The organism is Oceanobacillus sp. M65 (assembly GCF_052246275.1).
Lineage (GTDB): Bacteria > Bacillota > Bacilli > Bacillales > Amphibacillaceae > Oceanobacillus_B > Oceanobacillus_B jordanicus.
Genome location: NZ_JBQQCJ010000001.1, coordinates 1,038,087 through 1,153,429, shown reverse-complemented (window position 1 = coordinate 1,153,429; position 115,343 = coordinate 1,038,087). Strand labels below are relative to the sequence as shown.

The 115,343-nt window shown below is 40.5% G+C and carries 102 protein-coding genes (1 of these 102 only partly in view); 26 read left to right on the top strand and 76 right to left on the bottom strand.

What is annotated here, in order from left to right; all coding sequences use genetic code 11:
* Positions 1-20: 20 nt before the first annotated feature.
* The 7 genes from ACTWPF_RS05430 to ACTWPF_RS05400 form a co-directional block, all read right to left on the bottom strand.
* Complete coding sequence (locus ACTWPF_RS05430; protein WP_106897554.1) at positions 21-323, bottom strand: PTS sugar transporter subunit IIB; 303 nt, start codon at positions 321-323, stop codon at positions 21-23.
* Positions 320-1,657 carry a 6-phospho-beta-glucosidase gene (locus tag ACTWPF_RS05425; RefSeq protein WP_443148586.1) on the bottom strand — a complete coding sequence of 446 codons (1,338 nt, stop codon included), beginning with the start codon at positions 1,655-1,657 and terminating at the stop codon, positions 320-322. The genes ACTWPF_RS05430 and ACTWPF_RS05425 overlap by 4 nt, the downstream gene beginning before the upstream one ends.
* 221 nt (positions 1,658-1,878) lie before the next feature.
* Complete coding sequence (locus tag ACTWPF_RS05420; protein WP_443148585.1) at positions 1,879-3,786, bottom strand: BglG family transcription antiterminator; 1,908 nt, start codon at positions 3,784-3,786, stop codon at positions 1,879-1,881.
* A gap of 119 nt (positions 3,787-3,905) precedes the next feature.
* The gene (locus ACTWPF_RS05415) at positions 3,906-5,045 is read right to left on the bottom strand and encodes a PrsW family glutamic-type intramembrane protease (RefSeq protein ID WP_443148584.1); all 1,140 of its coding nucleotides are present in this window, start codon (positions 5,043-5,045) and stop codon (positions 3,906-3,908) included.
* Positions 5,046-5,114: 69 nt separating this feature from the next.
* Positions 5,115-5,267, bottom strand: coding sequence for a hypothetical protein (locus ACTWPF_RS05410; protein ID WP_238019915.1), 153 nt, complete (start codon positions 5,265-5,267; stop codon positions 5,115-5,117).
* Positions 5,268-5,331: 64 nt separating this feature from the next.
* Positions 5,332-6,456, bottom strand: a complete 1,125-nt coding sequence (locus tag ACTWPF_RS05405; RefSeq protein ID WP_443148583.1) for a M20 family metallopeptidase — start codon at positions 6,454-6,456, stop codon at positions 5,332-5,334.
* A gap of 16 nt (positions 6,457-6,472) precedes the next feature.
* A complete protein-coding gene (locus tag ACTWPF_RS05400) occupies positions 6,473-7,894 on the bottom strand; it encodes an AbgT family transporter (protein WP_234368358.1) in 1,422 nt (473 codons plus the stop codon).
* Positions 7,895-8,099: 205 nt separating this feature from the next.
* Here ACTWPF_RS05400 and ACTWPF_RS05395 point away from each other — a divergent pair, with 205 nt between their 5' ends.
* Both ACTWPF_RS05395 and ACTWPF_RS05390 read left to right on the top strand, forming a co-directional pair.
* Positions 8,100-9,482, top strand: coding sequence for a TcaA NTF2-like domain-containing protein (locus tag ACTWPF_RS05395; RefSeq protein WP_443148582.1), 1,383 nt, complete (start codon positions 8,100-8,102; stop codon positions 9,480-9,482).
* A 30-nt stretch (positions 9,483-9,512) separates the two neighbouring features.
* Positions 9,513-10,310 carry a hypothetical protein gene (locus ACTWPF_RS05390; RefSeq protein ID WP_443148581.1) on the top strand — a complete coding sequence of 266 codons (798 nt, stop codon included), beginning with the start codon at positions 9,513-9,515 and terminating at the stop codon, positions 10,308-10,310.
* A 236-nt stretch (positions 10,311-10,546) separates the two neighbouring features.
* On the opposite strand, the gene ACTWPF_RS05385 is transcribed toward ACTWPF_RS05390, so the two are convergent.
* Together ACTWPF_RS05385 and ACTWPF_RS05380 are read right to left on the bottom strand one after the other, a co-directional pair.
* Entirely contained in the window at positions 10,547-11,761 is a 1,215-nt protein-coding gene (locus ACTWPF_RS05385; protein WP_443148580.1) for an MFS transporter, read from the bottom strand.
* 74 nt (positions 11,762-11,835) lie between these two features.
* The gene (locus ACTWPF_RS05380) at positions 11,836-12,906 is read right to left on the bottom strand and encodes an AbrB family transcriptional regulator (protein WP_443148579.1); all 1,071 of its coding nucleotides are present in this window, start codon (positions 12,904-12,906) and stop codon (positions 11,836-11,838) included.
* A 142-nt stretch (positions 12,907-13,048) separates the two neighbouring features.
* Between ACTWPF_RS05380 and ACTWPF_RS05375 the strand changes: the two genes are divergently transcribed.
* Genes ACTWPF_RS05375 through ACTWPF_RS05365 form a run of 3 tightly spaced genes read left to right on the top strand, consistent with a single transcriptional unit; the run spans position 13,049 to position 13,944 of the window.
* Positions 13,049-13,354 carry a PadR family transcriptional regulator gene (locus ACTWPF_RS05375; RefSeq protein ID WP_443148578.1) on the top strand — a complete coding sequence of 102 codons (306 nt, stop codon included), beginning with the start codon at positions 13,049-13,051 and terminating at the stop codon, positions 13,352-13,354.
* On the top strand, positions 13,351-13,734 hold the full coding sequence (locus ACTWPF_RS05370; protein WP_443148577.1) for a hypothetical protein: 384 nt from the start codon (positions 13,351-13,353) through the stop codon (positions 13,732-13,734). The genes ACTWPF_RS05375 and ACTWPF_RS05370 overlap by 4 nt, the downstream gene beginning before the upstream one ends.
* An 18-nt stretch (positions 13,735-13,752) precedes the next feature.
* A complete protein-coding gene (locus ACTWPF_RS05365; RefSeq protein ID WP_443148576.1) occupies positions 13,753-13,944 on the top strand; it encodes a hypothetical protein in 192 nt (63 codons plus the stop codon).
* 40 nt (positions 13,945-13,984) lie between these two features.
* On the opposite strand, the gene ACTWPF_RS05360 is transcribed toward ACTWPF_RS05365, so the two are convergent.
* The 9 genes from ACTWPF_RS05360 to ACTWPF_RS05320 form a co-directional block, all read right to left on the bottom strand.
* On the bottom strand, positions 13,985-15,247 hold the full coding sequence (locus tag ACTWPF_RS05360) for an amidohydrolase family protein (protein ID WP_443148575.1): 1,263 nt from the start codon (positions 15,245-15,247) through the stop codon (positions 13,985-13,987).
* A 26-nt stretch (positions 15,248-15,273) separates the two neighbouring features.
* Positions 15,274-16,440, bottom strand: a complete 1,167-nt coding sequence (locus ACTWPF_RS05355; RefSeq protein WP_106897567.1) for a hypothetical protein — start codon at positions 16,438-16,440, stop codon at positions 15,274-15,276.
* Between the two features lie 698 nt (positions 16,441-17,138).
* Complete coding sequence (locus ACTWPF_RS05350) at positions 17,139-17,786, bottom strand: class II aldolase/adducin family protein (protein WP_106897568.1); 648 nt, start codon at positions 17,784-17,786, stop codon at positions 17,139-17,141.
* 16 nt (positions 17,787-17,802) lie between these two features.
* On the bottom strand, positions 17,803-19,077 hold the full coding sequence (locus ACTWPF_RS05345; protein ID WP_036575604.1) for a TRAP transporter large permease: 1,275 nt from the start codon (positions 19,075-19,077) through the stop codon (positions 17,803-17,805).
* Complete coding sequence (locus tag ACTWPF_RS05340) at positions 19,074-19,571, bottom strand: TRAP transporter small permease (protein WP_106897569.1); 498 nt, start codon at positions 19,569-19,571, stop codon at positions 19,074-19,076. Before ACTWPF_RS05340 ends, ACTWPF_RS05345 begins: the two co-directional genes overlap by 4 nt.
* On the bottom strand, positions 19,572-20,588 hold the full coding sequence (locus tag ACTWPF_RS05335) for a TRAP transporter substrate-binding protein (protein WP_443148574.1): 1,017 nt from the start codon (positions 20,586-20,588) through the stop codon (positions 19,572-19,574).
* Positions 20,589-20,602: 14 nt separating this feature from the next.
* On the bottom strand, positions 20,603-21,631 hold the full coding sequence (locus ACTWPF_RS05330) for a zinc-dependent alcohol dehydrogenase (RefSeq protein WP_443148573.1): 1,029 nt from the start codon (positions 21,629-21,631) through the stop codon (positions 20,603-20,605).
* Between the two features lie 16 nt (positions 21,632-21,647).
* Positions 21,648-22,268 (bottom strand): GntR family transcriptional regulator, encoded by a 621-nt coding sequence (locus ACTWPF_RS05325; RefSeq protein ID WP_119578485.1) that lies wholly within the window; start codon positions 22,266-22,268, stop codon positions 21,648-21,650.
* 19 nt (positions 22,269-22,287) lie between these two features.
* A complete protein-coding gene (locus tag ACTWPF_RS05320; RefSeq protein ID WP_443148572.1) occupies positions 22,288-23,619 on the bottom strand; it encodes a four-carbon acid sugar kinase family protein in 1,332 nt (443 codons plus the stop codon).
* A gap of 369 nt (positions 23,620-23,988) precedes the next feature.
* Between ACTWPF_RS05320 and ACTWPF_RS05315 the strand changes: the two genes are divergently transcribed.
* Entirely contained in the window at positions 23,989-24,420 is a 432-nt protein-coding gene (locus ACTWPF_RS05315; protein ID WP_106897573.1) for a MarR family winged helix-turn-helix transcriptional regulator, read from the top strand.
* Positions 24,417-25,601, top strand: a complete 1,185-nt coding sequence (locus tag ACTWPF_RS05310; protein WP_443148571.1) for an MFS transporter — start codon at positions 24,417-24,419, stop codon at positions 25,599-25,601. The genes ACTWPF_RS05315 and ACTWPF_RS05310 overlap by 4 nt, the downstream gene beginning before the upstream one ends.
* A gap of 57 nt (positions 25,602-25,658) precedes the next feature.
* Here the strand turns inward: ACTWPF_RS05310 and ACTWPF_RS05305 are convergent, their stop codons facing one another.
* From ACTWPF_RS05305 to ACTWPF_RS05290, 4 genes are all read right to left on the bottom strand, one after another.
* Complete coding sequence (locus tag ACTWPF_RS05305) at positions 25,659-28,751, bottom strand: AAA family ATPase (RefSeq protein ID WP_443148570.1); 3,093 nt, start codon at positions 28,749-28,751, stop codon at positions 25,659-25,661.
* Positions 28,752-28,781: 30 nt separating this feature from the next.
* Positions 28,782-29,975 carry an exonuclease SbcCD subunit D gene (locus ACTWPF_RS05300; protein WP_443148569.1) on the bottom strand — a complete coding sequence of 398 codons (1,194 nt, stop codon included), beginning with the start codon at positions 29,973-29,975 and terminating at the stop codon, positions 28,782-28,784.
* 351 nt (positions 29,976-30,326) lie between these two features.
* Entirely contained in the window at positions 30,327-30,809 is a 483-nt protein-coding gene (locus tag ACTWPF_RS05295) for a hypothetical protein (RefSeq protein ID WP_443148861.1), read from the bottom strand.
* A gap of 493 nt (positions 30,810-31,302) precedes the next feature.
* Positions 31,303-32,340: a lactonase family protein gene (locus ACTWPF_RS05290; RefSeq protein WP_443148568.1), complete on the bottom strand. Its 1,038-nt coding sequence runs from the start codon at positions 32,338-32,340 to the stop codon at positions 31,303-31,305.
* Positions 32,341-32,466: 126 nt separating this feature from the next.
* On the opposite strand from ACTWPF_RS05290, the gene coaW reads away from it, so the two are divergent.
* Positions 32,467-33,267, top strand: a complete 801-nt coding sequence (gene coaW / locus ACTWPF_RS05285; protein ID WP_443148567.1) for a type II pantothenate kinase — start codon at positions 32,467-32,469, stop codon at positions 33,265-33,267.
* Positions 33,268-33,352: 85 nt separating this feature from the next.
* Here coaW and ACTWPF_RS05280 read toward each other — a convergent pair whose 3' ends face one another.
* Positions 33,353-34,219 carry an ROK family protein gene (locus ACTWPF_RS05280; RefSeq protein WP_443148566.1) on the bottom strand — a complete coding sequence of 289 codons (867 nt, stop codon included), beginning with the start codon at positions 34,217-34,219 and terminating at the stop codon, positions 33,353-33,355.
* A 252-nt stretch (positions 34,220-34,471) separates the two neighbouring features.
* Between ACTWPF_RS05280 and ACTWPF_RS05275 the strand changes: the two genes are divergently transcribed.
* The 9 genes from ACTWPF_RS05275 (at position 34,472) to ACTWPF_RS05235 (ending at position 45,406) form a co-directional block, all read left to right on the top strand.
* Positions 34,472-35,923: a sodium:solute symporter family protein gene (locus tag ACTWPF_RS05275; protein WP_443148565.1), complete on the top strand. Its 1,452-nt coding sequence runs from the start codon at positions 34,472-34,474 to the stop codon at positions 35,921-35,923.
* 164 nt (positions 35,924-36,087) lie between these two features.
* Positions 36,088-37,731 (top strand): amidohydrolase, encoded by a 1,644-nt coding sequence (locus ACTWPF_RS05270; RefSeq protein ID WP_443148564.1) that lies wholly within the window; start codon positions 36,088-36,090, stop codon positions 37,729-37,731.
* Between the two features lie 354 nt (positions 37,732-38,085).
* Positions 38,086-38,622 carry a hypothetical protein gene (locus ACTWPF_RS05265; RefSeq protein WP_161464631.1) on the top strand — a complete coding sequence of 179 codons (537 nt, stop codon included), beginning with the start codon at positions 38,086-38,088 and terminating at the stop codon, positions 38,620-38,622.
* Positions 38,623-38,900: 278 nt separating this feature from the next.
* The gene (locus ACTWPF_RS05260; RefSeq protein ID WP_161464632.1) at positions 38,901-39,671 is read left to right on the top strand and encodes an SDR family NAD(P)-dependent oxidoreductase; all 771 of its coding nucleotides are present in this window, start codon (positions 38,901-38,903) and stop codon (positions 39,669-39,671) included.
* 452 nt (positions 39,672-40,123) lie between these two features.
* Positions 40,124-40,429, top strand: a complete 306-nt coding sequence (locus tag ACTWPF_RS05255) for a hypothetical protein (protein WP_106897585.1) — start codon at positions 40,124-40,126, stop codon at positions 40,427-40,429.
* 266 nt (positions 40,430-40,695) lie between these two features.
* Complete coding sequence (locus ACTWPF_RS05250) at positions 40,696-42,486, top strand: cation:proton antiporter (protein ID WP_443148563.1); 1,791 nt, start codon at positions 40,696-40,698, stop codon at positions 42,484-42,486.
* A 171-nt stretch (positions 42,487-42,657) separates the two neighbouring features.
* The gene (locus ACTWPF_RS05245) at positions 42,658-43,911 is read left to right on the top strand and encodes a M20/M25/M40 family metallo-hydrolase (protein ID WP_443148562.1); all 1,254 of its coding nucleotides are present in this window, start codon (positions 42,658-42,660) and stop codon (positions 43,909-43,911) included.
* Between the two features lie 281 nt (positions 43,912-44,192).
* Positions 44,193-44,921, top strand: coding sequence for a DUF3100 domain-containing protein (locus tag ACTWPF_RS05240; protein WP_082667735.1), 729 nt, complete (start codon positions 44,193-44,195; stop codon positions 44,919-44,921).
* On the top strand, positions 44,921-45,406 hold the full coding sequence (locus tag ACTWPF_RS05235) for a hypothetical protein (RefSeq protein ID WP_443148561.1): 486 nt from the start codon (positions 44,921-44,923) through the stop codon (positions 45,404-45,406). Before ACTWPF_RS05240 ends, ACTWPF_RS05235 begins: the two co-directional genes overlap by 1 nt.
* A gap of 40 nt (positions 45,407-45,446) precedes the next feature.
* On the opposite strand, the gene ACTWPF_RS05230 is transcribed toward ACTWPF_RS05235, so the two are convergent.
* The 16 genes from ACTWPF_RS05230 to ACTWPF_RS05155 form a co-directional block, all read right to left on the bottom strand.
* Positions 45,447-45,857 carry a DUF4064 domain-containing protein gene (locus ACTWPF_RS05230; protein WP_106897589.1) on the bottom strand — a complete coding sequence of 137 codons (411 nt, stop codon included), beginning with the start codon at positions 45,855-45,857 and terminating at the stop codon, positions 45,447-45,449.
* Between the two features lie 250 nt (positions 45,858-46,107).
* Positions 46,108-46,395, bottom strand: a complete 288-nt coding sequence (locus ACTWPF_RS05225; protein WP_106897590.1) for a PTS sugar transporter subunit IIB — start codon at positions 46,393-46,395, stop codon at positions 46,108-46,110.
* Between the two features lie 16 nt (positions 46,396-46,411).
* Complete coding sequence (locus ACTWPF_RS05220) at positions 46,412-47,065, bottom strand: L-ribulose-5-phosphate 4-epimerase (protein WP_443148560.1); 654 nt, start codon at positions 47,063-47,065, stop codon at positions 46,412-46,414.
* A complete protein-coding gene (locus ACTWPF_RS05215; RefSeq protein ID WP_106897592.1) occupies positions 47,066-48,421 on the bottom strand; it encodes a PTS galactitol transporter subunit IIC in 1,356 nt (451 codons plus the stop codon). It lies immediately after the preceding gene.
* A 56-nt stretch (positions 48,422-48,477) separates the two neighbouring features.
* Positions 48,478-48,927 carry a PTS sugar transporter subunit IIA gene (locus ACTWPF_RS05210; protein WP_106897593.1) on the bottom strand — a complete coding sequence of 150 codons (450 nt, stop codon included), beginning with the start codon at positions 48,925-48,927 and terminating at the stop codon, positions 48,478-48,480.
* On the bottom strand, positions 48,917-51,019 hold the full coding sequence (locus tag ACTWPF_RS05205; protein ID WP_443148559.1) for a BglG family transcription antiterminator: 2,103 nt from the start codon (positions 51,017-51,019) through the stop codon (positions 48,917-48,919). The genes ACTWPF_RS05210 and ACTWPF_RS05205 overlap by 11 nt, the downstream gene beginning before the upstream one ends.
* Before the next feature lie 160 nt (positions 51,020-51,179).
* Positions 51,180-52,556, bottom strand: a complete 1,377-nt coding sequence (gene lpdA / locus ACTWPF_RS05200) for a dihydrolipoyl dehydrogenase (protein WP_443148558.1) — start codon at positions 52,554-52,556, stop codon at positions 51,180-51,182.
* A gap of 11 nt (positions 52,557-52,567) precedes the next feature.
* On the bottom strand, positions 52,568-53,902 hold the full coding sequence (locus ACTWPF_RS05195) for a dihydrolipoamide acetyltransferase family protein (protein WP_443148557.1): 1,335 nt from the start codon (positions 53,900-53,902) through the stop codon (positions 52,568-52,570).
* A gap of 12 nt (positions 53,903-53,914) precedes the next feature.
* Entirely contained in the window at positions 53,915-54,898 is a 984-nt protein-coding gene (locus ACTWPF_RS05190; RefSeq protein ID WP_036575668.1) for an alpha-ketoacid dehydrogenase subunit beta, read from the bottom strand.
* A 12-nt stretch (positions 54,899-54,910) separates the two neighbouring features.
* Positions 54,911-55,891, bottom strand: a complete 981-nt coding sequence (locus ACTWPF_RS05185) for a thiamine pyrophosphate-dependent dehydrogenase E1 component subunit alpha (protein WP_443148556.1) — start codon at positions 55,889-55,891, stop codon at positions 54,911-54,913.
* A 154-nt stretch (positions 55,892-56,045) separates the two neighbouring features.
* The gene (locus ACTWPF_RS05180; RefSeq protein ID WP_443148555.1) at positions 56,046-57,338 is read right to left on the bottom strand and encodes an NAD(P)H-dependent oxidoreductase; all 1,293 of its coding nucleotides are present in this window, start codon (positions 57,336-57,338) and stop codon (positions 56,046-56,048) included.
* 180 nt (positions 57,339-57,518) lie between these two features.
* Entirely contained in the window at positions 57,519-57,890 is a 372-nt protein-coding gene (locus tag ACTWPF_RS05175) for a PTS glucitol/sorbitol transporter subunit IIA (protein WP_443148554.1), read from the bottom strand.
* Positions 57,891-58,146: 256 nt separating this feature from the next.
* Complete coding sequence (gene srlE, locus ACTWPF_RS05170) at positions 58,147-59,199, bottom strand: PTS glucitol/sorbitol transporter subunit IIB (protein ID WP_106897599.1); 1,053 nt, start codon at positions 59,197-59,199, stop codon at positions 58,147-58,149.
* A gap of 27 nt (positions 59,200-59,226) precedes the next feature.
* Positions 59,227-59,772, bottom strand: coding sequence for a PTS glucitol/sorbitol transporter subunit IIC (srlA, locus tag ACTWPF_RS05165; protein WP_036575683.1), 546 nt, complete (start codon positions 59,770-59,772; stop codon positions 59,227-59,229).
* Positions 59,760-60,158 (bottom strand): transcriptional regulator GutM, encoded by a 399-nt coding sequence (locus tag ACTWPF_RS05160; protein ID WP_106897600.1) that lies wholly within the window; start codon positions 60,156-60,158, stop codon positions 59,760-59,762. The genes srlA and ACTWPF_RS05160 overlap by 13 nt, the downstream gene beginning before the upstream one ends.
* Positions 60,159-60,247: 89 nt before the next feature.
* Complete coding sequence (locus tag ACTWPF_RS05155) at positions 60,248-61,201, bottom strand: sugar-binding transcriptional regulator (protein WP_106897601.1); 954 nt, start codon at positions 61,199-61,201, stop codon at positions 60,248-60,250.
* A 215-nt stretch (positions 61,202-61,416) separates the two neighbouring features.
* Here ACTWPF_RS05155 and ACTWPF_RS05150 point away from each other — a divergent pair, with 215 nt between their 5' ends.
* The 3 genes from ACTWPF_RS05150 (at position 61,417) to ACTWPF_RS05140 (ending at position 64,934) form a co-directional block, all read left to right on the top strand.
* Positions 61,417-63,069: a glycerol-3-phosphate dehydrogenase/oxidase gene (locus ACTWPF_RS05150; protein WP_443148553.1), complete on the top strand. Its 1,653-nt coding sequence runs from the start codon at positions 61,417-61,419 to the stop codon at positions 63,067-63,069.
* A gap of 15 nt (positions 63,070-63,084) precedes the next feature.
* Positions 63,085-64,131, top strand: coding sequence for a zinc-dependent alcohol dehydrogenase (locus tag ACTWPF_RS05145; RefSeq protein ID WP_443148552.1), 1,047 nt, complete (start codon positions 63,085-63,087; stop codon positions 64,129-64,131).
* Between the two features lie 233 nt (positions 64,132-64,364).
* Positions 64,365-64,934, top strand: coding sequence for a hypothetical protein (locus tag ACTWPF_RS05140; RefSeq protein WP_443148551.1), 570 nt, complete (start codon positions 64,365-64,367; stop codon positions 64,932-64,934).
* 308 nt (positions 64,935-65,242) lie between these two features.
* On the opposite strand, the gene ACTWPF_RS05135 is transcribed toward ACTWPF_RS05140, so the two are convergent.
* The 17 genes from ACTWPF_RS05135 to ACTWPF_RS05055 all read right to left on the bottom strand — a co-directional run bounded on the left by ACTWPF_RS05135 (position 65,243) and on the right by ACTWPF_RS05055 (position 83,244).
* Positions 65,243-66,187, bottom strand: coding sequence for a sugar-binding transcriptional regulator (locus ACTWPF_RS05135; protein WP_443148550.1), 945 nt, complete (start codon positions 66,185-66,187; stop codon positions 65,243-65,245).
* Between the two features lie 126 nt (positions 66,188-66,313).
* On the bottom strand, positions 66,314-67,714 hold the full coding sequence (locus ACTWPF_RS05130; protein WP_443148860.1) for a dipeptidase: 1,401 nt from the start codon (positions 67,712-67,714) through the stop codon (positions 66,314-66,316).
* Positions 67,715-68,029: 315 nt separating this feature from the next.
* Entirely contained in the window at positions 68,030-68,806 is a 777-nt protein-coding gene (locus ACTWPF_RS05125) for an SDR family oxidoreductase (protein ID WP_443148549.1), read from the bottom strand.
* A gap of 56 nt (positions 68,807-68,862) precedes the next feature.
* Complete coding sequence (locus ACTWPF_RS05120; protein ID WP_443148548.1) at positions 68,863-69,621, bottom strand: alpha/beta fold hydrolase; 759 nt, start codon at positions 69,619-69,621, stop codon at positions 68,863-68,865.
* A gap of 109 nt (positions 69,622-69,730) precedes the next feature.
* On the bottom strand, positions 69,731-70,261 hold the full coding sequence (locus ACTWPF_RS05115; RefSeq protein WP_443148859.1) for a GNAT family N-acetyltransferase: 531 nt from the start codon (positions 70,259-70,261) through the stop codon (positions 69,731-69,733).
* A gap of 266 nt (positions 70,262-70,527) precedes the next feature.
* A complete protein-coding gene (locus ACTWPF_RS05110) occupies positions 70,528-71,862 on the bottom strand; it encodes a GH1 family beta-glucosidase (RefSeq protein ID WP_443148547.1) in 1,335 nt (444 codons plus the stop codon).
* A 44-nt stretch (positions 71,863-71,906) separates the two neighbouring features.
* Positions 71,907-72,734 (bottom strand): carbohydrate ABC transporter permease, encoded by an 828-nt coding sequence (locus ACTWPF_RS05105; RefSeq protein WP_036575708.1) that lies wholly within the window; start codon positions 72,732-72,734, stop codon positions 71,907-71,909.
* Positions 72,735-72,750: 16 nt separating this feature from the next.
* Positions 72,751-73,644 carry a carbohydrate ABC transporter permease gene (locus ACTWPF_RS05100; RefSeq protein WP_036575711.1) on the bottom strand — a complete coding sequence of 298 codons (894 nt, stop codon included), beginning with the start codon at positions 73,642-73,644 and terminating at the stop codon, positions 72,751-72,753.
* A gap of 153 nt (positions 73,645-73,797) precedes the next feature.
* Positions 73,798-75,105 carry an ABC transporter substrate-binding protein gene (locus tag ACTWPF_RS05095; protein WP_443148546.1) on the bottom strand — a complete coding sequence of 436 codons (1,308 nt, stop codon included), beginning with the start codon at positions 75,103-75,105 and terminating at the stop codon, positions 73,798-73,800.
* A gap of 340 nt (positions 75,106-75,445) precedes the next feature.
* Positions 75,446-76,444: a LacI family DNA-binding transcriptional regulator gene (locus ACTWPF_RS05090; protein WP_443148545.1), complete on the bottom strand. Its 999-nt coding sequence runs from the start codon at positions 76,442-76,444 to the stop codon at positions 75,446-75,448.
* 75 nt (positions 76,445-76,519) lie between these two features.
* The gene (locus ACTWPF_RS05085; protein WP_443148544.1) at positions 76,520-77,158 is read right to left on the bottom strand and encodes a YesL family protein; all 639 of its coding nucleotides are present in this window, start codon (positions 77,156-77,158) and stop codon (positions 76,520-76,522) included.
* 160 nt (positions 77,159-77,318) lie between these two features.
* Positions 77,319-78,680 carry a GntT/GntP/DsdX family permease gene (locus tag ACTWPF_RS05080; protein WP_161464336.1) on the bottom strand — a complete coding sequence of 454 codons (1,362 nt, stop codon included), beginning with the start codon at positions 78,678-78,680 and terminating at the stop codon, positions 77,319-77,321.
* A gap of 45 nt (positions 78,681-78,725) precedes the next feature.
* Complete coding sequence (dgoD, locus tag ACTWPF_RS05075; protein ID WP_443148543.1) at positions 78,726-79,874, bottom strand: galactonate dehydratase; 1,149 nt, start codon at positions 79,872-79,874, stop codon at positions 78,726-78,728.
* 13 nt (positions 79,875-79,887) lie between these two features.
* Complete coding sequence (locus tag ACTWPF_RS05070) at positions 79,888-80,520, bottom strand: bifunctional 4-hydroxy-2-oxoglutarate aldolase/2-dehydro-3-deoxy-phosphogluconate aldolase (RefSeq protein ID WP_443148542.1); 633 nt, start codon at positions 80,518-80,520, stop codon at positions 79,888-79,890.
* Positions 80,521-80,539: 19 nt separating this feature from the next.
* Positions 80,540-81,493, bottom strand: a complete 954-nt coding sequence (locus tag ACTWPF_RS05065) for a sugar kinase (RefSeq protein ID WP_161464333.1) — start codon at positions 81,491-81,493, stop codon at positions 80,540-80,542.
* Between the two features lie 21 nt (positions 81,494-81,514).
* Entirely contained in the window at positions 81,515-82,267 is a 753-nt protein-coding gene (locus tag ACTWPF_RS05060; protein WP_161464332.1) for an IclR family transcriptional regulator, read from the bottom strand.
* Positions 82,268-82,473: 206 nt separating this feature from the next.
* Entirely contained in the window at positions 82,474-83,244 is a 771-nt protein-coding gene (locus tag ACTWPF_RS05055; RefSeq protein WP_106897614.1) for an acetoin reductase, read from the bottom strand.
* A 276-nt stretch (positions 83,245-83,520) separates the two neighbouring features.
* Between ACTWPF_RS05055 and selD the strand changes: the two genes are divergently transcribed.
* The 3 genes from selD to ACTWPF_RS05040 all read left to right on the top strand — a co-directional run bounded on the left by selD (position 83,521) and on the right by ACTWPF_RS05040 (position 86,551).
* Positions 83,521-84,573 (top strand): selenide, water dikinase SelD, encoded by a 1,053-nt coding sequence (gene selD, locus ACTWPF_RS05050; RefSeq protein ID WP_443148541.1) that lies wholly within the window; start codon positions 83,521-83,523, stop codon positions 84,571-84,573.
* A gap of 56 nt (positions 84,574-84,629) precedes the next feature.
* Positions 84,630-85,688 carry a tRNA 2-selenouridine(34) synthase MnmH gene (mnmH, locus tag ACTWPF_RS05045; RefSeq protein ID WP_443148540.1) on the top strand — a complete coding sequence of 353 codons (1,059 nt, stop codon included), beginning with the start codon at positions 84,630-84,632 and terminating at the stop codon, positions 85,686-85,688.
* Between the two features lie 236 nt (positions 85,689-85,924).
* Positions 85,925-86,551 (top strand): DUF421 domain-containing protein, encoded by a 627-nt coding sequence (locus ACTWPF_RS05040; RefSeq protein WP_443148539.1) that lies wholly within the window; start codon positions 85,925-85,927, stop codon positions 86,549-86,551.
* A gap of 207 nt (positions 86,552-86,758) precedes the next feature.
* Here ACTWPF_RS05040 and ACTWPF_RS05035 read toward each other — a convergent pair whose 3' ends face one another.
* Positions 86,759-93,505, bottom strand: a complete 6,747-nt coding sequence (locus tag ACTWPF_RS05035; protein ID WP_443148538.1) for a SpaA isopeptide-forming pilin-related protein — start codon at positions 93,503-93,505, stop codon at positions 86,759-86,761.
* A gap of 248 nt (positions 93,506-93,753) precedes the next feature.
* Here ACTWPF_RS05035 and ACTWPF_RS05030 point away from each other — a divergent pair, with 248 nt between their 5' ends.
* On the top strand, positions 93,754-94,893 hold the full coding sequence (locus ACTWPF_RS05030; protein WP_443148537.1) for a response regulator: 1,140 nt from the start codon (positions 93,754-93,756) through the stop codon (positions 94,891-94,893).
* Positions 94,894-95,335: 442 nt separating this feature from the next.
* Here ACTWPF_RS05030 and ACTWPF_RS05025 read toward each other — a convergent pair whose 3' ends face one another.
* The 15 genes from ACTWPF_RS05025 to ACTWPF_RS04955 all read right to left on the bottom strand — a co-directional run bounded on the left by ACTWPF_RS05025 (position 95,336) and on the right by ACTWPF_RS04955 (position 110,232).
* Positions 95,336-96,598: a TRAP transporter large permease gene (locus tag ACTWPF_RS05025; protein WP_443148536.1), complete on the bottom strand. Its 1,263-nt coding sequence runs from the start codon at positions 96,596-96,598 to the stop codon at positions 95,336-95,338.
* On the bottom strand, positions 96,595-97,116 hold the full coding sequence (locus ACTWPF_RS05020; protein ID WP_106897625.1) for a TRAP transporter small permease: 522 nt from the start codon (positions 97,114-97,116) through the stop codon (positions 96,595-96,597). The genes ACTWPF_RS05025 and ACTWPF_RS05020 overlap by 4 nt, the downstream gene beginning before the upstream one ends.
* Positions 97,117-97,200: 84 nt before the next feature.
* On the bottom strand, positions 97,201-98,211 hold the full coding sequence (locus tag ACTWPF_RS05015) for a TRAP transporter substrate-binding protein (RefSeq protein WP_443148535.1): 1,011 nt from the start codon (positions 98,209-98,211) through the stop codon (positions 97,201-97,203).
* A 22-nt stretch (positions 98,212-98,233) separates the two neighbouring features.
* Complete coding sequence (locus tag ACTWPF_RS05010; protein ID WP_443148534.1) at positions 98,234-99,385, bottom strand: glycerate kinase; 1,152 nt, start codon at positions 99,383-99,385, stop codon at positions 98,234-98,236.
* A gap of 89 nt (positions 99,386-99,474) precedes the next feature.
* Complete coding sequence (locus ACTWPF_RS05005) at positions 99,475-100,578, bottom strand: CdaR family transcriptional regulator (protein ID WP_443148858.1); 1,104 nt, start codon at positions 100,576-100,578, stop codon at positions 99,475-99,477.
* A 102-nt stretch (positions 100,579-100,680) separates the two neighbouring features.
* The gene (locus tag ACTWPF_RS05000; RefSeq protein WP_443148533.1) at positions 100,681-101,505 is read right to left on the bottom strand and encodes a sugar phosphate isomerase/epimerase family protein; all 825 of its coding nucleotides are present in this window, start codon (positions 101,503-101,505) and stop codon (positions 100,681-100,683) included.
* Positions 101,506-101,542: 37 nt separating this feature from the next.
* Positions 101,543-102,733, bottom strand: coding sequence for a dihydrodipicolinate synthase family protein (locus ACTWPF_RS04995; protein WP_443148532.1), 1,191 nt, complete (start codon positions 102,731-102,733; stop codon positions 101,543-101,545).
* Between the two features lie 10 nt (positions 102,734-102,743).
* Positions 102,744-103,907 carry a Gfo/Idh/MocA family protein gene (locus ACTWPF_RS04990; RefSeq protein WP_443148531.1) on the bottom strand — a complete coding sequence of 388 codons (1,164 nt, stop codon included), beginning with the start codon at positions 103,905-103,907 and terminating at the stop codon, positions 102,744-102,746.
* Positions 103,908-104,033: 126 nt separating this feature from the next.
* Positions 104,034-104,852 (bottom strand): AraC family transcriptional regulator, encoded by an 819-nt coding sequence (locus ACTWPF_RS04985; RefSeq protein WP_443148530.1) that lies wholly within the window; start codon positions 104,850-104,852, stop codon positions 104,034-104,036.
* A 157-nt stretch (positions 104,853-105,009) separates the two neighbouring features.
* On the bottom strand, positions 105,010-105,933 hold the full coding sequence (locus tag ACTWPF_RS04980) for an LCP family glycopolymer transferase (RefSeq protein ID WP_106897633.1): 924 nt from the start codon (positions 105,931-105,933) through the stop codon (positions 105,010-105,012).
* 230 nt (positions 105,934-106,163) lie between these two features.
* Positions 106,164-106,643, bottom strand: a complete 480-nt coding sequence (locus tag ACTWPF_RS04975; RefSeq protein WP_443148529.1) for a FixH family protein — start codon at positions 106,641-106,643, stop codon at positions 106,164-106,166.
* A gap of 21 nt (positions 106,644-106,664) precedes the next feature.
* Entirely contained in the window at positions 106,665-108,050 is a 1,386-nt protein-coding gene (locus tag ACTWPF_RS04970; protein ID WP_443148528.1) for a PepSY-associated TM helix domain-containing protein, read from the bottom strand.
* Between the two features lie 326 nt (positions 108,051-108,376).
* Positions 108,377-109,375 (bottom strand): NADP-dependent oxidoreductase, encoded by a 999-nt coding sequence (locus ACTWPF_RS04965; protein WP_443148527.1) that lies wholly within the window; start codon positions 109,373-109,375, stop codon positions 108,377-108,379.
* A gap of 43 nt (positions 109,376-109,418) precedes the next feature.
* Positions 109,419-109,754, bottom strand: a complete 336-nt coding sequence (locus tag ACTWPF_RS04960) for an ArsR/SmtB family transcription factor (protein WP_443148526.1) — start codon at positions 109,752-109,754, stop codon at positions 109,419-109,421.
* A gap of 262 nt (positions 109,755-110,016) precedes the next feature.
* Positions 110,017-110,232, bottom strand: coding sequence for a hypothetical protein (locus ACTWPF_RS04955; protein WP_106897638.1), 216 nt, complete (start codon positions 110,230-110,232; stop codon positions 110,017-110,019).
* Positions 110,233-110,703: 471 nt separating this feature from the next.
* Here ACTWPF_RS04955 and ACTWPF_RS04950 point away from each other — a divergent pair, with 471 nt between their 5' ends.
* Positions 110,704-111,009, top strand: coding sequence for a hypothetical protein (locus tag ACTWPF_RS04950; RefSeq protein WP_443148525.1), 306 nt, complete (start codon positions 110,704-110,706; stop codon positions 111,007-111,009).
* 130 nt (positions 111,010-111,139) lie between these two features.
* Here ACTWPF_RS04950 and ACTWPF_RS04945 read toward each other — a convergent pair whose 3' ends face one another.
* Both ACTWPF_RS04945 and ACTWPF_RS04940 read right to left on the bottom strand, forming a co-directional pair.
* On the bottom strand, positions 111,140-112,156 hold the full coding sequence (locus ACTWPF_RS04945; protein WP_443148524.1) for a 2,3-butanediol dehydrogenase: 1,017 nt from the start codon (positions 112,154-112,156) through the stop codon (positions 111,140-111,142).
* 531 nt (positions 112,157-112,687) lie between these two features.
* Entirely contained in the window at positions 112,688-113,134 is a 447-nt protein-coding gene (locus ACTWPF_RS04940; protein ID WP_443148523.1) for an RrF2 family transcriptional regulator, read from the bottom strand.
* Positions 113,135-113,263: 129 nt separating this feature from the next.
* Between ACTWPF_RS04940 and hmpA the strand changes: the two genes are divergently transcribed.
* Positions 113,264-114,493, top strand: coding sequence for an NO-inducible flavohemoprotein (hmpA, locus tag ACTWPF_RS04935; RefSeq protein ID WP_443148857.1), 1,230 nt, complete (start codon positions 113,264-113,266; stop codon positions 114,491-114,493).
* A 35-nt stretch (positions 114,494-114,528) separates the two neighbouring features.
* On the opposite strand, the gene ACTWPF_RS04930 is transcribed toward hmpA, so the two are convergent.
* Together ACTWPF_RS04930 and ACTWPF_RS04925 are read right to left on the bottom strand one after the other, a co-directional pair.
* On the bottom strand, positions 114,529-114,660 hold the full coding sequence (locus ACTWPF_RS04930) for a hypothetical protein (protein WP_275949830.1): 132 nt from the start codon (positions 114,658-114,660) through the stop codon (positions 114,529-114,531).
* A 13-nt stretch (positions 114,661-114,673) separates the two neighbouring features.
* Positions 114,674-115,343: the 3' portion of a hypothetical protein gene (locus ACTWPF_RS04925; RefSeq protein WP_443148522.1), read on the bottom strand. Its footprint extends 359 nt past the window's final position; only the last 670 of its 1,029 coding nucleotides appear in the window; the start codon falls outside the window, past its right edge — the gene reads right to left on this strand; its stop codon occupies positions 114,674-114,676.

Below are 115,343 nucleotides of genomic sequence, written 5' to 3'. Positions count from 1 at the left end.
ACCTTCTCCCCTTTGTTTCTTTATTTTTTCAAATCTAATGCTTGCTCTAATACTGCTTTTCCATCGAGCGTGCCATATGCTTTCATGTCGATGATCGCTATCGGCACACCTGCTTCCTCTGCCTGCTTAAACAATGCGTTTTTCTTGTAACGAATTTGCGGACCAATTAACAGGATATCTGCTGTCTTGAGCTGCTTTTCAAGATCATCCACAGAGTGTGCTTCAATTTCCGCATCAATTGATTGCTTTTCAGCTTCCTGGTTCATCTTCTTAACAAGTAAACTTGTACTCATTCCAAGCGCGCATAATAATGTGATCTTCATCTCTTCACCTCCATAGTGGCTGACATCCCTATGTTAAAAGGTTCTCCGTTTAGATAAGGCTCGTTAACTGCCAGCATTTCCTCTAAAATTTGCTTTGCCTTCTCGGCCGATGGAATAAGCGGGTGAATAGTTAAGGCTTGAATTGCAATTCCCTTATCTCCCGTTACGGCTGCTTCTACTGTCAATTCTTCATAAGCCTTTACGACTTGTAGTAAGCCCCTGATTTGGGCTGGTGCCTCTGACGTTTGCAGTGGCGTGATCTGATGGTTCTCAACAACACAATTGGTCTCCACACAAACATCATCCGGCAGGCAGGAAATTGCTCCATTATTCCGTACATTCAATGTGTGAATCTGCTGGGTGTTTAAATGAATATCATGAATAAGCCGAACTGCAGCTTCCGAATAATAAGCGCCACCTCGTTGTTCCAAGGCTTCAGGCTTTTTATCTAAATCTGGGTCTTGGTATAGCTCAAACAACTCTGCTTCCACTTTTTTCACCTGATCTGCTCGTGTTTCATTTTGTTCATATTCTAAAAGCTGTTTCTGCAAAATGGTGTCCGTTTGGTAGTAATACTTATGATAGCCGCAAGGAATCGCCCCGAGGGACTGCAGAAAGTCATGGTCCCAGCCAAAGTCAGGTATATTTGCAGCCTCATAACTGGCAGATTTACCTGTCAAAACATCCTGAATGTGTGATTTTCCTTTAATATACAATCCGGTTATCCAAATTAAATGATTAATTCCGATGAAATTAATCCGCACGTCCTCCATTGCCACGTCATACGTTTTCGCGAACTTCTTATAATAATTAATCGGATTATTGCAAAGCCCCACCACTTTAACGGTAGAGTGTTTTAGCACAGCCTCTGTAACGATGCCTGCAGGATTCGTAAAATTTAACAGCCAGGCATCTGGAGCAAGCTCTTCCATTTCCTTGCAAATACCTAATATTACCGGGATGGTACGAAGTGCTTTCATAACCCCCCCTGCCCCAGTCGTTTCCTGTCCAATAACCCCATGCTTAATCGAGATGTACTCATCATGTCGACGCATTTCTAACTGCCCTACTCTTATTTGCGTAATGACATAGGTTGCTCCCTTAATTGCAGCACGTCTATCCAATGTAGAAACGATCTTAATGTCGTGCTTGGACTTTTTTACCATACGTTTTGCCAGCGCATCCATGATCTGCAGCTTTCGCTCTCCTTGTGGGATATCCACCAGCCATATTTCCTTTATTGAGAGCACGTCAGCTTCCGCAAGCAACCCTTCCAAAAGCTCTGGAGTATATGATGAACCTCCACCTATTACTGTTATTTTGATAGGTTCCAAAGGATCCCTCCTTTCTTTAGTGTGTTATTAATATTTTATTCTGAAAAATAATTCATTTGCACCCACTCTTTTTCCATTGGCAACGGAAAAAGGCTGTATGGAAACCAAAAATGAAAAAAGAATCAACCCAACCTTTTTTAAATAAAGGCAGATTGATTCACTATACGCCATCCATTAAATGAAACACACTGCTAAGGAACATTGTTAATAAGCAAGGGAATTCACCCTATACCCATCAACCGCTTAAACGCATTAAAATTTTTAGCTGCAACTAATTGTCTAATCAGGTGCTGATCCTCCAACAAGTTCCCTAGTTCTTCAAACATCGGCTTGAGTTCATGCTGCCTATCCTTGCTGGCATTTAAGAGAAAAATTAACTGGACCGACTTGTCTCCCCACTCAATAGGCTTTACGAGTGTCATAACAGACCAAAATGTACGGTTCGTTTGTGGCTCCAATGGATGAGGAATTGCGACAAGATTGCCAAAACTCGTGGATGCATATACCTCTCTCTGCAAAACGGAATCGAGGTAGTTGCTATCAACCAATCCCAATCTCTCGAGATCGTTACATAGGAAACGCAAAATTGTTTCAGGGTCCATGAATTCTTTACGAAAATATGTAAACGGTTCCAAGAAATAGTTACGTATTACTGGATTGTTTCTCTTCATAATCCCCTTAACTTCGGAAATATCCTTTTTACCTAATATAGTGCTTACTTGAATAACAGGGATTCCTGGATCCCATAGGAGGGGGATCGTCGTAATAATAAAGTCAATTTCTTCAAGTGTGTAATGCTTTAAATTGTGCATTTCAGTAGTTCCAGCAATAACTATCTCTTCATGAAAAAGATCCTTTAATTTATACGTCAACAGCTGGGCACTGCCCATCCCTGAAGCACACACAATGAGACATCTTTGTTTATTCCTAGCTTCCTGTTTCTTCCGTTCTTGTGCCACTTCCAAATGAAGGGCAAGATAGGCCACTTCATCCTCTACCAGTTTAATAGAATGGATTTCATTCAATACCTCACTGCCAATAAGTGCTGCTTCAAATGATAGTGGATAATTTAATTTAATCTCATCGAGTAGCGGATTGCGAATGTTCATTTGGTAGTGGTAGCGATTGATAGCAGGCTTTAGATGTAGAGCTAATGCTAACCGCAATTCCATATCCTCTTTCAATTGAAAACCATACTGATTATCTATTCTTTCTACCATCTTCTCTACCAGTTCAGAAATTGCTGGATCCATGCTACAAACATGGCGATCCACCTTTTCGTTTGGTGATACAAGTCTTGTACCTAATAAATGCATGGCCAAATAGGCAACTTCATTTACTGGAAACGTAATCTGTAAAGTATCCTCTATATCGTTCACTATTTTTCTAGCAACGCTATATTCTTTTTCATTCTTTAAATGGGCGTAATCCAAGCCTGTTCCAATCGCTTGATTTTCTCCCAGTCGTCTAACAGCTATGGCAACATGGGTAATGAGGTTTTGGAGGCTTATATCTGAGATGAGGATTTGATTTTTTCGTAGATTGGTTAAAATACTATTTTTTATAGTCTGCAAATCCTCTTCTGGCAAAATGTCTAAGTCGACAGCACCTCGTAAGACAGATGCATCCTGTTGGTAAAGCCATTCTGCAATACAGAAGCGTATTTGCATCTCATCGCCAACGACTTTTATACCATAATTAGGCTTTTGCTCTAGTGCTAGGTTATAATCACTCAATATCTCCCTGACCTGCCGCAAATCCCCTTGCAGACTTGAGCGGCTGATGAACAGTTCATTAGCCATATCTTCAAGTTTACTATAGGTTGTTTGCATGAGTAATTTTTCCATCAAAAAATAGACCCTATTCTCCGAATTAATAGGCGAAGATTGTAGTGCCTGTTGTTCTAATAGTAGAGTCACTTTTTCCTTATCAGAGGGAAGTAGCTCATAGCCCTTCCCTCGAATCGATGTCAATTTTATATGATTGTCTAAGAGCAATGGTTGAAGATCCTTTAAATCATTTCTTACCGTTTTCGAACTAACTTGGAGTGCTAAGGAAATCTCTTCGCTTGTGATAGCCTGCTTGGCTGAAAGGAGTAATTGTAGAATTTTTTCACAGCGTGCATTCATACACAACCCTCATTAATTAAATATTTATCCCGCCCCGCCTGGCGGAAAGAGCCTTATGAAATGACGTTTCACTTTATCCTATTTAAAAGATATCATATTACGTCCTCTTCCCCAACTGCCTATTGACCTACATTCAACCGAACAATCTGCTTTAACCCTGCATGAATTAGCGTGAAGATAAAGATCCAAGCAATTATAATTAGCACGATATACATCAGATTAAATACCTGGAACAAATAGAGTGGCATATCCCACACAGAGTGTAGAATAACAGGGACAGCAAAGAGCTTAAGAAATTTTGCATCGGTCAAGTGCTCCCCTTTTAAGGGCTCCGCTTTTTTAACATAGACGAGTGCAGCCCCCGTTATGGCTGCCCAGCTAACGTGTGTGCCAATGGACATCCAGGCCCTGTCAAACATGACAGAAAGCATAAAATCCGTCCCATTCATCGTGCCGAAGCGAAATGCATAGCCTGCTGACTCAAATGCTGCAAATCCTGCCCCAATGGCAGCCCCAATAAGAAGGCCATTTAATATGTACTTTGGGTTCAATTTCTTTATAAAATAAAGAATGATGACTAACTTTCCGACTTCTTCCACAACGCCAACAATGATGGCGCCCCCAACATTCAGGTTATAAACCGGGACGATCGAAAACAGAATTAGGGTGGTCACAAGCGATGCGGTCCCCCCTATGAAAAACATTTTGGCAATTTCATAGATACTCAGATTCCGCGGAGCGTTCATTTCCCAAAAGAAAATGAGTAAGGAAAAGGGTACGACAAACGATCCAACCACAATAAGTCCTGGCAAAGCGTTAGGATTATGAAACATATAAGTACATACGTATAGGAAAAGATATGTAACCGCCAGAATGAGAAAGATTCTGGAAAACAACCAAGGCTTTGGCCAAGAGGTGGAGATTTCTTCGTCCTCTGGTGTCGTCAAAGAAGTTCCCGAAATAAACAGGATCTCCCCTTCTTCCTTGGAGTGTTTTTTTAAAACAGAAGAAAATATATCCCGTAAATTCAAGTCAATATTCCCTTTTTCCCCCACAAGTCCATTAATGCGTTCCGTTGCATGCAAGAAAGTACTGCGCATCTGATCGGGGATTGTTTTACCGGCATCCTCTGTTGCTGCCGATTGCGTTTGACCAGCGTCTTGTCTAAATACGTCTTCTTCTTGAATTAGCTTTATCCCACAAGATGGGCAAAACTTTGCTTCCTGTGTTACCTTTATTCCACAATTAGGGCAATACATAGAAAACCTCCTTCTTTTGGTACACTTCATCAAATTATTACCCTAAATTGTTCAAACTTGCAACCCGATTCAGCTTCTTTTCCTACTGCTGAAAGCCATAGCTAAGAACCCAGCCCCCATACCAATCAACGTGCCTGCTGCCACGTTATCAAAAAGTAGTCCTAACCCAATACCAAGAAACATGCTACCTGCAAAAACACCCCCCCCAATACCTTGATTCATTTCCATCATCCCCCTTACTCTTTATTATTCCTATTCATGTTAAGCTGGGAAAATCCCCAGTGATTTAAACCGAATATATTAACTTACAAAGCAAAGCGGTTCGCTCCGGAATGTCATTGATCAAAATATGTTCATCTCTGGCATGTATCCCCTCACCTGCAGCACCGAGTCCATCGAGGGTAGGAACCCCCATCGCTGCAGTAAAGTTTCCATCACTTCCGCCACCTGCACTCTCTTCCTTAAGCTTCATATTTAGTTCCTGAGCTACTTCTTTGGCTTTTGCAAATAGCTTTTCTGTTCGTTCATTCTTATGCATTGGTGGTCGCATAACGCCACCGTGCACCTTTATTTTAGCGCCCTCTGTATGAGGTTCGAGCTCTTCCATGATGTGTTCGATTCTGTCTTGTTCTTCTTCTGTTTCCATTCTTACATCAACCCCGATCGATGCTGCATCGGCAACAACATTTAGCGGCCCTCCACCTTCCACAGAGCCTACATTCACGGTTGTACCCTTATCGTAGTCTGTAAGTGACTCTAAATAAAGAATTTGCTCGGCCACTTCTTTAATAGCATTCACCCCATCTTCATGATGATTGCCAGAGTGGGCTGCTTTGCCTGTTACATCTACATAGTAGCGAGCAGAACCTTTTCGTTCTGTTTTTAATGCTCCACTTCCGGCTACGGGTGGCTCTGTAACCAAAACACAAAAGCTGTCTTTTGCTTCCTGTTCGATCAATGCTTGCGAGCTTGGGCTGCCAATTTCCTCATCACTTGTACACAAGAAAACGATGCGCTTATTTACGTGCAGACCTAAATCCTTGCATGCTTTCATCGACCAAATCGCTTGGACAAGCCCACCTTTCATATCGAGGATGCCTGGACCAAAGATTTTTCCTCCCTCTTCCTTAATAGGAAGCTCCCCTTTATCCCAAACCGTATCAAAATGGGACAGAATTAAGAGTTTTTCTTCCCCTTCTCCGTATTCAAACCGTAAATGATTTCCGTGTTCTTTCTCTTCTATTAACATTGCACGATAGCCAAAGTGCTTTTCCAATAAGTCTTGGATACGTTGTCCGCAAACGTCTAATAGTGCTTTATCATGGGAAGGCGACTCACTCTCCACAATGTATTTCATATCCTCCATAATGTCCTGGTGATGTTTTGTCATGTATGCTTTTATCTGATCCATGTTGTTTCTCCTTTCGTTAGAATGGTCCGTAATTTATAAGAACCGCGATGCTAATAAACACAGCGCCAATGAAAGCCCAAATAAGGACGAGTGGCCAGACGAAGCGGAACCATTTATTCCACGGAACTCCTCCGACAGCCAATACTGCCATCAATACACCTGAGGTAGGCGTGAAAATATTCGTTATGCCATCACCGAGTTTAAATGCTAAGACACCTGTCTGCCGTGTAATATCAAGCATGTCAACTAACGGTACAATAAATGGCATGGTGATGACCGCCTGGCCACTACCGGATGTTACCAATAAGTTAAAGAGTAAGTTAAAAACAAAGATTGCCTGGGCTCCGAGTAATGTTGGCAAACCTTCTAGTGGGCCAAAGGCATAATGAACGATCGTATCTAAAATATACCCATTTTCCAAAATGACTACAATGGCTCGTGCCATTCCAATCACGAGGGCTCCATAGACGAGTCCTTTCGCCCCTTCCATAAACACCGAAACTAATTTATTTGGCGTTATTTTATTAATAACTGCTACCGCAATGCTCATCATAAGAAAGGTTGCCGAAAGCTCGTTAATCGACCAACCGAGGTTATAAACACCAAACAGAAAAACTCCCAAGAAAACAAAGAACGTAAGAATAACGATCTTATGCCGCAGGGTAAACGCCCCAAATGAATCCGTGTCTTGTTCATCATCGTGATATTTGGCAAAAGGCGACGATCCCATCATAGATTTTGCAGGATCCTTGCTTATTTTTTTTACATAGAGACAGATATAGACAATGGTAACTAGAAGAAACACAATAAAAGCTGCTCCTCGTAGTGCTGCCCCTGAGAATAAAGGTAACTCAGCAATTTGCTGGGCTATCCCTGTTATCACGGGATCAAATGTACCTGTTGCAACACCCACATACTGTCCTAAGTAGATCATCGCAATTCCTGTAATGGCATCGAGCTTAAGTGCCCGGGCAAGAATAATTCCGATTGGAATAAAGGCAATAACAGCATTTCCACTTACCCCCGCTGTATCCAATATACCAAAAAGGGTTATAACAGAGATGATTAGCAGATATTTCCTCCCCTTAGTACGATCGATTAGAGCGTTAATTCCAGAGTTGACGGCCCCTGTATGTTCAAATACGGCAACCGTTCCACCAATAATTAATACCATAAACACAAGGTTGGCTGTATCAATTAGTCCTTGTTGGATCGCTAGGAATACATCCATTACAGAAGCTGGATTCATATCTGTATCACTGTAGCTGTCCGGGATTACTTGGGTAATCTCATTATCTGTTGTCTCTCTTTCAAAGGACCCTGCTGGTATAATATATGTAGCAATTGCTGCGAGGAGCAACAAACCAAATAATATAACGAAGGCGTCTGGCATTTTGACGCCCTTTTTGTTTTTTCTTTTACCATCATTCGTTGCCACTTCTCATCCCCCCACCTTAAAATAATTGAAAATTAACAACTTGCTGTTAATTATAATAATGAATAAGACGAAATTCAAAGAAAAAGCATGGACGAATAATCTCTCAATTTTTCCTTTCTTTCCTAAAGAATTTTGCTATACTTATCAATGCTGGGTCATTTTACCCAGGCTAATGTTCTTATATCAAAAGAAAGGAGGAAAAACTATGCCATACTGTAAAAATTGTGGAACAAGGCTAAAGACGGAAGATCGGTTTTGCACAGAATGTGGCGAAGCTTCTCAGCAAGCAGACACAATTGGGCCCACTCGTGGAAGCAAACCACGAAATCCGATGAAAAAACACACGAAAGTGTTACTCCTTATTATTGGGGTACTTTGTTTGTCCCTATTTATTGCCCATAAAATGTTGGATAGCTATTTTAGTCCAATGAAGCAGATTCAAGCTATGGACGAGGCCATTTCAGAAGAACAGGCAGGAGCATTCCTTGACCACGTGCAAGTTGATGAAGATGCATTGCTTAATAAGGAAGCGTATCTCCAATACATAAAAGAAACGGAATGGGATCACGTGAAAGAGCAGTTTATGCAAATAGTCGAATCGGAAGAACAACAGCCAACCAAGCTGGAGAAAAAAATTATAAGCTCCAACGGTACAGAGCTATTTCGGGTCAAACCTAAATCTGTTGTTTTAGGACTTTATACAACTTATACATTCAAAGCAGTACCAGTTGAGCTAGTTGTGTCTTCTTCCATGGACAATGCCGAAGTAACGATTGATCGAGTAACAGAGAAGCTAAAGTTAGAAGAGCCTACTACCATTACCACGGTTTACCCAGGCACTTATACGTTAACAGCTAAAGCGGAGAACATGTTCGGTGAGTTTGCCTATGAAGAAGATCTTATAGTAGAAGCTGCAGATCAACACGAAGTCTATGCTGAGTTCTCAGGATATACACAAAGTATCTATTCTAACCAAATGGAAGCAAGTCTCTTTATGAACGGTAAGGATACAGGCAAGAAACTTAACGAATTCGACTTTCTTGGTCCCTTCCCAGAAGAGAATGAGTTGGAATTTCATGCTGAATGGAAAGCTCCTGACGGAAGCGTGTTGAAGACCGATACACTACAACCGCAAGCAGACGGGTGGTATGATCTTGATTTCTGGTTTGATGATCAAGCCATTTATGCTGCCGAGGCGCAAGCTGCAGTATCGCCTGAAGAAGAGGCTGGTGACCTTGTTCTCAGCTTTCGCGATGCCTATGAGAATGCGGTGAACTTTCAGGATTATAGTTTGATAGAACCCTATGTAGAGCCCGAAAGCGATGCATCAGAGGAGCTGGGGACCTACATCGCCGATTTAGAGGATACAAACTATTATTATGAATTCACCTCGAATGAAGTTATAGATGCCAAAATCGTCGACGAGCTTACCGTAAAAGTGACAACGAACGAACAATTCACGTTTACAAATCACCTCGATGAACAGACAGATTATGATCGAGAAAAAACCTATACGGTCGTGACAGGTGAAGACGGTTATCGTATCCGTAGTATTACGTATGAAGAAACAGAGAGAGAAAAAAGATAAAGTATCTATTTATTAAAAGGGGATTAGAACATGCTCGTTTGTACTACATGTAATCATAAACAAGAAACAGGAAAATTTTGCGGTGTTTGTGGGTCAGCCGTGACGCCTGAGGGGAACCCAGCAAATGTAGACCATTTGACTGCAAAAGCTCAGTCTGCAGCAACCATGGCACCTGTAAACCAACCTACGGATATCAAGGATGGCTTGCAGGAATACGGCTCTTACTTCTTAAGCTTACTTAAAAATCCATCACTCGCATTTCAGTCTGGGCGGAAACATTTTATATCAGGGTTCGTTACCTTAATTATCTATGCAATTGCCTTTTCTTTAAGCATTTACTTTCTAGCAAACTCGTTAACGCGTTCATTTATGGGTGGGTTTGGAGCAACAGAAAGTTCTCTTCCATTTTTCGAATTGAACTTTCGACTTTTCTTTATTATTGCCATTTCAGTGGTGATCTCTTTATTTAGCAGCTTTATAATGGTTAAAGCTGCTAAAAATCATATCGACTTCCAAACATTCGTAGCACAATTTGGTGGGCTGGCAGTACCGTTTGCTGGTTTAAATGTATTAGCTATCTTATTCGGACTAGCAGGCTCTATTCAATTAACCATGTATACACTTGGTACGTCATTAATTTTATTCTTAATGTTTGTTCCAGTAATCATGGTATATGAGAAAGCTACCCTTGTTGCAAAACAGGGACAACGCGTCTACCTTAGCTTAGCTACTGTTATCTTAATGTCAGTTCTAACCTATATAGTTGGGCGAATTATGTTGGCCGATTTTATTAGTGATGTAGAAGATCTTTTATATTACGTCCTTTAAGGTGAAACTGCAATCAGTGGGAGTTTTCGTTCTTCACCCACTGATTGTTAGTTGAACGAATCGGGGTGTTAGCGTCCGTTTACTCCCACTAAAAACTAACGGTTACACCTCATGTTTTGAAGTGGGAGTCTTACGGACGGTTGCACTGGGATAAAATAGTAATAAAACAACCAGTATCGCTTGAGAGCGGTGCTGGTTGTTTTTATTGTATTCCCCTACTTTTAACTAAAGCCCCTCTAACTTGCTTCTCTAAAATACGTTTTCTTGGCCGGCATTAATGCACTGTATCCAATTAGGAAGGCGATTAGCAGCATAGCTGTAGATAACACAATGATCATCAGTCTAAGGGAAATAATGTCCCCCATCGTTCCAACCACTAATACCATTAAAATTTGTAGGGCACTTTGCAATAATTGCACAAGACTTGTTACCCTTCCCATTAAATTTGTTGGGACATTATTCTGGTAAAACGTCATTATTCCCGTGTTTAAGAAACTGTTAAAGAAGCCTAATATAATGAAGCCGATCGTTATGGTTAAAAACGACCAGGAGAAGGCATAGAGAACATACCCAACCGACTGAAATAGAATTCCCAAGGCAATCAAATATCGTAGTGAGAAAAGATGAGAGAAAACAGACACGAGTATGGCACCCGTAATCGATCCAATCCCTGTAATACTAATGAGTAAGCTATAATCCATTTCGGATAACCCTACTACGTCTTGGGTAAACACTACTTCCTGAGCGTCCATTGCAAACGCGAAGATCGTGGTAACCAGAAACAATCCGTAAATATACGCTACATAATGGTTGACCTTAACAAAGTTACGAACAACTCGGAAGTCTTCTCGTACTTGAGCCCAGGAAAGCTTTGGTATGGTTGCCTTCTCAACTGCACCCATTTCAGGCAATAGCATTAGGAAAAACGCAGATAGTAGAAAGGATGACGAGTTAATGATTAGCGTTATATCGATGCCCCAAAGTAGAATAAGGAATCCGGCTACAGCTGGACCTATAATGAAGGCACCTGATGTTGTAAGGGACTGAATAGAATTAAAACGTTTCCGCATCTCCTTCGGTATCATTTCTGTTATGTATGTCATAGAAGAAGGACCAAAAAATGATTTCGCAACGCTAAGTAGAATAAGAAATAAAAAGATGAGCCAAATAGAAGATAAGAAAGGAAGGCAGAATACAAATATCGCCCTAGCCAAATATGTCACAATCATGATCTTCCGCTTACTTCGGTACTCAATAAAACTTCCGGTCCAAAATTTAGTTAACACATTTACGATGGGGCCGACTACCCAAAGCCCAGCCACCGCAGCCGCTGAACCCGTTATTTGAAAGACTAATAAATTGATAGCGATAAGATATATGAAATCTCCGAGACTAGCAGTTCCTACTGAAATTAAAAGAATGGTCGGTTGCTTCCATTTGGTCGATGACATAACCAGTTTTCCTCCTTCTATTTAACCTTGCTAAACTCTCAGTCCAAGTACAATGCTTTAAGCAAATAAAAAGTTTACGGTGTCTGACTTGTCGACCTTTTATCCCGAAATAATAAACCTAATAGTGGTGGCACGCCGATTACAATGACAAGTATGCGAATGAGTTGCAAAGAGCTGACGACAGCAGGATCTCCCCCAAGACTATATGCTGTTAAAACCATCTCAAACAAACCGCCTGGTGCAATGCTTAAAATAGCTGTAACGTAATCTAATGAGGTTAGGTTTGCTAAAATCACACCAAGCAGAATAGAAAAGGCAATAATGCCAAGGGATGTGCCAAAATATATAAAGGAAAGCTTTCCACCTGCCTTTATATCTCGAAACAGAATATTTTTACCAAGGCTTGCTCCGACCGCAACCTGTGCTGCATACATAAGCGTAGGAGGGATCGCTGGCAACTCTACGAGCGTAATATTAAGTGCCGCTGTCACCCCAATTGCCCCGATAATAATCCCCGCTGGAATTTTTTTATTCAAAAACAACGCGGCCAATGCTGGCAGGATAAGAGCCAAATAGCTAACAGGAGATCCAAGAATAACCTCTGTGGAAGCCTGACCATTTGTGTTCCCTGTTCCTTGTCCGAATAACAAGGCCATAATGGAAGGAACGGTAAAGAGAACGGTCACCAGACGAATTGTTTGAAAGATAACCACCAAAGAGGTTCGCGCCTTAAATGCTTCACTTGCCAATGTCATCTCAGACAAGCCCCCTGGAATACTACCAAAAATACTTGTCATGCTATCTACCTTCACCCACGATAGTTTAGTCACCAGGATACTGATAACGATACTAGCAAAAATAAGAATGAGGGTAAGCAAAAGATATGGTAGAAAATACGGGAGTATCATCTGGAAAGTTTCCAATGTAAAATAAAGTCCAAAATAAACTCCTAGTATAATAAAGCTTGTATTTTTTATTGGGATCGGGATATATGCTTCCCGCTTTAATAGCCCTTGTGCGATAAAGGTAAACGTTAAGGCACCAAGCACCCAGGGAAGCGGCATATTTAGGAAGGAAAAGATGTAGCCACCAATCGCAGCAACCAAAAATGTGACGATTAACCTTTGTTTTTTATTCGCTTGCATTATAAAACCCCTTACTTATGTCTCTCTAAACCTAGCATACCATGGTTTTTGCACAATTGTGACAAAAGTTGACTCATAGGATCTTTTTGGTTACTATTACGTTATACGATATAACACAAAACGTAATAGTTGAGGTGAAGCAATGCAGTCACTTGACCGGTTTTCAGAGCCAGCTTTATTTATCATAATCAGTTTAGCCGAAGGAGAAAAGCACGGCTATGCCATCATGGAAGATATTGAAAAACACTATCATAAAAAGCTTGGACCAGGGACACTATATGGCGCCATTAGCCGAATGGAAAAGCTGCGTCTCATAGAAGCTATGCCCTTACAAAACAGAAGAAAGCCGTATAAGGTTACGGAATCTGGCAAAGCGTATCTTGAGGAAAGATTAAAGGAATTGGAACAAGTGACGTCGCTTGGATGGAGGAGGCTTGGCTTATTATGAAATGGCTCCTCTATGTATACCCCCAAAAATGGCGTGCGCACTATGGGGAAGAGCTTTTATATATACTTAGCATGAAAAAAACAACCATTCGAGATGTCATAAACATCTTATTCCACGGTATCTTGGAAAGGTTCCTTGCCGGGAAAGATTTGCTGAAATCTTCATCACATACATCGCTCTATTATTTACAAAGAAGTTTTTCCCTGTTACTTTTACTCATCGTGGTGTGTTCATGTATTGGGTACAGCCTTGCCATGGCACCCATACCTGATTTTTCCATAGAATGGATTTTGCTGATCGGTGTTGTCGCCATATCCTATTTTTGCTATGTAAGTGGGATAATAAAGGTTTTATTTCTTTTTCAAAAGCACACAAAATAATAAAAGCGAGGAAAAATGATGAATTATACCATGTTTAAAGATGTTAAGACGATGATCGGATTTTCCGCTTCTATTATAGGAAGTATTATTGCCATCTTGTTAGCAGCAAGAGATTTAGATGGATGGGGGGTTTTCAGTGTATTATCCCTCATTCTTCTAGCGCTAAGTGTAACGCGGGCAAGTCGTTTGTATAATCAGAAAAGCACATAAAAAGAGAGAAAAGCTTCCACTTTTCTCTCCTTTCCGCCTCTTATATACGTACTGTCGTTTTAACCGTATTTTGCTTCACGAGTTGTCCATCTTTAATGACGGTTGTGATGTTTTCCTTGTTTTCTAAACTGCGGATGTCCGTAAGCGGATTGGTCTTCGTAATGATAAGATCCGCTACTTTTCCAGTTTCCAATGTACCCAGTTTGTTATCCCACCCCATACATTCAGCAGCCACTTTTGTCGTTGCCTGTAGGGCTTCCATTGGGGTCATCCCTATCTCACACATTAGGCCAAGCTCTCTTAAGTTGGTACCATGTGGCATGACGCCAGCATCCGTCCCCATTGCGATTTTCACTCCCGCACGATGAGCTTTGGCAACACTAGTTTTATGAATCTCAGCAACCTCTTTTGACTTTTCTACCGCATAGGCTGGCATGTCATTCGTCGTTTCGGCCAACTCTAGTACAGAAACCGGCGCAAGCAATGTTGGCACTAAGTACGTACCGTGCTTTAACATCAATTCAATTGTCTCATCATCCAAGTAAATGCCATGTTCAATGGAATGGATTCCGGCACGAACTGCATTCTTTATCCCTTCAGAACCTTGAGCGTGGGCCATTACCTTGACCCCATTTCGGAAGCTCGCCTCCCTCACGATAATCTCCAGTTCTTCTTGCGAGAATTGCGTGAATTCTGGATGGTCAGTAGGACTAAGCACACCGCCTGTTGCGTGTACCTTGATAATATCAGCCCCTGCTCGCAGCATTTCCCGCACCTTTTTGTGTACTTGATCTGGGCCGTCGCATATCGCATCCGGCATGGAAGGATAGGTTACATTCGTCACATCTATGCCAGATCGCATCCAAGAGTCGCCATGACCACCAGTAATGGTAAGCGGATTGATGCTTACTTGCATTCTTGGTCCGACAATTAATCCTTCTTCAATCGCTTGCTTCACTCCAACATCCGTAAACCCTGCGTCTCTTACTGAAGTAATTCCGATATCAATCGTTTTCTTTAAATAATCCATCGCCTGGTAAAAACGCATCGAGAAAGGCGTCTCCAATGTTTTTTGCATCTCTGCTTTTTGGAACATCATGTGTACATGGGTATCAAACAAACCTGGTAAAATGTAGCCCCCATCGGCATCAACTACTTTTGCGTCAGGTTTTAGTGATGCCAATTCTGCTTCTTTTCCCACTGCCTCAATTTTCCCATCGTTTAGTAGGACAGCAGCCTTTTCTATTGGTTCTCCGCCATTGCCATCAATTAACGTGCCATTCTTCACAAAAGTGTATGTCATATGTAACGCTCCCCTTCTATTGAGTTTTATAGTGTACCAACAAGAATACTTGCAATCACAATCGATGCAATCGTGACGGTCGTAAACCCACCGACCAGCATCGGCGTTAAAATCTCGTTAAAAATAGCCTTTCTTTCCTTCTCATCCTTTCCTATACTTCTGCTGACTTCCTCACAAATAATATAATCACCAGGAAACCCGAATAATGCTGTTAAGGCAACAGGTATTCCTTTATTTGGATTCCATTTAAATAATTTAGAACTGAAATAGCCGCCCATTAAAATTCCGATTATCCCAACCACCATGATCAAAAGTACTTCTGGAAGATAGTCCGTGAACATGGACGGTGTGATGGAATTCATGGAAGACATCACCACAACAATTAAGAGTGCCATCGTTATCCCAAAGGAATTTGCCTTTTCCATCATACTTCCTTGATAGAAGCCAAAATAGGTTCCTATAATGCCTATTGCAAGTGCCCATAGACTATAATTAATGCCTGTCAGGGATCCAAGGACTACCGCTATAGCAGCTCCTAGAAACACTTGAAAGAGAAGGATGACCTGTGTTTGGTATTTTTCCGGTAGCAAGCTTTTCCTGCTTTTTTCTTGCTTCTCTTTCGTTGCGGCTACTGTCTGATAGCCTGTCTCACGTAATTCTTTTTGTACAGAGACACCAAGCTTACGTAAGAAAAATGCAGCAAGTGGCATTCCAACAAAGTTTTGAATCCCTAAAATGAGTGCCGGAATGGTGATCAAGCTAACTAGTCCAAGTTCCTGCAGACGTTCTGATGTAATAACAAACGCGATAATCCCACCCGTTAATGGCCCTAATCCAACCACAGAAGATGTATAGCCAACAAACGGTGTAACGAAAACAATGACAAGCACTACAGCAACAAGTATTCCAGATAAGGCAATGAGAACTGCCTTATACTGCTCCTTCAGTTGTTTAAAAGGGATTAATGTCCCCATGTGCACAATCAGCACTGCTGGCAAAATAGAAGCGAAAGCAGAAATATTCGCCTTATCGGCAATATCAGGTGGAAAAACACCTGTCCAAAGTAAGAGTAAATAACCGAACATCACCACAAATAACATCGGGATTCTTGCTCTGGAAACAACGGATAAAAATTCTCCCAATGCGAATAAAGCAAATATTAGCATGGCAGCAACAATAGGCTCGTCTATCATGAGGATCAGCTTCTTTCTCTACTAAATTTTGTTCCTGCGTTAGATTGTGACGTCACTTTAACGTAGTAAACAGTAAAAGATTATTACCCATTCTATGCCCCTATTTTTAAATTGTCAATATATTTTTTATAAAGTGAAACTTCAGTCATATGGGGGGGGTTTTTCACCCCAATGATTGTTAGTTGAACGAATCGGGGTGTTAGCGTCCGTTTACTCCCACTCAAAACTAGTTTCACTTCATGTTTTGAAGTGGGAGTCTTACGGACGCTTGCACCGGGATAAATAAAATATTTGGTTTTAAATGGTAACAAAGGCTATTTTTATTACATGAAAACAGCTTATGTGAGAACGTTGATGAAGGTTATTTTGAATAATTGAGAAAAGGGTGGGGTGACGCGTGGTTGATTGAATAGTTTTTTGATTGATTGAAGCACGTTTTTGATTGATTGGACAGCTTTTTTGGTTGATTGGCCCACCCATTTGATTGATTAAACAGCCCCCTTGGTTGATTGGGCAGCCCCTTTGATTGATTGGAACATATTTTTAATTGATTGGCGTTTCGCTTTGGTTGATTGGGGCTGCGTTTTGATTAATTAAACAGCTTCCTTGGTTGATTAGCAATCCACCTTGATCAATTCCTCCTCCCCCCTACAAAAAAAAACAGCCGAGACTGTGTCTCAGCTGTTTTTCTATTTACCTTAATCCCATTTACGAACTGGTTTGTAGCCGGCATTATAAAGGAAGTCGTTAACAGTGTCTTCCGATAAGCCGTTTATCTTAATACCACTCTGCATTGCCTGAATATGCATTCTACACGTATATTCCAGTGTCTGCAATGCCATTCTAGCTTCTTTTAAACTTGTGTCATATACGATGACACCATGGTTTTCAAGTAGCATTACATTTCCTAGTTTTGCTTTTTCCTTTACAGCATCTGCAAGCCCCAGACTTCCTGGATGCTCATATGGAATGCGCACGATCTTTTCCAAATAGTACATCGCTTCTACAAAATAGTTAGAAGGAATGGCCATATCTGTATTGGCAATAAGCGTACTGTAGAAAGGAGAAGCATGCAAAATAGCATTGATCTCTGGTCGCTCTTTGTAAATGTTTTGATGCATAATATGCTCTTTAGATGGCTTTTTCCCTTCAACCAATCCGTCATCTGAACAGAGAGAGAAATCGCTTATATCCATTTCTCCAAGGTATGTTCCACTTGCAGATACGTAAAATTGGTCCTCGCTTACCCGAGCGCTAATATTTCCTGCTGTTCCCCAAGCTAGATCATTGTCCATCATGAAAACGCCTGTTTTTTGCAGGTCTTTCACTAACTCTAATCTATCCATACTTTTTCAAAACTCCTTAGTCAAGTAAATTTAATAGTCCCAGTGATACAGATGGGAATAGTGCAATAATGAGTAACGTAATAATCACTGCAATATAGAATGGTATCATTCCTTTTGTAACTTGGTCTAATCTCAAGTTCGCAATCTTTCCTGCAACGAATAGATTTAACCCAAGTGGTGGTGTTACCATACCAATTGCGAGTGTTACGATCATCACGATTCCAAAATGAACTGGATCAATTCCCATTTCTAAGGCAACCGGTGCCAAAATCGGTGCGAGAATGATAATAGAAGCATTGGTTTCCATGAACATTCCTACCAATAATAGTAACACCATAATAACTAATAAGAATACTGTTCCATTAGTAGAGAAAGATGTAAACATTTCTGCAACCTGTTGTGGAATATTCTCGATAGTTAAAATCCAACTGAATAGCCCAGCACTTGCAATGATAAACATGATCGTTGATGTTGTAACGGTCGCTTGTGTAAGAATCTTGTTGATATTTTTAAAGTTGATCGTTTTATAAAATACAATACTGATTAGAAACGCGTACGCTACGGCAATACCGGCTGCTTCAGTTGCAGTAAAGATTCCACTATAAATACCACCTAAAATGATAACAGGCATAATAAGAGCAGGAATCGCCTCCAAGAACGCTTTACCTAATTCCTTGTTTGTCTTCTTCGGCTCTTTCAGGTAGTTTCGTTTTTTAGATACGATGATTACCACAATAAGTAATCCGATACCAATCACGATACCTGGTGTTACACCTGCGATAAATAAATCACCAATGGACGTACCTGCTGCCACACCATATAAAATCAGCGGAATACTAGGTGGGATGATGATGCCCAATGTCCCTGAAACGCCTTGAACACTTGCGGCAAAATCCTTATGATAACCTCTTTCAACCATTGCAGGAATAAGGATAGCCCCTAATGCTGCAGTTGCGGCAACACTTGAACCTGAAATCGCTGCGAAAAACATGGTTGTTACGACAGTTACAATGGCCAACCCACCAGAAACATGTCCAGTTAAAGCATTGGCTAAATTAATTAATCGCTGAGAAATACCACCGTATTCCATAATTACACCAGCTAGCATGAATAGCGGAATAGCCAGCAATGGGAAGGAATCAAGTGATACAAACGCCCGCTGTGCGAGAACCATTAACGGGATATCTCCTGCAACGAGCAGGGCGATACTTGATGATAAGCCTAGAGAGATCGCAACAGGAACCCCTAGAAGAAATAAGATAATGAGGGATACAAATAATGCGATTATCATTGCGCCCCACCTCCCTCTATTGTTTTACCTTGTTTGTCTTCAATCATGACAGCAATTGTATTAAGCAGTAGCAGCAGAGATCCTAAAGGAATAGCTGCATAAGCCCAACTCATGGAGAATTGCAATGTCGGTGTAGCTTGGTTTACTACTGTTAAGGTTAAAGCAGAACCATAATAGAAAAGAATCGCTGCAAAAATAAGAGAAATCCATAGAATAATAGAATTTAGAACCTTCTTTCTTTTAGCGCTTACAATTTCTACTAAAAAGTCTATTGCAATATGTTCTTTATTTCGCATTGCAAGGGCTGCCCCAAAAAACACAATGTAAATCATTAAATATCGAGATATTTCTTCAGACCAACTAAGCGGATAGTCAATGACAAAGCGTGTAATGACCTGAAGTACCACTAATACCGCTAATACGATAAACATGGCCGATACGATATATTTCACTGCTTTATTAATTTTGTCTATAAAACTCACATAGCTCTGCATCTAATTCCCCCCTAAACTACTCATCTCAATAATTGAATCATAGAGATCTCTGCCATACTTATCTGCTAAGCGTTCATGGACAGGCAATACCGCTTCACGGAACGGTTCTTTGTCTACTTCAATTATTTCAACTCCAGATTCTTCCATTTCTTGAAGCGCTTTCTTATCTTGCTCAGCAACAAGCTCATTTTGATAGTTTCTTGCCTCTAATGCTGCTTCTTCAACTGCTTTCTGTTCTTCTTCACTAAGCTTTTCATACGTAATATCACTCATAATCATTTGTACGTAGCCATAAACATGGTCTGTTTTGACTAAGTAGTCTTGTACTTCATGAATCTTAGCACTAGTCGTAAAGGATGCCGGATTTTCCTGTGCATCAATTACTCCAGTTTGGAGTGACGAATACACTTCACTAAAGTTCATCGGTGTTGGATTGGCACCCATTGCGCCCCATCCTTCTACAGATGCTTCAATATTTGGAACACGGATTTTTATTCCTTTTAAGTCGTCTATTGTGTCAACTCGTTTATTTGTAGTTAATTCCCTTGGTGCACGTGCCCAAAATTCTAGACCGCGAATTCCTGTTTCTTCTAACATATCGCGTTGTAATTCCTCGCCACCTTCTCCGTATAAGAAGGATTCCATGTGTTCTTGATCATCAAATAGATAAGGCAATTCCAATATAGAATATGGTTTATAAAAATTAGACATTACCCCTGCAACTAATGCAAAGTCGACAGAGCCTATTTGTGTTCCTTCTATTAAATCTCTATCAGAACCAAGTGTGGAGCTAGGATAAATTTCGACGTTTACTTTACCATCTGTCTTTTCTTCCACCAGTTCAGCGAATTTTACAGAGGCCTTATGCCATGTATGTGATTCACTTTGGATATGTCCAAGCCTTAATGTTGTTACATCCTTTTCCCCTTCTTGGGAGCTCGCTGTGTTTGAGCAAGCTCCGAGAAGGGTGAAGGCAGCTATTAGCAAAATTAGACCAATTATTCTCTCCCGTTTCACCCTAAATTCCTCCTCTATGAGTCAAATCTAACTAGAACTTTTACTGAATTGTCTTGTTTATTATTAACAATTTCAAAGCCATGTGCTGCTTCTTCATAATGCAGAACATGTGAGATGATTTTTTCAACTGGAATCTTAGCTTCTTTAATAATTTCTAGCGCTTCCTCTGTATCTGGTCGGTTATATGTCATACAGCCAACGATTTCTTTTTCATTTTGCTGCAATTGTTCAATGTCCACTTCTTGCTGACCATGGAACATCGCAACGGTTACGACACGTCCACCTTTTTTCAATAGGTTTAGAGCTTGATTGATAATGCCCGGAACACCTGCTGTGATAAAGACTTTATCAAAAGATCCTCCCATTCGTTCTTTTGTTTCCTCAATCCAATTTGGATTATCCATAATGTTGACCGTTTCTGTTACATCAAGTTCTTTGGCAACATCAAGTGAGTAATCAAGCACATCTGTGATAACCGTCTCTGTTACGCCTTTTGCTTTTACTGCTGCAAGTGTTAACAGCCCAATTGGACCAGCACCAATAATCGCTACTCTATCGTTAGGTTTCACATCGCCTTTGAATACTGCGTGAACACCAACTGCAAGTGGTTCTACGAGCACACCTTGGTCATAGCTCACACTATCAGGTAAGGAAATCACGAGATCTTCTGGTGACACAAAATATTCGGCCATTGTTCCTAACCAATCTCCCATGCCTGGCGCAAGTCGCTCATCTGAATAATTCACATTCCCCGTCATCACGCCTTCACTTTCTCCTGTACCTTTTTGTGGTTCTACGGTCACTCGATCGCCAACTTTAACGTTCTTTACCGCGTCTCCAATTTCTACAACCTCACCAGCCACTTCATGGCCAATCACAACTGGAGGCTTTCTAAAAGGGTGTAGCCCTTTGTATGTGTGGATATCAGAACCACAAATTCCTGCTGTCGCTACTTTAATGAGTACTTCATCACTGTTTATTGTTGGACGGTCAATGTCCTTGATTTCAATTTTCTCAGCGTCTTGAACAAATACTGCTTTCATAACTGGCATCTCCTTCTTATTGAAATAACATGGATTTCGATTCTTGCAAGTGCTGTCTCATCAAGGTAATACTTTCTTCCTGATGTGCCTCTAGAGCGTTTACAATCGCAACATGATCTTCATAGAACTTGCGAACCCTAGTAGGATCCTTGCGCAAATGACGCAAAGTAATACGAAGTAAATGATCATGGTAGTTTAATAGAATGCGTGTAATCTCTTTATTTCCGGCAATTTCGCTTAGGTCAACATGAAAATCATGATCCAATGAAGCAAAGCCTTTCACATCAAGTTCCTCTGCTGCTACCTTGGTTTGCTCTAAGTTCTCTCTCAAATCACCAAGTTGCTGCGGTGTAATTCGTTCATATAATGCATCACAGGTAAACGTTTCTAATGCGATTCGCAGATTATAAATATCATTGATTCTTTCAATTGATAGATCATTAATCACGATCCCCTGCTTGGAGGAAACGGTGACAAACCCCTCTGATTCTAGACGAACAAGTGCATTTTTTATCGGTGTCTTACTCATATCTAACTCTTGTATTAAGGTGCGTTCTGAAAGGAATTGTCCTGGTGGATATTCTTCTTCCAAAATTTTCTCCTTAATTGCTTGGTACGCTACATCTTTTAAAAGCATCGCGATCCCCTTTCTCCCATTAATAGGTTTTCTTCGCTAAGAAGACATTCTCAAAGAACCCTTCTCCACCTAACTGTCCGCTCTTCAACGCAATTTCTAAATCATCAAAGCGCTCGTCTTCTGAATATGCGCGACATAAAGGAGCTCCTGGTGCAATGCCTTGAAGGACTTCTAGTCCATAAATGCCAAGCTGTGATGTAACAAATCCAGAAGTGTCACCACCAGAGATAACAACTCTCTTCAGTGGAGCACGCTCCATAATGTATTTTGTCCAGCGTCCTAATTGTTGCCCAATATGGATTCCAATGTCTGAAATACCTGCTTGTGTTAGATGATCTCTTGTTGCCTTAATTGCTTTATCTTCCGTCCCTTTTGCTGTATATAGAATCACTTTCTTCTTGGAGTCTAGTAATTCAATGATGCGATTTAGGTAGCTTTCTGGGACATTCTCTTCCGTAAACAATTCATACGGCAGTTGTTCCATATGGAAGCCTGATTCCTCTGCATGTTCCAGCTGTCTCTTGGTAACTTCTGAAACACTTCCCGAAACAACGAGCATTTGATCGATATCACGTGGTTGACGCTCCTTCACTTTGCGCTCCACAATGTTATCCCTTTCCCACTTGTTACCGAGTGCATATTCAATGCCTGAGGACCCAATTAAAAATTGTGTTGTGGTTTCGCTTCTATCTTGCCAAACTTTGTCAGCGAACCAACTCATCTCTTTTTCCTCTGCAGCATCGTAGAGCATAATGTCGTCCGTATCGTTAGTGACTTCCGCTGGGTCTTTTTCCATATCTACCATGTTAATTGTTCCGATAGATTGCTTCGTCTGCTTTTGTAGATGAACCGCTAAATTCGCCTCATCCATTGGCGTTACGGGATGTTTTGACATTACAGGATGTTTATCAAGTCGATAAATGGACCCATGAAAATTAGCAAAATGATTGCCAAATACCGTATATCTTCCCAATGCTGGTGCAGCGACGAGCAATGGATAGGAGCCGCTTTCAAAGTAACGTCTAGCTAAATCAGCAGCATATCCGATACTTCCCACCTCTGGAGCAGAATCAAAGGTTGAACAAACCTTGTAATGAACAAAATAAGGATTTATTTCTTTAAACTTTTTATAAACTGGTGTAAGTTCTTTTTCCATTTCTTCGTTATTTTTCGCACGTGCAGTCCCTGCAACCCCAATACATTGGGTATCAGAGAACCTTTCTAATAATTCTTCTGTTGGCGGTTCCAAAAAAAGAATTGTTCTAAGTCCAAAACTATCTAATGCTTCCATCGCGTCGGTGGATCCCGTGAAATCATCGCCATAGAAAGCAAGAAGTCTTCTATTTTGCATCTGTTTTTGCCTCCCACATGTAAAAGATCCAACATAGATCTAAGATGAATCTATGTTAACACAAGCGTTTTCAAAAAAGCAAGATCTTTTTTGCAAAGGCTTACTAGATTGTGAGAATGGGTGGGTGCTCTTGGGTGATGTGGCGGCGCGCTCAGGCGCTGTTGGCCGATGTTCTGGTGTCCTCAGGCGATGTGTCGGTGCTCTCGGCCGATGTTCACGGTCTCTCAGCAGATGTCTCGGCACAACTTGGTTAATTAACTCCGCGACTTACTCAACAAAAGTGTCCACTCGCTTTACAACGAGCTAAATTTCCTGTAATATAGTTCAGGTGTTTATTTACCTGGGTAAGTATTGAAGAGGGGTATGAAAATGAAGAATGTGGAAAACCGGGATATTATGCATGCTTTAAATCAACTGTCTCGTTATACGGTGAAAGAATTAAACGTACAGCTTAAAGATCATGATTTATATGCATCACAATGGGCCATAATCTACTGCCTGGATACGTTTGGGGCTATGACACAAACGGAGATTTGGAAGTATTTAAATACGGAAGCACCAACTGTCACACGGACCTTGGTTCGGATGGAGAAGAGTGGTTGGATTAGCAGAAAGCAAGGTCAAGACAAACGTGAGCGGATTATTGAACTCACTCCGATGGCAATAGAGCGGATCCCTACTGTCAAAAAATCGGTGGAAAGCTTTGATGAGGAGATGCTTTCGGCTTTTTCACAACAAGAGAAAAACCAATTATACACGCTTTTAGCTAAACTAAAATCATCAGGAGAGACATCAGAATGAAAAATCAATTAGAAAAGATATGGACTCGTAGTTTTATTAGTATTTTTATGACGCAATTCTTAGTGTTTGTCGTTTTTTATACATTAATAACCACCCTTCCGCTTTATGTAATTCAAGAAATGGATGGAACAGAAGCACAAGGTGGTCTTGTTGTTACCTCTATTCTAATCGCCGCCATTGCTGTTAGACCTTTTTCGGCAGGCTTACTTGATCGGATAGGGAAGAAAAAAGGGCTTGTTTTAAGCGTAAGCGTCTTTGCACTTACAACTTTTATCTATATAGGGGTTGAATCCTTTGTTCCATTAATGATCTTACGCTTCATTCATGGTCTTTCCTTTGGCGTAATTACCACGGCAACAGGAGCGATTGCAGCTGATTTAATTCCGCCAGCACGCAGGGGAGCAGGCTTAGGATATTTCGCAATGTCAATGAACCTGGCGGTAGTGGCCGGACCATTTATTGGACTAAGTCTCCTGCAATTTGTCAGTTTTAAAACATTATTTATTATCCTTAGCATATTTATGATTGCTGGAATTTTATCAACCCTTCTCGTTCATGTGAAAGAACCAGTAGGAGCAGAAACGACTGTAAAAAAAGGAAAGCTTTCTATTCATAGTTTAGTCGAACTAAAAGCTTTACCGATCGCCATTATTGCCAGTCTCATTTCCCTTGCATATGCTAGTATCCTTTCCTTTATTTCGGTATATGCAGAGTCAATAGGACTTGCAGCTGCAGCAAGCTTTTTCTTTCTCGTTTTTGCAGGCGTAATGTTACTTTCCAGACCTTCACTTGGTAGAGCCTTTGATAGCAGAGGAGCGCGTTTTGTTATCCTCCCATGCTTGCTTATCTTTGTGGCAGGGCTTGTAATGTTAAGTATTACGTCATCTGCCTGGATGCTCTTTGTCGCCGCAGCCTTAATCGGTCTTGGATATGGCACACTACTGCCAAGCTTCCAAACGATGGCAATTCAAACAGCAGAGCCAGCCCGGAGTGGTCACGCAACCGCCACTTTCTTTATGCTTTATGATGCTGGTATTGCACTTGGCTCATTTATTTGGGGACTTGTGGTTTCGGGATACGGTTACCAGAGTCTTTACCTAGTCTGCGCTGCTCTTGTTCTTGTGGTCATGGTATTGTTTAATATGTATTATAAAAAACAACAGCGACCACATGCATCTTAATAACACATAAACGAAAAAACACAGTACCAAGCCACTGGCTAGTACTGTGTTTTTTTGCTATTTAATTAAAAACTTGGCTCTACTTGAACCTTCCTTCGTTTTCTTCACTTCCAAAACAGCTGGGAAGATGGTTTTTAGCTCTTGAACATGCGAAATAACGCCAATCATTCGACCGGATTGCTGTAAGTCGACGAGTGTATCAATTGCTTTATTTAATGCTTCTTCATCCAGTGTTCCAAACCCTTCATCAATAAACATCGTCTTTATAGAGATATTACCTTGGAAACTTTGGATTACATCTGACATGCCTAGTGCTAAGCATAGTGAGGCGTTAAATTTCTCTCCACCAGACAATGTTTTGACATCCCTTGTCTGACCTGTATATGCGTCATAGACATCAAGAGCAAGCCCACTTTGCCGACCATGAGACTCTTGTCGGTCACTGCGCATTAAGAAAAATTGACCATTTGATAAATGCTTAAGCCGCTGATTTGCTGCATCAATAATTTGTTCCAGGTACTCAATCTGTAAGTACCTTTCAAACGATATTTTACGATTATTCTGTCCACGAATGGCATCGTATAGGTCAGAGATAGTCCGGAGTTTTCTTTCGATGTCTCCAGATTCTTCACTTGCTTTTGCTATGCTTTGATGTAAATCCTTCGCTTCTTGATGATAGTTTTTCGACTCTTGCCAAGTTTTCAGGGTAACTTCATATGTCTCCTTTAACTTAGCCAGTTCAGATTCAATCGCCGACAGATCAGCTTTTTCCTTATCCTTTAACTCTGTCCTGAGCTCAGACACTTGCTCCCTTACGGTGGAGAGTGTTTGCTTAAACTGCTCTACGCTATTTTTTAGTTCATGAAACGCTTCTTCAGATAACTTTGCATCCTGATAATCAGTTTCCGCGGAAAAACTTGCCTCTGCTAAAGCAGTAGTAAATTGTTCTTCCACTTCTTCCCTTTTGGTAGTCGTTTCTACACACTGTTGCTGTACATGGGTAAGCCGTTCTACTGCTTTTGCTTGCATTTCTTTTACTTCTTGCAGTCTTTTCAGGATGGTCTCCCAAGCATTTTCCAACATTTCTTGCTGCTTTTTCGCTTGTTGAATTTTTTGCTCAAGTTCTGTTAAGACCCGAACGTCTTCTGGAATGTTGTTAACTCTCTCTTGGTAAACTGCTTTTGACGTATCATAGGAGGATTTAATTTCTTGATATGCTTTTTCTTTTGCTTGTACTTTTTCTTCTAACTGCTTTGTTGTTACTTTTACCTGTTCATAACTTTGCTTTTGATCTGCTAGTTCTTTACGTGCTTTGTTTAGTTGCTCTACTTCCTGTTTAAGTGCAGTACCAGATTCAGTAAGCTTATCCTTTGTCTGTTCTGCATTTTCCAAGGAAACCGAATAGCTATTTAGCTCCTGCACCTTTTCCTCAACCTGTGTTTTTGCAGCCTGATAGTTTGCCGATACTTCTCTATATTTACTATCAGCAGCATCATAGTCATGCTTGGCCTTTTCAAGTTGTTCCTTAGAAATCGCATCCGCTCTGCTAGTCGCTTTTTCCGGGTGTTCCACACTTCCACACACAGGACAAGCCTCTCCATCATGAAGGTGTTCCGCTAAAAGGGTTGCCTGGTTGCTAATCCAATTTTCCTCCAGCTTAAGATAGTGCTTTCTTTTTTCCTCTACTACCTGCTTTTGCTGCTTTATTTCTGTTTCCAATGTACGTAAATGATCTCTTCGTTTCAGGTAATCCAATACGAGCTTAATTTGTTCCCGCATTTCACCTAATTGCTGCTGCTTGTCGGGCAGTTTTTCCACCAGCTGATCAAGTGTTTTAATCTTTTGATCGAGCTGTTCTGCTTTATTTTTCTGTTCCTCAAGCTTTTCTTTCGCTTGCTGCCATTCTGCATAGGTGGCTTTCCCTTGTTGGTGGAGACGTTGAAGCTTCTGTTTCGCTGTATCCATTTCCTTCACAACTGGTAAAAAGTCATGCAGCTTATCCAATTCTTTTCGTATCGCTTCTCGCTCAGCCTTTTTATTCTCTTCTTTTTCATACGCTGCTTGAACTTCTACTCTTTTCTCATCTATCTGTTTCTTGTTTTGTTCTGCTTCCATTCGAGCTGCTTGCTTTGCTGCCTCATCCCGACGCCATTCTTCCCGCTGCTTTTCATATGGGGCAAGGCGCTGAGCTCGTTCTGCCTTTTCTAGCTGCACTTCTTTTTTCTCAAATTGTTCAGTTTGGTCTACTAATTCCTTTAATCGATTTTCTTTTTGCTCTAAGGCCGCAAAACGGTCATTCAATGCTTTAGAAAGATGGTATGTTGTTTGCTTTTGATTGTGTGATTTGTAAGCATGCTCATAGGCCGCTTTATCCTCCACAATTTTCGCCTCATAGTATTGACGTTCTCCCTCGAGGCCATCTAGCACTTGCTTTGTATTCTGATATTCCGCCTCTAATAGGGGGAAAAGGGTACTACTATCTCGTTTTGGCAAACTTTTTCCAATTGCTGCAATGTATTGATCACGCACACGAACGGCCTGCTTATATGCATCGTCCATGGCAAGCCGCTTTTGTTTTATCTTCTCCGTAATATGCTTATAGGGTTCTGTTTTAAAAAGCCGACGCAGTATCTCTTCTTTGTTTTCCGTCTGTGAGGTTAATAGTTTACGAAATTCCCCTTGTGGTAGCATGACAATTTGCTTGAATTGATCCTGTGTCAAGCCAATAAGTTCCTCTATCTTTCTATCAATCTCGGAAACCATCTGCCTATCCACAACCGGTATTTCATTACCATTGGTTATCTCAAAGAACTCATAACGTTCCCCTGTCTTTGTCTTGTTACCACTTTTTATATGACCTAACTGGCGGAGTACCCGGTAGGTTCGCTCATTTAAAGCAAACTCCAGTTCAACTGCTGTATGGACATTGTCATCAGCAAAGTCACTGCGCAGCATCGCATTGTTTTCTCTATCTTGACCACTTGCAGAGCCATACAGAGCAAAACAGATACCATCAAAAATAGTGGTCTTTCCTGCCCCAGTATTACCAGATATAACAAATAAACGATTTTCCTGTAGATCTGTAAAATTGATGACTTCTTTTTCCTTATATGGGCCAAACGCTGTCAGGGTTAATTTTAATGGTTTCAAATCGCTCGCTCCTTACCGCCTGGAAGGCAACTAATTCGTCACTGCATTCCTTGTTCTTTGAGGGGATGCTGTTTCATTTTCTTCTTTTAATAATTCATCAAGTACTTCTTTAAAAAGCTCTTCCGCTTCCTCTGTCGCCTCATTGCCTTTTACTTCTTTATAAAAAGCGTGGAATAGTTCAATATCACTCATTTTTGTTCGTTCCATAGGCTCATTAGACGCTTCTGATTCAGGGGAGAACATATAATTTTTCCGTTCTACATGCATGGCATTTGGATAAACAGAGCGTACTTTTTCCATCGGTGAAAGAACGGCTGTTTCATCAGTCAAGCGAATGAACACATAATCTTCATTGATAGGATGCTCTAATAATTCATCAAGGGATGCTTCTACTGTGCGAATATCCCGACGTGGTAGAAGTTCTTTTTTCTCAAGAGAGACATCGCCCTTCTCGTCCATTTCCACAATAAAATAGCCCTTCTTGTGATTTTCTTCCGAGATCGAATACTTTAACGGAGACCCGGCATAACGAATTGTTTCCTTTGTTACATAATGTGCCTGATGCAAGTGCCCCAGTGCGGTATAGTGAAAACTACTAAAATGTGTAGCATCCACATACTCCGATCCCCCAATGGATAATGGGCGTTCCGAGTCACTTGTATTCTCCTCTTCTTCACCATATGGTGTCACAAAGGCATGACCAACTAATACATGCCGTGCATTAAGATCCATTGTTGCTTTAATCTCTTCTGTGATTTTTTTAGCAGCTTCGTTATGGGAACGGATCTCTTCATCCCCAAACTCATTACGTACAATACTAGGATCACAGTACGGAACAAGATGAAAATGCACTTCTCCATGCTCATCATGAAGAATAATTGGCTCCATGTCCTTTTTAAGATTCCCTGTAATATGGCAGCCGTTATCGCGCATGATTTTACTACCGAAATTCAAGCGTCCAGGACTGTCGTGGTTGCCCGCAATAGCCAGCACAGGTGTTTTGAGTTGTAGCACTATTTTATCTAACGTATCGTTGAGCAAATGGACAGCATCAGTTGGCGGGACTGCTCTATCATATAAATCACCGGCGATAATAACAGCATCTGGTTTTTCCTCTTCAATTGCCTGAACAAATTGTTGCAGTATGTACGCCTGGTCCTCGGTCATATACACACCTTGCACTAGTTTTCCTAGGTGCCAGTCCGCTGTATGAAAAAATTTCATTCTTGCTCCTCCTTTATATCTACTCATTTTTTGACTTGTCGTAAGTGGGCTCATTATGCGTGGGGATAAGAGGAATGGTTTAGAAAAACTCGCATGTGTACGTTTTTCTATTTTGCAACTTCAACATTTTTACTACGGGGGCATTCCTTCCTGACTAAAATTATTACGATCCAACGTAAAAAAAGGGGTGATTGCACAAAGGCTTTATCGTGTTACCATTGTGCAATAGTCAGCTATGCTGCTGTTTTAATTTATAAAGTGAAACTTCAATCAGTGGGGGTTTTCGTTCTTCCCACTGATTGTTAGTCGAACGAATCGGGGTGTTAGCGTCCGTTTACTCCCACTTAAACATCACGGTTTCCCTTCATGTTCTGAATTGGGAGTCTTACGGACGGTTGCACCGGGGTAAATTTCTTTCTCAAGGTGGAGCGTCTTGTCCGCCCAGAAGGCTGTCTCTACAAGAGGTGTGAAATTTTGTGTTATGTCTTCCTTTTGATTGGTAATAATTTCAACGAGATCATGGTATGCCTGTGTAGTTTGCGAAGTCAGCAGCTCTATTTTTTCTTCAACCTTGTCAAGGCGGCCTTCCACCAACACAAAACGTTCTTCCATTTGTACAATCCGCTTCTCTATTTGTACAATCCGCTCTTCCATTTGTCCCAAGCGTTTTTCCATTTGCGCAAAGCGCTCTTCCACTTGCTCAAAACGTTCTTCTATTTGCACGAAACGCTCTTCCACCTGAGCAAAGCGCCCTTCCATGTTGGCTTCTAATGCCTCTATTTTTTTATTAGTCTCGACCTGATTATCAAGAATTTGCTGTAATATTTCGTTCATCTCCAACTTCATCACCTCCTCTACTTATTATAAAGTGAAACTTCAATCTGTGGGGTGGTTTTTTCTAATCCCACTTAAACATCACGGCTTCACTTCATGTTTTAAAGTGGAGTCTTACGGATGCTTGCACCGGGATAAATTAATTTTCATCCACACACTATATCAATCTATGCATTCTATAACGTGAAACTTCTTGAGGTAGGAGGGTTATTGTCCGTGACGGCAGGGTAAAACTTCTAGTTCTAACGTTAAGCTATTCTAGTAAAAATGTAAAATAAATAAAAGGCTATTTCTCCGTCCAATTTTATCCTTAAAACACAATTCTCTATTAAGGAAAATCACAAAATGAGAGTGCCTAATTCCTTTAAAATAAAAAGATCAATCTGCACATTTTTTTACCTACCTATATTTGCGTACCCTTTCCCCCTTAAAAAAACAGAGAAAAGCCGACACTCAGCCTCTCTCTGTTTGTACGCATCATTCTTAACTATCTTTAACCAAGAAATTTCACACAAACGACTTCTGGCACATCAATTACTTCATCTGTCTGTGTTAATTTCCCTGTTACTTCATCCCTTTTGAATAATACGATATTTCCACTATGTTGATTGGATGCAATCAGGAATTTCCCTGTTGGATCTAGCACGAAATCCCTTGGCCAGTCCCCACCTGAAGGAGTAAGCTCAACTAGAGAAAGTTCACCTGTCTCTTCATTAACAGCAAAAACGGCAATGCTGTTATGCCCTCTATTTCCTGTGTAAACGAATTTCCCATCTGAAGAAACGTGAATGGCACTCGCATCATTTGTCTCCGTGAAATCTTCCGGGATCGCTTTAATATACTGTTTTTCGGTAAAGCGTCCAGTTGCTGCATCATAATCCAAAACAATAACTTCTGAGCGGAGCTCTGTGAGCAAGTATGCTGTCTTGCCATTTGGATGGAAGGCAATATGACGTGGTCCACTTCCCTCTTTGACAGTCAATGTATTTACATGAACCAGCTCGTACTTTTCCTGTTTATACGTGACAAGCTTATCTGTCCCAAGGTCAGCCACTACAATATAGTTTCCATCTGGTGTATAGCCTGTGAAATGTACATGCGGTTTTTCCTGGCGATCGTGTGGGCCACTTCCTTCGTGTTTTAAAAATTGCCCTTGTTCCGCTTCATTATTGCTGCCAACCTGGTGCAGGCCAATATCCCCTTTATGATAGTTCCCTGTTACAAGCACACCGTCCTTCACATCAAGGTGGCATGGTGGCGCACCTTCCACAAGCTGCCCGTTAATGGAAGCAAGTTCACCAGTTTGCTCTGTTAGTTCATAGGCATGTACACCGCCAAGCTCTCCATCCTGAGCAACAGAATATAAATGCTTCTTATCTTCACTAATGGTTAAATAGGTAGGGCTGCCTACCTTTGCCGCAACTTCAGCTTTGCTTAATGTTTCCTTTTCCGTATCCAGTACAAACCGATAAATACCTTCGCTCGTCTTCCGTGTGTATGTTCCTGCATAACCGATAAATTTTGCTGTCATACTTATCTTCCTTTCCAAATTTGTTAAGTCTGTATAGCTTAATTGTATCATGTTACCTTATAACTAACGAAAATATCGCTCGCATTTTGTTATGATAGTAGTAGGAAGGTAATAGGAGGGATGGGAATGAATCTTATTGGAATTGATGCAGGAGGAACACTCATAAAAACGGCACATCGTATGAACGGAAAAATGGTTACGCGTACTTTCCAATCTGAGCAAATGGAAGAATGTATAAGCTGGCTTGAAAAGCTTGGTGGCGAATCGGAGTTTTTCATAACTGGAGGAAAAGGTGCACATATCCAATCCAACCTATCAGGACAGGCTCAGCAAATAGATGAATTCACAGCAACTATAAATGGTACGCGTTACTTAATAGAAGAAGAAGGTCATGAAGTAAGCAATTATATTGTGGTAAGCATTGGTACAGGAACGTCATTTTACCATGTGACACCCCATTCTTTTCAACGTTTGTTCGGTAGTGGAATTGGGGGCGGAACATTAATCGGTCTTGGCTCCCTTCTTTCCAATAAGGAGACAAATTTTTCGTCACTCGTGGCTTCTGCTGAACAAGGTGATGAGAAAGAAAGCGACCTTTTAATACGGGATATTTATGCTCCAACTCCCGCTCCTCTCATGGGAGATCTCACTGCAGCTAACTTTGGAAAGGCACATCTTAATCAAGAAGCGACCTCCCATGACCATATGGCAAGCTTAGTACTGTTGCTTGCAGAGACAATCCTTCTCCTATCTATTCAAGCAGCACAGGCTCATCATACCAAGTCCCTTGTTTTCATTGGGAGTACCTTGGAGGAAAACCCACCTTTAAAACGGCGACTAAAGATGTTTGAAGAAAGCTTTGATTATCAAGCCATATTTTTGGAAAAGGGTGCTCATGCTGGGGCAATCGGGTCGATGTTAGGATAAGCAGTAATCGTCCCAACACGGAAATAAAACACAGCAAAAAGCCATGTACTTGTAAAATGTTACATGGCTTTCTTTCTTCTAAAAATCAATCCAACACTAATGCCAAGGACCCTTTTAAACCAGCTTGGGAACCAAGACCAGGCAAGGAAATATAGTCCTCGATATTGTCGGTGATTTGATTTTTTTTGATATATCCATTTAAAAGCTCCAGTGTTTGCTTTTGAATCTGCTCTATCAACCCTGGGCGCTGTGACACTCCCCCGCCAAATATAATTTTTTCCGGAGAGTATGTAACAATAGCATTTACAGCTGCCTGCGCTAAGTAATAGCCTTCCAGCTCCCATGCACGATCGTCAGTCAATTCTGTTCCAGCAACGCCCCATCTCGTCTTTAAAGCAGTGCCTGAGGCAAGTCCCTCGAGACAATCTTTGTGGTACGGGCAGCAACCTGAAAAATCATCCATTTCATGGCGCTTTATAAACATGTGTCCAGCTTCTGGATGCATTAAGCCATGCAAGAGCTTCCCATTGAGAAACACTCCAGCACCAATGCCTGTCCCTACAGTAAAATAAACACAGGAATCTTTTCCTTTTGCGGCGCCCCATTTAATTTCTCCAAGCGCTGCTGCGTTCACATCTGTATCTACCACGATTGGCATACCAGCCGGAAAATGCCCTTCAAGATGCTTTAATAATGGGTAGTGCTTCCAGATCGTTTTCGGCGTTTCTAAAAGTGATCCATAATCAGGCTGAGTCTTATTCACTTGAATAGGCCCAAATGAACCAATTCCCAGTCGTTCAATTTCTTTCCCTTTAAAAAAGTCCACGACGTCCTTCAAAGTTTCCTCAGGTCCTCTTGTTGGGATACTTATCTGTTCTAGTATTTCTCCCTGTTCAGTACCAACTCCGCAAATGAATTTGGTGCCCCCTGCTTCAATTGCTCCGACTAACATCTTACCACTCCCCCTATGTAACCGTTCTCTATTTCATTATATAAGGGTTAGGAGAATAAATATAGCATTTATTCTGAAAAACGCTATGGCTGAGAAAAATGTTCCACCTATTTATTCGACACCAAATGACAATTCTTGAATATTCAGTCTGTGTTTGGTTTAATAAAACACATACTTATAAAGAGAGGTGGTGACACTTGAGCACGTCTTGACAGAAAGAAACCGAAAAAATTTTTGAGGGGATTAACTTACATGACTTGGTATTTAAGCTATATTGTAATCTATTTTATTTTAATGTTTTCTATGGGGGTTTACTATTTCTTTAAGGTGAAAACTTATGATGACTATCTAATCGGCGGCTGGAACACCGGATTTTGGCCAATAGTCGGAACCATTATAAGCACATGGTGTGGCGCAGCTGTTTTTATTGGTTGGGTGGGCATGGGCTTTACCGTAGGACTTTCCGGATTCTTCAAATTTGCACTTCCAGGAATTTTATTCTGCTTGCTACTTATTGTTGCTTTTGCCGGTCCATTAAGACGGCAACGCCTCTATACATTGGCTGATTTATTTGGCGAGCGTTTCGGCGGTAAATCAGGCATTATCCCATCTATTCTTTCAGCATTTATTTATTCCGTTCCAACACTTGCCCTGCAAATGGTTGGGATGTCCACGATTTTTAATATTACGCTTGGAGTGGAGCTAAATACAGGGATTGCGATTTCCTTTGTCTTAATCGTTTGCTTTACCATATTGGGCGGCTTACCAGCGACGATTATTACAGATGCGCTGCAATCTGTCATTGTAATCATTGGGATCATTGTCCTTGCTGTATCCAGTGTTATATATGCCGGTGGTTTTCAAGAAATCCTTGCTAACACACCAATCGATTATATTTCACCATTAGGCTCAGAAGGCTTGGGTAGTGTATTACTCTACGCTCTATCTGTAGGTCCGTTTTATCTCGTTTGGCAATCCACCTGGCAACGAATTTTCGCTTCAAAAAGTGAGAAAGTTGCAAAAAGTGCTGGTATTACAGGGTTTGTTATTGCAGGGGCCATCTCAATTCTCCCTTATTCCATCGGCGTCATTGCGCGTCAATACGTGCCAACCGACATGGATGCAGACCTGATCTTTTCCTATGTAACGGCGGAACTATTACCTCCTGCAGTTGGTGGAATTGTTTTTATTGGATTAATGGCTGCCTTAATGACTGGAGCCACATCCTTTATTTTACAAGGAAGTTCTAACCTAACAAGAGATTTATTCCAGCGGCTGATTAAACCAAATGCCACGAATAAACAACTGATGTTTTCGGCAAGGCTTTCCGTTGTGATCATTTCAATACTCGGTATGGTAGCAGCATATTTTGTCACAAATATTGAAACGGCCTATCAATGGGCGTTAAGACTCTCCGCGACCGTCCTTGTATTCCCATTTCTTGCCGTCATGTTCTGGAAGAAAGTGACGAAGCATGGAATGATTTGGAGTATGATTCTAGCTTTAATTGCAACATTAAGCTGGCCCTATCTTAATCTGGCCATCGACCATACCATATTCGGCTTTGCTGTCTCCATTCTAACATTAGTCATCGTTAGCCTACTTACTAGCCATGACAAAACAGAACAAGTCCGCGCTGTTTATTGGGAGGATCTAGATTCAGCAACAGCCACAACAGAAACAACAAAGGAATCCACAACATAAAGTGAAACTTTGTCTGGGGTTCCTCACCTCCCCACCAGATGTTAGTTGCACAAATCGGACCTTTACTGGCAATTGATCCTCCACTTATAATACTGAATTGCTTTCCACATTCTTGAAGTGGAGGATTTACTGCCAGTTTAGGCGGGATAAAGGAGAACACAATTATGACGATTGATTTAGTAATTAAAAATGCAACAATCCTCACAATGGATGAAAATTTTTCACGAGCTGGTTCATTCGCTGTAAAAGATGGACGAGTAGATCAGGTTTGGGAAACTGCTGAGCCGCCAGAAGCGTCTCTAGCAACTATTGACTCAAGTCAAGTTATCGATTTAAAGGGAAAAACAGTTGTGCCGGGCTTCGTTGACACGCACAGTCACCTGCTTATGTATTCACAATTTCGAGATCAAGCTAATTGCAGCTCCCCATTGAATCAAAGCATTAGCGACATATTAGAAAAATTAAGGGCTCAGCTGGAAAAAGTGAATGACAATGAATGGGTGCTTGGCTGGGGGTATGATAACACATTACTTAAGGAAAACCGACATCCTACTCGCAAAGAATTAGATCAAGTTTCCACAGAAGTACCAATTTTTATCCGGCACACATCGGTTCACTTTGCTGTAGCTAACTCAAAGGCTTTAGAATTAGCAGGCCTGACAGATGAGACAAAGAATCCCAAGGGTGGACACTTTGGAAAAGACGAAGATGGAAAGTTAGATGGCGTACTCTATGAGTTGCCTGCCTTGGAGCAAGTCCAGGCGGCAATCCCTACCCCATCTATTTCTGATATGGCTGACCTGCTTGGTGAAGGAGCGAAAGATTACCTAGCTGAAGGGATAACGACATGCTCAGATGCCGGCGTTGGACTTGACCTTGGGTTGGCTGAATATGAGGCACATCTTAAAGCAGTTAAAGAAGCCAAGCATCCATTGCGTATGCGTTTGATGGTCTTACATCATTTACTAAGTGGCACGTTTAAAGACAAAAATGCTGAAACACTTAATAAAGAAATCCAAGCTGCAACGGAAGGGCGCGCGGTATTAGATAGCGCGAAGCTTTTCCAAGACGGATCTATTCAAGGATTTACTGCTGCTTTACGTGAGCCGTATTACACAAAACCAGAGGAATACGGGGAGTTGTTGCGTGACCAAGAAGAGTTTGAGGAAGAACTACTTGATTTACACAACCGTGGTTTCCGACTTACGATACACGGCAATGGAGACAAGGCAATTGAATCCATATTGGATGCCTATTCGTTTGTATTAAATAAGAATCCTCGTGCTCATCACCTACATCGAATTGAGCATTTGCAAACAGCTTTACACACCGATTTGGATAGAATGAAGGAACTGGATGTGGCAGGATCATTCTTTATTAATCATGTTTATTACTGGGCAGATCGCCATAAAAAATATTTTCTCGGGCCAGAGCGAACAGCTCGGATCAATCCACTTGCCGATGCTTCAGAACGAGATATTTTGTACACCTTGCATTCGGATTGCCCGATTACACCTATCTCCCCTCTGTTTTCCATTTGGGCTGCCGTAAACCGCCAAACAATGGACGGAGAAATCCTCGGAGAAGATCAGTGTATTAGTGTGGAAAAAGCTTTACAAACCATGACAATTGATGGATCGAAGCTGAATGCAGATGAAGCAAATTCAGGTAGCCTGGAAGCAGGGAAACTTGCAGACTTTGCTATACTAGATCAAGATCCAACTGCCGTTGATAAGATGGCGATAAAAGATATTACGGTCTTGGAAACCTATATTGGTGGCGAACGTGTTTACCATAAAGAAGGATAACAGGCTAAAACGAGAAGCCTCCGCTACATATGCGGAGGTTTTTCTATATGTGAAAATTTGTTTTGAGCTCCCTCCATACATCGCTTCTTCTAACTTCATCATCCACCTATAATGTATTGGGAAAATCCCATACTTTTTCCACATTTATGCCATTCACGTTCCTACTATTTTGCCTATAGTAAGACCACACGCATTAAGTGAAACTTCATTTGGTCGGAGTCTCCTCCCTGACTCCCCACCAAATGTTAGTTAAACGAATCGAACCTTTACTAGCAGTTAATCCCCTCTCGCATCCTTGCATGGTGGCGTACTGCCAGTAAAGGCGAGATAAATCAGCGAAAGATGGTGAAAAGAATGGAATTACTAAGCTTTCAAGGACTTTGTCATATCGTTGGAATCCCACAGCAAACAGGGGAACATTGGTTGAAGGAGTTCTCGATGTATATTCCAAAAACCCAACAAGATGATACAATCTACTTCCTCACTGAAGCAATTGACGTGATGCGTTTTATAAAAAAGTGTAAATATCAGAATATGGGAACGACAACCATCACAAAACAGCTTGCAGGGAGAAGTTTTCCAATGCGTGTAGACAATCCACAGACCGAAGTTTATATAGAATGGGAACAAAAAATCAGCCACGATACTGCTAATATTACTGCATTTATGCGTAATATCGGGACAACCATATCGCATGTGGCCGCACATGAGCATATGTTGCAGAAATTAGTAGAGAAACAGGATGCTTACGAAGAGCATTTTATTACAATAAAAGAACAGCAAATGGAAATTAATCAACTTAAAGAAGAAATCGGCATGCTACAGAAACAAATAACACAGACGGAAGATTATAAAACGAAAAAACAATACATGGCAAACCTTTTTAAATAAAGTGAAACTTCAATCAGTGGGGATTATCGTTTTTCACCCACTGCTTGTTAGTTGAACGAATCGGACCATTACTGCAGTTGGTCCCCACTAGCCTGATTACCTCTCGCATTCTTAAAGTAGGTTTTACTGCCAGTTAAGGAGCGGGATAAACAGATTTCTTGATTAACTTCACCATAGAGGCGTAAGCTTTATATGAGATCAAAAATTTATGTATCCGTTACATCAACAGAGACAAATCCGCCTTTGTCATGTAACAAATGTGATAGGAGTGGGAAATTATGCAGTTTAAAGATAAAGTCGTACTTATTACAGGCGCTGCCGGTGGAATTGGAATCGCAGCTGCAAAAGCTTTTCAAAAAGAAGGAGCAAAACTTGCCCTTGTGGACTTGAAGAAAGAAGCACTAGAAGAAGCTGCAAGCTCTCTTGAAGACTCTAACGTCCTTCTACTTGAAGCAAACGTATCAAAAGAAGAAGACGTAAAAAATTATGTAGAAAAAACAAAAGCACATTTTGGCCAAATTGATGTATTTATCAATAATGCCGGGATTAATGGAGCTTTTGGAAATCTTACAGAACAAACAGCAGATAACTTTAATGCTGTATTTGGTGTAAATGTGATGGGTGCCTTCTTTGGCTTGAAATATGTGCTGGACATAATGAAAGAGCAAAAAGCTGGTGCTGTTGTAAATACTGCATCAAATGGTGGCCTACTAGGAGCACCTGGCATGGGAGCCTATGCTGCTTCTAAACATGCAGTCATCGGTTTGAATAAAACTGCTGCATTAGAAATGGCAGAATATGGTGTTCGCGTTAATGCTGTAGCTCCATCTGGTGTCGATACAGCAATGATGAAATCTATCGAAACCAATGCAATGGGTGACAACACCGATGAAGCTAGAAAACAATTTGAAGCATCTGTTCCAATGAATCGATATGCAACAGCTGAAGAGATTGCAGACTTAATGGTCTTTTTATCCTCTGATAGAGCTTCCTTTATTAGTGGTTCCTATTACAGAATTGATGGCGCGCAAGGTGCGACATCTGTATAACCTCTACTAGATTTTTACCCCCAGTAGTTTTTAACTGCTGGGGGTTTTTTCACTCTACTGGTATTTAGGGCTTTTCGTTTTACTCTTAATTACCTGGAGGTCGATTTCGCTTGTATTTATTGTCGTTTTTCATATCATTAATTTCTTCCTTGCTCTTGTTTTTCGTTTTTGTTTTTCCTTTTGCCATCCTTAATCCCTCCTTATTCTTTCCCTATAGTTTTAACTAAATATAAAAATTGATGTAGTTTGTATATGTTTTTAAGTATCGTATTCAGAATAAACTACCTTTAAAGGTAACCCGGTGATATCATCTTCAGATTAGTGGAAAAGCTCATGCCTATTAAAAAGCAGTCCCAGACTGCATTTTTTTACCCAAGTGCTATCTAGCTGAAAATCTTATGGGAATTTATGCTAATATCAAATTATAAGGTAGTGGAAAAGGAGCGGGTTCTATGACGAAGGCAGATGCAAGTGTTTTGGGGATGTTTGGTGTAGCAATCCTCACAGGTTTTTGTGCACAAAGTATAGCTTATTTCTTGAATGACTATCTCTTTAAATCATATCCGATATACTATTTAACCGGCACCTCGATAATAAGTCTACTTCTATATTTAAGTAGCTTTGTTTTTACCTACATCCAGTTTAAAAAACAGAGAATTGAAAAGGATAGAATGGAAGCGTATTTTGCTATATTTGGCATCCTTGGATTATTGACGTATAGCTGGTCTTTTATTGTTTTGGCTATGTGGTGGGGATAACTAATCCTGTTATTCTCCCACACTTTGCCGTTTCACCTAATTGTTGCGTCACTTGCACCCGCCTCTTCTGGCTGTCTCGCGTCGCTTCGACCTGGTGTTGCATCTCTTCCAGTGGGTATTGCGTCGCTCGGAGTTGAGGTTGCGCCACTCCAGGCAATTCATGCGTCACCCAGACTAACTCCTCCCCCCTAAACCTCTAAATAGCGACAAACTCTGGCAAAATTGGTAAAATGAATACCATTATATAATGATTAGAAGGTGCTCGCATGGAAAATGTTGTGTTAATCAGTATGGTCGTTATCCTTGTCGTTGGTATTTTTTCACAATGGCTCGCTTGGCGGATACAATGGCCATCGATTGTAATTATGTCGATAGCCGGCTTATTGCTCGGTCCTGTCTTTGGGTTATTTAATCCCCAGGAGGCATTAGGTGAACTATATAGCCCACTTATCTCGCTTGCCGTTGCCATTGTCCTATTTGAGGGGAGCTCAACGCTTGATGTTAGAGAAATAAAGGGTGTTTCCAAATCTGTATTTCGTATTGTTACAATAGGTGCCATTATTGCTTGGATCTTCGGCGCACTCGCAGCGCATTACATAGCAGGTCTCAGCTTGGAAATTTCCTTTATCATTGGTGGGTTATTTGTTGTTACAGGTCCGACTGTGATTATTCCACTGTTACGGAATGCTAAGCTAAGCCCGCGGATTGCTGCTGTTTTTAAATGGGAAGGCATTATTGTCGACCCATTCGGCCCATTACTTGCTTTATTTGCTTACGAAGTAATCAAAGTCATCAACACAGAAGGCTTGCATGCAGATTATATGCTTACATTCTTCGTCAGCGCCTTTATTGCCATTTTATTAGGACTAGGCATTGGCTTATTGGTAAGTTTTATGGTAAGCAAAGGGGTTTTTCCTGAATATCTTAAATCACCAATCATTTTAGCCTTTGTGTTACTTTGCTTTACCGTGGCTGAGGTCATTATGCATGAAACAGGAATGCTCGCTGTAACGGTTATGGGACTCACGCTTGCCCGCACGAAGCGGTATCTTTCGTCAATTGGCAATGTGAATCATTTTGTGGAGAACATTTCGGTGCTTTTAACCTCCACGATCTTCATTTTACTAACAGCATCTCTTTCTCGGGAAACGATTGCGGAGATCTTTACTTGGCCAATTATCGGGTTCGTACTCGTTATGCTCTTTATCGTTCGTCCATTATCTATCTGGCTCTCCACCATTGGAACAGAGTTAACGAAACAGGAGAAAACCCTAATTGGTTGGGTCGCTCCCAGAGGGGTGGTCGCACTGACCGTTTCCGGATATTTTGCCGCGATTCTGCTTGAGGACGGGCATGAAGGTGCAGCCTTACTAACAACGCTAACCTTTGCCCTGGTTTTCATCACTGTTTGTGCCCATGGCTTCACTTTACGCCCTATGGCGAAAGCACTTGGTCTGGCTAATGATGCACCACCCGGCGTTCTTATCGTGGGAGCGAGTAGCTTTTCCATAGCTTTTGCCAAATATATAAAAGAACTTGGTATTCCTGTTCTAATTAGTGATTCCTCTAGAGGAAGATTACAGGCAGCTATCGATAAGGACATCCCGATCTATCATGGCCAGCTTTTATCAGAGCATACGCAATACGACGTGGATCTTACACCATATGAAACGATACTAGCGATGACTGGAGACATGGCCTATAATGCACTCGTCAGCCAAACATTCGCACCTGAATTTGGCTTTAACAATACCTTCTCCTTACCAGCAGGAAGTAGCTTGGGTAAAAAAGAAATAAATACATCCCATAAAGCACACCTACTATTCGAAGAGAATGCTATTTTTACTGAACTAAATCGAAAAATAAATACAACGTATGAAATAAAGCCAATTTTAATTAAAGAAAATTGTAAGCTGGACAAGGACACTATACCGGAGGAATGTACTCCTCTCTTTGTTCAGAAAGAAAACAAAACGATCCAGCTCGTGACCTTGCGTAAGAAAATAAACCTGAGCAAGGGAGAGCAACTTGTTGTGTTGAAAAGAAAAAATAACTAGTGTAACGCCCATTGCTTCCTAGCAATCGGGCGTTTTTTGTATAAGTTCATAACCAAAATACGAACATTAAATAAAAATAAATAAATAAAATTCGTTATTGACGCAATTTTTGTCGAATGCTAAGATAAAAACATACTTTAGCACGTTAAAATAATTATGGGGGTATTTGCGATGCTTTTCAAAGAGCAATATGAGGAAATCAAAGAAATAGCAGAGGATATCTATTTTCATCCTGAATTTGGTTACAAAGAAACACGAACAAAAGAAAAAGTAATGAATTATCTTAAAAAGGTAAATCCGAACATTGGCTTTGAAGAGTTCAGTACCACTGGGTTTAAGACAACCATGGGGAACCCGAACGAGGACACACATATCGCTTTCATTGCGGAGCTTGATGCTGTGTATGCGCCAAGTCACATGTATGCTGATAAGAATTCGGGTGCAGCACATAATTGTGGACACTATACGCAGGTCGCTATCGCTCTTGCATTATACAGCCATCTTCATAAATCTGAAGCAACATTAACAAATAAAATTAGTTTTATCTTTGTTCCAGCTGAAGAATACCTTGATCTCGATTACCGAGACGATTTAATTAAAGAAGGAACGATTTCTCATTATGGAGGAAAACCAGAAGCAATGAAGCTAGGTATCTTTGATGATATCGACCTTGGTATTTGCGTTCACGCAATTGGCGGGGAATTTGAAAAACGGACGGTTGAAATAAATTGCGACCTGGCGGGATTCCTTTATAAAAAATATACATTTGAAGGAAAAGCAACACACGCCGGGTTTGATCCTTTCTCCGCGAAAAATGCTTATAGCATGTCGACATTATTTAATACAGCGGTATCGCTTGGTCGTCAGCAATTAGACGAAGCCGAACATGTACGGATTAATCCAATTGTTATGAAATCCGATATGTCTACAAATGTTGTCCCTAATCAGATCACAGTAGGTACAGATCTAAGGACCAAGACAGTCGATTATTTGAAAAAGACTGCATTAAAGCTTGATGACGCTGCAAACGGAAGTGCGCTGGCACTTCAAGGCAAGGTGAATACACACACCCAAATGGGCTACCTTCCATTTGTACAGGATAGATATTTATCTACTTTTGTAAAAGAAGCGTTTGATGAAACCAACGAGATAGAAGAATTATTAAATAACAACTTCATTAGTGCCGCAGGAGATATCGGAGACCTTTCTTATATGATGCCATGTATTCAAATTGGCTATAGTGGCTTCACTGGAACCATTCATGGCGACGACTTTATTGATGTGGATCCAGAATACATTTATGAAACGTTCCCACGTTTCCTTGCGAATGTACTAGAAAAAATGAACGGTAATATAGACAAAGAAAAACTTTATCGAAAATCTTATGCGGAGTATACGGAACTTATTGCTGGGATTGTGGAGTAAACGTTATTCTGGGTTGCTCGACTTGGCCAGGTTCTCGCTCGACTTCCCAGGGTCCTCGCTCGGCTTGGCGAGGTTTCCGCTCGACTTCCCAGGGTCCTCGCTCAGCTTGGCTAGGTTCTCGCTCGGCTTGGCGAGGTTTCCGCTCGACTTAAAAAGAGACATATAACGAACTCTACTAATCTATCTAAATAAAAGAACTTTCCAGAATCGAGGGGTATACGTTGTTTAAAAACTTTTCTTATTTCCTTATTTTCATCCTAGCTGTCATTACCATTTCAGAGATGATAGGATTCCAAAACATTCCAATTGGCCCTTTTAACATTGGGTTATTGCCATTAGTTTTTGCCATTATTATTACGATGGTTCTCGGCCTACAAATTTTCCGGAAAGGGTTCTGGAAGAAGGTATACAGTGATCGAAACATTAGTTTTGCGGGGAAATATCTTATCTTTATCATGCTGCCACTGATGGCTAGATACGGGGCAGATGTCGCTCCACAAATTAGAGAAATACTTCAGGTTGGCTGGGTATTTATCATTCAAGAAATTGGTAACCTAGGAACTGTTCTGATTGGTCTTCCAATTGCACTGCTACTCGGATTAAGGAGAGAAGCAATTGGTGCCACATTGGGTATCGGACGTGAAGGGGAACTTGCTTATATCTCGGAGAAATATACATTGGAATCAAAGGAAGGCCGTGGTGTGCTTTCTATTTACATTATTGGAACATTGTTTGGGGCTATTTTCTTTAGCGTGTTTGCACCCATAATGCTTGATCTTGGACTTCGCGTCGAAGCATTGGCAATGGCTTCAGGTGTTGGTTCAGGTAGTATGATGAGCGCAGCTTCTGCAACATTGGTCGCACGTATACCAGAAATGGAAAGCACAATCCTAGCATATGCTTCAGCTAGTCAGCTACTTACCAGCTTTCTTGGAACATTTACGATGGTATTTCTAGCCGCTCCCCTACAGCGATTTATGTATAAAACTTTCACTAGAGGTGACAAATAATGAGCCCAACTTTACGCAAATATACTAAATACGGACTTATCCTTCTATTGAGTGTTGCCCTTATATTATTCACTCAGGAAATAAAACTTTTAAAAAATCCGGAATCTACCCCTGTAACAGGAATGACAATTGCCGGACTTGCAGTATTGTGGCTCTTTTCCATGATAGGAATAGTCATCTCAAATCTTATGCAAAAATCGCCAGTCAAGTTTATTCGTGATTTCCCTATTCTCGGCTGGGTATCCATTACATCACTTGTTCTTTGTTTGCTCTCAGATTTCTTTGTACAAGCTATCCAGGCTGTTGACTTTCTTTCCATTACAACGCCTATCCTTACCTTTGCAGGAGTCTCTGTTGCTAATCGATTAGTTGACCTTCGTAATACATCATGGAAGGTTGCGATTGTTGCCGTATTTGTTTTTACGGGAACGTACGCGGGTAGTGCGTTGCTTGCACAGCTCGGTCTTCTCCTATCAGGAAATTAAGTCATGAAAAAATCCGCGCCATCAAGGTGCGGATTCTTCTTTATACTCTTACGCCAGCCTCATCTTCATTTTTACGGATAAAGCACATAATTCCAGCAATCAAATATAAGATTGACTGAAACGCCACTCCGGTGAATAAGAGCCAACTACTAATGGCTGCGGAAGCGATAAATAATCCGCCGGCAAGCTTGGCGTTACGCTTCACCTTCATTACAGCAATAAGTCCTAAAATAAAACTAACAACACAGCTTAGCACTGGAAGCCAAAATAAATTATTTACGATATAAAGTATGTTAGAGACAAAACCCCATTCCACACTATTAATGGAATCTCCGAACCAGCCAATACCTAGATTGACTACCACTATGAGAATAGCGCCTAGTATAGCGAACAGAAAATCCATAACAACACCAACAGAACCTAATATTCTTTCAATCATACGATTCGTCATCTATATTCCTCCTTCCATGAAATTAATATTTCTAACGTATCATACGGAAAACTTCCTTCATTGGTTTCAAATTCCCAACTTTTGTGAGGATTAAACTAAGAACCACCATACGATCAGCCACCAGACTCAAAAAGTGAACAGGATCAGACAGGACAGATTTTTAAGAATAACCCTTACCCAAATTCATATATTCCCATTATTCCCTCCAACCTAAAAAGAACTCCCGTAAAAAATACGGGAGTTCTAATGTTTATTCCTTATTTAATCCACTGAGAACTTCTTCGTACATTTCTTCAGTACCTATACCAGTCAGTAATGGCACCCCATCAATCACTTTATCCTTAATATTATCAGGAACAAGCGTGGTAGAAACCACTACATCATAGTCATCAATACGATTCAACTCATCGGTTAATTTAGATTGGTATAAAGAAACTTCATTTTCTAGCCCTTGTTCTTTAAGCCATTCTTTAACTTTCCCTGTGACCACTGTAGAAGTTGCAATTCCGGTACCACACATAATTAATAACTTTTTCATCCTTAATCTCCTCCACCTATTTTAATTTTTGTCCATATGAAGTTGTGTAGAATTCATAACAAGCTGCTACTACCTCTTCTGGTAGTGGTTTTATATTTGGCTCTTGTAAAGTAGCGTAATATGCATATTCTGCTACTTCCTCTAAAATAACGGCAGCCTTCAGAGCTTTCTCGATTGATGAACCTACAGTGAAAACGCCATGATTTCTTAATAAAATGGCTGGTCCACTCCCAATATGCTTTATGATTTCCTTTCCAATTTCATGCTCCCCAATGGCTGCATAGTCGGAACATGGAACACTCTCTCCAAACACATTTGCTGCAGTCGTTGTATATGCCGGGATAGCTTCTCCTCTTATGGCAAAGCTTGTAGCAAAAGGGGAGTGTGTATGAATAATACTGTTTACATGTGAGAGATGTCTGTAAACATATAAATGACTTTCCGTATCCACAGATGGTTTTAAATCCCCTTCCACAACCTCACCATCTAACGTCACAGCTACCATACTTTCAAAAGTTAATTCATCAAAATGAACGCCACTGGGCTTAATAATTACTAGATCTGTCTCTGGTAAACGGTAACTTACATTTCCACTAGTCCAGCGTACTAAGTTATTCTCTTTTAATCTTTTATTCGCATGACAAACTTCCTCTTTGATACTGTCGTACATTTAGCTCACCTCCTGTTTTGCTGCTTTTTGGATCTCCCTTTTTGGCTTGATTTTATTAATATAAATGAGTCCAGCCAGTAGTAAGAGACCCAATGCTCCTATTCCAAACCAGCTAAATACTTTTGGTAGCCAAACGAACAAGAATGTTGTCCAGACAGCCCCATCTACCAAAGCAGAAATACTTGTGTTACTACCCATATCGAAATTAGCTGCAATCGCGGAATCGGTGAAAAGTGGCGACACCCATGTAGCAATATACAGTCCTACCGCGATATAAAAGGAACCAGCAATTACGGTACGTAGAATATTGCCTTGAAATACTGGTACCATTAAACAAATCAAGAATGGAATGGTAGCTAAATCACCGAAAGGCAATACCGTATTACCAGGTAAAATCACCGCAAGAAATAGAGTAACTGGGACAATGATTAGTGAGGCAGATAATACTGCCGGGTGGCCTACAGATAGCGCACTATCCATCCCGATATAGAGATCTCTCCCTGGAAAACGTTTCTTAACAAAGTTACCTGCTGCTTCCGACACTGGTGAAAGACCTTCCATCAATAAAGCCACCATTCTCGGCATTAGCATCATGACGGCACCAGTTTGAACAGATAATTGCAGAATCTCTGAAACGTTGTATCCTGCTAAAATACCAATAACAATACCAATCATCACACCCATTACAGTAGCGTCTCCAAATATGCCCATTCTTTTTTGAATTGCTTCTGGATTTGCTTTTAATTTATTAAATCCTGGTATTCTATCAAACACCCAATTAAAAGGAAGTGCTACCAGAAAGGATGGTGCTGATGCACCATGTGGAAACGTAATATTCTTAAATCCATAAAACTTCTCAATATGCTTTGCCAAAATATCTCCAAGGAAAAAAATGAGTAGTAGATGAACAGTGATCGTAAATAATCCGAGTGCAAAGTCTCCTGTTAATGCATAAACAAGAGAGCCAGTAAAAGCACAGTGCCAATAATCCCATACATCTACATTTAACGTTTTGGTTAACCCAAAGGTTAATAAAATGACATTGGTCGCGATCCCGATTGGAATGGCTAAGCTTCCGAGAGCTGTACCATACGAAATAGCTGCCGCGGCAGGCCAACCTACATCGATCGTATTTAGAGCGAAACCAAAATTATCAACCATGGATTGAGCTGCTGGCCCTAAACTATCTGTCAATAACCCAATGACTAGATTTAGTCCTATAAAACCAATTCCTACCGTAAGACCTGCTCGAAATGCTTTTCCAGGCTTAGATCCTAAGACTAATGCAAAGACGAAAATAATAATTGGTAACATAACACTTGCTCCAAGATCGACAAACCATTGCAAAACTCCCATTGTATTTCCTCCCTTGTACATTTTATATTTTGAAGCTTATTGCTAAACCTAATCGTTTAATAATGAACGTGCATTACACTTGTAAATTCCTCTGAACTGTTAACCTCTGCCAGTTTCTTCACCATCTCTTCGTTTTGAAAAATACTTGTTAGTTGTTGTAAGGTTTGTAACTGTGCCTCTGGGTTGTCTAAGGCAAGCATAAAAATTAACTTGACCTCTACGTCCGACCCAGAGTTGCCCATCGCTTTAAATTTAACGGGGTTTTTTAATGAAGCGAAGGCTATTATAGGCTCCATAACTTTATCCGCATCAGTGTGTGGAATAGCGACACCGAAAGGTAATGTTGGCAAGCCTGTAGGAAAAACCTCTTCTCTCTCAAGAATGCTTTCAACAAACTTCTCCGTAACATAGCCACTTTTAACTAACTGATTCGCTACAAACTTCAACGCTTCTTCTTTTGTATGGCATTCAATATTTGGGAAAATAAGCTCTGGGTTAATTTTCATATCCACTTACCTCTTTCACCTCTAATCTATGAGTCTGACTTAGCTTCTCTAATAATTGGGTAATGGTCTTTTTATCACTCGTATACATTACTTTCTTTAGTAATTCTTGATCCATAGACAAATTTGTCAGTTGATAGATAGCTTTTACATGTTCTTCAGTGTCAGTAGGTGCAATAACTACGACAAGGTGTATTTTTAATCTTTCAGAGAAGTGGATGCCTTTTTTAATAACCAAAAGACTCATCCCTAGACGGTTTACACCCTCCTCTGGCTCTGCATGTGGGATCGCCATATGCTCTCCAAGAACCATGTATGGGTGATGATAATTATGTGCCTCAATCATTTTGTTCACATAGTTTTCCGTGATCACATTGTTTTTTAACAGGGGAATAGAAGCTAATTGTATCGCTTCTTTCCAGCTTTCAACTTCATTCGTAATGGCTATCATTTCTGGTGTTAGTAATTCATTTAGGTTAGGATGACTTTCTGTATGAAGTTGTACAATGTCCCTGTTATTATGATCAGTCTGTTGAAAATAGCTCTGCAAATCTTGCTTTAACCGGTTTTTATCTACAATGTTTGTGGAGCTTTGGATAACATCTATTAATTTATCTACATCGATTAAGTCCTGGTCATAACCAAATACTTTCTTCATAACGCGTTGTCTTAAATTCCACATTGCCCTTTCTTGCAACAATGGATTAACGATAAATAAGTATTTGTTTGTTGTTACTGGGATAGGAGAAAAAATGATTTCAGCACTTGAATGGTCTATTTCGTTGAATTGCCTTAAAGACATGGTTGGAAAAAAATCAAACTCAGGAAATAGCTTGGTTAGTGTATTTCTCAGTAGTTTAGATACCGTTACACCGTTTTGACATAGCACGATGGCCTTTTTCCTTGTTGTGAGAATTTGCTTGGCTTCTAGCAGATGTCCTCCAATAAAGATCGTAATATAATGTCTCTCCCTTTGAGGAATCTTGCTCTTTATAAACTCTTCTAACGGCTTTAAGGAGCGCTCGACGATAGAGTCTAGTTCAAGGTAGGAATCATCAATGTATGGTGCTGGGCTAGCATAACTTGTAAGGTTATATTTCATTCTGTAATAGGCAGGCTTTAAATGTAACATGAGCCTTTTCACAAGCATTTCCTTACTTTTTAACTTAATAAAGGCAAGTCTTTCTACATTGTTTAAGGTCTCAAATAAGGCATTCTTCAACTGTGGTATCTCTAGTTGCGCCAACGTCTCGCTTGAAAATATGTTCGCTGATAAAAGCTGTAGTGTGATGTACAATCTTTCCACTTCAGGAAGCCCAGTGTCGTTTTCCACCAGCAGTTCTGTTGCTTCAAACTCTTTAGTTCCCGATAGTTCCTTAAACTTAATTTGGTAATCTACTTCTATTAAAAATCCCTGCTCAATTCGCTTAAATATAATTCCTAAATAATAAGGTAATAGTTGAAACTTTTCATCCGTAAATTTTATTTTTAATACTTCTTCAATCTTCTCTAATTGCATCGAGATATTATTTATTTCGTTAATAGGTATCAGGGTGAAATCCTGTATGAGAGAAAGTCCGCTATATATAAGTCTTATTTCTTGTACACTATCGTGTAGTAAGTTTCTTATATGCCATTCATTTCCTTCTAGCACATATCCACCACAACGACTATAATGGATTTCAAGCTGGTATTGTTTTACTTTTCTTTGTGCTTCTTTCATATCGTTTAAGACCGTAACATTACTAACCTTAAGTGCATGTGTAAAATGGAATAAAGATAAGTTCTTCTGAGACATCATAATAAATAAGAGAAGTAATACTCTTTCATTTTCCGAGGGGATGTAACTACTTGTGTCCAATTCATTTTTCTGTGTAATAATTTCATTTAACGTTGCATCCACGATAAAGTTGCCACTATTAAGTCGTTTAATCTTGGGATAGTTATTGTCTTGAAGCCAGTTATTAATCTTTTCAAAGCTATACTTAATCTGTCTTCTGGATAATTGCTTTCTAATCTCCATTTCTTTACTCGTAATCTTTGGGTTTAGGATTAACTCCTCAAGCAATTCGAAGCTTCTTTTATCCAGATACATGTTCTTACCTCCTTCGCTATTTATTATATTTCAACCCACGCTGTTTTTTGAATGCGCTTTCATTTCAGATTTTATTAGTTAAATTGTCCGATATTTTAATTAATTTTCAATTAGTATAAAAAGACGCTAGCATTCCTACACTGCTAACGTCTTAAGAAAACTACTTATAATGAATCCCTTTTCCAAGCCAAGAAGCTGCTGCCTCGGATAATGCCTCTGATATGGTAGGGTGTGGGAAGATCATCGAGTCCATCTCTTCTACCGTTCCTTCTAAGTGCATGAAGGAGGTTGCTTGACTTATCATTTCCGTCACATGGGCACCCACCATCACAACGCCTATTACTTCACCATACTTTTTCTCTGCTATTAGCTTCATAAATCCTGTGTTCTCGCCAGCAGCGATTGCTTTTCCGTTCCCCGCTAAGTCTACTTTTTTCGTATCGATGTCATGGCCCAGTTCGATTGCCTTTTCTTCTGATAGACCAACACTGGCAATTTCCGGGAAGGTGTAGACACAACGAGGCACCGCTGCATCAACAACCGGGTTTCCGACAATATGGTTTACAGCTTTAATCCCTTCCTCACTTGCTACATGTGCTAGCTGGTAGCCACCAGCGAGATCTCCAATCGCATAAATCCCCTGCACAGATGTCTGCATGCTGGAATCAGTCTTAACAAACTTTCCAGCCATCTGAAGGTCTAATAATTCAAGCCCCGCCACATTTGGCGCTCTGCCAACACTCATTAGCACATGGTCTGTTGTGATGCTTTGTACCTTGCCTTTATGCTGCATTTCCACTTTCGTCTCGCCGTTCTCTTTCGTAAACGACGTGATTTGTGTTTCCGTATGAATCTTGACCCCAGCTTTTTTTAGTTGCTTCGCTAAAAAGGCACTCGCGTCCTTGTCTTCACTAGGTAAAATGCGGTCTGCCATTTCCACGATTTCTACTTTTGTGTCCATACTATTAAAGATACAGGCGATCTCCAGCCCAATGACACCACCACCTACGATGACGAGATGCTTAGGTACTGCTTGGATATCAAATATCGTATCACTTGTATCATACGCAATATCTGTGAGTCCCGGTAAATCTGGTACAAAAGGTTTTGAGCCATTTGCTAGAATAATATGCTCTGCAACAAGTCTCGATTGTTGCTCGTCTGACGAAACCGTAATGGTTTTATCCTTTTGTACTGTCCCATATCCCTGATAGAGCGTTATCTTATTTTGTTTTAATAACCCCTCTATCCCGCTCTTTAATTGCTTAATAACCTTGTTTTTCCGTGACACCATTTTCTCTAGTGAATAGGAAAAAGAGGAAACCTGTATGCCAAACTTATCTGCTTCTTTAATTTGGTTCAGGACTTCAGCATGCTTCAACATTGTCTTGGAGGGAATACAACCACGATTTAAACATGTTCCACCAAGATCCCGGCCTTCAATTAGTGCAACCTTTTTCCCTTCCTTTGCTGCCCGTATTGCTGCAACATAGCCTCCCGGGCCTGCCCCGACGATAGCTAGATCAAATTTCTCCATTGTTTAACCCCCTAGACTAACAACCCAAATGGGTTTTCTAATCTTTCTTTCAACTCTGTTAGAAAAGCAGCAGCTGGGGCTCCATCAATGACCCTATGATCAAAGGACAAACTTAGGACCATAATTGGTCTTATTTCAATTGATTTATCGACGACAACTGGCTTATCTGCCATTCTTCCCACACCTAAAATTGCAGTTTCGGGTGGGTTGATAATTGGTGTAAACCCTTCGATTGCATACATGCCCAGATTACTTATCGTAAATGTGCTGCCTGCCATTTCTGCTGGTTTTAATTTATTTTCTCTAGCTTTTGCACCAAGCTCTTTGCTTGCCACCGTTAGTTCTGCAAGTCCTTTGTCTTGTACGTCTGGAACAGAAGGGACAATTAATCCGTTTTCGACTGCTACGGCCAGCCCTAGATTAACTGACTTATTAAAGACAATCTCGTTATCTATTAGCGCAGCATTTAGTTTTTTATGATTACCAAGTACATGGGCTGTTGCCTTCATAATGATTTCTGTATAGGATAGACGGTAGCCTGTTTGCTTTTCAATGATTGGTAGCAGAGATTTCCGGACCTCCACGGTTGCCGACATATCAACCTCTGCTGTCAGCGTAACATGCGGGATCGAGCGCGCACTTTCCAGCATTTTGTCTGCAACTGCTTTACGAAGACCTTTTAGCTTAACACGTTCTAATGGTTCTTGGTTGGAAGTTTCTGTTTGCCCACTGGATGCAGTTAGCACATCTGATTTCGTAATCTTTCCGTTAGCACCAGTTCCTTGAACATTTTCCAGTGATACGCCTTCATTTTCTGCAATCTTACCAGCAAGTGGTGTATGACGATTTGATGTACCTTTTTCAAAAGATGCTTCTACATCTGCCGCATGGATTCGTCCTTTTGGCCCACTGCCATTTACATTTTCAAGGGAAACACCTTGTTCGCGGGAAACTCGTCTTGCTGCAGGTGTGGCTCTTACTTTTTCACCAGCTTCGCGCCCTACTTTTTCATTTTGCTCGCTTACAGAGACTGTTTCCTGCCCCGCTTGCTCAGCTGTTTCGTTATCGTCCGAACCAGGAATTGGCGGTGAATCTGGTACACTTTCATTTGCTTCTCCTATATAGCCGACAATGGCATTTACAGGTACCTCATCATCTACTTCATTATATTTTTTAAGTAGAATACCTTCTTCATAGGATTCCACTTCAATATTTATCTTGTCTGTCATAATCTCAAAAAGAGGTTCGCCTACTTCTACTTCTTCGCCCTCTTTTTTAAACCATTGAAGCAAGGTACCAACCTCCATGGTACTGCTTAGCTTCGGCATAAAAATTTCCTTCGCCATCCGTCTCCCCCCTTATGCTCTATTTAATGTTTCTTTTACTGCCTGCACAATGTCCTCTTTTTGTGGCACATGCATTTTTTCTAGTTCCGGGTTGTATGGAACAGGGGATGGTGCACCACCTAAGCGCTTGATTGGTGCATCCAAATAATCAAACGCTTCGCTCTCCGCGATCATGCTCGCAATCTCTCCACCATAACCACCGCGCTTTACAGCTTCATGAACAACTACAAGGCGACCCGTTTTAGAAACAGATTTTATAATGGTTTCTGTATCTAATGGCACGAGAGTGCGTGGATCGATAACTTCTACGTTGATCCCTTCTTTTTCTAACTCTTCTGCTGCTTCTAATGCTCTATGCACCATGATGGCAGTAGCAACAATGGTGGCATCTTTTCCTTCACGCTTTACATCCGCCTGGCCAAGCGGGATAGAATATTGCTCTTCGGGAACATCGTCCTTTGTTTTATAAAGTAATTTATGTTCATAAAAAATGACCGGGTTGTCATCATCCATCGCGGCTTTTAAAAGCCCTTTCACATCATATGCAGTGGATGGCTGGACAACCTTTAATCCAGGAATATGTGTTACCCAAGCTTCTAAGCTTTGTGAATGTTGGGCTGCCGCTCCCGTTCCTGACCCACTTGGCGTACGGAGCACCATTGGTACCTTTCCTTTCCCACCATACATATAACGCAGTTTCGCTGCTTGGTTCACAATTTGGTCCATAGCGATTGTAATGAAATCAGAGAATTGCAGCTCCATGATTGGGCGCATTCCCGTTAATGCCGCTCCTACTGCTGTTCCGGCAATTGCCGACTCACTAATCGGGGTGTTACGTATCCGTTCTGGTCCGAATTCCTCGATCATTCCTCGCGTTACACCGAAGGCTCCTCCATAAACGCCAATATCTTCTCCTAAAATAAAAACATCCTCATTCTTACGCATTTCCTGACTCATTGCTTCTCTTACTGCCTCTAAGTAAGTTATCTCCCTCATTGTTTCCCCTCCTTAAGCGTAAACATCTGTTAATAAATCTTCTTTACTAGGCATTGGACCTTCTTTTGCGAATTCAACAGCATCCTCAATCTCTTTCTTCGCTTCTTGCTTAAGCTCCTCCGCTTTTTCTTCTGTAATTACTTCTGCCTCAATAAGTACGTCCTTGAATCGTTTAATGGAATCCTTTGCTCTCCATTCTTTTTCTTCTTCACGTGTCCGATATTTCTTCGCATCACTTTTCGAGTGACCCTTCCACCTGTATGTTTTTGCTTCAATTAACGTTGGGCCTTGCCCGTTACGTGCTCGTTCTACCGCTTGATGGCTCACGTTCATCAGATCAACCATATCGGTACCATCAACCACTACACCAGGAAAGCCATAGGAGTCAGCGCGCGTTGCGATATCCGGAATTTTGACCATATCCTTTACAGGTCCAGACATTCCGTACTGGTTATTCTCACAAATAAAGACGACTGGCAAATTCCAAACCGCTGCTAGATTAAGTGCTTCGTGAAAGCTTCCTTCATTCGTTGCTCCATCCCCAAAATAACAAACCGTTACATAGTTTAGCTTTTTCATAGAAGATGTGAGTGCAGACCCTACTGCTAAGGGAATACCTCCCCCAACAATGCCATTTGCACCAAGATTCCCTTTCTCTACATCGGCAATATGCATGGAACCGCCTTTTCCTTTACAGTAACCTGTTGTTCTACCAAAAAGCTCTGCCATCATTTTATTAACGTCAGCACCTTTGGCAATACAGTGTCCATGCCCCCTATGTGTACTCGTAATTTTATCTTCATCCCGTAAAACAGCGCATGGACCAGAAGCACTTGCCTCCTGTCCCACAGCCAAGTGGGTTGTACCATGAATAAGACCTTTTGCGAAAAATTCATCTACCTTTTCATCAAAAAAACGAATGAGCCACATTTCTTTATAGAGATCCGTAAGCTTTTCGTTCGTAATATTCTCTGGCAATGATAGCTTTGTCATTTTTATCGCTCCTTTTTACATTTGTTCATTATAGTGACATTTGTAATAAGAATACCTTTAAACACTAAAAACGTCAAGAATAATTAAAGCGTTTTCTCCACCTCTAAAAGAAAAGCCTCTACACAGTATTTAATTGTGGAGAGGCCTATCATTTCTAAGAAAAGTCTTTATCTTGGATGGCACGAAGCTTCCAAATGGTTGTTTCTTTTGTTTGTATAATATCATCATATGTGATGGTCTCGCCTTTCTTGATCGATCTTTTCAGTTGCACGTTTTGGTCGATTAATCCTAATGGCAGAGCATTCATTTCTTTTGCTTCAGAGGCCTTTAACAGCTTCCCGTAAACGGTAAAACCGCCTATATTATCCAGGTATTCTCCTTCTTCTAAATCCTTTTTCGCCACTGTTACTGTTTCACCCTGCATTCCATAATATGGTGCAATGGTAGGCTCATGATCAAAATAAGCTTTTGCAATGGAAAGAGGTGTTTCTAGGCTTGTTAGGTGGTATGGACGGTAGAGCACGTAATTCGGTCCGTCTCCCATTTTAAGATATTTCATTTCCGCATTTACTTCGTCTTTATCTGAAGCAATAATTGCAAACACACCTGGTGCAATCCCGTTTACAAAATCAACCACTTTTTTACTTTTTACTTTACCGCCTTTTTTTTCTTCTAGAAATAGTCCAGGTAGCTCAGAGACCGAACCACTGAATCCATGCATACCAGGTTTATCTGGAAGGAAGCCTGTAGCATTCGCAACCGCATTCATCTCTACCATTGTTTTAGTACCATCTTGGAAGGATGCTAACATTTTCGGACTAGAACCTTTTGATAAAGCCTCTTCTTCGGCTGTAGCTGGGTTTGCCTCCAAATTAAGCGGATTGTTTTTCCCTTTTCCTAAAGCAACGATTTCAAAGCCCATTGCATCCGCAAAATCATAAAGCTCCATAATAGCGCCAGGTTCATCACCCGCAGAACCTGTGTACACAACGCCTGAAGCGTCTGCCATTTTCTTCAGTAATGGTCCAACGGTTACATCGGCTTCTACATTAAGCATAACAATATGCTTTCGGTTCAAAATGGAATCCCAAGCAATCTCTGCTCCTATATTTGGTACACCAGTCGCATCTACGACAACATCTACTTCATCGAGTGATGTTACTAGCTTCATGTCGGTTGTTGCCACCACTTGGTTATGTTTTAGTGCTGAAGCAGCTTCTTCTTTATCATCTGTCGTGATGATATTTGCTGCATCAATTCCTGCATGTGTATACGCACTCTTAATGTTATCTACCTGTAGGTCAGCTGTGATAACAACACGCATCCCTTTCATACCTTCTATCTGAGAAATCATTCCTCTTCCCATTTGGCCTGCACCAATAAGTCCTACTTTTATATAGGATCCTTCATTTTCTAGTCTTTGCAATTTTCTATTCAAACCAAGCATATTTCTCCACTCCTCACAGTTGTATTCTATCTATTTATCCCGGTGCAACCCTCCGTAAGACTCCCACTTAGAATTGATACAATGATGTTTAACTGGGAGTAAACGGATGTTAACACCCCGATTTGTTCAACTAACAATCAGTGGGGATGAACGAAAACCCTCACTGATTGAAGTTTCACTTTATCTTCTAAATGAAATGACGGTATTTTCGTTAATCGGAGGGATCCTTTTATTTTCTAAACAAACCGTTCCTGGCATATCTGAATGGGACTCACCGTTAAAGTGAAAAGTTGCATGACCTAATTCAGTCAATGTTTCATTTGCCTTATCTCCCACAAACAATATCTTGAAGACTTCCTCATCGATTAACATTTCATCCCCTGCTTGTAATGCTATCGACAAGCTTCCACCATCATGCACAACAGCAATTTCTTTTAAATCATTAGGGACACTGCTGTTAAAAAGAATAATCATGTTTTCCTCAAGCATTAATTCGGCATCCTGCCCTACTTGAACAACGTTTACGTCTACATAAGGTTTGGTCATCTCCATTTTCTCTCTCCTTCATCACTAGTCTTGTATCTAATTACTCCTGTAGAAAAACGAGTCTTCACTATTTGAGCGAATGGGCACGTTTTCCTTTAGACTTCAAAATTCAACCGCATCAGCTTACTCTAGTTAAAACTTTGCTTCCCTTTATCTCTTAAAATAAAAATTACAAATGTAATGGTTAGTTACATTTGTAATTATAAAGCGTTTTCTTTTTTAGGTCAATAGATTTGACGAAACCGAATGAAAATTATGTTTTTTAGCTATATAAACCAAAGCTAGCAAAGTATGCAATCACTACTGCTGCTGGTCCTGTAATCAACCTTGAAAATAGAACTGCAGGTACACCTACTTCCACTGTTTCCGGCTCTGCTTCCCCAAGCGTCAACCCCACTGGTACGAAGTCTGTTCCTACTTGCGGGTTAATCGCAAACAATGCTGGTAGTGCCATCTGTGGAGGGATATTTCCATTTCCAATTTCCACCCCTATTAATACACCAACAACCTGTGCAATAACAGCCCCAGGTGCAAGCAATGGAGAGATTACCGGAATGGAAGCTATTAATGATAGAATTAACATCCCTATTAAACTAGTCGCCATCGGCGCAACAAACTCCGCAATAATATCACCAATACCGGTATAATTAATAATCCCAATAAGCGCACTTACAAATGCCATGAATGGTAAAATATTTTTTATGATCGTATCAATCGTATCTCGACCAGATTGGAAAAAGATACTTACTACATTACCTACTTTATTTCCAAGTACTTCGATGAACCGCATAATCGGATTCTTTTTGCCCTTTTGTTGCTTCTGTTGTGCCACTGCGTCTTTTGCTTGTTGCTTCTTTTGCTGGGCAACATTTTTATCAAGCAAAGAGCTATCTTGTGATGTTGGGTCCTGTGATTTGTCTATTGCAGCTGCTGCTTCGGAGTTATCTGTGGATGCAATTTGCGCAATATCCACTCCAGAAACGAAGTTGCCCTCATTAATAAACTTCATGAGCGGGCCTGATGGCGAATTACTGAACGTGTTTACTGTTTTAATGCCAAGTCGAGGGTAAACCCCACTTCTTGCTGTTCCACCACAGTTGATAACAGCGGCAGCTACCTCTTCGTTTGGAATTGATTTTTCGAATCCATCAACCGCTATCCCACCAGTAAGATCAGCAATTTCCTGTGCTACTGCGTGAATTCCGCCACCAGTAACTGATAAAATATACTTTTGATTATCTGTAGGTTCAATGATTAATGGTCCTCCCCATCCAGATGGACCTTTTGATATTTTTACAGCTTTATATTCACTCATTATATTCTTCTCCTCTCCCGAGCTAAATTAAGATGCAACGTTCGCTTCTGCATTCTTCGCTTTGTTTTTGATCATGCGGTCTGTAATAATCTCTGTCACTAAACCTCTAAGTAACATTACAACAATTCCAACTAGTAAAAAGCGTAGAGCCAACGGTCCTAATGATAAACCTAATGACGTGATCCCTGCTGAAACCCCCATGTAGACAAACAACTCAGCTGGATTAGCATGTGGGAAGAGCCCTGTTACCGGATGAACAAACGAAACAGCCGAGTCATAGAAAGCTGGCTTTTGTCTCTCAGGTAAAAAGCGACCAAATGTATAACACATCGGGTTAGTTAGGAAGAAAACGGCGATAAACGGAAAAACGGTATATCTTAGAATGAAATATTTCGTACACTTTTGGGCAAAAGCATTCACTTTGTCTTCCCCGATAAATTTTATGACGGCATTTACTGCTGTAATAAGAACGACTAATAATGGAATGATACCTGTGACGAGCCCCATAAATTGTTCTCCACCGGCCTCAAACATACCGATAAAACCTTCAGCTAAATTAATTAAGAAATCCATGCTTCATTCCCCTCTCCTTTGTTTACTTCTTTTTTAATCATATCGATAGCACCTTGCAATGCATTTCTTTCTTTAACGGATAAAAATTCTGCTTCCTTGCTTGATTCCAACTGCATGCCAATAAGTTTGTTGATATTACGAAACCTGGCAAATACAGTAAGCCCTTTCATAATTCGTGCTTCGACAATCTCCATTTGTTCATCACACACGATTAGCATAAGTGCACCCGTCCCTAATGTCTTTTTGTAGTAGCCAGTACCGAGATAGCCTGCTTTTCGCTTAGCAAATTCTTTAATATTTGCTCTGTAATGCTTCACTTGAAGCTGCGTTAACAAAAACTGTAGTGCCCAGATACCTGCAAACACAAGAATGAATGTTCCCCACATTTTTACCCCCACCTTTACACTTGTAAAAGATTATGACGTTTGTAAACATAATAAAACGCTTACATTGAATTGTCAATGATTTTTGAATACTAATTTAATGAGCTACTTTCCAAAAGCAATTCAGCTGTTTGGTCGTCCAAGACTAAAGTGGTTAATATACCTGCTTCCAAGGCTACCCGTACGCTTTCAACTTTGTGTGCACCCTGCACAATGGTAATTACTTCCGGTATTTTTTTAATGTCCTCGAGGCATAGGCCAATCTGTCTGTCATTAAGCGAATGACGAATCAGTTCACCGGCAGCATTGTAGAAATTGGAATTAATATCCCCTACAGCCTCTGTCTCTTGTAGTGTCTGAATATCTTCTTCACTTAAGTAACCTAACTCTTTCATCGTTGTCTGAATAACAGGGTGACCAACCCCGACTACTGCAATATCTACTTTTTTTCCAACCTCTAACACTTCTGCCACGTCTTTAGAAGCAATAATTTCTTTTTTAAATTCAGTGGTTTCTGCCACAGCCGGAGCGTACAAATAAGAGGAGCGCGTATTTAATTTTTGCGCCAACTCGAATGTTAAATGGTTAGAATGATAGTTTACATGAGACTGCCCCATTCCACCGATCAATGGAACAATGTGTATATGGGGCTTTTCCATGTTAGGAAATGCCTCGACCATGGCCTGCATAGATTTCCCCCATGAGATTCCAACTGTTCGAACTTCGTCTAACCGTTTAGCTAAGTAATTTGCGGCGACACTACCTAGTTGGCTTTGTGTCTTTTCCCTGCTTCCATTTTTCCCCGCAATAACGAGGACTTCTTTGAGACCATACCTTTTCTCTAACTGCATTTCTAATTCTACTGTGTGAGCTGCTTCATCTTTTATATAGATTTCTACAATATCTTTCTCCTTTGCCTGCTTAAGTGCTTTTGAAATAATTGGTCGTGATAAACCCACTTTTTTAGCTATTTGGCTTTGGGTCCACCCCTCTAAATAATAGAGTTTAGCAATCTTCACTATAAATTTTCGTTCTTTCGTATCCACTTTTCGTCCCCCTTACGTATATCCATCTATGATGCTATAAGATTACCACAAATTTTCATTAATGGAAGCGGTATCAATTATACTTACCGTTCAAACAACACACAATTGTAAGCCCTTTATTGACTAAAAATTTTAACAACGTTATACTAAATGTGTATTTTTACTTATGATACCAACTTGAACATTTGTAAATAAGATAAAAAGGGGATGCACGAATGAAAACAGAAATCTTCTCTACTATGTCACGTGAGACAATAGTGAAAAGAATGGAAGGAGATCATTTCGATGTATTGGTTATAGGCGGCGGCATAACCGGGAGCGGAATTGCGTTAGATGCCGCGACAAGAGGGTTAAAGGTAGCGCTCATCGAAAGAAATGACTTTGCTTCTGGCACGAGCAGTCGATCTGGGAAGCTAATTCATGGCGGGCTTAAATATCTACAAAACTTTGATTTCCCAGTTGTAAAAGAAACAGGGCGCGAAAGAGCGATTGTGTATAATAACGCTCGGCATCTTGTCTATCCAATTAAAATGAACTTTCCACTAGTAAAAAAGGAATCTTATAATCTTGTAACATTAAAAGCAGGTCTGACACTCTATGATCGATTGGCAGGCGTAAAAAAAGAGGAAAGAAATACCATCTATTCTAAGAAGACAACGCTGAAAAGAGAACCATTGTTTAATAAAGATACTGTTCAAGGGAGCGGAGAGTATGTAGAGTATCGAACAGATGATAGTCGGCTAACAATGGAAGTGGCCAAAACAGCTGCTGAGGCTGGAGCCTCTGTCTTGAACTATGCGGAAATGACAGAATTTCTAAAGGATGAACAAAACCAGGTGAAAGGTGTCGTTGCCAGGGACCATATAGGGGAGCAAACTTTCACGATCACAGCAAAACACATTGTCAATGCAGCTGGACCATGGGTTGATAAAGTCAGAAAGAAAGATCGACCAATTGAAGGGAAATACATGGTACTTGCAAAGGGAATCCACCTTGTTTTCCAATATCGTGATCTACCCGTTTCTTCTTCTATTTATTTTCAGCATAAAGGTAGAATGATTGCTGTTATTCCAATTGGTGACAGAACCTATGTAGGATCAACAGAGTCTCTCTATAGCCAGAATATGGATGACATTCATGTCAACAAGTCAGAGGTTACTTATTTGCTAGGATGTCTGCATGATATGTTTCCAGATGTGAATCTCACGGAAAAAGACATCACCTCCAGCTGGGCTGGTATTCGTCCGCTTATTGGAGAACAAGGTAAATCGCCATCAGAACTTTCAAGGCACGACGAAATCTTTGAATCGGATACAGGCCTTGTTACGATTGCAGGCGGAAAATTAACTGGTTACCGTAAGATGGCTGATAGAGTGTTAACTCATATTGAAGCAAAGGCTGGTATTCACTCGAACGGCACACAAACGGATACAGTGAAGCTTTCCGGGGGCAAATTTGATTCCAGTGAAGAAATGAATCTCTATGCCCGTAAACTACACGGCATGTATCATGATCTCAAGTTGACTGAAGAAGGGATCATGAACTATGTCTTTCGTTATGGATCCAATACAGAAAAGCTGCTTCACCTAATCAGTGAGCTGGACACCACTTATACCGATAAAGAAGAGCGAGATGTCCTTGCAGAAGTACACTACACTATTCAGCATGAGATGGTGGCATCCTTAACAGATTTCTATGACCGCCGAACAAGCTATCTCCTTTTCAACCTGGAAAAAGTGAAAAGGTCGCTACCCTATGTTGCGAAAGAAATGGCGACAATCCTGCAATGGGACCGTGCAAAAGAAGAGGAAGAAAGACGAGAAATGAATTATTTAATTACGAAAGCCGTGACATTTAAAGAAGCATAAAGGGGGAGACATTGGATGAAAGCAGTTGAACTTACCGGAAAACGGAGCTTAAACCTAACAGAAAGAGATCGTCCCAGTATACAGGACGATGAAATATTGCTGAAAGTTCATGCTGTAGGGGTATGTGGTTCAGACCTGCGCATCTACCAGAACGGGGATGACCGTGTAGATTATCCTCGTATCACTGGGCATGAAATAGCAGGAGAAATCGTAGAAACCGGGCCGGAAGTGTCTCGCTTTCAAATTGGCGATCGCGTAACACTTGGTGCCCATATGCCTTGTGGCACCTGTCACTTTTGCCAGGCAAATGAAGGGCATCATTGTGTCGAGGGCTGGTCAATTGGCTATCAAGTTGATGGTGGCTTCGCTGAGTATGTAGTATTGCCAAGCCTCTTTATTCGCAACGGATCTGTTCAGCGAATTGCGGCTACGACGTCTTACAAGCTTGCCTGCTTATCCGAACCGTTTTCCTGTGTGTTAAGCGGCCTCCAAGAATTAGAAGTACAAGCTGGAGAAACTGTTGTCGTTTACGGAGCGGGCGCAATCGGTTGCATGTATATTGCTGCATTGAAGCGTATGGGTGCAGCGAAAATAATTGCAGTCCAGCGTTCTAAAGATAGGCAAAAGAAAGCACTCGAAATTGGCGCAGATATTGTCATTGACCCGAACATGGAAAACACAGTGGACAGCGTAATGGCGGAAACAGAGGGAGTTGGTGTACATGCTGTCATCGTAACAGCCCCGTCGCCAGCAGTTCAAAATGAGGCGCTAATTCTTGCCAGAACAACTGGACGCGTGTTGTACTTCGCAGGGATTAAAAGTGTCACCGACATGCCCATCAATACGAACCCAATTATTTATAAGCAGCTGAAAATTGTTGGTACCCATGGTGCTCCAAGACATCTTCACATGGAAGCAGTAAAATGGATTGATCAAAGTTTACTGGACTTTTCTTTTTTTGTTACCCACACCTTCCCATTAGAAGAAACAGAAATAGCATTTGAAACAGCATTAAGTAAAGAAGGTTTGAAATCGGTGGTTGTACCTACACAGAAAAAGTAGAGTATGTTTGCAGGTTTCCCACTTACTTAAGAGATAGAATGACCAGACCAAATCGCCTATGATTTGGTCTTTTCTTATTTATAGCCAGAGGATTTACATAACAACTTAGCAAAAGGTAGTTTAACATATAACTTTTTCGGCATTATTTTTTGAATATTATGGTATTATAAAGTAAAGTCATCTAACTATCGGGTAAGTCTGTTGAGTTAGCTACTAATGAAGGGGTGAATTTTTTGGAAGGTTTACTAAGTGGATTACCTGATATGTTAATATTCATTATTTTATATGGGCCTCTTGCAATGGGCATTTTTATCATGGTTAAATTAACAAAATGGTTCGTCATAAAAAAAGAAATTAACAATCGTAAGCTCCTTATCGCTTTGGTAATAAATGTACTTAATTTTTATCTCATCTATGATTTGATGACGACGCCACCAGAGGTCAGTTCTGGAAATGGCAACCCGTTTATACCAAATATCCTTATCTCCTTCCTACTATTTATCTCTTTCTGTGTAGTTTTTTCGATGAAGATTATTGAAATTCTCTCAAAGAAAAAAGCTTTGATTAGTATACTAGTCATTGCAATTGCTATAGCAATCACTTGGTTTTCAGTTGTTTCCCAAATGGATTTTGTCTTAACGATAAAAGAAGCGCTTTACTATCCACTTGGTAATTGGTTAAATTGGTGGAAAAGCATCCATCTAAACTATCTATACTTTAACCCTTATACCTTTCTAATTGGAATCAGTATTTCTTGTTTAGTCGCAGGTATTCTTGGTTTATCTAAAAGGAAGATAGTGTAAAGTGAAACTTCAACCAGAGGGGGGATTCGTTCTTCCCCCACTGATTGTAGAATCGGGGTGTTAGCGTCCGTTTACTCCCACTAAAAACTAACGGTTTCACTTCATGTTTTGAAGTGGGAGTCTTACGAACGGTTGCACCGGGGTAAACCATCCTTTTGTTTAACTGCATTAAAACAAAACGCCCGGATTTAAATATACAGGCGCTTTTTTTGCTTACTATTACGGTGCTAACGTACTGTCTCGTTTAGTATGTTTAGCACCTGTTTTAAATTTCCTCTTTACTAATTATTTCTTTATTTCTATATCCATTAGTCTTCCACCAATTCCTGTGCTGTTCGATCATCTGTAATGAGAACATTTAAGTATCCACCCTGTAGTGCGGCTTCAATACTTTCAAGTTTGTAGGAGCCCTCTACTATCCCGATCACCTTAGGTATTTTACGTATTTCATCCAAGGTAAGGCCTATGACTTGGTTATTCAGCGGATGATCTACTTCCTCACCGACAGCATCAAAAAACTTCGAACTGATATCGCCTACCACACCAGCTTTTCGTAAGGAAGCTAAGTCCTGTTCATTTAGATAGCCAATCTTCTCCATCGTAGAACTTTTATAAGGGTTACCCAGACCTACTACGGCCATATCTACATTTCTTCCCTCTTCAAGCACAAAAGCTATATCCTTTGAGCTAACAAGTCGTTCTCTTAAATCCTGGCTTTCTACCATTGCGGGGGCATATAGATATGAGCAGGATGCGTTCATTTTTTGTGCCAGATTAAAGGACAGTTGATTGGAATGTAAATAAACATAATCACTTCCCATCCCCCCAACTATTGGCACAATATGAATATCGCTGCGACGCTCATACGGATATTCTTCTACAAGGGATAGAAGCGTAGATCCCCAGGAAATCCCTAAACTTTTTATATTCGTAAGACTCTTGGAAACATATGATGCAGCAGTCTGGCCAAGTTGTCGCTTCGCCATTTCCGGTGCAAATCCTGCAGTAGAAACGACAATTACCTCATTTAAGCCATACTTCTTTTCGAGTTGTTGCTCTAAATCCACCGTGTGTGATGTTTCATCTTTAATATAAATCTCAACAATACCTTCTTTTTTTGCTGTGTTTAATAGTTTGGAAATTACTGGCCTTGATACATTATGTTTATTCGCTATCTGTTGTTGTGTCCAACCATCAAAGTAATAAAGCTTGGCCACTTTCACCATTAATCTTCTATCTTCCCAATTCAGCATAAAATCTCTCTTCCCTCTCAGATTACATATGTTCACAATCTATACATATGTATGTATCATATACTTCCGCTCTTTGTCCTGTCAAGGTGAAATAGGCGTCAGTTTAAGGGTTTTGCTTTCCAATACCTATTCCACTCTAAAAATCCTCGTCGTCCTCTGCTCGTTTCCTTCTTTATCTGCACTTAGGAAGGTGACAACATGGAATTTTTCCTTCAATGGTTCTTTAGGTGTAAAAGATATGGTAGCTAATTTCTTATCATATGTTGCCGGGTTTGGAATTCCGTCTACGATAACTTCTAAACTTTCCGGATCGATTTCTGTTCCTTCCTCCACCTTCAATTCTGCAGTTAGGGTAGGTGTACGTTCATTAAGATTTTCTCCCATTTCTAATTCAGGCATGATAGAAATTCCCTTGGCACGAACCACTCGGTCTGCCGCTCCCTGAATCTCATTTAACACTCTCAACGTGTTCAGACCCATGATTTTGCTGGCCTCTTCCTCTGAGTATCCTCGTTCGGTCAGTGCTTCTTTTATTTTTCCAATTTCACTGGAGTCCTTTATATCACTCGGCAGTTCAGCTCCATCAAAATCAGAGCCGATCGCAACATGATCTACTCCCATTATTTTAACAGCATGATCAATGTGATCTACCACATCAGAAATCGTGGCTCCACCCGAATCTGTAAGAAATTCTGGATAAAAGACAATTCCGATGACACCGCCATTTTCTTTTAATGCGACGAGTTGCTCATCTGTTAGGTTACGCTGATGATCTTTTAATGCCTTAACACCAGAGTGGGTGGCAATAACTGGTGCCTTCGTTGTTTCCATGACATCCCAAAACGTGCTCTCAGCCATATGGGAAACATCCACTGCCATCCCTAGCTTATTCATTTCTTTAACTACCTTCGCTCCAAGTTCTGTAAGACCGCCTGATGAGGCCGTTTTCTCCTGGTCATCATAAATTTGATCGGCCCCTTCCCCAAGGGCATTCGAATAGTTCCACGTAAAGCCCATTACTGCTATGCCAAGATCACGATATTGGCGAGTTAGCTCTAGAGCATTTTCCTTATTCAAGGAATAAGCCCCTTCAATTGTAGGGACAGCTGCAATTTTGCCACGATTTGCAGTGGCAAGGATATCAGGTGCATGTGAAACGATTTGTAGCTGCTCGGCATTATTTTCTTCCGTCCAATATAAAGAGGAGATTTGCGCAAGTGTGTGGCTTATGCTCCGCGCATCATTTCCATAAAAGCCTGGTGTATATGCAGCTAAAAAGGGGACGTTTAATCCTCCTTTTTGCAACTTCGGAATATCAACTTCAAAATCTGTATTTTTCCCGAGATCTGTTGTCGGCAACCAAGTCTCAGAGTCTATTGATTTATACAGTGCATCCTGATGCCCATCCACAATAATTTCTGCAGTATTTGATCCCATCATCCCTATTCCCCCTTTCATATTGCTAAGCAATGTTGTTGAATTAGGAAGCACGAGGACAATAGACAGGATGATATAGAATAATTTCATATTCAACGTGATGCTTCCCCCCTTTTTATATTATTTTATTGTTTTGCTATGCAGGATGGTTAGAGGTGCGCCACTTTGGGTGGGCCTTGCGTCTCTTTCTGATTTGGCCGCGCCACATTTGGGCAGAGCTGCGTCTATTTTGGGCTGTGATGCGTCACTATTTGCTATTCACGATTCACTTTGCCATGCTTTGGATTCACTTTTTGCTATTCACGATTCACTCTGCATCGCTTAGGATTCACTTTGCCTCGCTTTGGATTCACTTTCCGCTGTTCACGATTCACTTTAACAAGATATCGTTTCTCTCCCCACACATCATCTCAACAAAGACTCTGCTCCGTCAATGAATAGTTCGGTTCCTGTAATATGGCTGGATTGGTCTGATAGAAGGAAGTGAACGAGATTTGCCACTTGCTCAGGCTTTCCTGCACCATGTTCGAGTGGTTGCCCGCCTTCTGGGAATTCTATTGGGATTTGCACCTTTTTTAAATTCTCTTCTTCCGGAAACGTGTTCTTTCCAATATTTGTTTCAATTGCTCCAGGGCAGATGATGTTCACTCTAATCCCATATTCCGCAAGCTCTAGCGCAGCCATTTTTCCGAAAGCCATCTGTCCAGCCTTGGATGAGCTGTATGCACTCATGCCAAAACCTGTGAAGGTACGATTCCCATTGATGGAGCTTGTGATCACAATGCTGCCGCCATTATTTTTCATATGTGGTATAGCGTATTTCACTGATAGGAATGTGCTACGGAGATTTGTTTCCAATGTCTTATCCCATTCCTCTGGGTCTAAATCTTCAATGGGGGCGACTGTGCCGTTGATCCCAGCATTGGCAAACACTGCATCTAAACGTCCCCATTTACTGGAAACCTTTTGAAAGCTTGCTTCCATCTGTTCTGGTTTGGAAACATCTGTCTCACAGACAATCGCTTCCCCGCCTTCTTTTTCAATTTCCTGTTGTACTTTTGTAGCGTTTTCTTCTTTGAGATCAAATAACGCCACTTTTGCTCCAGCTCGAGCCAATTGTAAAGCAGAAGCCCGGCCAATTCCAGAACCTGCACCTGTAATGATTGCAACTTTATTTTCCATTTTGGTATACCACCTTTTTTATAGGGAGTATACCCTTTTGCAGAAGATGTATGTATTTAGCTATTGCTATCTTCCTTTAACCATTTATCTAGTATGGAATTAAAAAGAGATGGATTTGCTAACGGAGCACCATGCCCTGTTTTCGCTAAAATGATACCCTGTCCGTTTTGACTGTTTGTTAAAATGTCCTCTGCTGATTTCCTCATGACACCTCTTTCCTTCTCACCTACTGTGACAAGAATTTTCGTTTTCGCATTCTTAAACCCTAATGGCATTGAAAACATCATATTTTCCTGCAAAATTCTTGTCAGTGTCTCTGCCGTCATCTTGTTGCTTTCCTGAAAATAGGTTTCAAATAACTCCTTTGGAATGGCGAGTGTTTTGGACTGGGCCAAAGCAAAGGAACGCCGCTTGGTCAGAGGATGCGTCATTCTTACAGCGGGGCCTATGAAAGCTTCTAATCGTGGCATTGATCTAACTAGCGCACTATTAATCATGGCATAGTCAATGATATCTGGTCGCATACTGAGCATTTGTACGATGATTTGGGCACCAAGGGAAAAGCCAACCACGATCACTTTCTTTCCAGCAGCCTTCTCTTCTACTAAATCAAGCATAAGCTCTGCACTTTTTCTTATCGTGAAGGAAGTGGTCTCACTACTTTTTCCCTGCTCTGGTAAATCTGGTACAACACAATGGTAACCTGTAAAATAATCTAGCTGATTATTCCACATCCAACCACCTACTCCACCGCCGTGGACAAAAAGCATAAGAGGACCGGCTTTATTACCTGTCTCTTCTATGTAGCATTCCATCCCATTGCCTACTTTTCTGGAACATTCTCTACCTAACGTACGAATAACACACGAAAAAGGTTCCCATAGCAGGAAAGCCCCAATGCTACATTAGCATTGGGGCTTTTTATTAATCCGTACTTAACTTCGCATACATGGCAAGGTCGACGAATCTCCCCTTTGCTTTCTCAGCATCACGCAAAGTCCCCTCAAACGTAAACTCGAGATTTTGTAACAAACGAATCGAATTCTTATTTTCAGGCTCCACCTTCGCCTCGATACGGTGAAGGTTTAATTCTTCAAATGCATAATTCATAAGTTCACGAATAGCTTCCGAGGCGTAGCCTTTGCCCCAATGTCCCTTTGCCAACTCATAGCCCAGCTCTGTTTTTCCGTTTGCAAAGTCGATTGTGTTATAACCACAACTTCCAATAATTTGCCCACTATCCTTCGTGCGGATCGTATACCGGAGAGCTTTGTTTTCATGCGCTAACTCGGCTAAAAAGTTAATCATTTCCTTCGCTTGATCTTCACCTGTAAATGCAGGAATATTCATGAATCTGGTAACAGATGGATCTGACCAAACTGCAAACAGCCCGGCTGAATCCTTTTCTTGCATCTTTCTTAACGTTAATCGTTTTGTTATTAGTTCGTTAATCAATTTTCTTCCTCCGTTTTTAATAGAATATGAGAGTAGAATATTGATATCTGCGCATTGTTCAGTCCCTTCTTTTTTCTCTATTACCATTATATCCTTTTTCATTGTAAAATCGAACTCATTTTACTATCTCAGCAGACCAACTATATTAGTTGTTAGTCCATACTTCCAGTTCGTAGTCACTAAATTAAAAAGCTTGGACATGCAAACTGCCCAGGCTAACTCTCCCTTTAGATAGGCACTTCTTTCTAGTATAAGATCTAGTATATTCACACTTCTCTTTTTTCTACAACAGATTGATAGAATTTCGCACTGTCCTTCCACGTTCGCTTTTGTGTTTCGAAGTCCACGTATACAATGCCAAATCGTTTTTCGTAACCAAATGCCCACTCGAAATTATCAAATAAGGACCAAACATAGTATCCGGAAATATTCATTCCCTCCTCATTTAATTCCGCAATAGCTTGGAGGTGTTGTTTTATATAATCCGTTCTTTCGGGATCATGGACGGCCCCATCTACTGTGAATTCATCCGGATAGGAAGCACCATTCTCTGTAATGATAATTGGCAGATTGGTATATTCCTTTCTCAGACGGCGAATAAGCTCTTGGAACTCCTTCGGTGACACGTCCCAGCCCATTCCTGTTTTAGCATAATCGGAATGTCCGCCCCGGTACATAAAATCCCCTGCACTTGTGAACTCCACCAGCTGGCGACTGTAATAATTAATGCCAAAGAAATCACATGTTACCGAAATCTCTGCAAGATCCCCTTCATGAATAAAGGAAAAATCATGTACATACTTGGAAAATAAATTCACCATATCTGCTGGATAGCTCCCTTTGAAAATAGGATCTAAATACCAGCGATTCGAATAACCATCTGCATTATTTGCGGCAATCTTATCATTAAAAGATTGGCTTACTGGGTAAATCGGGCTCAGATTTAAGGTAATGCCAATTGGCGTCTCAGACTTCATGGTTTCTTTCAATAATTTCACTGCTTGCCCATGGGACACTAGAATATGATGTGCCGCCTTCAATGCTTCTTCTACATTCGTATGGCCAGGTGCGTGAACTCCTTGATGATAACCGAGAAATGCTGCACACCACGGTTCATTATGGGTAATCCAGCTGTCCACTTCTCCATCTAATTCTTCAAACACTTTTTTCGCATACGTGTAAAACCATTCAAGAGATTGTCTGTTCACCCAGCCTCCCTTGTCCTCAGCCCATTGGGGTAGATCCCAGTGATAAAGCGTCACAACAGGCTTAATTCCCTGTTCCTTTAATTCGCTAATTAAATTTTTATAAAATTGCATACCAGCCTCATTGTACTCTCCCTCGCTTGGGAAAATACGCGGCCAGGCGATGGAGAAGCGATAGCTCTCCACACCTAACTGCTTTATGAGCTGTACATCCTCTTTATATAAATGATAGTGGTCACATGCTACTTCACCAGTATCCCCTTGGTAAACCTTCCCAGGTGTAGCGGCGAACGTATCCCAGATCGACGGCGATCGACCATCCTTATTCACTGCTCCTTCCACCTGGTAGGAAGAAGTTGCCGTACCAAACACAAATGCAGGGTCGAATTTTTTCAATCTAAACATCCTCCTATATAAAAACAAAAATATTTTATTGTACGTTATCCTTTAATCGCACCAGCTGAAATACTGCTGATGATATAGCGGGATAAAAATAGAAATGCAATCATGATTGGTACTACGGAAATCGCGATGCCAAGATACATGGCTCCCAGATTCATCGCAACAGGTGAGCCGCGGAGTGCGCCCATCATGACAGGTAACGTAAATAATTCAGGCGACCTCAAAATAACTAATGGTGTAATGTAGTTGTTCCATGATCCAATAAAGGTAAAGATCCCCATCGTAGCTATGGCAGGCATTAACAATGGCAGCACGATTCGGTGGAACATATGAAGCTCCGTTGCGCCGTCGATCCTTCCTGCCTCCAATATGGAGGTATGCATCGTAGTAATTAAATATTGCCGGAAGAAAAAGACGGTAAATGGTGCCGCAATGGCTGGGATAATCAATGGCCAATAAGAATCCAGCATACCTAATGCTTCACTTAAATCATAAAGGCCAAGCAAGCCTAATTGGCCTGGCACCATCATCATAACCAAAAACGACACAAAGATAATATTCTTCCATTTAAACTCATAGACAACGAGAGCAAAGGCAGTCAAAGCGGAGAAATAGGCATTCAATACTGTGACAGAAACAGCTACTATTAAACTGTTTGTAAACCCACGCCAAACATCCATGTAACTAATAAGTGTTTGATAGTTATCGAGAATGGCGCTCCCAGGAATTAAGGTAAACCCTTGTAAGATTTCAGAATTGGACCTTGTCGCATTAACGATCATCATATAAAACGGAACAAAACAAATGATCACAAGCACAGTTAACGCAATATAGATAAATGCTTTTAGAAGCGTAATTTTTTTCATCTCTTTCCCTCCCCCTTTACTTAACTTCCTTCCGATACATTGTGCGGAAGGTGACGGCCGAGAAGATCACGGTAATAATAAACAACCCGTATGCCAAGGTCGCGCCATATCCGAAGTTATTATACTTAAATGCTTGGTTATACAAATACAACACCATCGTATTAAGAGAGCCTTGAGGTGCACCGCGCGTATCAGTTAGAAGCATTGGTAAATCAAACAGCTGCAATCCACCAATAATCGAGGTAATTAATACATACAGCAAAATAGGTTTTAGTTGTGGCAAGGTAATGTTTGTAAAGGACTGCCACCAGCTTGCCCCATCAATATATGCAGCTTCATAATAATCCCGGGAAATACCAGAAATACCGGCCAAAAGAATAATGAAAGAGTTCCCAAACCACATCCAAGCCCCGATTAAAGCGACGGCAGATTGAGCATAGACAGGGGAATTCAACCAATTTATTGGAGAGTCGATAATTCCGAGACTAAGCAGCATTTGGTTTAATGCCCCATGGTTCCAATCAAGTAATATATTGAACAGCAAAGCAACCGATGCTATCGTTATAATATTAGGTAGATAGAATAGTGCTCTAAACAGTCCAACACCCTTGAGCTTCAGTCGAATATCTGAAAACAACAAGGCCAAGCCAAGCGCAATCATCATCTGTACTACAAAGTTAAATCCCCATATTTTTAGTGTGTTTCCAAAAGCCTCAAAAAAATAACTATCGGTTACAAGTCTTATGTAATTCCCAAACCCAACAAACTCTGCATTTGCGATACCACCCATGCCACTGTAGTTGGTTAAACTATAATAAAAAGTAAGCAGTATCGGATAGATATTAAACACTAGAAACACGATTACAAACGGGGCGATAAATAAATAGGCGCGACGATTTGTCTTTTCCATGCTCTTCCCCCTAACCTAAAATATTTAGAAAACGAGTATTCGCTCGTCCTATTGCAAATGTGTACGTTTTTTTTACTTTGAATTTCAAAGTGTTCTCACGTGTTAAAAAGTAGGGAACACAGCCAGTTGGGAGTGTCCCCTCATCTTTTTTGTCTATTCCGGAATGGTAATGTCTGGGAAGGCATTTTTCACTTGATTATAAAACTCCTCTAATGCCTCTTCCTTTGTGACTGTTCCTTCCACATAGTTGCCTACCTCTGTACCAAATAAGTCGCCGATCTGCTGGTCATATTTCGTGATCGTGCTTGCATCAATTTTGTTTGCTTCTTCCAGGAAGAATTCATAGTGGTTTTGCCCGCCTAAATACTCCTCCTCATAGCCTTCACTAATTTTACTTGTGACAGGAATATAGGAAAGGACATCCCCTGTAGTCTCTGTAACCCATTCAGTTAGGAACTCTTCATCATGTACGAGCATTTGGATAAACTCCCAAGCCAGATCCTTGTTCTCTGAATCCTTATACATGCCAATCCACGTACCACCTTGGAAATATGGAGTAGGGCCGTTGGTAACTGCCCAATCTCCAGCAGTTTCTTGTGCTTCAACTTTAAGTACAGAATTCAGTGCCCAAGTAGGAAGCGAGACAGCAAAGACTTCTGTCTTGTCTTCTGCCTCTGCACTATCATCCAACTCATCCCAGCCGACATTATAACTAATTGGACCAACGAAGGACTCATACCAGGCTGGAGACCAAGCAGGAGCAAGAGCAGTATACTGTTTATCACGTAGTTCTTTTGCATAATCAAAGTAAGACAAACGTGCTTCTGTCATCACAAGCTCATTGGCCTCATTTACCCACGGCTGTGGATCTTGTCCATTCGTGTATGGTTGAATAGAACCTTCATCAGGGAAGAGACGATAATTCTTTTCTTTCATCTTTTCTCCAACTTCCATCAACCCTTCCATGGTGGAGAACATTTCGCCTACTTCTGCAGGATCATCGGTCCCTAGTACTTCTTTTGCAATGCTTCTACGATAGTAGATACCACCTGGCGTTGTTTGCCAAGAAACTGCTCTCACATTATCCTCTGGGTCTTTTCCTAAATCCCAGACATACTCCATGTAATCATCTTCCCAGCTATCTACGTTATAAGGGTCTGCAGAAAGATTTTCCCAGTAATCCTGTTCCAGCCAATCTTTTAAATAGACGATCTCCCCAGTAAATACGTCTGGAGCTCCCTTCCCGCTTTCTAAAGCAGGACGTAGTGTTGTTGTGTAATTTTCGGTAGGGATAATCTGTAAATCTACTTTTACATCATGCAACTCTTCGAACTTATCAATTGGACCTTGCAATTCATCTGTAAACGATGTAATAACTAAATCTGCTTTCTCTTCAGAACAAGCAGTAAGTACCAGAAAAACACTTGTTATAGCTAGTAAGAACACCCATTTTTTCAACATAATTCCCCCTCGATTACAATTAGAAAAACTAGCATTCGCAAGTTTTATAGCGAATGTATACGTTTTTCTTATACTTTGGACTTAAGAATATAAAATATTGCACAACCATCGTTCCTCTACTTTTCGCACCTACGCCCCCTTTCCTTTTCACATATAAAAATTTAGGTAAAGCGCTTTACTATGAAAAAGTATACTAGTATTGGAGATTTTTTTAATATACGGTATATGATTACGCTTACATTTAACGAATTATACAATTTTTTGCCTATTTTCATTTGTTTTTCGTTCTACTACTTTAGTAAAGCGCTTTACCTTTTTAGCAATAAAATTCCTTAATCCCTTATAATGCACTGCAGGAATTCCGCTTAATTAACTGGACAGGAACGATTTTATCCTGATTGTTTTTAGATAACCCATTAATCTTATCGAGTAATAGTACCGCAGATTGCTGGCCAATCAGTTGTTTATCCTGTCTTATTGTCGTTAATGGTGGGTCTACATGCTTGGAAAGTGGAATATCATCAAACCCAATTACAGAGATATCCTCGGGTACACGAAGTCCCGCTTCTTTGATTACTTTAACAGCCCCTAGTGCCATCTCATCACCTGCGACAAATACCGCAGTTGGTGGATCTTCCAAACCCAATAACCTGACCATTGCCTCACGACCACCCTCATAGGAATAATAACCACCATCCACTATGTACTGATCTGGTATAGTTAACCCCTTTTCGCGGGTGGCAAATTTAAATCCCCTTGTGCGTTCAACAGCTGTGAACATGGTATCACGTCCAGCAATATGGGCAATTTTTCGATGCCCTAACCCATACAGATAATCTACTGCCAGCATTCCACCTTGCTTGTTATCACTGTACACTGCGCTTGACTTTTCAATCGGCATATCAATGAATACCGTCGGCAATTTGGAAGTGGAATATTCAATCGCTTCTTCCCCTAATGATTGGACCACTACTACCCCATCCACACCTCGATGTTTCAAATGTTTGTAGGTACGCTTTTGTAAGCCCATGTTACGAGAAACAAAGAGTAGATCATAATCATATAGCTCTACTTGTTTTTTAAAGCTCTCGATGACTTCACTAAAGAATGGATGCGCCATGCCGACACCCAAATGCTCTGCAAACACCACCCCAATCATCCAGGATTTGTTTGTAGCCAACGTACGGGCAGAAGAATTCGGTGTATACCCCAGCTCTTCTACTGCTTGCAAAACCTTCTTCTTTGCTTTTTCACTTACATTTGGATAGTTGTTTAATACTTTGGATACCGTTGTAATCGAATACTCTGTTGCTTTTGCTATGTCATAAATTGTTGTCATGTTCTACTCCTAACGAAAGCGCTTTCCATCTTAATATAGAGCGGTTCGGTTAATTTGTCAATAGTTTCTGAAAATTTATCTCGCTTCGTGCTTCATCCGTTTTTGATGTAGTTGGAACCTCTCCATCTTCCCAAATGCCTGCAAAGCACAGGCCTGAATAAGTAACACAGGGATACTTACCCCGAAGAACAACAGGGTAGCTGGAAAAAGAAAAGCAAGAAGTGAAATAAGTGCTAAGCCAAAAATAATTAAAACAACAGACAATGGAGATATTCCTGCTGCTAGCACAGCATATGTAACATATTTCCAGAAAGGAAGGTCAAAATGGGCATGGACTGCAAATAAATAGCTTGATAGAATAACAACCAAAACGGAAAGCAAGAGAAGAGCTGGAAATACGATATAATCTATAAATACATCATAGGGTAATGTTTGAATGATTGTAAAATCTACATAAATAAAGAGATAAATAGGTAAAAGAAGTAATGTTAGTTTATTTCCTTCCCAAAACTCATTCCGATATGTGTTAGCAAAAACCTGCCATGTGGAAAACCCTTCTCCCTCTCTCAGCCGCTTCCTTATTACCGTGAATGCACTCAATGTTGCTGGTCCCACACCTAACACTCCGGCACCAAGGATAGAGAATAGAATCCATAATACATTCACATATGCCATTCGTGCGACCCACTCAAATAATCCATACAATCCTTTCATAGGCATTCTCCCCACTATTGGAATAATCATTTTCTTTGCTCTATTAACTAATTCCAATATAATGCAACCAGCCATTGTTCGCAATAGACATTAACGACATAAAAAGATGAAAAAGCTGCCGGCCAACGACCGACAGCTCCAAAAATGATAGGTTTCCTTTCTATGAAATAAAGAAACTAATTGTAAATACAACAGCAAACCCAACTAACCCAATAATCGTCTCCATCACGGTCCAGGTCTTTAGCGTCTGTTTCTCGGTCATCCCAAAGAATCTATTTACTAGCCAGAAACCAGAATCGTTAACATGGGAGAACACGGTGGCTCCACTTGCAATGGAGATAACGATTAATCCAAGCATAGGCTGGGAAACTTCCATCATCCCAATAATTGGTGAGATCAAGCCAGCTGCTGTGATCATGGCTACCGTGGCAGAACCCTGCGCGACACGTACAAAGGTTGAGATTAAGAATGCAGCTAATACAAGTGGCATGCTGGAATTAGCCATCATTTCCCCTAAAACATCGCCCACACCACTGTCGATTAAGGTTTGTTTAAAAACACCACCGGCACCCGTAATAAGGATAATAATCCCGGCAGGTTCCAATGATTTTGTAGCAATATTTTGCACTTCCTCTTTGGTATAGCCACGCTTTGTTCCAAGTAGATAAAACGTTAGCAAAGTAGAAATGGTTAGTGCAACGAACGGATGTCCAACAAATGTAAGCAAGGAATGTACAAACGTTCCTTCTTCAAGAATTAAACCGAACACCGTGTTAATCAGAATCAATACAAGTGGAATCATAATTAACGTTGCAACCATTTTGAAGCTAGGCATGTCACGATCATTTTTATCCACCTGTTCTTGCAATTGCTTTTCCGTAATATAGGACGGAGCCTCTAGATGTATTCTTTTCGCAATAAACTTCCCAAACATAGGCCCCGCAATAACCATTGCAGGAATACCAGCTAGCACACCAAATAAAATGACCCAGCCTAGATCTGCATCTAAAATGGAAGCTACGGAAATTGGTCCAGGTGTAGGCGGCACAAAGCTATGTGTAACAGCTAGTCCTGCTAAAAGCGGTATCCCAAAATAAAGCAGTGATTTTTTTGTCTTTTGTGCCAGGCTATAGACAATTGGGATTAGAATAACGAGTGCCACATCAAGAAATACTGGTATGGCCACAATAAATCCTGTTAAACCAAGTGCCCATTGAACTTTTCCTTCCCCAAATTTATTGATTAAGGTGAGGGCGAGACGTTCAGCCCCTCCGGAGACACGTAACATTTCACCGAACATGGCCCCTAGCCCAACCACGACGGCAATAAATCCAAGGGTTCCACCCATCCCTTCTTCCATGGTGGTTAGTATTTCGGTAAGCTCCATTCCGGACAAAACACCGATAAATAAACTCGATATGAGTAAGGCTACAAACGCTTGCAATTTCGATTTCATTACTAAGAAAAGTAACAACGATATCCCAAGAATTGTAACTAAGATTAACATTGTCGTATTAGACATTCTCTCTCCCCCTTATTGTTTAACGCTTTCATACAAAGCTTTACTCTACCACTCCGCAATCGAACCGTCTTGGTGTCTCCAAATTGGGTTTCTCCAGTGCGTTGCTTTCTTCTCCATTTCTTTAACGTGCTCTTCATTTACCTCAATACCTAATCCAGGCCCGTCTGGAATTTTGACATAACCATCTTCGTATGTGAAAACACTTTTATCCGTTATATAATCCAACAGATCACTGCCGACATTGTAATGGATGCCCAAACTTTGTTCCTGAATAAAGGCATTATGTGATGTTGCGTCAACCTGCAAGCATGCTGCTAGCGCAATTGGACCAAGTGGACAGTGAGGTGCAACCGCTACATCGAAAGCTTCTGCCATGGATATAATTTTTTTACATTCGGTAATTCCTCCAGCATGGGATAAATCTGGCTGGATAATGTCCGCATACCCTTCTGTTAACAGGGATTTAAATTGCCATCTTGAAAACATGCGCTCACCTGTAGCGATTGGTGTTGTTACGTGATTCGCAATGTCACGAAGTGCTTCATTATTTTCCGGAAGAACAGGTTCCTCGATGAACATAGGGCGGAATTCTTCCAGCTGTTTTGCTAACGTTTTTGCCATTGGTTTATGAACTCGTCCATGAAAATCGATACCAATCCCTACATACGGCCCCACAGCCTCTCGAACAGCCGCGATACGTTCAATTACCTGATCAATTTTTTGGTGTGAATCTACGTACTGCAATTCCTCTGTTCCATTCATTTTGATTGCCTGGAATCCTCGGTCCACTACTTCCTTAGCAGCGTTTCCTACATCTGCCGGGCGATCTCCTCCAATCCAGGAATACACCTTAATGGAGTCACGACATGCTCCTCCAAGTAATTGATAAACAGGAGCATTGTAGTATTTACCTTTAATATCCCAAAGTGCTTGATCAATCCCTGCAATCGCACTCATTAAAATAGGACCTCCGCGATAGAATCCAGAACGGTACATCATGTTCCAGTGATCCTCAATCCGTTGTGGATCTTTACCGATGAGGTTCTCCATTAATTCTTCAACAGCTGCTTTTACTGTCGCAGCTCTTCCTTCGATAACGGGCTCTCCCCAGCCAACGATTCCTTCATCTGTCTCGATTTTTAGAAATAACCATCTTGGCGGCACTTGATATAATTTATAACCTGTAATTTTCATTGTTCTTCCTCCCCTATTGTTGATTTACTGCTTGTACAAATGCAGAAGCTCGTTTTGTAAGTTCATTTAAAAATTCATCTGTTACTTTTTCTACCGAAGATACTAAAGAACTTCCAAGCCCTACTCCTAACGCTCCGTTTTTAATAAATGATGCAACATTTTCTACCGTTACTCCACCAGTAGGTAACAGTTTAAGCTGTGGAAGTGGACCACGTAAATCCTTTACGAAACTTGGTCCTAATGTAGAAGCTGGAAATACCTTAATGATATCTGCACCTTCTTCAAAAGCATTCAAAATCTCGGTTGGCGTAAATGCTCCAGGAATACTCACCTTGCCATAGCGCTTCGTTAATTTAATCGTTTCCCTATCAAAGGTAGGGGACAAAATAAACTGAGCCCCTGCTGAAATAGCTAGTCGCGCTGATTCCGCATCCAGCACCGTTCCTGCACCTACTATTACTTCGTCTCCCAATTCGCTACTAATTTTTTCAATCGTTTGAAATGGGGAAGGGCTGTTCAGTGTGACTTCTAATGTTGTTATTCCTCCCGCATGTAATGCCTTTGCAATGGCGATAGAGTCCGCCGTATTGTAACCACGTAGAATCGCAATTAGTTTTTTATCTTCAATCCAGTTAAGCGTATTCATTTTCAATCCTCCCATTTATCTATCTGCTGACGTCTTCTTTATTTCCTGGACTTGTCTGCTGATTTAACTGTTTTCTGTCAGGTAACCCCTCATAATCTCCTGTGACCATGGTTGCCACAGCGCCTATCCAGCAAGCCCTTTCGACTGCCCCTTTGATGGAAATACCATCAAGTAAGCCAGACAATAATCCTGCTGCAAAGGCATCTCCTGCTCCTATTGGGTCGACCACATCGGAAACAGAATATGCTGGAACATGCCTCTCTTCCTGTTCAGATGTATAATAGGCTCCTTTTTCACCTAACTTCACGACAGCAAGCTTTGCACCGAGTTCTATACATGCTTGTCCAATTTCCTTTTCCTCTCTACTACCAAATAAGAATTCCCCTTCACTAATCCCAGGTAGTACAATATCAGACTGCCTAATTATCTTAGTCAATGTCTCTTTTGCCTCTTTTTCTGACCAAAGCTTTCGCCTAACATTCGGATCAAACACAACTTTGACATCATTTCTTTTTGCCAATTCAATTGCATGAAAAACCGTCTCCCGACACGAAGAACTAATTGCTGGTGTTACCCCAGATAAATAGAGATAGCTTGCCTTAGCTATGTACGCCTCGTTTAGAAAGCTAGGACTCATATGACTTGCTGCAGAATCTTTTCGATAATAGTAAACTCTGACATCTGACTCATTCACAATTTCTTTAAAGAATGTACCAGTACTGTTTTTGTCATCAAGCTCCACAAGGGAGGTGTCAACTCCCTCTCCACGAACTTCCTTTAAAATTTTTGCTCCCAGCTCGTCTTCTCCTAATCTGCTAATCCAACCTGTTCGATGCCCTAGTCTACTTAAACCAATTAAGGTATTTGTTTCAGCACCTGCAACTCTCGGCATAAAAGAAGCAGCATTTCTCATAAGACCTCTCTGGTCCGGAGTTAGGGATATCATTGTTTCTCCAATTGCAATAACATCCATCTGTTCTCCTCCTTCCTTACTTTATGTTCCTATATAGCCAATACCACGTGAGATGTTCAAGGCTGTTTTCATTACCTGTTGAGCTATTTCTTCCTTTTGGGTGAGCATTCGCTGCTTAGGGCCTGCTACACTAATAGCTGCTGTGATCTTTCCTTCATTGTCATAAATTGGTGCTGCCAAACAATATAACCCTTCTTCATTTTCTTCATCATCTATACTGTAGCCATTTTTCTTAAATACCTTTAATTGCTCTTCTAATTCATCTAAACTTGTTACCGTGTGATTTGTAATCGGTTTAAGCTCAACGTTATGCAATATATCTTTCCTACGTTCCTCAGGTAGAAAAGCAAGAAACGTTTTCCCCAGACCTGTGCAATATAACGGCTTCCTATAACCAGGCTGGGCGCTAGTCCTAATAGAACGGTCCGTATCAATCTTTGAAATGTAAACCAATTCCTCATTTGATAAGACCGCCATAAAGATGGTCTCCTGAACAGAATCCTTTAATCTTTGTAAATGTTGGGCCCCCACAGAATGAATATCAAGGGATTCCATGGCCCTTGTTCCTAATGGTATTAGCTTCTCGCCTAGGCGGTATTTTTTCACCATATCCTGCCTTACGTAACCTTCTTCTTTCAATGTCTTTAACAAATTGAATGTACTACTTTGAGGTAAACCTAGTTTTTCACTTACTTCTTTTATAGTTAGCCCCTCCTGGTATTGGGAGAGCACTTCAAAAATTTCAAATACCCTTTTTGCTGACTTTACTGACATACTTACACCTCCTTTAATTCACATATGTGATTTAAAATTACATATGTGAATTGACAAACCTAATATATCACCTGAAAGCGCTTCAGTCAACCACAATAAATTCAAAATAATATTGGCACTTGTATGGTAGTTGTTCCATCAACGAAAAAAGGGAAAGAAATCTATTTCGATTTCTTTCCCTTTGAATCCGCTTGTATGGTTTTACCTTAGTGTACTTCAATTCCACCATCAATGTTGATTGCTTGTCCTGTCATATAATCAGCATCAGATGAAGCAAGATAAGACACTAAGTTTGCCACATCCTCTGGAGTTTGAGAGCGCTCTAGTGGGATGCCATTTACTTGTTCTTGCCAAGCTTCCCCTTCTTTTAAGCCTTTATATTCTACCATCCCTTTATCAATACGATCCCACATGCCTGTACCAACGATACCTGGGCAATATGCATTTACTTTAATATTAAATTGGGCAAGCTCTTTAGCTGAAACCTGAGTCAGACCATGGACAGCAAATTTTGTTGCTGAATAAGCGCCAAGTAACTCAAATGCAGTTTTACCGGCAATACTGCAGGCATTAATAATTTTACCGCCATTTTCTTGTTCTTTCATCTGCTTCGCTGCTGCTTGTGTGCCATAGACTGTTCCGTATACATTGACGTTAAAGATTTTGTCCAGATTATCTGGTGTTATATCTTCAACCGCCTCTACTTGATCAATGCCAGCATTGTTAATAAAGACATCAACCGAACCGAATTTATCAACTGCTTTTTTAACTAGATCAAATTGGTCCTCTTGTTTCGCCACATTTCCTTCAACCGCGATAGCATCAATGTTATTCTTTTTAAATTCTTCTACCGTTTCCTGGGCTAGGTCAATATTCATATCGTTAATAACAATATTAAATCCGTCATTCCCCAGTCGTTCGGCAATCCCTTTACCGATACCTTGTGCTCCACCTGTAATGACTGCTACTTTACTCAAAAATATCACCTCTCCTAAAATTTATCTCATAGTTTTTTTACCCTAGACCTTTTTGACTAAAACATTGAAATAAAAAAGAAGTGGCACCTTAAAAAGAAATGTTAATGATAGCAGTCTTACCATGTATTCCCTCGACATTTATTAGATTCATAACTCTTTTTTACCTACAGTAAATTTGCACAGACTATGTTGCCATTTCAGTTTATTACCATGCAATTGCGGAATAGTTGGACTATAATAGGGAGAAAGCAAGGCTTTAGAAAGGAAGATGAATCTATGACGAATGAAACAACGATTAAGTTAACCTCCCTATCATCCAAAGGCGGGTGTGGCTGTAAAATTGGCCCCGCGGATTTATCGGATATTCTCAGAGGGTTACCTCCTGTATCCCCAAACCCAGATTTGCTTGTAGGATTAGAAACAAGTGATGATGCAGGTGTATTTCGTATCAATGACGACACAGCACTTGTACAAACGGTTGATTTTTTCACACCAATTGTAGATGATCCCTATTCATTCGGACAAATTGCTGCAGCAAATGCGATTAGTGATGTCTATGCGATGGGCGGCACACCGTTAACTGCACTAAACATTGTCGCTTTTCCAATCGCTACTCTTGATAAACAAATTCTTACTGATATTTTACGTGGTGCAGCGGACAAGCTGAAAGAAGCAAATATCACACTAGTTGGTGGTCATTCCATAGACGACAAAGAACCCAAATTTGGTTTAGCCGTGACAGGGACTGTCCATCCTGATAAAGTCCTTACAAACGCTGGCGCAAAGCCCGGTGATAAATTAATATTAACGAAACCCATTGGTGTAGGTATCACCACAACTTCTCTTAAAAAAGGTTTACTCACAGATTCTGAAATCGATGTGGCAACAAAAACAATGGCTACACTGAATAAGACAGCAGCAGAAACGATGCGCTCGTATCATGTCCATTCATCCACTGATGTAACGGGATTCGGCTTACTAGGCCATGCATCGGAAATGGCAAAAGCTAGCAATGTCACACTGCGTATCGTAAACGAAAACGTGCCAAAGCTCTCAAGGGTAAAGGAACTCGCAGAAGCAGGTGCATTGCCTGGTGGGACAAAAAATAATTATGCCCATTTGCAGGACGATATCGTTTTTGCAGACACAATGGACCAAGTCGATCAATGGATCTTATGTGATGCTGTAACCTCTGGTGGTTTATTACTTTCGGTTCCGGAAGAGGAGGCGAGCGATCTGCTTAAAGCTTTACAGCAAGCAGAGGTGGAAGCCGCTATGATTGGAGAAGTAATCGAGAAGAAATCTAAACATATTTACGTTGAAGCATAGAAAATTTTGCCTGGCTTGTACGTCACACTAAAAATCAGGAGAAAGGTGGGCTACTCATGTTTGAAGATATTAACGTAGATTCATTACGTGCCTTACATCATGCCGGTGAACTAACGATAATTGATGTCCGTTCACCTTCTGAATATAAGGATGCAACTATTCCAGGTAGCATCAACATCCCCTTTTTCAATGACGAAGAAAGAGCAGAGGTTGGAACACTCTATAAACAGATAAGCCCTGAAGCAGCAAAAGAAAAGGGGCTTGAGATCATCTCAGCAAAGCTACCTGCTTTTATCCAGGAATTTTCTGGAATACCTGGAGCAAAAGCTGTTTTTTGCTGGCGTGGAGGAATGCGAAGTAAAACCTCTGCAACCGTTTTAGATTTAATGGGAATTAAGGTGAAGCGATTAGTTGGGGGTTACCGTAGTTATCGTAATTGGGTTGCATCAACACTAGATGCGTCTAATTGGAAGCATGAGGCTTTTGTACTCAATGGCTATACTGGATCTGGAAAAACGAGAATACTACAAAATCTAAAAAATGCAGGCTATCCGGTACTTGATTTGGAAGGAATGGCGAATCACCGCGGCTCGATTTTTGGGCAAATTGGTTTGGACCCATACAATCAGAAGACATTTGACGCCTTATTTGTTGAAGAGATGGACCTACTCCATGACGCCCCTTACGTTCTGTTTGAAGGGGAAAGTAAACGTATAGGAAAAGTATTGTTGCCTACAGCTCTTTTGGAAAAAAAGGAGCAGGCTACACAACTTATCCTTCACATGCCAATAGAAGTGCGTGTTCAGCAAATTTTGGAGGACTACCAACCATGGGAGCAAAAACAAGCATGCATTGCAGCATTTAAACGAATTAAAAAGCGAATCCATACTCCTGTTGCAAGCCAAATAGAAGCTGACTTAAATACCGAGCAATACGCTTCAGCAGTTAGACTGTTACTTGAGTACTATTATGATCCGTTATATGACCATCTTGTTGACCAGATTCCCTCTAAAAAGAAGGTTAGCCTCACGGCAAACTCAATAGAGGAAGGGACAAGTTTGGTTACTGATTATCTAGCTACGAAGAACATTGCACAGCATCGCTTGCAAGCGTAGCTTATTGCGCTTTCTCACATACATGTGTCGCAAATGAGAACCCCATCTTGCAGTTCAGACCATAAGGAAAAGCATGCCCGATCGATTATACGAGCAGCATACTTTTCCTTTTAATTTGGGCTACTATTTCTTCTATTCCTCCACTCGAGTTCTGCTCCTTGCAAAGTTTAGCAAGGTATAATTTCCACCAAATAGAACAAGGTAAATACGAGTATATTTAGATTGGAGTTTGGTCTGTGGAAGAATCTCTTTTCATTCTCTATCGCACCCCCATTGCTTTCATAGCAATTTTGCTGTTTTTTAAATTGACAGGGAAAAAGGATATTGGGGAGATAAGTGTTTTGGAGATCGCGGTCACGCTTATGATCGCTGACTTAAGTGTAATTGTTATCGAAGAACAGGAAAGATCTCTGTTCACAGCGCTCCTACCAATTTTTCTCCTTGTTCTTATTCAATACATTGTATCCAAACTCACATTGAAAAGCCAAAAAGCTCGTGACGTTATTGACGGAAGGCCCTCGCTTATTATTGAAAATGGAAAATGCCATCAACAAAACATGAGGGATAATGGCTACACGGTTGACGATCTTTATACCCAGCTTCGTGATAAAGGCATCGCAGATATCTCAACCGTCAAATACGCCATGATCGAAGCTTCGGGTGCTTTTTCTGTCTTTGATTACGACACACCCTTTAGCCTGCCCGTGATTGTGGACGGCGTGGTACAAGAGGAACAGCTAGACATCCTGCGCGTTAATAAAGACTGGCTCTTTAGTCAGATCAAGCAGCGTGGACTTACCGTAGAAGATATATTTATTTGTAGCTATACAGACGGAGAGCTTTATATGGAGAAAAAAGAGTAAGACGCCCCATTAATTATGTACGTCTTTCCCTTTGTATAGCCATTTTTTGCTAAGCATTGTCGTGAGAAACGGAGAAGGAAAAAGGCATGAATGTCACTTCAAGAACGGATATATGTGATCCTATAACGATGCATCTTTCGAAGAATTATTAGCAGGCATAAAAATACCCCATCTACACTGTTGGTAGATGGGGTATTCATTTAATCCTTACTCAGCTTGACGTTTTCTTCTTGCGATAAGGTAAATTACTCCCCCAGCAAGAAGTAGACCTAAACCGATCAGCATGAATTGATACATGTCTGTTGCGGTTTTTGGTAAAGTACTACCAGTCTTGTTGTCAGTTGTTTTATCAGAATCACCTGTGGTTGGAGTCCCGGGATCTTTATCTTCATTTTTATCTGAAGGGGATGCTGGAACTTTTTTATTCGTCGCTGTAACATGGACAGTTTCTTCCTGACCAATTTCTATTTCAAAACTTATAGGTATCTCATCTAGAACATAACCAGTTGGTGCTTCAGCTTCAACAAACTGATAACTTCCTGGCTTTAGATCTCCAAGAAAAATCTTTCCATTTTCGTCGCTTACAAGATCTGTTTGCAAAGTGTTACCTTCTGCATCCTGCAGTTCAAAAATGGCTCCTTGCAGAAGTTCACCTTGTTCATTTTGCTTTGTTAACTCCACACTACCGCGACTTAACATGTTCGTGATCGTTACTTGCTTCGCTTCTAGCTGTCCTTTGTCGATCGTAAAGGCAATTGGCTCATGAGCTTCATAGCCGAACAAAGGTTTTGTTTCTACTAATACATAGTTACCTGGTCGCAGGTCGTGAAGTTGCAGTTCCCCTGCTTCGTTCGTTGTGATCTCTTCCTGTAATGTGTCTCCTGCTTCATTTTGCAGTTCAAATTGCACGCCTTCTAACGGCAGATCTTGATGATCGAAATCCACTTTTGTTAAGTGGAAGCTTCCTTTGATAATCGTATTATCTGTAGTTAGCTTTAATGTTTCGGTTTGCCCAAGTTCGATTGTGAAAGGGATCGGCTCATCGGATAAGTGGTACCCTTCAGGTGCCGCTGTTTCCACGAACTGATAATTTCCTGGTTTCAACTCATCGACAAAGATTTTTCCATCTTTATCTGATGTTACGCCTTCTACGATTACATCGTCCCCTTGTCTTACATCAAAGACAGCTCCTTCCAGTACTTCCTTCGTTTCATTATCCACTTTTGTTAATTCAACAGAGCTTGTTGTACGGCTATTTTCCATTTCAAGTTCAAGCTGCTCCTGTTGGTCAAACACGATCTCAAATGCGATAGGTGTTTCATCAAGATCATGGCCGAACGGTGCTTTCGTTTCAATGAACTGGTAATCGCCAGGCTTTAAATCAAGCACGGTGATCGTACCTTCTTCATTTGTCACAAGGCCTGATTGTATGATTTCCCCATCTGCATTCAATAGGTCAAATTGTGCTCCTTCCAGAACTTCGTCTTCTTCACCGATTTTGGTAAGACTAACAGATCCGGTAGATAGAGCATTTTCAAAATCAATCTCAGTAGCCGTTTCTTGGCCTAGTTTGATTTCAAATGGAATTGGTGTCGCGTTTAAATCATAACCTGCAATTGTGTCGGTTTCGACCAATACATAATGGCCGGGTTTTAAATCATCTATTGTAAGATCGCCGTCTTTGTCTGTCTGCAAACCTTCTTGCAAGACTTCCCCTGCTTCATTTTGCAGTTCAAATGTGACCCCTTCTAATAGCTTCCCGTCTTCTCCAAATTTTGCTAACGTTACGGAGCTAGTCGAGCGACTGTTTTCTTTCTTCACTTTCAGTTGTTCTTGCTGGTTAAATTCGATTTCAAATGATACAGGTGTAGCATCAAGATCATGACCAAACGGTGCTTTTGTTTCAACAAACTGATAGCTACCTGGCTTCAGATCAAGAACTTCAATTTCCCCTGCTTCATTTGTAATAAGGTCAGATTGTAATATACTTCCTTCTGCGTCCTGTAATTCAAATACCGCACCACGAAGTGCTTCATTCTCTTCCCCTATTTTACTTAAAACAACAGATCCTGTCGTTAGCTCATTAACAGCTTCTACTTCTACTGTTGTCTTTGGTCCTAATTCAATGGTGAACGTATGGGCTGTAGGGTCAAGATCATAGCCCGGAATGGACGCGGTTTCGACAAATTGATAGTTACCAGGTTTTAAATGATCAACCTGTAGGGTTCCATCAACATTCGTCACCAAATCTTCTTGGAGTGTATTTCCAGAGTCGTCTTGAAGTTCAAAAACAACACCCTCAAGCAACTTGTCATCTTCGCCTTTTTTCGTAAGTTCCACAGCACTTGTTGTACGCTCATTTTCCTTCGTTACTGTTTCCTGTGTTTGTTGATTAAACTCAATCTCAAACACAATTGGACTCCCGTCAAGCTCATGACCAAACGGTGCCTTTGTTTCAATAAAGGTATAGAAACCTGGCTTCAAATTTGTCACTTCAATTTGGCCGTTTTTATTTGTGGTTAACCCTTCGTGAATAACGTCGCTTGCTCCATTGCGGAGTTCAAACTCAGCTCCTTCAAGGTCTTCTCCTTCTTCTCCCACTTTTGTAAGCAGGACAGATCCTGGTGTCAGGTCATTCGTAAATTCAACTTCAATTGGTTCTTGTTGGCTCTTCACAATTTCAAACTTTTCAACATTTGTATTAAGCTCATATCCTGGGATACTTGCTGTTTCGACAAATTGATAAAGACCTGGTTTAAGATCTTCCACCACAAGTTTTCCATCTTCACCTGTTTGTAGTTCTGATTTAACTGTCTCTCCTTCCTGTGTCTGTAATTCGAAGACAACGCCATCAAGAAGCTTTCCGTCTTCCCCTTTTTTCGTAAGGGCAACAGATCCAGTGATAAGTGCGTTCTCAGCCTGAACGATAGCTGTTTCTGTTTGACCTTTCTCAACCACTACTTTGATCGGATCCGCATCCAGTACGTAGTGCTCTGGTGCTTCTTTCTCTACAAAATAATAGGTTCCTGGTCTAAGATCCCCAATGGAAATTTCGCCATTTTCATTCGTTGTGAAAGTTTTCTTTCCATCTACTGAAACAGCTTCCCCTGAAGCATTCTGTAGTTCAAATACTGCGCCCTGAAGTGGAGCATTGTTATTATCTACATCTACTTTTTGTAACGTTACTGCTCCAAGCAGGATATCATTTTTCGCCTTCACTTTCTTCACTTCAGTTTGTTTTTCACCAATGGTAAACTCAATCGGTGTTTCGTCTTGCTCGTAACCGAAGAGCGCTTCTGTTTCGATAAAAGCATACTTACCTGGCACAAGATCTTTTACCGTGATGATGCCTTCCTCGTTTGTTACTAAATCAGCTTTTACGGTTTCGCCAGCTTCATTCACAAGTTTAAATGTTACCCCTGCTAACACGTCACCTGTTTCTGCATCCTCTTTTGTTAATTGGACATGGCGGGTGATCTTCTTGTTGGATATGGTTTCTGTACTGACTTCAGCATCAACCGTAACCGTTTTTGTATCCTGTATGCCTGTCACATAGCCTTCTGGTGCGCCCGTTTCTTTCAGGATATAATCACCATACAGAAGGTTTTTAAAGGTAACTTTTCCATCTTCCCCTGTGATATAGGTACGGATTGCATTTTCACCTGTTTTGTCATATAAGGTGAATTCCGCTCCGGCCAGTGGTGTATTATCGGCAGCGTCTGTTTTCAATACTTCCAGGCTACCCACTTCTCCATCAATTCCGCCACCGATGCCATCTAATCGAATTGGCTTGTTAACCTGGTCACCTGTATCAAGACCTTCCGTTCCTTCCCCTGTAAATGTTGCATTGTTATTAATGTTTCCATCGCCTTTATGCAAAATGTACGTATCGTATTCCAGTACATAGGCACGGTCAATTTCCTCTAAAAAAGTTAAGGTAAAGGTTTCGACGCCCTCATCGTTTTCCTCGAATGTCAGGGTATAATCTTCCCCTTCTTCAAGTGCTTCTCCCTTTTTAATTTCATTTGGTGAAACAATCGTTTCGTACAAATGGAAGGAATCTTTTAAAAAGCTCTGGTTGGCACTTGGTGTATCTGTTACTTTTACATTCGAGACTGTTGATTGTGTGTAATTAATGTTAAGTCGCCAGTTCACAACACGTGGATTTTCTGCATTTTGATTTGCCGTTTTGTTCGTGTATTCTCTTCCATGTTTAGGAGATACACTAGCAGTTAAATCAAAGGAATCCCTGTTGCTGCTTGTTACAGTAGCCTTGTTATCATAGGACTTATCGATAAGTTGATCGTTTAAATCTGTTTCAAAAGTGATCAAGTATGGAGTCCTAATGTCTCCAAGATGAACGCGGAAGCCTTGTTCGCCCTCATCCGTCGTGAAAGATTCAATTGCATTGTCACCTAATGTAACTTCTTCGCCTTTTTCATACCCGTTGGCGCCACCTGTAAGTTTCATTTTGTAAACCTTCACAGAGTTCAGCTCAAAATTCTGCTCACCTTGGATGATATCCTCGACAACTACATTATGGAGGGTCGCCTTGTTATAGTTAACCCCAATCTTCCAGTCGATGACTTTTGACTCCATATTGTACGAGCCATGCTTAAAGCCGTTTGCAACTGTGTAGCCATCTGGTGTAAATGTGGCTGATGCTTCCTTCGTAATTCGATCAGATTCAGCCCCACCTTCCGGAATCCAATCCATTTTCGCTTTGTTCTTGAATGTTTTTGTTCCATGATCTACTTCATCAAAATTAATGTCGGTTGTATAGGTGATAAGGATTTCTTTTGTTATAGTGTTATGAAAATCTATCGTTAAAAGGTTGCGATCCGCATCAAAATTTAACGTGTATTTCTCTTCACCTAATTGACTTCCACCATGTGTGACGACAATATCACGTGGGGTAAATCCTTTTGGCAATGTATCAGAGAAGTTAACATCCTGCATAGTGTGTTCATCACGGTTAATACGAACCGTCCAGCCCGTTGTCTTTTCATCATATTTGGCATTATTATCATTTGATTTATGCAAGACTTGTTGCACTAAACCTCTTGAACCGCCTTTTTCATTTCCTGAACCATCCGTTATCGTATTCGAAACGGATTCATTGTCCAATACCCTGTCTGTTGCTTTGGTTTTGTACGTGATTTTATAGGCTTTATCAATGTTTTTGTTAAATTGTAAAGTATAGCCATCCGCTGTTTCATTTAGTGTGTAATCATTAAAATTCTCGCTACCAGCTTCCGCCCCAGTATCTGGGTTAATCGCAATCTCTTTCACTTCAAAACTATCAGAGATTAACTCATGATTCCCCTCTAAAACATCCGTAAGTAAAGCATCATTTCGAGAGATTTCCTTCTCGTCATAATTGTATTTCACTTCCCAAGTGATAGTCTGAGTAGCTGAATCATAGTCAGACGACCTCTTTTCAAGTGGCGATCCACGTTTAACTCCAACAGAAGCTTCTGCAGAAACTGGCTCCGCGTTTTCGCCATCTAATGTTGCCTTGTTTTTATATGAAGTGCCCTTTTCATCCGTGATTTCTGTCTCATAAACGACCCTATAGGCACTGTCAATAGTACCAAGCTGTAATGGGAAGTCTGTACCGAAACCATGACTGCTAAGCTCTTCGGTTTTACCTTCGTCAATCGTACCATTTGCATTCATGTGTAGCTTATACACCTTCATCGAGCCATCTATAACTTTCTGCTCTCCAGTAGTTTCATCAGCCAACACAGCATTTTCAATAGTTTGCAAGTTTTTATTGAAGTCTACTGTCCATGTGATTTTGTTTGTATTATAGGACTTATCTGGTACACCGCGTTTATCAATTGCCGTCCCTCTTGGCTCGAACGTAATCGGATAGGTAATCGAATTCTCTCCCGCTATCGGAAAGGTAATTTCTTCCCCTTCAGCAGCACCTGCATAATGTGCATCAAATGCGGACCATAAATTAATATAGCCAGCAATATTAGAATTCTCTTCAATATTTTCATTGAACATAATGACAATTTCATTGTCTCCATTTACGATAAACTCACCAAATTGCACACCAGCAGCTGTCTTCAGGGCAGTAGGTTCTGGGTTTGGTTGTACACTGAATAAATCTGGCACTTTAATCTTGTACGTGGACCCTGCTCCGTATTGATGTCCATCTGGTAGTGCAAACTTGTAATCTATTGCAACCTGGAATGCATCATAAGGATTATCCACCCTTATTTCCTCACCAGGCACCAATTCTATTGGATCACTATCTTCAAATCGTTGTGACAAGGTTACATCTGTGATAAGGTTTTCTGTAATTTCAGAAGCCACAAAGCTATTTACTTCTGCCTTCTCAACCTTTGAACGCTGCTTATCCTGCGACTGTTCCTCGTCAGTTGCTTCTTCTGTTGACTCTTCTTCAGCAGTATCCTTACTTTCCGCTTCTTCTTGATCTACTACTTCTTCCTGTTCAGCTGAATCTGTGCTCTCTTCTGGAACTGTACTTTCTTCTTCCGTCTCGGTTTCTTCTTTTTTAACTAACGCCTTAATGACAAATGTTCCCTCGCTATTCCGAACCTCCTGCTCGGTTTCCGGATAGGTAATGGTGACATTTCCATCTGTGTCAGCCAGGTACGTTCCCCATTGTGCATCCTCATATGTCAGCACGCCTTGTTGTTCCTCTTGGATCTGCAACACATCAGATAACGTATGTGTTTCTTCACCACTCGCATTAGGCTCTACATCTGCCAGCGACCAGTCGACTTGTACTGTTACTTCTTCCCCTTCCTTAGCATCAGCTAATTCAAGGGCTTTCCCTTCAACATCCAACAATGTCACCGCTTGAAAAATACTGGTTTCATTGCCTTCTGCAAGGGCTGAAATTGGCTGTGCAAAGCTGCTAACAATGGTTTGAAATAGCAGCATGAACACAAACAATATGCTTAACCTCTTATTCAAAACTCCACGCTCCTTCGTTTAGGTTTTCTCCCGTTAAAAAGCAAGGGAATCCAATTCCTGATTATAGAGACGTCACCTATACTTTTTCTTTACATCAAGTTGGATGCCCAAATTTAAGGTTATGTCTGAAAGGGTGAAATAATTACCAGAAATAACCTGTAACCCCTTTACCAATAAAGGAAAATTGTCTATGCTAGATATATAGGAAATGTTCGGAAAACGTTTTAATAGAAGGCAGGGAGAAAGTCATGATGAAAGCAGTTCTAGTCGATGATGAACCACTTGCATTAGGATTTCTTAAGCGGCAGCTTCAAAGGGTAAGTAACATACATATCATAGAGACACTCACCTTTTTCGATCCCTCCAGTCATACCTCTTTCATAAAAGAAGCAGACATTGTGTTTATGGATATTGAAATGCCTGAGCGAAATGGCTTTCAGTTAGCGGAACAACTTTTAGAAATGAATCCCAGCCTAGAAATTATTTTCGTAACCGCCTTTAACCAATATGCTGTGCAGGCCTTTGAAGTCCACGCATTGGACTATCTTTTAAAGCCTGTGCAAATTGATCGCTTAAAGACAACCATTGAACGCGCAGAAGCAAAAGTAAAGGGGAAACAACGGAAGATCGCGGAAGAACCAACATCACTTTACATCAATGTAAGCAAAGAATTAGTTTTCAACCTGACAAACAAGGAAGCCGAAATGATTACATGGCGCACATTACGGGCAAGAGAACTATTTCTATATTTGCTTCACAACCGAGGAAGAACGGTAAGCAAAGATGAGTTAACCGAATTATTATGGGCAGAAATTGATCAAGAGAAGGCATTTTCTCAGCTTTACACGACGATTTATCATATAAGAAAGACACTATCAAATTTCAAATCATATCTCACTCTGAAAAGTGTGCAGGGTGGATACATGCTTATCCTAGCCAATACGTTGATTGATTTATATGAGTGGGAGCGCAGGTTAAATAGCCTCTCCGCAATAGACGAAGAGACCATTTCCCAAGCTGAAAAGAGTATGGCCTTGTATCAAGGGAGCTATTTAGAGGATTATGGTTATCTGTGGGCAGAAGCCGAACGCGTTCGACTGGAGCAGGAATGGATAGAAGCAGCCCAACTGCTTGCTGCATATTACCATGACCAAGGGGACACCTCGAAAGCTGAAGGCTGGTATCGTCAGCTATGCAGCAGGCATCCGGATGATGAAATTGCCAACTACCAATTAATAAAGCTTTATGCACTTACGGGGAAAAACAAATTAGCAGAAAGACAATATACGCTTTTCAAAGAAGCGCTTGTGGAGATTGGTAGCCCCATCCCTCATACGATGGAAAAATGGTATACCAATTGGAAACAGGGATTGGCACGTAAAATATAAAAAAGGGCCGAGGCATTAAGGACAATGAATATTGTCATCCTCCTTTAGACTAAAGCAGCAGTATGGTTTAATAATTTTATAGTAACGGGAGGAGAGAGCATGTCAAAAGTTTAAAAATCATGTTATTTTGGACGCTCGTATTTCCAAGCCTTATTACCATCCTTCGTATTATTAAAGATTCTGTTTTAGTCAAGGACATTGAACTGCTATCATACTCTGCAATTTTCTTAGGTATAGCTGCTGCGGGATTGATTTTTACTGGACCATTGAATTATTCCATATTAAAGTCTAAAGAAATGTAAAATTGATTCATAACAAATAACCCACAGCCGAAGAGCCGTGGGTTATTTTTAGACTAAGACACGTTTTTTCTATCACTAAGTTATGTCCATAAATGAGTTGTTTACTAATGAAATCGATTTTCCACAAAAGTAGAAAATGCTTATTCAAATACATCCAATAAGAATAGCGATAGTTCCGGTATAAGCGTTATAACAAGCAAGGCAAAAATCATAACGAGAATAAAAGGTGCTGTACTTTTTATCACCACAGTTAAGGATGTTTTGCTAATACCTGAAGCGACAAATAAATTTAATCCGAATGGTGGCGTAATCATTCCAATTGAAAGTGCTACAATCATAATGATTCCAAAGTGGATCGGATCTATACCGAGCTCGAGAACCATTGGCAGGAATAATGGAACAAAAATTAACACAGCTGCACTTGTGTCCATAAACATTCCTACTAGCAATAGAATGACAATAACTAATAGCAGGAATATCAACTCTGTGTTAGCATACTCAAGAAATACGGCAGCTAGATTGGTAGGTATTTGTTCATATGTCAGATACCAACTGAACACATTAGAGGCTGCGATAACGAGCATGATCATGGATGAGGTGATGACGGATTTTTTCGTAACATCAATTAAACTTCTCACCGTCAATTCTTTATAAACAAACAACCCAATGATTAGGCTGTAAAAGATTGCGACAGCAGCTGCTTCAGTTGGAGTGAAAATCCCAAAGTAAATTCCGCCTAATACAATAACAGGTAGAAGTATTCCCCAGATTGCTGAAATGAATGATTTTCCTACTTCTCTTAAACTAGCCTTTCCCTCTGGCTTAAATCCTTCCTTTATAGAAATGATAAAACTTACTAAGATAAGTACCAATCCGATAAAAATACCTGGAACTATTCCAGCAAGAAACAGATCACTAATCGAAACCTCTGCAGATGAACCATACACTAGTAACGTTATACTTGGGGGGATAATGATCCCCAAGGTCCCCGCCGTTGTCATTAAACCAATGGCAAACTTACGTGAATATCCTGCATCATCTAAGGAAGGAATCATGAGGCCACCAATTGCAGCTACCGTTGCTGGACTCGATCCAGATAGAGAAGCAAATAGCATGGAAGACATGATCCCGGCAATAGGTAGTCCTCCAGTAGTCCAGCCCACCAACTTCTTTGCGAAATCTATTAACCTTTTTGAAGTCCCTCCAGCTAACATTAAATCCCCTGCAAAGATAAAAAAGGGAATTGCCATCAATGTAAAGGAATCTATCCCTGCAAAAATGGTTCTAGAGAAAACATCTATCGAAACTCCTTCTTGTATCATGGCTAAAAAACTTGATAAACCAATTGCAACGGCAATTGGGGCCCCAATAATTAATAAGATAGCAAAAACAACAATAATCATCGCGTTCCCCTCCCATCTGAAATAGGAGGTTTATCATGAGGAGCACTGGTTTTAAAATTGGTAATGTCCTGTATGAATAACTGAAGAAATCGAATTAACATTAATGCTCCACCAACAGGTAAGGCTAAATAAGGGATGGCCATTGGAATTCCTACAGCCGGTGTGACATTACCAAATTCTATAACATTGGAGACCGTAATGGACCCTGACCAGATAAGAATAACACTGAAGGTCACTCCAATTAAATTTGCTAAAATAGAACAAATCTTTTTAGGTATAGTTGGCAGAAATGCTACCACCGCATCTACAGTCGCATGGGCCTTCTCCCTAACTGCTATACTACTCCCGACTAAGATGAACCAAATTATAATGTACCTTGAAACCTCTTCTGACCAAACTAATGATATATTGAACCCATAACGAAGCACTACTTGCAGAAAGACCAATAAAGAGGCTATAAGAAGAGATAATACCGCCACATATTCTTCTAAGTTATTCAACAACTTATTTATTTTCATGTAAATGCTCCTTTTGAATCTATTGAGAGAAAAAAGGGAGAACGGTTATAGCAACCGTTCTATGAATTAACTATTCATCGTGCGTTATTTGTTCACTGCTTCTAGCAGTTCTTCACTTCCCTCTAGCTTATTGAACTCATCATATACACTGGACATTGCCTCTTTAAAAGCTTCCTTCTGTTCGGCTGACAATTCATTTATACTAATATCTGAATCATTTAGCTCTTCCATATATGCTTCTTCGTCTGTTTTCGCCTCTTCCCATTGCCACTCCGTTACTTCCTTAGAAACTTCATCTACAGCAGTTTGCAAATCCTCAGGTAACTCATCATAAAACTTACTGCTTATTACCAATGGATAGGCCATGTAACCATGACTGCTTAATGTAAGGTAATCCTGCACTTCATAAAACTTTTTACTTACAACATTTGATAGTGGGTTTTCCTGGCCATCTACTGTTCCTGTTTGTAAAGCTGTGTAAAGCTCAGAAAAATCGATGGAAACTCCTCCTGCATTTACTGCCTGAAACTGTGATATTAGAAGCGGGCTTTGAGATACTCTCATTTTAAGTTCATTCATGTCTTCAGGTGTTTCAATTGGATGTACAGAGTTCGTCAAATGCTTAAATCCTCCGTCCCAAAAACCAAGTAAATGCATTCCTTGAGATTCCAATTTCTCTCCTAAAATGTTACCAAGCTCGCCATTTGTTGCCTTAAAAGCATGATCTCTATCTTCAAATAAAAACGGTAGATCAAATACTTCAAATTCTTTCACAAAGGTAGGAAGTACGCCTGTAAATGGCGCATTCATTTGCACGGTACCAGACTGCATCTGTTCAATTATTTCTCGATCACTTCCAAGTTGAGAATCTGGATAAACTTCGACTTTAATTTGTCCATCAGTCTTTTCTTCGATTAATTCACCAAATTTTTCTGCTGCCTTCCCTTTTGCCGTAGAAGGGCTTACAACGTGTGCAAATTTAATGGTATATTCTTTATCCGCTTCCCCAGAAGCTGCGTCCTCCTGTCCACATCCCGTTAGAAACAATACGATCAATAAGCTACCAACCATCCAATTAAAAGCGCTTTTTTTCATCATGAATCCTCCCCAAATTAATTTAGTTTATAAACGTTTTGTGATACGTAATGGATTGACTTGATGCAAAGTGAATGATTTGTTTTGTCTGCTCGTATAATAAATTTTTTGCTTCTTTCATAGACTCTTCTAAAGTTAAAGGTTTGTTAATAATTGAAAAGCAACCTGAAAACCTCTCCCTTAATGCATCTAAATCTCCTACCAAGCTACCAGATAGAAGAATAGCTGTTACATGGTGTTTTTTTGCAAGTAATGCTACGTGCCCTGGGGCTTTCCCAAATAAAGTTTGATTGTCACTTTGCCCCTCTCCTGTAATCACAAGATCAGCATGTTGAATCGCTTCTTCTAAATGCATCGTACTGGCCAACAACTCTGCTCCTGACACTAGTTGAGCACCGATTGCCAACAATGCGAACCCCATTCCACCAGCTGCTCCTGCCCCTGGTTCTTCCTTCAGAGGTCTCCCAACTATCTCTTCAATTAGGCTGGCATAACGATTTAAACTCTGGTCATATGTGGAAACTTGTTGCTTGTTAGCTCCTTTTTGTGGTCCGTACACAACACTTGCTCCAGTCTCACCACATAGTGGGTTTCGAACGTCACACGCTACTTTTATGTCTACATTTTGCATCCTTTTGTCTAGATTTTTAAAACTAATTCTATTGATCTTGTGTAGATCTTTCCCAAAACCAGCTACTGGGCTACCTTCCTTGTCCCACGCCTCCATCCCTAAGGCGAGTAACATTCCTAACCCCCCATCATTTGTGGCACTTCCACCGATTCCTAATATAATTGACGTGGATCCTTTCTCGAGTGCATCAAGAATAATCTCCCCAACCCCATAGGTTGTCGTGACATCTGGATTTCGTTTTTCTAACGGGACCTGCACTAATCCCGCTATATTCGCTAGCTCAATGACAGCCTCTTTAGAATCTAACATGACATAATTAGTTGAGATTTTGTCCCCTAGAGGCCCCGTACAATCTATTGTGATTTGTTTCCCAGATAAGGAAGCCAATAGCGCATCACTTGTCCCCTCACCGCCATCTGCCATTGGTTTTAGCGTCACCCGATGGCTTCGGTCAAGATCCAGAATGGCTTTTTCCATTGTCTTTGCTACCTCCATTGCTGTTAAACTACCTTTAAATGAATCTGGTGCAAGAATGATATTCATAGTAAACTCCTTTTTCATTTACATATCATTTAACTACAATATGACAGCGTTTACAATTATCAAAATAAACAAAAATACTAACTATTTAGTTAATTAATTTGTATCATTGCACAAATCTGTTTTGTTCGTACAATCTTTAATATGCATGAATCGTTAAATACTCTCGGATCTAGTCCTGTCTTTTTGTATACCTTGTCCAAACGATATAAAAGTGTATTCCGATGGATATGCAAAAAGGCTGCGGTCTTTTTTATAGAGAGATTGTTATTTAAAAACGCATCTATGGTCTCCAGGTACGTACTTTCAAGATTCCGTATTTTATTCTCATATTCTGATGAAACCAACATGTATTGCTCATTGTCGATGGCTAAGGTTAATCGTTCCATTACCCAATCCCAACTATAGGAGATCCTATCTTTTCTCTCTGAAAAAGCAAGGGCATGTTTTGCCTGTACATAGGAGTTCCGTATTCCAACAAGGCCAAACCCTTCCTCACCTACTCCAAGACGAGCATAGTTTCCGCTTAACTTCACTAATTTGTTACATAAGTATTCAAGTCTGGTAAAATCACCAGGTATTGCGATAACAATTTCATTTTCCAAGAAGGGGAGAATAAATAGAGTGTCCAACTCCATGCTTTGTATCTCTCTTTTTATCGTAGTCAGTACATCCTGCTCTATCGTTCCAAATAATACCACTGCTCTCCAATCCGCACGATAATTAATTTGCAGGGAATAGGTTGCATCCTCTTCAAGTTTTTCTTTATTAAAACCACTGGGATGGAGGAGTTGGTGCAACCAATAATTCCATTGCCTTTGCTGGTAGTGTTCCTGCCTTTCGATATGTATCTGCTCCAGCACTACTTCTACTGCTGTTCTAATTAAACCAGTAAATTTGTAAATGATATGTGGCTCACCACTAACCCCAACAACTCCAATTTCCTTATCATTGTGGTAAATTGGTAGATTAACACCTTGTTTCGTACCAGGATATCGTGTAAGTTCCTGTTGATCTATAATTAATTCTTTATGTGTTTTTAATACCTCTACTGCCCCTGTATGAAGCTCTCCAACTCTACTATCATCTGTACTCGCAACAATTAAGCCATCTATACTCATAATATTTATATCTAAATCTGTATACTTTGCTACTTTACTAATTATTTTCTGCCCAAGCTTGCTTGTAATTTGCATTTGCAAGAGCTGCCCCCCTCACTATTGATGTAGCCGTACACAACAAATGAAAACGCAGGAAAGAGAATAGCACAAAGCCATTCTCGTTTAGAAAAAATCCTATTAGACATAGTGAACAAATCGGTCTTTAATTGTTGCTAACACTTCATCCCCTGCCATATTCCAAAGATCTTCATTCATAATTTCTACTTCTATAGGTCCCTGGTACCCAGCTTTTTCTACTGCCGCCCTGATCCTTGGGATATCGATTACTCCATCTCCCATCAACTTTCGAGCTTTAAACGTGTCCGTTATTGGGACATTCCAGTCAGAAACGTGAAATCCTAAAATGCGCCCTTCTGCTCTCTCAATCTGCTGATATAGTTCAGAATCCCACCAAACGTGGAAGACGTCTACGACCACTCCAACTTGATCAGGCGAATATTTTTCGGCTAGGCTCATTGCTTCTCCTAATGTTACAACAACTGAACGATCAGCTGCATACATTGGATGCAAGGGCTCAATTCCCAATTTCACACCATGTGAGTCAGCAAACGGTACGAGTTCTTCAATTCCTTCATTTACCCATCCCCGGCATGCTTCAATATCATGTTCAGAACTTGAACCACACACCAGCACCAACACATCTGTCCCTAATTCTGCAGCCTCTTCTACGGCTCTACGGTTCTCATCTAAACTTTTTTGCCGTAACGCTTTCGTGGACGCTGGAAACATTCCACCTCTACAGAGACTGGAGACCTGTAGGCCAGCATCCTTCACTAACTTTTTACTCTGTTTGAGACCAATTTCTTCTATTTTATGTCTCCATAAAGAAATCCAGGGGACTTCTGCTTTCGTACAAGCCTGCACCGCTTCTTCCAGGTTTAACTGCTCTGTGGTAATTTGATTTAAACTCATTCTTTTTAAAAGTTCTGTATTACTCCCCATACCTATCTCCCTTCTTTCCTAATAAAACATGGACAGACTATACGTTTTGTATGGCAATGTTTTTCTGTTCTATCCCTGCCTGCATTAAAGTAAGCTTCATTCTGTAGGTTGCAAGTTCAATATCCTGAATTAACCCAGCTTCACCAGCCATCACAAATAAATCAGCAAGATGGACAATTGAACGCTGGCTTTCAGCCCCACCAATCATCTTAAAATGGGATTGATGACCATTTAAGTAGGCCATAAACACAACTCCGGTCTTATAGGCATAAGTGGGTGCTTGGAATATATGGCGAGAAAGGGCTACGGTTTTTTCCAGTAAAGCGTCATATTTTGGAAAATCCCCATCATCTAATGCGTGAAGTGCACTAGCTGCTGCAGGTGCAATTGCATCAAATATCCCCAGTAGGGCATGACTGTATCCATCTTCATCACCTTTAATTAATTCAGGGTAATTAAAGTCATCTCCTGTATACATTTTTACGCTATCAGGAAGTAATGCTCTCATCTGTATTTCACGTTTGTCATCAAGGAGAGAAATTTTAATGCCATCAACTTTCTTTTCATTCTCCTTTATAATACGTAGACAGACTTCCATTGCCTGATCAATATCTTCAGACCCCCAGTATCCCTTGAGCGCTGGATCAAACATGTCACCAAGCCAATGGAGAATAACTGGTTCGGATACTTTATTTAAAATATGGCTATAGACTTTTACATAGTCTTCAGCAGAGGAAGCACAGGCAGCCAAAGCTCTACTTGCCATTAAAATAATACGCCCTCCCTCTTTTTCGATAAACTCGCACTGTTCTTCATAAGCTCTTTCCACATCTTGGATCGTCACTTGTGAAGTAGGCTGTAAGTGATCTGTCCCAGCGCCGCAAGCTATTTGCCCATTTACTGCCTTCGCTTCTTTTACAGAGCGACTTATCAATTCCTGAGCTGCATTCCAATTTAAACCCATTCCTCGTTGTGCTGTATCCATTGCTTCAGCTACACCAAATCCTAAGGACCAAAGGTGACGGCGATACGCCAATGTTTCCTCCCAATCAATTGCACATTCATTAATCGGATCCATAGTTGCCAAAGGTTCGGCAACAACATGTGCAGCTGACAATGCTATACGCTTTTCAAATTGTTTCTTTGGCATAGCAAAGTCTTTTCCAGGTTTCAATGTATGCGTATACAAATCTCCAGACTGATTTGGTAGTAGGATAGAATTATTCATTTAGATCCTCCTATACGTTTACCTTGTTTTTAACTTTCGGAACATCAACCCAGCGTCTTTCTTCCCATGATTGAAGGGCAATTTCAGCAAGTTGTATCCCTTTCGCACCTTCCATGAGATCCAAATCATATGGTTCGTCTGCAACAACGTGTTTGAGAAACATCTCCCATTGCACCTTAAACGCATTATCAAAGACTTGGTTCTCAGGAACATCGAGCCAGTCATCCTGAAACTTAAACGGATTTGCAATATCCGGATTCCATACAGCCTTTGGCGTGTTTACCCGATGCTGTACTTTACAATCACGAAGGCCTGCCACAGCACTCCCCTCAGTCCCATCAACTTGCACGGTGAGTAAGTCATCTCTGTTCACTCGGACTGCCCAAGAAGAATTAGCCTGCACGATAATTCCATTTTCTAGTTCAAAGATTCCGTATGCAGCATCATCTGCTGTTGCTTTATACGTTTCTCCCTTTTCATCCAATCTCTTTGGAATATGTGTAGCTCCTAAACACGAAACAGACTGAATTGTACCAAAGAGGTGTTGGATTACGTAACTCCAATGTGGAAACATATCGACAATAATGCCGCCTCCGTCTTCCTTCCTGTAATTCCAGGATGGCCGTTGACCTTCCTGCCAATCTCCCTCAAATACCCAATAGCCAAACTCCATACGCACACTTAATATCTCGCCAAAGAAACCAGAATCAATGAGACGCTTCAATTTCATCAAACCTGGTAAATATAATTTGTCCTGTACCACACCATTTTTCAAACCGGCTTCTGTTGCGAGTTCCGAAAGCTTAATGGCTTCTTCTAAGTTCGTAGCAGTTGGTTTCTCACAGTAAATATGTTTTCCAGCCGCAATCGCCTTACGTATTCCTTCTGCTCTCCTTACCGTTGTCTGAGAATCAAAATAAATTTGATTGTAGTCATCAGCTAAGGCTTCCTCAAGGTTAGTGGTCCACCGGGTAATACCATGTGATGCCGCAAGCTCTTCTAATCTAGCTTCACGTCTTCCAACCAGAATAGGATCAGGTATGACGGTGTTTCCGTTCGCCAGTTCAACGCCTCCCTGTTCTCTTATTGCTACAATAGAACGAATTAAGTGCTGATTAGTCCCCATTCGACCAGTCACACCATTCATGATTACACCAATTTTATGTGTTTCCATCCTCAATTCCTCCTTTTTTCTTGTTATCCCTATCATAGAGATTTCATCAACGTTCGTCTTATTAAAGGAAGAATATTATTCTCAATTTCGGAAATTAAATGAAAGTTCCGATAAGTAATCTTACATTTATACTTCATCTCTTGTACTTATTCCTTGTGTGTAGTGATTATTTACACGATATTTATGGGGAGAGATTTTCATATAATCTTTAAATCTTCTATAGAAGGTGGAAAGGGACTCGAAACCTATTTCAAAACAAATAGAGGCAATATCCTTATCTGTCTCCATAAGTAACTTCTTCGCTGTTTCCATCCGGACTTCGTTTAAATATTTCATTGGAGTAATATTGTAACTTTCTTTGAAAATTGTATTTACATGTCGAGTACTAATACCAAGCCTCTGAGAAATATCACCTGCATCAACAATTTCAAAATAATTTTCATCTATGTACTTTCGTAAACGCTCTGCTCGTAAACTATTGGCATTTGTAATACTCTGTTCTTTATTTGACCTTAGAAGTGCAAGTAGTAATTCAGAAAGAAATATTTTAATAGCCATGAATCGATAGTTATCCTGTTGAGATTGCTCGTAAAGCATCCTGCGAAGCAGTTGTCTCACATGCACAGCTTCAAATAAGTTAAGTTCAATAATACGTGTTTCTGCGAAGTTATCTTCTTCTCTTAGAATTTCGTTTATCCCGTTGTCTAGTTGTAGAAGATCAAATTCCAAAACAAGGACGGTCATTTTATCTTCAGCGATGATTGAGTGTTTGGAATAGGGAGGAATGAATGCCAAATTATCTTTTTTAAAGGCATGAACTTGATTGTTAAATATAATTTCTCCTTTACTTTCCAACACATATAAAATTTGATGAACATGATGATAGTGACTTTTCACTAAGTTTTTATCTGTATGTACGTTTTCTTTTATTATAATCCCGGACACTAGCATCCCTCATTTTCACTGTGTTTTTTTGAACCTGTTGCCGTGTTATTTCTAGAAATCTCTACCACTATATTAATTCAACACACTAAAGTGAATTCCTTTAAAGAGCATAGAAAAACAGCACGCTCCCAAGAAGGAACGTGCTGTTATATCGTCTTTATGATTTGATATCTTCAATCATGGAATGAACTTTTTGTATTTCTTCATCTGGCACTAGATAGTAATAAATACCATCAATAGTGGTGCCACTTCCTTCTAACATGTAGTTATCCACGTTTTTACGGACGCCTCTGTAATTAGAGAACAAATTCTTCATGTCTTCAAAGTCTAGGTTTGTCGCCATGTTGTTTCCAAGAACATCAATCACGCCACCAATTTTATTCACAGAGCCAACCGAAGCCCCTCTATCTACTATTCCTTGAATTACCTGACGCTGACGCTTGGTACGACCGAAGTCTCCAGCGTTATCCTGCTTTCTCATCCGAACAAATGCCATTGTCTTCGCGCCATCCATCTCGACAGGACCTTCTGTAAAGTTATACTCCCCATCATTCCAGGCAATTTCATTATTCACTGTAATGGTTCCTAGTTCATCAACTAACTCTTCAAGCCCCTCCATGTTCATGCGGACATAATAATCCAAGTCAATATCGAGGAAGTTTTCTACTGTGGCTACCGACATGTCCGGTCCACCGAATGCGTATGCATGGTTAATCTTGTCTTCTGTACCTCTACCGACAATTGTTGCACGTGTATCACGTGGAATACTAATTAATTGCATGCGATCTGAATCGGGATCAAGTGACAAAACCATAAGAGCATCAGAACGCCCTTTGTCTGCTCCCCTTGCATCTACACCCATAAGTAAAATATTTAAAGGCTCTAAATCCTTAACCTTTTTCTTCGTAACTGCTGTATCAATTGACTCTATTGGCTCATTCATCTTTTCATTGACTGTACTTTTAGCATTGTGATATAAGGAAAATGCATAAACTCCAACTCCAACCAAAAGCAATAGCACTACAATTATTGGTATCTTTAGCCATAATTTTTTTGACTTCTTGCGCTCAGACCTTCTCATATAGGTGCCCCTTCTCTAACTCAATCTTTATAGTAGTAATCTTTTACCGGTATTCTTTATAAACACTACTCTATTATACCTACAAAACTAGACAGAAAACAACACCAATTTCCAAAAAAATACTATATAAAGCGGCGGGCTTATATTGGCTGATGGTTGGGTGCTCAGGGGCGATACTCTCTCGCTCATGGCCGATGCTCTCTCACCCCAAGCCGATACTATCCCCTAGATTAGTGATGATGCTCGTGATCGACTTCTTCCTCTTGGGCACCCTCTTGCAAAATTTCTAGTTCTTCATCTGAAAGCTCTCCTACGATAAATTGCTTTTTGGGTGTGATGATCGAACCATTAGAACTGGCATGGAGTTTTATAAAATAGAGTCCGTCCTCGTCAAAGTCCTTTTTCACATAAAAAGCACCATTTTCATCCTGCTCTACCTCTTCCATTGGAAAAGATAAGGATCCATCCTGCTTCCATATTTCCGCATGAAGAAAGTCTGGGCTTTCCACTTTCTCCACGCGTTCCCCGTTCTGCTCAAGCTCAATAGAAATCACGTCCTCCGCATTATCTTTAAAAGATGCTGGGATTTGAATATCAGCATGTAAAGGGAATTCTTCCTTATAAAGGCTTGCCACACCTGTATTTAATGAACAAGCAGCAAGCACAAGACTGAGCCCGATTAGAACCACACTGGTTATACCTTTTTTCATCGTGTAAGCCTCCTTCTATCATTAGGCATTGAAAAACTGCCGCAACGCAGGAATTCGTTTAATTAATAAAAGATCGATAAGTAAAATACAAATAATGGACAAGCCTACTAATGGGAATAGAATTCCTAGTCCGATTAATATGATGAAAAAGAGTTTCATATTAAAGAATCCACCAGACTTTGGCGCTCCCATCCCATGCTCCGGCTTTCTTTTCCACCATAAATAAAAGCCACTTAATACGATGAAAATAATGCCGAGGCAAATTGCCAGACTCACAAGTTGGTTCACGATGCCAAACTCTGTCCCTTTATGCAGTGTGATGCCCAACGCAACCAGCTTTCCAATTGATTCATAATTGTCATACCGATAATCTGCAAGGACGGCACCTGAATACTGATCAAGGTGCATGGTAATTTCATCCCGTGCTTTAGGTGGAAAAGCAGATAGCGTGTAGACCCCTTCTTCATCATTTGGAAAAATAACCGTATAGCTTGGATGGACACCCTCTCGCTTGGCGGTTGACGTAATATCATCAATTGAAGCAGGCACTAAGCCCTGCAGATTCGACTTTGGCACATCTAATGTTTCCGCAGCCCATGGTACCTCTGCTATTTCCTTTGTTTGCACTCCAGAGCTAGGTGTATCCCCAACCCAGACGGACGGTGGATAACCAACTCCTGCGTTTGTTGCGATTGTTTGGAAGTTAGTCCCCCAGAAGCCAGACCACGGAAGACCTGTCATGATTAAAAAGAACATCCCTGTTGCTATCCAGAACGCTGGAACGGCATGCAAGTCGCGTCGTAACGTCATTTTTCCTTTATGAAAACGGGGATAGACTACGCCTGCTAGACCTTTTCTTTTTCTAGGTAACCAAAGTAAAATGCCGGTCACGATGAGGACCACACCCCAAGATGCAGCAAGTTCTACGATTCGATCACCCAACGTGCCTACCATTAATTCTCCGTGGAACTCTTCTATTTTATCCATGATGCGATCTTCATCATTTAGCTCACCAAGTGAGTCACCTGTATAAGGATTCACAAAAACAGTCAGAGTTTCTCCTTCAGACGACAGTCCAACTTCACTCGAGCGAGTGTCATCCTCACCTGGCCGAAAGCTAGTGACCACCGCACCCGGATGCGTTTCTTTTGCCTGATCTATGATCTCAGAATCTGCAAGTCTCTCATCCTGTGGCGTGACATCATAATAATCGGCGTAGATCATGTTTTCAATCTGTGGTTTAAATAAATAGACACTTCCCGTCACTGCCAGTATCAGAAGGAATGGCGCGATGATAATACCTGCATAGAAGTGCCATCTCCATACCGTTTTATAAAATAAGGCTCTCTTTTGTTTCCTTTGCTTCTCTTTCGAAGCTTCTTGCACCTCTTCCTTACCTCTTCCCACACGTATCACTCCATTACGATATTTTATTAGAGCTGGATTACCAAGATCATATCCAAGCCCAACAAGGCTTAATTACTAGCTAATGTATGTTATACATTGTTTTCTCATGTTTATGTCTCGTTTATCGTATGGGGTTCAGGAAGCATAATCAAGAGATTTCATGATGACTTTTGTGTGAATTTGTTTAGTTGTAACATTTTAGACAAGAAGATAAGTGGAGGGTTTCGTTGCAGGGGGAAGAACGTGAAAAATAATGAGGTGCTATCCTTATTCCAGATTCGCACCCCACACTTATTTAGAAAGAACTTTTTTGCTTCGTTTCCTACCTATTTTATTTTTAATATTATTTTTCCTTTGGCCCTTCCAGACTCCGCATATTCCATCGCTTTTTGAGCATCTTCAAAAGGATAAACTCTATCAATTATAGGCTTAATTTTACCAGCCTCCATATAGTTTGCGATTATACGTAATTGCTCACCACTTGGCTTCATAAACAAAAATCTATATTGTGCATGATGCTTTTTTTCAAGTGCAGAAAGTTTATGGCTTGCTACTGAAAACAACAACGTCTTAATAAATCCGGAACCATTTTCTTTACCAAAGTGAGCATTCGGCAAACCCGAAACAGAAACAATTTTTCCGCCGCTCTTTATTACTTCGAAGGATTTTTCAAGTACCTCGCCACCAAGTGTATCAAATACGGCATCATAGTTTCTTAATGTCTCTTCAAATTTTTCTGTCTTGTAATTTATCATTTCATCTGCTCCCAGAGAGTTTACTAAATGTTCACCAGCTTCACTTGCAGTGGTGGCAACTGTAGCCCCCATTAATTTGGCCAATTGAATAGCAAAAGTACCAACACCCCCTGCCCCAGCTTGAATTAAAATCTTTTGTTCCTTTTGTAATTGCAAAATGTCTACTAGGGCTTGATAGCTGGTTAACCCAACCAATGGAATTGATGCTGCTTCTTCAAAGCTTAAATTTTTAGGTTTTAAGGCGATGTCATCTTCATGAATGGCGATATAATCAGCAAAGGTTCCAATTTTACTTTTACGTGGACGTGCATATATCTCGTCACCAACTTTAAAGCGAGTCACTTTTGCGCCAACCTTTGCAACAACACCAGAAAAGTCATTCCCTAAGATAAGTGGCATTTTATACTTAACTAATAATTTCACTTTTCCATCCCGTATCTTAAAATCAATAGGATTAATACTAGCAGCATGAATTTTCGCGAGTACCTCAAATTCACCAACTTCAGGTGTAGGTACATCTGCCATACGTAATGGCACTTCCCCATACTTCTCAATAATCATTGCTCTCATTGCCATTGCCTCCAAATAATGTCTATTTACAACGTACCATTTTTCAATAATTGTTCTGCATGAAGTTATCAATATCCGACATAAGTGTTTTTAATAAACCTAATTCCGTACTTACATTAATATAGTAAAAGTTTTTTGTCCCTTCCTTACGCATTAAAATAACACCGGCATCTCGTAAAACCTTAAGATGATGAGACACAGCAGGACGAGAAAGATGTGTTTGTTTTGTGATTTCCCCCACGCGTAATCCAGTTTCACAATCCGTCCCCATGAGGACTAACAAAATCGATTGGCGTGTTTCGTCTCCAATTGCCAAAAGTACCTTCTGACTATTAATAAAACCCTCTTTGATTATATTTAGTTGGTCCTGTTTATTCATTCAATAAACTACCTCCAAAATTAGTTTAACTGTTTAAGTTGATAAACCATGTTGCAACAAAATAACAATACAATAGTGGTATGCGTGTTGCAATATTGAGAAAGCAAATCGAGACGAATATATCCTAAAAAAGAAGCATCATAATGTTCAGCAACATTCGTGTCCACTTCATACACAAACCTAAAAAAGCGTAGTTTCTGCCTACACTTTTTTAGGGTTAATGTTTATCATCTTTTGGAGCATCGTCATCTAAAAAGCTCCGTCATTTTCCTTCCTTTACCTGCTTTATTAATCCTCGAACAGTTAGAGAGAAAAGGATAATAATGAGCACACTTACAATAAGGATGGATGCTGTGTCTGGCTCACCGAAAATGATTTCCAGCAAATCACTAAAGTTCGGTAATCCCAACGAGTTGAACAAACTCGATAATAGAAACCCAATTAATATACCCAATAAGAAAAGTAGTGCCACTTTCATCGTCTCGACCTCCTTCTATCCATTGACTTTTTCATCAGTCTTCCAATCTAATTAATTATTAGAATAATGAGTTAAATAAAGTGTACCGTTATTTTCCAGTAATGTATAGTAACTTCCATACAAATGGATAAAAGTGATTCTCCCCAATTACGTACGAGCAGATGCCAATTGAAGAGATGTAAGAAGGATAATATAAAACTCTGTAGAATTAACTAAGTAAGGGATTTAACTAACTGTAAAAGAGGTTTAACTATGACTATCTCATTTCAGTATCTCATTTCAGTTCATTTCCAATAAAATATAATGTAGACATAAGGGTATTGATTCTCATATATATAAGTAAGATCGATCTTATCCAAGGGGGACGGTTTTATTAAAAGGTTTTTATACTATTTCGGATTCACGGTCGGTATTGGTTTTATTGTATATGTAGGAATTAAATTTCAAGTTTGGTTAGAAGAAACAGCAAGTATGAACTATGACCTCATGCCTGTCGTACTATATGGCATCATCTTTCCAATCGTTATAGGAGTACTTCTGAGATTGCCAAAATTGTTCATTGAAATAAAGCAGAATAAACCATGGAAATTTGATTGGATAAAGTTTGTGGCAATAGCAATTCCAACCTTGTTTGTGATCGCAATGGCCATTTTACCTTTTACTGCTGCAGCAGGTATTATGAAAATATCGTTAATTATAATGGATGGAACACCAATCATACAAACCATCGCTGGTATTGTTCTAGGATATAGTTTATTAGATTGTTTAAAAGAATAAGTAGGTTCTTTTGTATTGAAAAGTAATAAAACCCATAGCTGCTCCTTGATGCGAGCAACTATGGGTTTTTACTTGAAGCATATTTAAAATAATAGAAAAACAGCACTTCCGCCCCTTATAGGAAAAATTACTATTTCGGACTTACTAAAATTTTACATTCAGATTTGTCTTCGATTAATTTATCGAATCCTTCTTCGATGATGTCATCTAATCCAATTTTATTCGTGATAACAGGACCTGCATTGATAGAGCCCTTTGCTAAAAGATCAATCACTTCACCAAAGATATGATTATATCCTAAAGATGCAGTAATTTTCTTTTCTGTTATTAATTGCGTTGCAGGATGATAGGAAACCGGTTTAGAGAAAACACTTACTACCATAAACTCACCATTTGGTTTCGTGCAATCCAATGCGCTATTGAATGTTACCTCAATACCAGCTGCATCATACGCAACGTCAACGCCGCCATTTGTCATCTCTTGGATGCTCTTCACAGCATCTTCCTTAGAAGGGTCGATTACAACGTCAGCTCCCATTTCCTTCGCAAGCTCGCGTCGTTTTTCATTTACTTCCACGACAAAAATCTTGCTCGCACCAGCAGCTCGTAATGTTTCAGATAACAACAAGCCTATTGGACCTGCGCCAAATACCGCAACCTTGTCCCCTACTCTAAATTCGCTGTTACGTACTGCATGCAGCACAACTGCAGTCGGTTCTACCAATGCGGCAAGCTCATAGCTAAGACTCTCTGGAAGAACAAATACATTTTCTTCTTTCACAACTATGTATTCAGCAAATCCGCCATCTTCATGGATACCATAAGATTCCATATTAGGGCACGTATTGTAATTTCCTTTTTTACAGGATGCACATTTTCCACATCCCCAAATTGGTTCCACTGCTACTCGGTCACCTGATTTGAACCTAGTCACACCTTCTCCAACTTCAACTACTTCCCCAGTAAATTCGTGGCCTAAAATCATTTTATCAGCTGTGACAAACGATTTGTGCATGTATTCATGTAAATCTGTACCGCAAATACCCGCATATTCCACTTTTACTTTTACTGTACCTTTTGTTACTTCTGGTGTAGAAACTTCTTCTACCTTAGCATTCTTTGTACCATAATAAACTAATGCTTTCATCGTAACTTCCCCCTTCTCCTGCTATATTACTAGATTAAGTAAGTAATATAGTTAAATTGTACTGCAATAGGAGAGAGAGAAACAAGAAAATTGTATTATTTTGTTGATAATTGTCGAAATTATAGAGATATCATAAGTCCAAAGCACATGTTAACTTTCCGTTGTAACCAAACGACTGAAAAAAGTATTAAAACACTATTAGGAAACAGTGCAAGTAATATTAAAAGTTGTCTATAGCAATGATTATCCAGAGTATGAGGAAATTGATTGGTGAAAACTCATATAACAAAAACGGCCCCATAAGTGAGCCGCTTTTGTTATATGCTTGCTTTGGGCATGTTTTTGAATCGACAACGTTACAGTTCCAATCAACCAACTTCATGTGTCTATCAACCACATTTCACTTCCAATCAATCAACTTCTCCGGTCTATCAACCACATTTCGCTTTCAATCAACCAAATCGTCACTTCTATCAACTGAGTTCTCTTGCGAAACAACCAACTCCACGTGCCCTAACGCCCTTCAAGCTCTTAATCGCTATTTCCCATTCCCATCAGTGCTCTTAATTCTTCTTCATTCTGAATCAGGTCCTCGAGCGTGTATTCTTCAAGCACTTTAAAAAATGTGCCGAGCGCTTTATTGATGACATGCTTTAGGCTGCAGCCTGGAGAGATGACGCAATGGTTTGTTCCTTTATCAAAGCATTCCAATAGCGAGAAGTCCTGTTCCAAGTCACGCACTAGCATGCCAATATTGATTTCATGTGCAGGCTTAGCCAGCCTGATCCCCCCACCTCTTCCTCTGGTGGATTCTATAAGTCCTCGTTTCACAAGATCATGCACAACCTTTCGCACATGCTCTTGCGAAATGTTGTAGACATCGGAAATTTCTTTTATTCTAGCACGTTCCTCGCCATGTTTTAATCCAGTAAAAATTAAGACACGCAAGGAATAATCCGTGTATTTTTTTAAATTCATGGCAAGCACACCCTCTTGTTCATCTTTTCACATTATTGTAACATACTTCTGCCTAAACCCCATTGTAAAAGACAATGGAGCGTTCTACAATAAAGATGTATTCAAAATACACCTTTTAATAAGGAGCGAATTTTAATGACAACTCAAACAACATTATTAGATCAAAAAACAATGGACATTATTAAATCAACAGTTCCTGTATTAGCGGAACATGGAGGAAGCATTACCAAACACTTCTATTCAAGATTGCTTGAAGAACATCCTGAGTTAAAAAATGTCTTCAACCAAACGAACCAACGAAAAGGGGATCAACCAAAAGCATTAGCCAATACGGTGTATGCTGCTGCGGCAAACATTGATCGCTTGGAAGAAATCCTGCCACATGTGAAGCAAATCGCACATAAACATAGAAGTTTAAACATTAAGCCAGAGCAATACCCTATCGTTGGGAAATATTTATTACTAGCCATTAAAGAAGTACTAGGTGATGCTGCAACAGACGATATCATTGAAGCATGGGGAAAAGCATATGGTGTCATTGCTGATGTTTTCATTTCAGTGGAAAAAGAGATGTATGACCAAACAGAGCAAACGCCTGGTGGTTGGCTAGGATTCCGTGATTTCATCGTAGAGAAAAAAGTTGTGGAAAGCGATGTTATTACATCCTTCTATTTAAAACCAGCAGACGGGCTGGCAATCCAGGCCTATGAGCCTGGCCAGTATATTACCGTAAAAGCACAAATCAAAAATGATCCATATGACCATTTGCGTCAATATAGCTTGTCCACCGCACCAGGTAAAGATTATTATCGGATTAGTGTAAAACGAGAAGATGCATTTGATAACCTACCAGCAGGTGTTGTCTCAACATTCTTGCACACGCAAGTTCGTGCTGGTGACATTATTCCAATCACTGCTCCATCAGGTGATTTCACATTAAATGAAGAGCAAAAACCGCTTGTTCTGATTAGCGGCGGAGTTGGTTTAACACCGTTGATGAGCATGCTCGAAACTACTCTAAATGAACAGCCAGAACGCGAGGTCATTTTCATCCATGCAGCACAATCAAGCAAGCATCATGCGATGAGAGAACAAGTGGAAACCTTAGCAAGCACGCATCATAATGTGACACATTACTTCGTATACAACAACCCACAGGATCCGGTATCTTGTGACAAACACGGAAGAATTGATGAGGAATGGTTAAGAAGCATTATCCCTTCAACAGATTCTGCGTTTTACTTCTGTGGACCAAAAGGATTTATGCGTGGCATGTACCTTGCATTGAAAAAAATGCACGTTGCAGATGAAGCAATTCACTTTGAAATCTTCGGTCCGGCAGCAGACATAACAGCCTAACCCCATAACAAAAAAGTTGACTTCTACCACGGAAGTCAACTTTTTTTCTTTTCATAACAGGCAAAACAGAAAAGTTCCTTTCCTTCCTGCACCCCTTCTAAAAATCCACTGTGACAATACACAACTTTCTCACATTCTACACACGCGCCAACACGTTCTTTCTCCATCTTCAGCCCCCCCTTATACACTGCTTTTTTCCAGTAACTTCTCCCTCTGAAAACGAGTTCCTAGCCACAGTACCATTTCCACTACAAGCAAGCCTAAAACAACCCATGCCCATACCTGTAAGAATACAGACTGCAAACGATATAGCAGACTCCCCTCTGAAAGCGCGCTATGCAACGTCAGGGTAAAGGCATAAAACATGCCAAAGGTGAAATTTCTTGACCATTGGCTAATATGGTAGGTGAAGATTCCTTTTTTCCAGCCATATTTCGTTATCCTGCTGATTGCTCTTCCTATCTCTATGCCCTCTACGAAGATAAAAATGATAAAAACAATTACCCAAAATACGGTCATGAACGACGAAGACAGGAGCTGAGAAAAAACAAGCGCAAGGCCGGTAATCGATAAGGCTCCATGTAGGATGCAATTTGTGTTTGCCCAGTCATCGGCAAGCGTCCATGTACTTGCGATATAGCGTAGACTAATGAAGACAACTCCAACAACATAGAAGCTAAAACCAAGGCTAATCATAAACACGACTAATGGAAGAGGGACTCTTGAAAAAGCCTGAAACCATGAGATAACCACAGATTGCGTCGCGACTGCCGATAATAACAGCACCCCATGGATTGTGTAGACGTGATACTTTTTAAAAAGCTGTTTGAATTGATACATACATAGAATA

Coding starts and splice junctions, on each gene's coding strand:
- ACTWPF_RS05430 (WP_106897554.1), bottom strand. CDS start 323: ATGAAGATCACATTATTATGCGCGCTTGGAATGAGTACAAGTTTACTT.
- ACTWPF_RS05420 (WP_443148585.1), bottom strand. CDS start 3,786: ATGAATGCACGCTGTGAAAAAATTCTACAATTACTCCTTTCAGCCAAG.
- ACTWPF_RS05415 (WP_443148584.1), bottom strand. CDS start 5,045: ATGTATTGCCCTAATTGTGGAATAAAGGTAACACAGGAAGCAAAGTTT.
- ACTWPF_RS05410 (WP_238019915.1), bottom strand. CDS start 5,267: ATGAATCAAGGTATTGGGGGGGGTGTTTTTGCAGGTAGCATGTTTCTT.
- ACTWPF_RS05405 (WP_443148583.1), bottom strand. CDS start 6,456: ATGGATCAGATAAAAGCATACATGACAAAACATCACCAGGACATTATG.
- ACTWPF_RS05395 (WP_443148582.1), top strand. CDS start 8,100: ATGCCATACTGTAAAAATTGTGGAACAAGGCTAAAGACGGAAGATCGG.
- ACTWPF_RS05390 (WP_443148581.1), top strand. CDS start 9,513: ATGCTCGTTTGTACTACATGTAATCATAAACAAGAAACAGGAAAATTT.
- ACTWPF_RS05385 (WP_443148580.1), bottom strand. CDS start 11,761: ATGTCATCGACCAAATGGAAGCAACCGACCATTCTTTTAATTTCAGTA.
- ACTWPF_RS05380 (WP_443148579.1), bottom strand. CDS start 12,906: ATGCAAGCGAATAAAAAACAAAGGTTAATCGTCACATTTTTGGTTGCT.
- ACTWPF_RS05375 (WP_443148578.1), top strand. CDS start 13,049: ATGCAGTCACTTGACCGGTTTTCAGAGCCAGCTTTATTTATCATAATC.
- ACTWPF_RS05370 (WP_443148577.1), top strand. CDS start 13,351: ATGAAATGGCTCCTCTATGTATACCCCCAAAAATGGCGTGCGCACTAT.
- ACTWPF_RS05365 (WP_443148576.1), top strand. CDS start 13,753: ATGAATTATACCATGTTTAAAGATGTTAAGACGATGATCGGATTTTCC.
- ACTWPF_RS05360 (WP_443148575.1), bottom strand. CDS start 15,247: ATGACATACACTTTTGTGAAGAATGGCACGTTAATTGATGGCAATGGC.
- ACTWPF_RS05355 (WP_106897567.1), bottom strand. CDS start 16,440: ATGATAGACGAGCCTATTGTTGCTGCCATGCTAATATTTGCTTTATTC.
- ACTWPF_RS05350 (WP_106897568.1), bottom strand. CDS start 17,786: ATGGATAGATTAGAGTTAGTGAAAGACCTGCAAAAAACAGGCGTTTTC.
- ACTWPF_RS05345 (WP_036575604.1), bottom strand. CDS start 19,077: ATGATAATCGCATTATTTGTATCCCTCATTATCTTATTTCTTCTAGGG.
- ACTWPF_RS05340 (WP_106897569.1), bottom strand. CDS start 19,571: ATGCAGAGCTATGTGAGTTTTATAGACAAAATTAATAAAGCAGTGAAA.
- ACTWPF_RS05330 (WP_443148573.1), bottom strand. CDS start 21,631: ATGAAAGCAGTATTTGTTCAAGACGCTGAGAAAATTGAAATCAAGGAC.
- ACTWPF_RS05325 (WP_119578485.1), bottom strand. CDS start 22,268: ATGCTTTTAAAAGATGTAGCGTACCAAGCAATTAAGGAGAAAATTTTG.
- ACTWPF_RS05320 (WP_443148572.1), bottom strand. CDS start 23,619: ATGCAAAATAGAAGACTTCTTGCTTTCTATGGCGATGATTTCACGGGA.
- ACTWPF_RS05315 (WP_106897573.1), top strand. CDS start 23,989: ATGAAGAATGTGGAAAACCGGGATATTATGCATGCTTTAAATCAACTG.
- ACTWPF_RS05310 (WP_443148571.1), top strand. CDS start 24,417: ATGAAAAATCAATTAGAAAAGATATGGACTCGTAGTTTTATTAGTATT.
- ACTWPF_RS05300 (WP_443148569.1), bottom strand. CDS start 29,975: ATGAAATTTTTTCATACAGCGGACTGGCACCTAGGAAAACTAGTGCAA.
- ACTWPF_RS05295 (WP_443148861.1), bottom strand. CDS start 30,809: ATGAACGAAATATTACAGCAAATTCTTGATAATCAGGTCGAGACTAAT.
- ACTWPF_RS05290 (WP_443148568.1), bottom strand. CDS start 32,340: ATGACAGCAAAATTTATCGGTTATGCAGGAACATACACACGGAAGACG.
- coaW (WP_443148567.1), top strand. CDS start 32,467: ATGAATCTTATTGGAATTGATGCAGGAGGAACACTCATAAAAACGGCA.
- ACTWPF_RS05280 (WP_443148566.1), bottom strand. CDS start 34,219: ATGTTAGTCGGAGCAATTGAAGCAGGGGGCACCAAATTCATTTGCGGA.
- ACTWPF_RS05275 (WP_443148565.1), top strand. CDS start 34,472: ATGACTTGGTATTTAAGCTATATTGTAATCTATTTTATTTTAATGTTT.
- ACTWPF_RS05270 (WP_443148564.1), top strand. CDS start 36,088: ATGACGATTGATTTAGTAATTAAAAATGCAACAATCCTCACAATGGAT.
- ACTWPF_RS05265 (WP_161464631.1), top strand. CDS start 38,086: ATGGAATTACTAAGCTTTCAAGGACTTTGTCATATCGTTGGAATCCCA.
- ACTWPF_RS05260 (WP_161464632.1), top strand. CDS start 38,901: ATGCAGTTTAAAGATAAAGTCGTACTTATTACAGGCGCTGCCGGTGGA.
- ACTWPF_RS05255 (WP_106897585.1), top strand. CDS start 40,124: ATGACGAAGGCAGATGCAAGTGTTTTGGGGATGTTTGGTGTAGCAATC.
- ACTWPF_RS05250 (WP_443148563.1), top strand. CDS start 40,696: ATGGAAAATGTTGTGTTAATCAGTATGGTCGTTATCCTTGTCGTTGGT.
- ACTWPF_RS05245 (WP_443148562.1), top strand. CDS start 42,658: ATGCTTTTCAAAGAGCAATATGAGGAAATCAAAGAAATAGCAGAGGAT.
- ACTWPF_RS05240 (WP_082667735.1), top strand. CDS start 44,193: ATGATAGGATTCCAAAACATTCCAATTGGCCCTTTTAACATTGGGTTA.
- ACTWPF_RS05235 (WP_443148561.1), top strand. CDS start 44,921: ATGAGCCCAACTTTACGCAAATATACTAAATACGGACTTATCCTTCTA.
- ACTWPF_RS05230 (WP_106897589.1), bottom strand. CDS start 45,857: ATGACGAATCGTATGATTGAAAGAATATTAGGTTCTGTTGGTGTTGTT.
- ACTWPF_RS05225 (WP_106897590.1), bottom strand. CDS start 46,395: ATGAAAAAGTTATTAATTATGTGTGGTACCGGAATTGCAACTTCTACA.
- ACTWPF_RS05220 (WP_443148560.1), bottom strand. CDS start 47,065: ATGTACGACAGTATCAAAGAGGAAGTTTGTCATGCGAATAAAAGATTA.
- ACTWPF_RS05215 (WP_106897592.1), bottom strand. CDS start 48,421: ATGGGAGTTTTGCAATGGTTTGTCGATCTTGGAGCAAGTGTTATGTTA.
- ACTWPF_RS05210 (WP_106897593.1), bottom strand. CDS start 48,927: ATGAAAATTAACCCAGAGCTTATTTTCCCAAATATTGAATGCCATACA.
- ACTWPF_RS05205 (WP_443148559.1), bottom strand. CDS start 51,019: ATGTATCTGGATAAAAGAAGCTTCGAATTGCTTGAGGAGTTAATCCTA.
- lpdA (WP_443148558.1), bottom strand. CDS start 52,556: ATGGAGAAATTTGATCTAGCTATCGTCGGGGCAGGCCCGGGAGGCTAT.
- ACTWPF_RS05195 (WP_443148557.1), bottom strand. CDS start 53,902: ATGGCGAAGGAAATTTTTATGCCGAAGCTAAGCAGTACCATGGAGGTT.
- ACTWPF_RS05190 (WP_036575668.1), bottom strand. CDS start 54,898: ATGAGGGAGATAACTTACTTAGAGGCAGTAAGAGAAGCAATGAGTCAG.
- ACTWPF_RS05185 (WP_443148556.1), bottom strand. CDS start 55,891: ATGACAAAGCTATCATTGCCAGAGAATATTACGAACGAAAAGCTTACG.
- ACTWPF_RS05180 (WP_443148555.1), bottom strand. CDS start 57,338: ATGCTTGGTTTGAATAGAAAATTGCAAAGACTAGAAAATGAAGGATCC.
- ACTWPF_RS05175 (WP_443148554.1), bottom strand. CDS start 57,890: ATGGAGATGACCAAACCTTATGTAGACGTAAACGTTGTTCAAGTAGGG.
- srlE (WP_106897599.1), bottom strand. CDS start 59,199: ATGAGTGAATATAAAGCTGTAAAAATATCAAAAGGTCCATCTGGATGG.
- srlA (WP_036575683.1), bottom strand. CDS start 59,772: ATGGATTTCTTAATTAATTTAGCTGAAGGTTTTATCGGTATGTTTGAG.
- ACTWPF_RS05160 (WP_106897600.1), bottom strand. CDS start 60,158: ATGTGGGGAACATTCATTCTTGTGTTTGCAGGTATCTGGGCACTACAG.
- ACTWPF_RS05150 (WP_443148553.1), top strand. CDS start 61,417: ATGAAAACAGAAATCTTCTCTACTATGTCACGTGAGACAATAGTGAAA.
- ACTWPF_RS05145 (WP_443148552.1), top strand. CDS start 63,085: ATGAAAGCAGTTGAACTTACCGGAAAACGGAGCTTAAACCTAACAGAA.
- ACTWPF_RS05135 (WP_443148550.1), bottom strand. CDS start 66,187: ATGCTGAATTGGGAAGATAGAAGATTAATGGTGAAAGTGGCCAAGCTT.
- ACTWPF_RS05130 (WP_443148860.1), bottom strand. CDS start 67,714: ATGAAATTATTCTATATCATCCTGTCTATTGTCCTCGTGCTTCCTAAT.
- ACTWPF_RS05125 (WP_443148549.1), bottom strand. CDS start 68,806: ATGGAAAATAAAGTTGCAATCATTACAGGTGCAGGTTCTGGAATTGGC.
- ACTWPF_RS05120 (WP_443148548.1), bottom strand. CDS start 69,621: ATGGAATGCTACATAGAAGAGACAGGTAATAAAGCCGGTCCTCTTATG.
- ACTWPF_RS05105 (WP_036575708.1), bottom strand. CDS start 72,734: ATGAAAAAAATTACGCTTCTAAAAGCATTTATCTATATTGCGTTAACT.
- ACTWPF_RS05100 (WP_036575711.1), bottom strand. CDS start 73,644: ATGGAAAAGACAAATCGTCGCGCCTATTTATTTATCGCCCCGTTTGTA.
- ACTWPF_RS05095 (WP_443148546.1), bottom strand. CDS start 75,105: ATGTTGAAAAAATGGGTGTTCTTACTAGCTATAACAAGTGTTTTTCTG.
- ACTWPF_RS05090 (WP_443148545.1), bottom strand. CDS start 76,444: ATGACAACAATTTATGACATAGCAAAAGCAACAGAGTATTCGATTACA.
- ACTWPF_RS05085 (WP_443148544.1), bottom strand. CDS start 77,158: ATGAAAGGATTGTATGGATTATTTGAGTGGGTCGCACGAATGGCATAT.
- ACTWPF_RS05080 (WP_161464336.1), bottom strand. CDS start 78,680: ATGTCTAATACGACAATGTTAATCTTAGTTACAATTCTTGGGATATCG.
- dgoD (WP_443148543.1), bottom strand. CDS start 79,874: ATGAAAATTACAGGTTATAAATTATATCAAGTGCCGCCAAGATGGTTA.
- ACTWPF_RS05070 (WP_443148542.1), bottom strand. CDS start 80,520: ATGAATACGCTTAACTGGATTGAAGATAAAAAACTAATTGCGATTCTA.
- ACTWPF_RS05065 (WP_161464333.1), bottom strand. CDS start 81,493: ATGGATGTTATTGCAATTGGAGAAACAATGATATCCCTAACTCCGGAC.
- ACTWPF_RS05060 (WP_161464332.1), bottom strand. CDS start 82,267: ATGTCAGTAAAGTCAGCAAAAAGGGTATTTGAAATTTTTGAAGTGCTC.
- selD (WP_443148541.1), top strand. CDS start 83,521: ATGACGAATGAAACAACGATTAAGTTAACCTCCCTATCATCCAAAGGC.
- mnmH (WP_443148540.1), top strand. CDS start 84,630: ATGTTTGAAGATATTAACGTAGATTCATTACGTGCCTTACATCATGCC.
- ACTWPF_RS05030 (WP_443148537.1), top strand. CDS start 93,754: ATGATGAAAGCAGTTCTAGTCGATGATGAACCACTTGCATTAGGATTT.
- ACTWPF_RS05025 (WP_443148536.1), bottom strand. CDS start 96,598: ATGATTATTGTTGTTTTTGCTATCTTATTAATTATTGGGGCCCCAATT.
- ACTWPF_RS05020 (WP_106897625.1), bottom strand. CDS start 97,116: ATGAAAATAAATAAGTTGTTGAATAACTTAGAAGAATATGTGGCGGTA.
- ACTWPF_RS05015 (WP_443148535.1), bottom strand. CDS start 98,211: ATGAAAAAAAGCGCTTTTAATTGGATGGTTGGTAGCTTATTGATCGTA.
- ACTWPF_RS05010 (WP_443148534.1), bottom strand. CDS start 99,385: ATGAATATCATTCTTGCACCAGATTCATTTAAAGGTAGTTTAACAGCA.
- ACTWPF_RS05005 (WP_443148858.1), bottom strand. CDS start 100,578: ATGCAAATTACAAGCAAGCTTGGGCAGAAAATAATTAGTAAAGTAGCA.
- ACTWPF_RS05000 (WP_443148533.1), bottom strand. CDS start 101,505: ATGGGGAGTAATACAGAACTTTTAAAAAGAATGAGTTTAAATCAAATT.
- ACTWPF_RS04995 (WP_443148532.1), bottom strand. CDS start 102,733: ATGAATAATTCTATCCTACTACCAAATCAGTCTGGAGATTTGTATACG.
- ACTWPF_RS04990 (WP_443148531.1), bottom strand. CDS start 103,907: ATGGAAACACATAAAATTGGTGTAATCATGAATGGTGTGACTGGTCGA.
- ACTWPF_RS04980 (WP_106897633.1), bottom strand. CDS start 105,933: ATGAGAAGGTCTGAGCGCAAGAAGTCAAAAAAATTATGGCTAAAGATA.
- ACTWPF_RS04975 (WP_443148529.1), bottom strand. CDS start 106,643: ATGAAAAAAGGTATAACCAGTGTGGTTCTAATCGGGCTCAGTCTTGTG.
- ACTWPF_RS04965 (WP_443148527.1), bottom strand. CDS start 109,375: ATGAGAGCAATGATTATTGAGAAGTATGGGGAAGTGCCATTACGTATG.
- ACTWPF_RS04960 (WP_443148526.1), bottom strand. CDS start 109,754: ATGAATAAACAGGACCAACTAAATATAATCAAAGAGGGTTTTATTAAT.
- ACTWPF_RS04955 (WP_106897638.1), bottom strand. CDS start 110,232: ATGAAAGTGGCACTACTTTTCTTATTGGGTATATTAATTGGGTTTCTA.
- ACTWPF_RS04950 (WP_443148525.1), top strand. CDS start 110,704: ATGAACTATGACCTCATGCCTGTCGTACTATATGGCATCATCTTTCCA.
- ACTWPF_RS04945 (WP_443148524.1), bottom strand. CDS start 112,156: ATGAAAGCATTAGTTTATTATGGTACAAAGAATGCTAAGGTAGAAGAA.
- ACTWPF_RS04940 (WP_443148523.1), bottom strand. CDS start 113,134: ATGAATTTAAAAAAATACACGGATTATTCCTTGCGTGTCTTAATTTTT.
- ACTWPF_RS04930 (WP_275949830.1), bottom strand. CDS start 114,660: ATGGAGAAAGAACGTGTTGGCGCGTGTGTAGAATGTGAGAAAGTTGTG.